101 protein-coding genes, 3 tRNA genes and 1 pseudogene (1 of these 105 running past the window's edge) are annotated in these 115,343 nt (G+C 61.9%); 31 read left to right on the top strand and 74 right to left on the bottom strand.

Going from position 1 to position 115,343, the window contains the following annotated elements; translation table 11 throughout:
• The 9 genes from lpdA to eno form a co-directional block, all read right to left on the bottom strand.
• On the bottom strand, positions 1–449 hold the start of the coding sequence (gene lpdA, locus HB375_RS12670) for a dihydrolipoyl dehydrogenase (protein ID WP_167673373.1). It extends 988 nt beyond the left edge of the window; the window shows 449 of its 1,437 coding nt (coding positions 1–449); it begins with the start codon at positions 447–449; its stop codon lies off the left edge, out of view.
• Entirely contained in the window at positions 450–878 is a 429-nt protein-coding gene (locus tag HB375_RS12665; RefSeq protein WP_167673372.1) for a hypothetical protein, read from the bottom strand.
• Complete coding sequence (locus HB375_RS12660; protein WP_167673371.1) at positions 875–2,215, bottom strand: pyruvate dehydrogenase complex dihydrolipoamide acetyltransferase; 1,341 nt, start codon at positions 2,213–2,215, stop codon at positions 875–877. The genes HB375_RS12665 and HB375_RS12660 overlap by 4 nt, the downstream gene beginning before the upstream one ends.
• Positions 2,216–2,242: 27 nt before the next feature.
• On the bottom strand, positions 2,243–2,539 hold the full coding sequence (locus HB375_RS12655; RefSeq protein ID WP_167673370.1) for a DUF5076 domain-containing protein: 297 nt from the start codon (positions 2,537–2,539) through the stop codon (positions 2,243–2,245).
• A 3-nt stretch (positions 2,540–2,542) separates the two neighbouring features.
• Positions 2,543–3,934 (bottom strand): pyruvate dehydrogenase complex E1 component subunit beta, encoded by a 1,392-nt coding sequence (locus HB375_RS12650; RefSeq protein ID WP_167673369.1) that lies wholly within the window; start codon positions 3,932–3,934, stop codon positions 2,543–2,545.
• 57 nt (positions 3,935–3,991) lie between these two features.
• Entirely contained in the window at positions 3,992–5,053 is a 1,062-nt protein-coding gene (gene pdhA / locus HB375_RS12645) for a pyruvate dehydrogenase (acetyl-transferring) E1 component subunit alpha (RefSeq protein WP_246728484.1), read from the bottom strand.
• Positions 5,054–5,225: 172 nt separating this feature from the next.
• Positions 5,226–5,540 carry an FtsB family cell division protein gene (locus HB375_RS12640; RefSeq protein ID WP_167673368.1) on the bottom strand — a complete coding sequence of 105 codons (315 nt, stop codon included), beginning with the start codon at positions 5,538–5,540 and terminating at the stop codon, positions 5,226–5,228.
• Positions 5,541–5,599: 59 nt separating this feature from the next.
• The gene (locus HB375_RS12635) at positions 5,600–6,148 is read right to left on the bottom strand and encodes an Hsp20/alpha crystallin family protein (RefSeq protein WP_167673367.1); all 549 of its coding nucleotides are present in this window, start codon (positions 6,146–6,148) and stop codon (positions 5,600–5,602) included.
• 199 nt (positions 6,149–6,347) lie between these two features.
• A complete protein-coding gene (eno, locus tag HB375_RS12630) occupies positions 6,348–7,631 on the bottom strand; it encodes a phosphopyruvate hydratase (RefSeq protein ID WP_167673366.1) in 1,284 nt (427 codons plus the stop codon).
• 115 nt (positions 7,632–7,746) lie between these two features.
• Between eno and queF the strand changes: the two genes are divergently transcribed.
• Complete coding sequence (gene queF, locus HB375_RS12625; protein WP_167673365.1) at positions 7,747–8,199, top strand: preQ(1) synthase; 453 nt, start codon at positions 7,747–7,749, stop codon at positions 8,197–8,199.
• Here queF and HB375_RS12620 read toward each other — a convergent pair.
• From HB375_RS12620 to HB375_RS12470, 32 genes and pseudogenes are all read right to left on the bottom strand, one after another.
• Positions 8,181–9,353, bottom strand: coding sequence for an MFS transporter (locus tag HB375_RS12620; protein ID WP_167673364.1), 1,173 nt, complete (start codon positions 9,351–9,353; stop codon positions 8,181–8,183). The two genes, queF and HB375_RS12620, sit on opposite strands and share 19 nt — an antisense overlap.
• Positions 9,354–9,641: 288 nt before the next feature.
• Positions 9,642–10,481 carry a 3-deoxy-8-phosphooctulonate synthase gene (gene kdsA, locus HB375_RS12615; protein ID WP_167673363.1) on the bottom strand — a complete coding sequence of 280 codons (840 nt, stop codon included), beginning with the start codon at positions 10,479–10,481 and terminating at the stop codon, positions 9,642–9,644.
• A gap of 62 nt (positions 10,482–10,543) precedes the next feature.
• Positions 10,544–11,239: an ABC transporter ATP-binding protein gene (locus tag HB375_RS12610; protein WP_167673362.1), complete on the bottom strand. Its 696-nt coding sequence runs from the start codon at positions 11,237–11,239 to the stop codon at positions 10,544–10,546.
• A 4-nt stretch (positions 11,240–11,243) separates the two neighbouring features.
• Positions 11,244–12,515, bottom strand: coding sequence for a lipoprotein-releasing ABC transporter permease subunit (locus HB375_RS12605; protein ID WP_167673361.1), 1,272 nt, complete (start codon positions 12,513–12,515; stop codon positions 11,244–11,246).
• 158 nt (positions 12,516–12,673) lie between these two features.
• On the bottom strand, positions 12,674–14,005 hold the full coding sequence (gene proS / locus HB375_RS12600) for a proline--tRNA ligase (RefSeq protein ID WP_167673360.1): 1,332 nt from the start codon (positions 14,003–14,005) through the stop codon (positions 12,674–12,676).
• Between the two features lie 533 nt (positions 14,006–14,538).
• Positions 14,539–14,874 (bottom strand): DUF1467 family protein, encoded by a 336-nt coding sequence (locus tag HB375_RS12595; RefSeq protein WP_167673359.1) that lies wholly within the window; start codon positions 14,872–14,874, stop codon positions 14,539–14,541.
• Between the two features lie 9 nt (positions 14,875–14,883).
• A complete protein-coding gene (gene mce, locus HB375_RS12590; RefSeq protein WP_167673358.1) occupies positions 14,884–15,288 on the bottom strand; it encodes a methylmalonyl-CoA epimerase in 405 nt (134 codons plus the stop codon).
• A gap of 20 nt (positions 15,289–15,308) precedes the next feature.
• Complete coding sequence (locus HB375_RS12585) at positions 15,309–16,976, bottom strand: ribonuclease J (protein ID WP_167673357.1); 1,668 nt, start codon at positions 16,974–16,976, stop codon at positions 15,309–15,311.
• A gap of 33 nt (positions 16,977–17,009) precedes the next feature.
• Positions 17,010–17,798 carry a biotin--[acetyl-CoA-carboxylase] ligase gene (locus HB375_RS12580; RefSeq protein ID WP_343232411.1) on the bottom strand — a complete coding sequence of 263 codons (789 nt, stop codon included), beginning with the start codon at positions 17,796–17,798 and terminating at the stop codon, positions 17,010–17,012.
• A 2-nt stretch (positions 17,799–17,800) separates the two neighbouring features.
• Positions 17,801–19,240 carry an NADH-quinone oxidoreductase subunit NuoN gene (gene nuoN, locus HB375_RS12575; RefSeq protein WP_167673356.1) on the bottom strand — a complete coding sequence of 480 codons (1,440 nt, stop codon included), beginning with the start codon at positions 19,238–19,240 and terminating at the stop codon, positions 17,801–17,803.
• A 7-nt stretch (positions 19,241–19,247) separates the two neighbouring features.
• Complete coding sequence (locus tag HB375_RS12570) at positions 19,248–20,759, bottom strand: NADH-quinone oxidoreductase subunit M (RefSeq protein WP_167673355.1); 1,512 nt, start codon at positions 20,757–20,759, stop codon at positions 19,248–19,250.
• Complete coding sequence (gene nuoL / locus HB375_RS12565; RefSeq protein ID WP_167673354.1) at positions 20,759–22,792, bottom strand: NADH-quinone oxidoreductase subunit L; 2,034 nt, start codon at positions 22,790–22,792, stop codon at positions 20,759–20,761. The genes HB375_RS12570 and nuoL overlap by 1 nt, the downstream gene beginning before the upstream one ends.
• A 17-nt stretch (positions 22,793–22,809) precedes the next feature.
• The gene (gene nuoK, locus HB375_RS12560) at positions 22,810–23,118 is read right to left on the bottom strand and encodes an NADH-quinone oxidoreductase subunit NuoK (RefSeq protein ID WP_167673353.1); all 309 of its coding nucleotides are present in this window, start codon (positions 23,116–23,118) and stop codon (positions 22,810–22,812) included.
• Between the two features lie 13 nt (positions 23,119–23,131).
• A complete protein-coding gene (locus HB375_RS12555; protein WP_167673352.1) occupies positions 23,132–23,746 on the bottom strand; it encodes an NADH-quinone oxidoreductase subunit J in 615 nt (204 codons plus the stop codon).
• A 135-nt stretch (positions 23,747–23,881) separates the two neighbouring features.
• On the bottom strand, positions 23,882–24,370 hold the full coding sequence (gene nuoI / locus HB375_RS12550) for an NADH-quinone oxidoreductase subunit NuoI (protein ID WP_167673351.1): 489 nt from the start codon (positions 24,368–24,370) through the stop codon (positions 23,882–23,884).
• Between the two features lie 14 nt (positions 24,371–24,384).
• A complete protein-coding gene (nuoH, locus tag HB375_RS12545) occupies positions 24,385–25,410 on the bottom strand; it encodes an NADH-quinone oxidoreductase subunit NuoH (RefSeq protein WP_167673350.1) in 1,026 nt (341 codons plus the stop codon).
• Between the two features lie 11 nt (positions 25,411–25,421).
• Positions 25,422–27,500: an NADH-quinone oxidoreductase subunit NuoG gene (gene nuoG, locus HB375_RS12540; protein ID WP_167673349.1), complete on the bottom strand. Its 2,079-nt coding sequence runs from the start codon at positions 27,498–27,500 to the stop codon at positions 25,422–25,424.
• 10 nt (positions 27,501–27,510) lie between these two features.
• Positions 27,511–28,812: an NADH-quinone oxidoreductase subunit NuoF gene (gene nuoF / locus HB375_RS12535; RefSeq protein WP_167673348.1), complete on the bottom strand. Its 1,302-nt coding sequence runs from the start codon at positions 28,810–28,812 to the stop codon at positions 27,511–27,513.
• A 25-nt stretch (positions 28,813–28,837) separates the two neighbouring features.
• Positions 28,838–29,521: pseudogene (gene nuoE, locus HB375_RS12530) on the bottom strand (NADH-quinone oxidoreductase subunit NuoE); the annotation flags it as partial.
• A gap of 116 nt (positions 29,522–29,637) precedes the next feature.
• Positions 29,638–30,828: an NADH-quinone oxidoreductase subunit D gene (locus HB375_RS12525; protein WP_167673347.1), complete on the bottom strand. Its 1,191-nt coding sequence runs from the start codon at positions 30,826–30,828 to the stop codon at positions 29,638–29,640.
• A gap of 12 nt (positions 30,829–30,840) precedes the next feature.
• Positions 30,841–31,443, bottom strand: coding sequence for an NADH-quinone oxidoreductase subunit C (locus tag HB375_RS12520; RefSeq protein ID WP_167673346.1), 603 nt, complete (start codon positions 31,441–31,443; stop codon positions 30,841–30,843).
• 15 nt (positions 31,444–31,458) lie between these two features.
• Positions 31,459–32,043, bottom strand: coding sequence for a NuoB/complex I 20 kDa subunit family protein (locus HB375_RS12515; protein ID WP_167673345.1), 585 nt, complete (start codon positions 32,041–32,043; stop codon positions 31,459–31,461).
• Complete coding sequence (locus HB375_RS12510; RefSeq protein WP_167673344.1) at positions 32,034–32,399, bottom strand: NADH-quinone oxidoreductase subunit A; 366 nt, start codon at positions 32,397–32,399, stop codon at positions 32,034–32,036. Before HB375_RS12510 ends, HB375_RS12515 begins: the two co-directional genes overlap by 10 nt.
• Before the next feature lie 488 nt (positions 32,400–32,887).
• Positions 32,888–32,964, bottom strand: a tRNA-Asp gene (locus HB375_RS12505).
• A gap of 466 nt (positions 32,965–33,430) precedes the next feature.
• Positions 33,431–33,559, bottom strand: a complete 129-nt coding sequence (locus tag HB375_RS18425) for a hypothetical protein (protein ID WP_281409350.1) — start codon at positions 33,557–33,559, stop codon at positions 33,431–33,433.
• Between the two features lie 216 nt (positions 33,560–33,775).
• A tRNA-Val gene (locus HB375_RS12500) sits at positions 33,776–33,851 on the bottom strand.
• Positions 33,852–34,038: 187 nt separating this feature from the next.
• On the bottom strand, positions 34,039–34,317 hold the full coding sequence (locus HB375_RS12495) for an HU family DNA-binding protein (RefSeq protein WP_167673343.1): 279 nt from the start codon (positions 34,315–34,317) through the stop codon (positions 34,039–34,041).
• Positions 34,318–34,514: 197 nt separating this feature from the next.
• Positions 34,515–36,941 (bottom strand): endopeptidase La, encoded by a 2,427-nt coding sequence (gene lon / locus HB375_RS12490; protein WP_167673342.1) that lies wholly within the window; start codon positions 36,939–36,941, stop codon positions 34,515–34,517.
• A gap of 218 nt (positions 36,942–37,159) precedes the next feature.
• Positions 37,160–38,425, bottom strand: a complete 1,266-nt coding sequence (gene clpX / locus HB375_RS12485) for an ATP-dependent Clp protease ATP-binding subunit ClpX (RefSeq protein WP_167673341.1) — start codon at positions 38,423–38,425, stop codon at positions 37,160–37,162.
• Between the two features lie 228 nt (positions 38,426–38,653).
• Positions 38,654–39,286: an ATP-dependent Clp protease proteolytic subunit gene (locus HB375_RS12480; RefSeq protein ID WP_167673340.1), complete on the bottom strand. Its 633-nt coding sequence runs from the start codon at positions 39,284–39,286 to the stop codon at positions 38,654–38,656.
• A 78-nt stretch (positions 39,287–39,364) separates the two neighbouring features.
• A complete protein-coding gene (gene tig / locus HB375_RS12475) occupies positions 39,365–40,774 on the bottom strand; it encodes a trigger factor (RefSeq protein ID WP_167673339.1) in 1,410 nt (469 codons plus the stop codon).
• 117 nt (positions 40,775–40,891) lie between these two features.
• Positions 40,892–40,976 (bottom strand) — tRNA-Leu (locus HB375_RS12470).
• 260 nt (positions 40,977–41,236) lie between these two features.
• Here HB375_RS12470 and HB375_RS12465 point away from each other — a divergent pair.
• Positions 41,237–42,556, top strand: coding sequence for a multicopper oxidase family protein (locus HB375_RS12465; protein WP_167673727.1), 1,320 nt, complete (start codon positions 41,237–41,239; stop codon positions 42,554–42,556).
• Here HB375_RS12465 and HB375_RS12460 read toward each other — a convergent pair.
• Positions 42,549–44,036 (bottom strand): NAD(P)H-hydrate dehydratase, encoded by a 1,488-nt coding sequence (locus HB375_RS12460; protein ID WP_167673338.1) that lies wholly within the window; start codon positions 44,034–44,036, stop codon positions 42,549–42,551. The genes HB375_RS12465 and HB375_RS12460 overlap by 8 nt on opposite strands.
• A gap of 178 nt (positions 44,037–44,214) precedes the next feature.
• Between HB375_RS12460 and HB375_RS12455 the strand changes: the two genes are divergently transcribed.
• Positions 44,215–44,553 carry a P-II family nitrogen regulator gene (locus HB375_RS12455; protein WP_167673337.1) on the top strand — a complete coding sequence of 113 codons (339 nt, stop codon included), beginning with the start codon at positions 44,215–44,217 and terminating at the stop codon, positions 44,551–44,553.
• Positions 44,554–44,624: 71 nt separating this feature from the next.
• A complete protein-coding gene (gene glnA / locus HB375_RS12450) occupies positions 44,625–46,034 on the top strand; it encodes a type I glutamate--ammonia ligase (RefSeq protein WP_167673336.1) in 1,410 nt (469 codons plus the stop codon).
• 83 nt (positions 46,035–46,117) lie between these two features.
• On the opposite strand, the gene HB375_RS12445 is transcribed toward glnA, so the two are convergent.
• Positions 46,118–46,813 carry a helix-turn-helix transcriptional regulator gene (locus HB375_RS12445; RefSeq protein WP_167673335.1) on the bottom strand — a complete coding sequence of 232 codons (696 nt, stop codon included), beginning with the start codon at positions 46,811–46,813 and terminating at the stop codon, positions 46,118–46,120.
• 121 nt (positions 46,814–46,934) lie between these two features.
• Here HB375_RS12445 and HB375_RS12440 point away from each other — a divergent pair, with 121 nt between their 5' ends.
• Together HB375_RS12440 and HB375_RS12435 are read left to right on the top strand one after the other, a co-directional pair.
• Entirely contained in the window at positions 46,935–47,555 is a 621-nt protein-coding gene (locus tag HB375_RS12440; RefSeq protein ID WP_167673726.1) for a LysE family translocator, read from the top strand.
• Between the two features lie 264 nt (positions 47,556–47,819).
• Entirely contained in the window at positions 47,820–48,119 is a 300-nt protein-coding gene (locus HB375_RS12435; RefSeq protein ID WP_167673334.1) for a DUF1236 domain-containing protein, read from the top strand.
• 91 nt (positions 48,120–48,210) lie between these two features.
• Here HB375_RS12435 and HB375_RS12430 read toward each other — a convergent pair whose 3' ends face one another.
• On the bottom strand, positions 48,211–48,927 hold the full coding sequence (locus HB375_RS12430) for an outer membrane protein (RefSeq protein ID WP_167673333.1): 717 nt from the start codon (positions 48,925–48,927) through the stop codon (positions 48,211–48,213).
• Positions 48,928–49,226: 299 nt separating this feature from the next.
• Positions 49,227–49,925 (bottom strand): alpha/beta fold hydrolase, encoded by a 699-nt coding sequence (locus HB375_RS12425; protein WP_167673332.1) that lies wholly within the window; start codon positions 49,923–49,925, stop codon positions 49,227–49,229.
• Between the two features lie 164 nt (positions 49,926–50,089).
• Here HB375_RS12425 and HB375_RS12420 point away from each other — a divergent pair, with 164 nt between their 5' ends.
• From HB375_RS12420 to HB375_RS12410, 3 genes are all read left to right on the top strand, one after another.
• A complete protein-coding gene (locus HB375_RS12420) occupies positions 50,090–51,538 on the top strand; it encodes a DEAD/DEAH box helicase (protein WP_167673331.1) in 1,449 nt (482 codons plus the stop codon).
• A 70-nt stretch (positions 51,539–51,608) separates the two neighbouring features.
• Entirely contained in the window at positions 51,609–52,163 is a 555-nt protein-coding gene (locus tag HB375_RS12415) for an NADPH-dependent FMN reductase (RefSeq protein WP_167673330.1), read from the top strand.
• 124 nt (positions 52,164–52,287) lie between these two features.
• A complete protein-coding gene (locus tag HB375_RS12410) occupies positions 52,288–53,148 on the top strand; it encodes a DMT family transporter (RefSeq protein WP_167673329.1) in 861 nt (286 codons plus the stop codon).
• 132 nt (positions 53,149–53,280) lie between these two features.
• Here HB375_RS12410 and HB375_RS12405 read toward each other — a convergent pair whose 3' ends face one another.
• The gene (locus HB375_RS12405; RefSeq protein ID WP_167673328.1) at positions 53,281–53,646 is read right to left on the bottom strand and encodes a TfoX/Sxy family protein; all 366 of its coding nucleotides are present in this window, start codon (positions 53,644–53,646) and stop codon (positions 53,281–53,283) included.
• Positions 53,647–53,652: 6 nt separating this feature from the next.
• Positions 53,653–54,030, bottom strand: a complete 378-nt coding sequence (locus HB375_RS12400) for a HesB/IscA family protein (RefSeq protein WP_167673327.1) — start codon at positions 54,028–54,030, stop codon at positions 53,653–53,655.
• 176 nt (positions 54,031–54,206) lie between these two features.
• Between HB375_RS12400 and ybaL the strand changes: the two genes are divergently transcribed.
• Positions 54,207–55,946, top strand: coding sequence for a YbaL family putative K(+) efflux transporter (gene ybaL, locus HB375_RS12395; protein ID WP_167673326.1), 1,740 nt, complete (start codon positions 54,207–54,209; stop codon positions 55,944–55,946).
• Between the two features lie 42 nt (positions 55,947–55,988).
• Here the strand turns inward: ybaL and HB375_RS12390 are convergent, their stop codons facing one another.
• The 6 genes from HB375_RS12390 to HB375_RS12365 all read right to left on the bottom strand — a co-directional run bounded on the left by HB375_RS12390 (position 55,989) and on the right by HB375_RS12365 (position 62,635).
• A complete protein-coding gene (locus HB375_RS12390; protein ID WP_246728503.1) occupies positions 55,989–56,285 on the bottom strand; it encodes an SUF system Fe-S cluster assembly protein in 297 nt (98 codons plus the stop codon).
• 99 nt (positions 56,286–56,384) lie between these two features.
• On the bottom strand, positions 56,385–57,620 hold the full coding sequence (locus HB375_RS12385) for a cysteine desulfurase (protein WP_167673325.1): 1,236 nt from the start codon (positions 57,618–57,620) through the stop codon (positions 56,385–56,387).
• A 116-nt stretch (positions 57,621–57,736) separates the two neighbouring features.
• On the bottom strand, positions 57,737–59,032 hold the full coding sequence (sufD, locus tag HB375_RS12380; protein ID WP_343232410.1) for a Fe-S cluster assembly protein SufD: 1,296 nt from the start codon (positions 59,030–59,032) through the stop codon (positions 57,737–57,739).
• Positions 59,033–59,051: 19 nt separating this feature from the next.
• Entirely contained in the window at positions 59,052–59,804 is a 753-nt protein-coding gene (sufC, locus tag HB375_RS12375) for a Fe-S cluster assembly ATPase SufC (RefSeq protein WP_167673323.1), read from the bottom strand.
• Positions 59,805–59,919: 115 nt separating this feature from the next.
• Complete coding sequence (gene sufB / locus HB375_RS12370) at positions 59,920–61,392, bottom strand: Fe-S cluster assembly protein SufB (RefSeq protein WP_167673322.1); 1,473 nt, start codon at positions 61,390–61,392, stop codon at positions 59,920–59,922.
• Positions 61,393–61,462: 70 nt separating this feature from the next.
• Positions 61,463–62,635 (bottom strand): aminotransferase class V-fold PLP-dependent enzyme, encoded by a 1,173-nt coding sequence (locus HB375_RS12365; protein WP_167673321.1) that lies wholly within the window; start codon positions 62,633–62,635, stop codon positions 61,463–61,465.
• A gap of 230 nt (positions 62,636–62,865) precedes the next feature.
• Between HB375_RS12365 and HB375_RS12360 the strand changes: the two genes are divergently transcribed.
• On the top strand, positions 62,866–63,522 hold the full coding sequence (locus HB375_RS12360) for an alpha/beta hydrolase (protein ID WP_167673320.1): 657 nt from the start codon (positions 62,866–62,868) through the stop codon (positions 63,520–63,522).
• A gap of 76 nt (positions 63,523–63,598) precedes the next feature.
• Here HB375_RS12360 and HB375_RS12355 read toward each other — a convergent pair whose 3' ends face one another.
• Complete coding sequence (locus HB375_RS12355; RefSeq protein WP_167673319.1) at positions 63,599–65,680, bottom strand: M10 family metallopeptidase; 2,082 nt, start codon at positions 65,678–65,680, stop codon at positions 63,599–63,601.
• A gap of 195 nt (positions 65,681–65,875) precedes the next feature.
• On the opposite strand from HB375_RS12355, the gene tyrS reads away from it, so the two are divergent.
• Entirely contained in the window at positions 65,876–67,138 is a 1,263-nt protein-coding gene (gene tyrS, locus HB375_RS12350; RefSeq protein ID WP_167673318.1) for a tyrosine--tRNA ligase, read from the top strand.
• A gap of 74 nt (positions 67,139–67,212) precedes the next feature.
• The gene (locus tag HB375_RS12345; protein ID WP_167673317.1) at positions 67,213–67,416 is read left to right on the top strand and encodes a DUF1737 domain-containing protein; all 204 of its coding nucleotides are present in this window, start codon (positions 67,213–67,215) and stop codon (positions 67,414–67,416) included.
• Positions 67,417–67,433: 17 nt separating this feature from the next.
• On the opposite strand, the gene HB375_RS12340 is transcribed toward HB375_RS12345, so the two are convergent.
• A complete protein-coding gene (locus tag HB375_RS12340) occupies positions 67,434–70,892 on the bottom strand; it encodes a DUF3971 domain-containing protein (protein ID WP_167673316.1) in 3,459 nt (1,152 codons plus the stop codon).
• 155 nt (positions 70,893–71,047) lie between these two features.
• Here HB375_RS12340 and bcp point away from each other — a divergent pair, with 155 nt between their 5' ends.
• Both bcp and HB375_RS12330 read left to right on the top strand, forming a co-directional pair.
• Positions 71,048–71,512 carry a thioredoxin-dependent thiol peroxidase gene (gene bcp, locus HB375_RS12335; RefSeq protein ID WP_167673315.1) on the top strand — a complete coding sequence of 155 codons (465 nt, stop codon included), beginning with the start codon at positions 71,048–71,050 and terminating at the stop codon, positions 71,510–71,512.
• A 94-nt stretch (positions 71,513–71,606) separates the two neighbouring features.
• Entirely contained in the window at positions 71,607–73,838 is a 2,232-nt protein-coding gene (locus tag HB375_RS12330) for a matrixin family metalloprotease (RefSeq protein WP_205800177.1), read from the top strand.
• A 53-nt stretch (positions 73,839–73,891) separates the two neighbouring features.
• On the opposite strand, the gene prfB is transcribed toward HB375_RS12330, so the two are convergent.
• From prfB to HB375_RS12315, 3 genes are all read right to left on the bottom strand, one after another.
• A protein-coding gene (gene prfB, locus HB375_RS12325; protein WP_167673314.1) for a peptide chain release factor 2 occupies positions 73,892–75,020 on the bottom strand; the annotation gives its coding sequence in 2 pieces (ribosomal slippage) (positions 73,892–74,950 and positions 74,952–75,020; 1,128 coding nt in all).
• Positions 75,021–75,182: 162 nt separating this feature from the next.
• Entirely contained in the window at positions 75,183–77,633 is a 2,451-nt protein-coding gene (locus HB375_RS12320; protein WP_167673313.1) for a penicillin-binding protein 1A, read from the bottom strand.
• A gap of 147 nt (positions 77,634–77,780) precedes the next feature.
• Positions 77,781–79,025, bottom strand: a complete 1,245-nt coding sequence (locus HB375_RS12315) for an N-acetylmuramoyl-L-alanine amidase (RefSeq protein ID WP_167673312.1) — start codon at positions 79,023–79,025, stop codon at positions 77,781–77,783.
• 606 nt (positions 79,026–79,631) lie between these two features.
• Here HB375_RS12315 and HB375_RS12310 point away from each other — a divergent pair.
• On the top strand, positions 79,632–82,229 hold the full coding sequence (locus tag HB375_RS12310) for an Rne/Rng family ribonuclease (RefSeq protein ID WP_167673311.1): 2,598 nt from the start codon (positions 79,632–79,634) through the stop codon (positions 82,227–82,229).
• 178 nt (positions 82,230–82,407) lie between these two features.
• Here the strand turns inward: HB375_RS12310 and HB375_RS12305 are convergent, their stop codons facing one another.
• A complete protein-coding gene (locus tag HB375_RS12305) occupies positions 82,408–83,589 on the bottom strand; it encodes a pyridoxal phosphate-dependent aminotransferase (protein ID WP_167673310.1) in 1,182 nt (393 codons plus the stop codon).
• Positions 83,590–83,841: 252 nt separating this feature from the next.
• Here HB375_RS12305 and HB375_RS12300 point away from each other — a divergent pair, with 252 nt between their 5' ends.
• The 5 genes from HB375_RS12300 (at position 83,842) to aat (ending at position 87,909) form a co-directional block, all read left to right on the top strand.
• Entirely contained in the window at positions 83,842–84,618 is a 777-nt protein-coding gene (locus HB375_RS12300) for a DsbA family protein (protein WP_167673309.1), read from the top strand.
• A gap of 174 nt (positions 84,619–84,792) precedes the next feature.
• The gene (gene aroQ, locus HB375_RS12295; RefSeq protein WP_167673308.1) at positions 84,793–85,260 is read left to right on the top strand and encodes a type II 3-dehydroquinate dehydratase; all 468 of its coding nucleotides are present in this window, start codon (positions 84,793–84,795) and stop codon (positions 85,258–85,260) included.
• A gap of 26 nt (positions 85,261–85,286) precedes the next feature.
• The gene (gene accB, locus HB375_RS12290) at positions 85,287–85,769 is read left to right on the top strand and encodes an acetyl-CoA carboxylase biotin carboxyl carrier protein (protein WP_167673307.1); all 483 of its coding nucleotides are present in this window, start codon (positions 85,287–85,289) and stop codon (positions 85,767–85,769) included.
• A 5-nt stretch (positions 85,770–85,774) separates the two neighbouring features.
• The gene (gene accC, locus HB375_RS12285) at positions 85,775–87,130 is read left to right on the top strand and encodes an acetyl-CoA carboxylase biotin carboxylase subunit (protein WP_167673306.1); all 1,356 of its coding nucleotides are present in this window, start codon (positions 85,775–85,777) and stop codon (positions 87,128–87,130) included.
• Positions 87,131–87,207: 77 nt separating this feature from the next.
• Complete coding sequence (aat, locus tag HB375_RS12280; protein ID WP_246728483.1) at positions 87,208–87,909, top strand: leucyl/phenylalanyl-tRNA--protein transferase; 702 nt, start codon at positions 87,208–87,210, stop codon at positions 87,907–87,909.
• A gap of 9 nt (positions 87,910–87,918) precedes the next feature.
• Here the strand turns inward: aat and HB375_RS12275 are convergent, their stop codons facing one another.
• The gene (locus HB375_RS12275) at positions 87,919–88,518 is read right to left on the bottom strand and encodes a DUF2155 domain-containing protein (RefSeq protein ID WP_167673305.1); all 600 of its coding nucleotides are present in this window, start codon (positions 88,516–88,518) and stop codon (positions 87,919–87,921) included.
• Positions 88,519–88,706: 188 nt separating this feature from the next.
• Here HB375_RS12275 and HB375_RS12270 point away from each other — a divergent pair, with 188 nt between their 5' ends.
• Together HB375_RS12270 and HB375_RS12265 are read left to right on the top strand one after the other, a co-directional pair.
• A complete protein-coding gene (locus HB375_RS12270) occupies positions 88,707–89,345 on the top strand; it encodes a hypothetical protein (protein ID WP_167673304.1) in 639 nt (212 codons plus the stop codon).
• A 136-nt stretch (positions 89,346–89,481) separates the two neighbouring features.
• Positions 89,482–90,249 (top strand): calcium-binding protein, encoded by a 768-nt coding sequence (locus HB375_RS12265; protein ID WP_246728482.1) that lies wholly within the window; start codon positions 89,482–89,484, stop codon positions 90,247–90,249.
• A 145-nt stretch (positions 90,250–90,394) separates the two neighbouring features.
• On the opposite strand, the gene HB375_RS12260 is transcribed toward HB375_RS12265, so the two are convergent.
• Positions 90,395–90,616 (bottom strand): hypothetical protein, encoded by a 222-nt coding sequence (locus HB375_RS12260; protein WP_167673303.1) that lies wholly within the window; start codon positions 90,614–90,616, stop codon positions 90,395–90,397.
• Between the two features lie 24 nt (positions 90,617–90,640).
• Positions 90,641–91,051: an NADH:ubiquinone oxidoreductase subunit NDUFA12 gene (locus HB375_RS12255; RefSeq protein ID WP_167673302.1), complete on the bottom strand. Its 411-nt coding sequence runs from the start codon at positions 91,049–91,051 to the stop codon at positions 90,641–90,643.
• Positions 91,052–91,744: 693 nt separating this feature from the next.
• Between HB375_RS12255 and HB375_RS12250 the strand changes: the two genes are divergently transcribed.
• Positions 91,745–95,443 carry a vitamin B12-dependent ribonucleotide reductase gene (locus HB375_RS12250; RefSeq protein ID WP_167673301.1) on the top strand — a complete coding sequence of 1,233 codons (3,699 nt, stop codon included), beginning with the start codon at positions 91,745–91,747 and terminating at the stop codon, positions 95,441–95,443.
• Between the two features lie 432 nt (positions 95,444–95,875).
• Here HB375_RS12250 and HB375_RS12245 read toward each other — a convergent pair whose 3' ends face one another.
• On the bottom strand, positions 95,876–97,801 hold the full coding sequence (locus HB375_RS12245) for an ATP-dependent nuclease (protein WP_167673300.1): 1,926 nt from the start codon (positions 97,799–97,801) through the stop codon (positions 95,876–95,878).
• A 166-nt stretch (positions 97,802–97,967) separates the two neighbouring features.
• On the opposite strand from HB375_RS12245, the gene HB375_RS12240 reads away from it, so the two are divergent.
• From HB375_RS12240 to HB375_RS12230, 3 genes are all read left to right on the top strand, one after another.
• The gene (locus HB375_RS12240) at positions 97,968–100,184 is read left to right on the top strand and encodes an nSTAND3 domain-containing NTPase (RefSeq protein ID WP_167673299.1); all 2,217 of its coding nucleotides are present in this window, start codon (positions 97,968–97,970) and stop codon (positions 100,182–100,184) included.
• Between the two features lie 442 nt (positions 100,185–100,626).
• Positions 100,627–101,109, top strand: coding sequence for a hypothetical protein (locus HB375_RS12235; protein ID WP_167673298.1), 483 nt, complete (start codon positions 100,627–100,629; stop codon positions 101,107–101,109).
• A 361-nt stretch (positions 101,110–101,470) separates the two neighbouring features.
• Positions 101,471–101,611, top strand: a complete 141-nt coding sequence (locus HB375_RS12230; RefSeq protein ID WP_246728481.1) for an ATP-binding domain-containing protein — start codon at positions 101,471–101,473, stop codon at positions 101,609–101,611.
• A 125-nt stretch (positions 101,612–101,736) separates the two neighbouring features.
• Here HB375_RS12230 and HB375_RS12225 read toward each other — a convergent pair whose 3' ends face one another.
• The 3 genes from HB375_RS12225 to HB375_RS12215 all read right to left on the bottom strand — a co-directional run bounded on the left by HB375_RS12225 (position 101,737) and on the right by HB375_RS12215 (position 105,095).
• The gene (locus HB375_RS12225) at positions 101,737–101,988 is read right to left on the bottom strand and encodes a hypothetical protein (RefSeq protein ID WP_167673297.1); all 252 of its coding nucleotides are present in this window, start codon (positions 101,986–101,988) and stop codon (positions 101,737–101,739) included.
• Complete coding sequence (locus HB375_RS12220; RefSeq protein ID WP_167673296.1) at positions 101,985–102,224, bottom strand: hypothetical protein; 240 nt, start codon at positions 102,222–102,224, stop codon at positions 101,985–101,987. The genes HB375_RS12225 and HB375_RS12220 overlap by 4 nt, the downstream gene beginning before the upstream one ends.
• A gap of 1,131 nt (positions 102,225–103,355) precedes the next feature.
• Positions 103,356–105,095: a competence protein CoiA family protein gene (locus HB375_RS12215; protein ID WP_167673295.1), complete on the bottom strand. Its 1,740-nt coding sequence runs from the start codon at positions 105,093–105,095 to the stop codon at positions 103,356–103,358.
• An 882-nt stretch (positions 105,096–105,977) separates the two neighbouring features.
• On the opposite strand from HB375_RS12215, the gene HB375_RS12210 reads away from it, so the two are divergent.
• Both HB375_RS12210 and HB375_RS12205 read left to right on the top strand, forming a co-directional pair.
• Positions 105,978–107,090: a hypothetical protein gene (locus HB375_RS12210; RefSeq protein ID WP_167673294.1), complete on the top strand. Its 1,113-nt coding sequence runs from the start codon at positions 105,978–105,980 to the stop codon at positions 107,088–107,090.
• Between the two features lie 6 nt (positions 107,091–107,096).
• Entirely contained in the window at positions 107,097–107,636 is a 540-nt protein-coding gene (locus HB375_RS12205; RefSeq protein WP_343232407.1) for a GNAT family N-acetyltransferase, read from the top strand.
• Here HB375_RS12205 and HB375_RS12200 read toward each other — a convergent pair.
• From HB375_RS12200 to HB375_RS12190, 3 genes are read right to left on the bottom strand one after another with little or no spacing between them, the layout of a single operon-like run.
• Positions 107,584–108,153: an ATP-binding protein gene (locus HB375_RS12200; protein ID WP_167673293.1), complete on the bottom strand. Its 570-nt coding sequence runs from the start codon at positions 108,151–108,153 to the stop codon at positions 107,584–107,586. The genes HB375_RS12205 and HB375_RS12200 overlap by 53 nt on opposite strands.
• A 3-nt stretch (positions 108,154–108,156) precedes the next feature.
• On the bottom strand, positions 108,157–108,576 hold the full coding sequence (locus HB375_RS12195; protein WP_167673292.1) for an ASCH domain-containing protein: 420 nt from the start codon (positions 108,574–108,576) through the stop codon (positions 108,157–108,159).
• The gene (locus tag HB375_RS12190) at positions 108,554–109,603 is read right to left on the bottom strand and encodes a GNAT family N-acetyltransferase (RefSeq protein ID WP_167673291.1); all 1,050 of its coding nucleotides are present in this window, start codon (positions 109,601–109,603) and stop codon (positions 108,554–108,556) included. The genes HB375_RS12195 and HB375_RS12190 overlap by 23 nt, the downstream gene beginning before the upstream one ends.
• A 242-nt stretch (positions 109,604–109,845) precedes the next feature.
• Here HB375_RS12190 and HB375_RS12185 point away from each other — a divergent pair, with 242 nt between their 5' ends.
• The gene (locus tag HB375_RS12185; RefSeq protein WP_167673290.1) at positions 109,846–110,370 is read left to right on the top strand and encodes a hypothetical protein; all 525 of its coding nucleotides are present in this window, start codon (positions 109,846–109,848) and stop codon (positions 110,368–110,370) included.
• Positions 110,371–110,684: 314 nt separating this feature from the next.
• Positions 110,685–110,954, top strand: coding sequence for a hypothetical protein (locus HB375_RS12180; protein ID WP_167673289.1), 270 nt, complete (start codon positions 110,685–110,687; stop codon positions 110,952–110,954).
• On the opposite strand, the gene HB375_RS12175 is transcribed toward HB375_RS12180, so the two are convergent.
• The 5 genes from HB375_RS12175 to HB375_RS12155 form a co-directional block, all read right to left on the bottom strand.
• On the bottom strand, positions 110,951–111,568 hold the full coding sequence (locus HB375_RS12175) for a hypothetical protein (RefSeq protein WP_167673288.1): 618 nt from the start codon (positions 111,566–111,568) through the stop codon (positions 110,951–110,953). The genes HB375_RS12180 and HB375_RS12175 overlap by 4 nt on opposite strands.
• A gap of 380 nt (positions 111,569–111,948) precedes the next feature.
• A complete protein-coding gene (locus tag HB375_RS12170; RefSeq protein WP_167673287.1) occupies positions 111,949–112,629 on the bottom strand; it encodes a hypothetical protein in 681 nt (226 codons plus the stop codon).
• Positions 112,619–114,043, bottom strand: coding sequence for an RHS repeat-associated core domain-containing protein (locus HB375_RS12165; RefSeq protein WP_167673286.1), 1,425 nt, complete (start codon positions 114,041–114,043; stop codon positions 112,619–112,621). The genes HB375_RS12170 and HB375_RS12165 overlap by 11 nt, the downstream gene beginning before the upstream one ends.
• A 30-nt stretch (positions 114,044–114,073) precedes the next feature.
• Entirely contained in the window at positions 114,074–114,436 is a 363-nt protein-coding gene (locus HB375_RS12160) for an Imm8 family immunity protein (RefSeq protein WP_167673285.1), read from the bottom strand.
• Positions 114,437–114,439: 3 nt separating this feature from the next.
• Positions 114,440–115,343 (bottom strand): RHS repeat-associated core domain-containing protein (locus HB375_RS12155; RefSeq protein WP_167673284.1); only part of this gene is annotated, 904 nt, incomplete at its 5' end.

Here is a 115,343-nt window from a genome sequence, read left to right as displayed (position 1 = left end):
GCTTGGTAGGTGCCCGCAGGCAGCGTGCCGCGCGGAGCCGGATGCTGCGGCTGCATCGCCACCTTCTTCGGCGCGCTGACCACAACCTCGCCGACCTTCGGAATGGTCGCCTCGCCCCAGATCACATCGACTTTGTTCTTCTTCAACAACCCGCCGACGCCGCCATTGAGCTGGCCCGACACGCCGCGCGAACGCTTGACGATGGCGTCTGCATCGAAGCCGATCTTTTCGGCCGACAGACCGTAGTCCTTGGCGTGCTGCATGTAGTGATAGATTTCTGCCGAGCGCAGCAGCGCCTTGGTCGGAATGCAGCCCCAGTTGAGGCAGATGCCGCCCAGGTGTTCGCGCTCGACCACAGCGGTCTTGAATCCGAGCTGCGCGGCGCGGATCGCCGCAACATATCCGCCCGGCCCGCCGCCGATGACGATGATGTCGTATTGGTTTGTCATTTACGCCTCCGGTTCCCCTAGGCCGTCTGTTCGGTTGTCGATGTCGGCTAACCTGATGCTGCCGATGAGCCAGGTGCCGTCTGTTATCGGTTGCCGGGTATCAAGAAACGTGACCGCTTCCGGGTTATTCCAACTGTACCGAAAGGCCAGATTGCTAGGAACACGCTCGCCAGCAAGAAGGCTCTCGATCAAATCACCGGAGGAAGCACTCCTCGTCGTCGCTTGAATGTAATTCACCGAATGATCAGACGAAGTGAACTTACTGACCCGGCAGAGAACCCGACTTGGATTGTCGTCGGGCGCGGCCGCCGCAATGATGACCCCGGTGAGCCGATTTTGCCCCGCTTCTGATTGAAAATCCCAGGGCTCCCCGACAGAGCATTCAACCGCTCTGCCGATGAGCCTTGCGATCTGGTCTTGGATGCTCAAACGAGCATCCCCATCGGGCTCTCGATGAGCCCCTTGAACGCCGCCAAAAGTTCCGCACCGAGCGCGCCATCGACCACGCGGTGGTCGCAGGAGAGCGTGACGGTCATCGCTTGCACGATGGCGGGGGCGTTGTTCTTCACCACGACGCGCTGCTCGCCCGCGCCGACGGCCAGAATGGTGCCCTGCGGCGGGTTGATGACGGCCTGGAAGTTCTTGATGCCGAACATGCCGAGGTTGGACACCGCCGTGGAGCCGCCGGTGTACTCTTCCGGCTTCAGGCGGCGGGTACGGGCGCGGCCCGCGAGGTCCTTCATCTCGGCGGAGATGGCGGTGAGCGTCTTGGATTCAGCCTTGCGGATGACCGGCGTGAACAGGCCGCCTTCGATGGCAACCGCAACGCCCACATCCGAATGCTTCATCTTCAGGATGCGATCTTCAGCCCAGACTGCGTTGGCGTTCGGCACGCGCTGGAGCGCGATGGCCAGCGCCTTGATGACGAAGTCGTTGACCGAGAGCTTGTAAGACGGCTTGCCGTCCTTGTCCTTCGGCGCGGCGGCGTTGATCTGCTCGCGCATGGCAAGGAGCGCATCCAGCTCGTAGTCGAGCGCGAGGTAGAAATGCGGCACCGTCTGCTTGGATTCGACGAGACGCTTCGCGATGGTCTTGCGCATGCCGTCGAGCGGGATTTCCTCGTAGGAGCCTGGTTCGAACATCGCCTTGACCTGCTCGGCCGAGGCGCTGGGCGCGAGCGCCGGTGCAGCAGCGGGAGCCGCCGCAGGCGCGCGCTTGACGCCGCCGCCGGCAGCCGCCGCGCGCACGTCCTTTTCCACGATGCGGCCGTGCGGGCCCGAACCCTGGACGGCGGCAATGTCGATGCCCGCATCCTTCGCGATGCGCTTGGCAAGCGGCGACGCGAAGACGCGATTACCAGCCGCAGCGCCATTGGGCTTCGCAGCGGGAGCCGGAGCGGCTGCGGGCTGCGGCGCGGGAGCGGCGGCAGGGGCAGACGCGGCAGGCGCTTCAGCCTTCGGTGCGGGTGCAGCGGCGGCGGGAGCCGCAGCGCCGCCGGATGCGGCGACCGTCTTCGGGTCCTCGCCCTCGCCTGCGATCAGCGCGATGAGCTGGTTCACCGGAACATCGGCAGAGCCTTCCGGCACCACGATCTTGGCGAGGACGCCTTCGTCCACGGCCTCGACTTCCATGGTCGCCTTGTCGGTTTCGATTTCGGCGATGACGTCGCCGGACTTGATCGTGTCGCCTTCCTTCTTCAACCACTTGGCAAGATTGCCTTTTTCCATGGTCGGCGAGAGGGCGGGCATCAGGACATTGATGGGCATGGCGTTTGAGATCCTGAGCTAAATTATCTAGTTGAGCGATGGAGACGTGTCGGAGCCGGAGCTGTCATCCTGCTCGGACTGAATGCCCGCGATGATCTCGGCCAGGGCTTCCTCCTCCGAGAGGTCGGTTTCCATGGCATAGACGCGCGCAGCGTGGTGGGCGAGATCGACGAGAAGCACGCCCCAGGTGAACGGATCGTCGAAGGCGCGGCGCAGCGCGATGCTCACCGCCCCATCGACCACCGAAGCCCGCAAAATCTCGACGCCGCCCTTTTCGAGGGCGTCAGGCGGAACGTTGAGGGCTTCGAATTTTTTGTCCGCCATGGATCACCGATACGTCACAGCCTTCACGGCCTGCACCACTTCATCGACGTTCGGCAGTGCGAGCTTTTCGAGGTTGGCGGCGTAGGGCATGGGCACGTCCTTGCCCGTCACGCGAATGACCGGCGCGTCAAGATAGTCGAAGGCCTTCTCCATGATCCGCGCGGCGATTTCAGCACCGACGCCGGATTGCGGATAGCCCTCTTCCACCGTCACGCAGCGGCCGGTCTTCATGACCGATGCGACGACGGTGTCGGTGTCCATCGGACGGATGGTGCGCAGGTCGATGATTTCCACATCGATGCCTTCCTTCTCCAGCGCCTCGGCGGCCTTGATCGCGTAGGTCATGCCGATGCCGAAGGAGACGATGGTGACGTCCTTGCCCTGACGATGAACGCGCGCCTTGCCGATGGGCAGGGTGAAATCGTCCATCACCGGCACCGGGAACGAGTGGCCGTAGAGGATCTCGTTTTCCAGGAAGATGACCGGGTTCGGATCGCGGATCGCGCTCTTCAAGAGGCCCTTCGCATCGGCGGCGCTGTAAGGCACCACGACCTTGAGGCCGGGAATGGCGGAATACCACGCCGCATAGTCCTGGCTGTGCTGCGCGGCCACGCGGGCCGCAGCGCCGTTCGGGCCACGGAACACGATGGGCGCGCCGAGCTGGCCGCCGGACATGTAGAGGGTCTTGGCCGCCGAGTTGATGATCTGGTCAATCGCCTGCATGGCGAAGTTGAAGGTCATGAACTCGACGATGGGGCGAAGGCCGGTGAACGCTGCACCAACGCCGACACCGGCAAAGCCGTGCTCGGTGATCGGCGTGTCGATCACGCGCCTGGCGCCGAATTCCTGCAGGAGCCCTTGCGTCACCTTGTAGGCGCCCTGATACTCCGCAACTTCCTCGCCCATGACGAAGACATCGCCATCGCGGCGCATCTCTTCGGCCATGGCATCGCGAAGCGCTTCGCGCACGGTCATGTTGACCATTTCCGTGCCGGCCGGAACTTCGAGACCCGCGTCGTAAACCGCAGCGGGTGCAGCCGGAGCCGCAGGCACGGTTGCCGGAGCAGGCGCGCTCACCGGAGCGGGAGCCGCTGCGGGCGGGGCCACGAGGTCCGGCATCTTGGCGCTGGCGACGGCGGAAGCGAGATCCTCGCCCTCACCTGCCAGAACCGCGATGGGCGTATTGACGGCCACGTTGTCGGTGCCGTCACCGACCAGAATCTTAGCGAGGACACCTTCGTCCACCGCCTCGACTTCCATCGTCGCCTTGTCGGTTTCGATTTCGGCCAGCACGTCGCCGGGCTTGACCTTGTCGCCTTCTTTTTTCAGCCACTTGGCCAGTTTGCCCTGCTCCATCGTCGGGGAGAGCGCGGGCATGAGAATGTCAATCGCCATGGAAGACTCGTTTTTCCAGTTACGCTTTCGGCGAATTCTTCAAAACGCTAAGCGCGCTTAGAGCAGAATGTCGGTGTAAAGCTCGGACGGATCGGGCTCCGGATCGTGCGTGGCGAACTCGGCCGCCTCGTTGACGATCTCGCGCACCTTGCCGTCGATCACCTTCAGCTCGTCTTCCGACAGCTTCCAGCTTTCCAGAAGGCGGCGGCGGACCTGCTCGATGGGATCGTGCTCCTCGCGCATGCGGGTCACTTCATCCTTCGTGCGGTACTTCGCAGGATCGGACATGGAGTGGCCGCGATAGCGATACGTCTGCATCTCGAGGATGTACGGGCCCTTGCCGGAACGCGCATGTTCCATGGCACGCTGGCCGGCCGCGTAAACCGCGCGCACGTCCATGCCATCCACCTGCTCGCCGGGGATGTTGAAGGACACGCCGCGCTTCGAGAAATCGGTCTGCGCCGAGGCGCGGTTCACCGCCGTGCCCATGGCGTAACGGTTGTTCTCGATCACGTACACGACGGGCAGCTTCCACAGCTCCGCCATGTTGAAGCTCTCGTAGACCTGGCCCTGGTTGGCCGCGCCGTCACCGAAATAGGTCAGGCAGACATTGCCGTTGTTGCGATAGCGATTCGCGAACGCGATGCCTGTGCCGAGCGACACCTGCGCGCCGACGATGCCGTGGCCGCCGTAAAAGTGCTTCTCTTTCGAGAACATGTGCATCGAGCCGCCCTTGCCTTTCGACAAGCCGCCGCGACGCCCCGTGAGTTCCGCCATGACGCCCTTCGCGTCCATGCCGGAGGCCAGCATGTGGCCGTGATCACGATAGCCGGTGATGAGCTGATCGCCCTCTTTCGTGGCCATCTGCATGCCGACGACGACCGCTTCCTGCCCGATATAGAGATGGCAGAAGCCGCCGATGAGGCCCATGCCGTACATCTGGCCGGACTTCTCCTCGAAGCGCCGGATCAGCAGCATCTCGTGATAGGCCGCGAGATCCTGAGCCTTGTCGAATTGGGGGGTATTGGGGGCGGCCTTACGGGCCAAAGTTTTATTGGGCGTGGACTTGCCAGCCGCGCTCGATCCGGCGCGGCCCGCCTTGCGGGCAGCAACAGCCATCGGGTCCTCCGAAGGGGTTTCCTCGACGAAAGTTGTAGCGCAGTCGGAATCGGAAAGCGAGAGGGTTCAAGCCGTGTTTCAATAACACAGTGAACGCCGTAAGTGATTGTCTTTTATTATTTATTTTCGATCAACTCGATTTAAGTTAAGTGGAAATTTTGGACACTTTGGCTCATTGCCCGGTGATGATGACGAGATCGTTGCGGTGCACACGACCCAGCATGATGCGGGCACGTTCCTCAAGGAGATCGCGGTCGATCTGGTCGCTCCGCAGCAGCGCAATCCGGCGCTCCCAATCGGCGCGCTCGGTCTTCACGGCTTCGAGTTCGCGCGTGAGATCGGCGGCCTGCGCCTCGAACTGCTCGCGCGCCTCGATACCGCGCGCGCCGCTATGGGCGTGATGCACGAAATAACCCACCACGCCCGCTGAGACGCTGTAGACCAGCAGCGGGATCAGAATTTTGCGGGCGCGTCGGCGAACAACCATGCCCGACTCATAAACCCGCTTGGTTAAAGAGCCGTTAGGACTTTCCCAATCGTGAAGCGCTACGAGGCTTTGCCACCGGCCTTTGGAGCCGCCGCGGAACCGGCGCCTGCCTCGACCTGGATGCGGTGGGAGCGCTCCTGTTCCTTGCTCTTGGGCAGATGAATCATCAGCACGCCGTTCTCGAAACTCGCCTTCACCTGATCGGGGTTGATCATATAGGGCAGCCGCAAGGACCGTTGGAACGTGCCGAAGGAGCGCTCCACGAAGTGGAAATCCTCCTTCTCTTCCTTGCGCTCGAATTTCTTCTCGGCCCGGATGGTCAGCATGTCGTTCTCGAGATTGACGTCAATATCCTTTTCCGACACGCCGGGCATTTCCGCGGAAATGAGCATCTCGTTTTCGGTCTCGCTGACGTTGACTCTCGGCATCAACATCATGCCGCCGGCTGGCGTTTCCGGCATGGTGAGCACGCCCCCGCCTCCGCCGCCGCGAAGCACGTCATCGAACAGGCGGTTCATTTCGCGATGCAGCGACGTGAACGGGTCCTGCCCGAAGCTCATCTCCATGGGCAAGCCAAAGCGATAGGGGGATAAGGGATTGCGGGCCATGACGTTCTCCGTGATCGGTGCAGCGCCTCTTGGCAGGCGCACACCCTCTCAACGCGTTATGAACCTCACGGTTTCTTGAGAATGGGGGCGTTTGAGGGGCGCTCCAGCGCTTCCCTCCTCTTCGCGGAAGGGAAAAGACGGTGCGCAAAAAGAAGGCCGGGACATGCCCGGCCGACTTTTCTTCAAATTATCTGAGCCCTTACGCCAGCGCCTTCAGAGCGGCGCGGCCCGCATACTTGGCTTGCGAGCCCAACTCCTCCTCGATGCGGATGAGCTGGTTGTACTTGGCCAGCCGGTCCGAACGGGCGAGCGAGCCGGTCTTGATCTGTCCGCAGTTCGTGGCCACCGCGAGGTCGGCGATGGTCGAGTCTTCCGTCTCGCCGGAGCGGTGGGACATGACGGCGGTGTAGCCCGCGCGCTGGGCCATATCGACGGCGGCCAGCGTCTCGGTGAGCGAGCCGATCTGGTTCACCTTCACGAGCAGCGAGTTCGCCACGCCCTTCTTGATGCCCTGCGACAGGCGGGTGACGTTGGTCACGAACAGATCGTCCCCGACGAGCTGGCACTTGGAGCCGACGAGGTCGGTGATGGCCTTCCAGCCCTCCCAATCGTCCTCGGACATGCCGTCCTCAATGGTGGCGATGGGATAGGCGGCGACGAGCTTGGCGAGGTACTCGGCCTGCTGAACGGGGCTGAGTTTTTTCCCATCACCTTCATAGACATACGCGCCGTTCTTAAAGAATTCTGTCGCCGCGCAGTCGAGACCGATCACCATGTCCTGGCCCGGCTTGTAGCCCGCCTGCTCGATGGACTTCATGATGAAGTCGAGCGCCGCTTCCGCGCTCGGCAGGTTCGGGGCGAAACCGCCCTCGTCGCCCACGTTGGTGTTGTGGCCTGCGTCCTTGAGGGCTTTCTTCAGGGTGTGGAACACCTCCGCGCCCATGCGGACCGCTTCCGACAGGGTCGGCGCGCCGACCGGCATGATCATGAATTCCTGGAAGTCGATGGGGTTATCCGCGTGCGCACCGCCGTTGATGATGTTCATCATCGGAACGGGGAGCACATGGGCCTGCGTGCCGCCGACATAGCGGTAGAGCGGCAGCGCCGCCGCGTCGGCCGCAGCCTTCGCGACCGCGAGCGACACGCCCAAAATGGCGTTCGCGCCAAGGCGGGCTTTGTTGGGGGTGCCGTCCAGCTCGATCATCGTCTCGTCGATGGCGATCTGCTCTTCCGCATCCATACCGCCGATGGCGTCCAGAATGTCGTTATTGACGGCCTCGACGGCCTTCAGAACGCCCTTGCCGAGATACTTGGACTTGTCGCCGTCGCGCAGTTCGACCGCCTCATGCGCGCCCGTGGACGCGCCCGACGGCACCGCTGCGCGGCCCATGGAGCCGTCTTCGAGGGTCACATCCACCTCGACGGTGGGGTTGCCACGGCTGTCCAAAATCTGGCGGGCGTGGACGTCGATAATCGCGGTCATAAGATCAGGCTCCCTAAAGTGCGGCCTCAAGTCGTGCTCGTGGCTTATTGACCGAAATGCGCAGGTGAGCAAGGACGATGGGAAGTTTCACCACAACCATTCAAGGCGATCTGCAGTGACGGACACGCATCTCCAACTCGGCCAGGCCAGCGCCCTGCCCCAATCCCCCGAGGAAGCCAAGCTCGACCGGGTGCCGAACCCCCATACGGACACGGATTATCTGGCGCGCTTCACCGTTCCCGAATTCACGTCCCTTTGCCCGGTCACCGGCCAGCCGGATTTCGCGATCCTGGTGATCGACTACGTGCCCGGCCCATGGCTGGTCGAGTCGAAGTCGCTGAAGCTCTACATGCACAGCTTCCGCAACCACGGCGCGTTCCATGAGGATTGCACGGTCGCCATCGGCAAGCGGCTCGCGACGCTTCTCGAGCCGCGCTTCCTGCGTATCGGCGGCTATTGGTATCCGCGCGGCGGCATTCCTATCGACGTTTTTTGGCAGACGGGCGAGATGCCGAAGAACCTGTGGCTGCCGGACCAGGGCGTCGCGCCTTACCGGGCGCGCACCTGAATCGCCGGACGCCGCAGCACCATCGAGGCGGTGAGCCCGACGCCGAGGATCACGAGAGCGGCCATCGCCGTCGAGGCCGTGAGACCGACATGGCGCAGGCCGAAGCCCATGAAGACGACGCCGAGCGCCTGACCGCAGAAGAACGAGAAGGCGTGGAGCGCCACCGCCGAAGCGCGGGCATGAGGCGCGACCTCCGTCACCTGCACCTGGAAGGTGTTGTGCAGCATGTAGAAGCCGAGGCCCATTGAAAGCATGGCGATGGCATCGACCTTCCAGTCGCCGCCGAAGCCCATGGTGATGAGGGCAGCAGCTGCGAACAGGCCGCCGCCCGCCACGATGCGGGCGATGCCGAGCCGACGCAGCATGACGCCGACAAGCGCAGAATAGACGAGACCACCGATGGCAAAGCCGCCGATGGCGAAACCAGCCTCGGCCGGACCGCCCCCACCGCGCTCCTCCAACAGCGGCGCGACATAGCGAAAGATGCCGAAGATCGCGATTGCCTCGGTGAAAACGAAACTGAAGAGCGCGAGCGCACGCGGGTTGGAGAGGATGTCGCGATAGCGCGTGATGGCGCTTTGCAAATCGAACTTGCCGCCCGCCTTCGCGCCTCGAAAGCCGATGAGCGTCGCCGCAAGCGCGCAGGCCATCATGGTCGTGGACAGCGCAAAGACGCCGCGCCAGCCGATCATCTCGGCCAAGAGGCCGGCAAACGACGACCCTGCCAACTGCCCCACGATGACCGCCACGAGATAGCGGCTCAAGGCCACTTGCCTCTGCGCGACCTCCACCCGGTCGCCGATGAGCGCGATGGAGAGCGGCACTGCACCGCCCGCCGCCGCGCCCGCGATGATGCGCAGGCCGAACAGCGTCTGCGCATCCGGCGCAAGAAAGGAACAGGCAAGCGCTACAAAGAGGATCGAAAGCGCCACCTTCATGACCTGCTCTTTGCCGAGCGCATCGCCGATGGGCCCGAGGACCGGCTGGACGAAGGCGTAAGGCAGTGTGAAGGCAGCGGAGAGCAGCGCGATGGTCTGCGGATCGGAGTGCAGATCCCGCGCGATCACACCAACCATCGGCTCCACGGCGCGAGACGAAAACGTCCCCGCAAAGCCGCTCGTGCCGAGGATCAGGATGAGATTGCGAGAGGACATGGCGTTTGGTTCACACAGGGTCGGGAGAAGCCTTTCGCTTCTTATCACGACCCTGCCGTAAGACGACCAGCGGGAACACAGTGACGTCCCTGCTCTCCGTGCATGGCCAGTCATCGCCTGCCCCCGCCTGGAAGAGAAAGTGGCGTTGCGCCTCCCCTTTTGTCATCACCGGGCTTGTTCCGGTGATCTCGATCCCTTTCGCGTCGCGGGTCCAAAATCGAGATGGCCGGGACGAGCCCGGCCATGACAAAGGTGTTCGGTCGGTATCGTCCAGGCTGTTGGTACGCCTTATCCCTTCGCCAACGCGTCGAACGCCTTGAGCTGGGCCAGAAGCCCTTCCAGCTCCTTCAGCGGCACCATATTGGGGCCGTCGGAGGGGGCCTTGTCCGGGTCCTGGTGGGTTTCGATGAAGAGGCCCGCCACGCCGACAGCGACGGCGGCGCGGGCGAGGACCGGGACGAACTCGCGCTGGCCGCCGGAGGTCGCGCCCTTGCCGCCGGGCTGCTGCACCGAATGGGTGGCGTCAAAGATCACGGGCGCGCCGGTTTCCGCCATGATCGGCAGGGAGCGCATGTCGGAGACGAGAGTGTTGTACCCGAAGGACGCGCCGCGCTCGGTGAGCATGACGTTGGGGTTGCCCGTGCCCGTCACTTTGGCCGCGACGTTCGCCATGTCCCATGGAGCCAGAAACTGCCCCTTCTTCACGTTGACAACGCGGCCCGTCTTGGCGGCCGCGACCAGAAGGTCGGTCTGGCGGCAGAGGAAGGCCGGGATCTGGAGAATATCCACCACCTCGCCGACGATGGCGCATTGCTCGTTCTCGTGCACGTCGGTGACGACGGGAAGCCCGAGCTTCTCCTTCACCTCGGCGAAGACCGAAAGCGCCTTGTCGAGGCCGATGCCGCGACCGCTGGAAAGTGACGTCCGGTTCGCCTTGTCGAAGGAGGACTTATAGACGAGGCCCATGCCGAGCTTCGTCGTGATTTCCTTGAGCGCGGTCGCCATTTCGAGCGCGTGCTCGCGGCTTTCCATGGCGCAGGGCCCGGCGATGATGCTGAGCGGGAGATGATTGCCGAAGCGGACGGAGCCGGCCTCGACGATGGCGGAGCGGGATTTCATATCGGTCATGGCCGTGACCTAGCCTGTTTGCGGGAAAAGGCAAAGAGGCAAGACGCCTCCTGCCAAGAGGATCAGCGCAGCTGGACGATCTGCCCCTCGCGGATGGTGACGCGGCGGTCCATGCGGGCGGCGAGGTCCATGTTGTGGGTGGCGATCAGCGCCGCAAGCTTCGAGGCGCGGACGATGGAGACGAGGGTCTGGAAGACGCGGTCCGCCGTGTTCGGGTCGAGATTGCCAGTAGGCTCATCGGCCAGCAGCAGGCGCGGTGCGTTGGCGACCGCGCGGGCGATGGCGACGCGCTGCTGCTCACCGCCTGAGAGTTCGCCGGGGCGGTTTTCGAGCCTTTTGCCGAGGCCGAGGAAGGTCAGGATCTGCTTACCGCGATCCCGCGCCTCGGTCTTCGGCAGTCCGCGAATGAGCTGCGGAATGACGACGTTTTCCAGCGCAGAAAATTCGGGCAGCAGGTGGTGGAACTGATAGACGAAGCCTAGTTCCTCGCGCCGCACGCGTGTGCGCTCGTGATCGTTCATGCTCGCGGTCGGCTTGCCGCCGACATAGACCTCGCCGCCATCGGGCTTTTCGAGCAGGCCCGCCACATGGAGCAGGGTCGATTTGCCGGTGCCGGAAGGCGCAATCAGCGCCACGATCTCGCCTGGCCAGATCGCGAGGTCCGCACTGCGCAAGACTTCGAGAAAGCCCTCCCCTTGCGGGTAGCGGCGCTCGACTTTCGACAGGAACAAGGCGGGTTGGGGCTGGCCGGAGGACATAGTTTCACCCGTAGCGCAGCGCTTCGACCGGATCGAGCTTCGCGGCCTTCCAGGATGGGTACAGAGTGGCGAGAAGCGAAAGACCCAGCGCCATGGCGAGAACGGTCGTCACCTCTCCACTGTCGATCTCTGCGGGCACTTGAGACAGGAACCGCACCGTCGGATCCCACAAATCCCGGTTCAGCAGCCACGAAATGAAGCTTTGAATGCGCTGAATGTTGAGCGTGAACGCAATGCCGAGGAAGAACCCGGCAATCGTGCCGACGATGCCGATGGATGCGCCGGTGATGAGGAACACGCGCATGATCGCGCCGCGCGTCGCGCCCATGGTGCGCAGGATCGCGACATCGCTCGACTTGTCCTTCACCAGCATGATGAGGCCGGAAATGATGTTGAGCGCGGCCACCAGTACGATGAGCGTGAGGATGATGAACATCACGTTGCGCTCCACTTCGAGCGCCGCGAAAAAGGTGCGGTTGCGCTGCCGCCAATCGGTCTGCACGATGGGCCGCCCCGCCGCATCGTCGATGCGGGCGCGCGCCTCGTCCACCTTGTCGGCATTGTTGAGAAAGACCTCGATGACCTGCGCATCATCCGGGCGGTTGAAATAGTTCTGCGCCTCGGCGAGCGGCATATATACGAAGGTCGCGTCGAACTCCGTCATGCCGATCTCGAAGACCGCTTTGACGGGATAGGCCTTTACCCGCGGTGCGGTGCCGAAGGGAGTCGATGCACCGCGCGGCGTGATGAGGGTGAGCGTGTCGCCAGCCTGAAGCGACAACGACTCCGCCAGACGTCGGCCGATGGCGACGCCTTCGCTGCCGTCGAAATTATCGAGCGTGCCCTGGCGGACATTGCCCGCGATGCTGTCGATGCGATGGATGTCCTCGCCGCGGATGCCGCGCACCAGAACGCCGCTGCCGTTATAGGGCGAAGAGCCGAACGCCTGCCCTTCGACCAGCGGCACGGCACGCTTCACGCCTGGCACCGCGGCAATGCGCTTGGCGACATCGGCATAGTCCGTGAGCGGCGAGTCGATGGGCGCAACGAAGATGTGGCCGTTGATGCCGACGATCTTGTCGAGCAGCTCCTTGCGGAACCCGTTCATGACCGAAAGCACGACGATCAGCGTCGCGACGCCCAGCATGATGCCGAGGAAGGAAAAGCCCGCGATGACGGACACGAATCCTTCCCGCCGCCGCGTGCGGAGGTAACGCCCGGCGAGCATCCACTCGAAGAGCGAGAAGGGCTTTGTCCCCTTTGCGGCTTTAACCATGAGCCCCCCAAACGTCCCCTTGCAGGAAGGAGCTAGGGCTGGAGGTAACAAAGCCAAACTGAATGGCTGGCAACGCACCCACCCGACGCATTTGGCGTCGACCTCCCCTCAAGGGGGAGGTGAAAGGGTGCGGCGCTCGCGGGCTTCGCATCGGGACCTTAGCGGGCCTTGCCTGTCAGGCGGGCGACGACGTCGCCGAGCGGCAGCACTTCGCGCTCACCAGTGGCGCGGTGCTTCAGCTCCACCTTGCCCTCGGTCAGCCCCTTCGGGCCGATGAGAACCTGCCACGGAATGCCGATGAGATCGGCGGTGGCGAACTTGCCACCCGGACGCTCGTCGCGGTCGTCATAGAGCACGTCGCGGCCAGCCGCCGTCAGCTCCCGATAGAGCTTGCTCGAGGCCTCGTCGGTGGCCGCATCGCCGACCTTGAGGTTGAGGATGGCGACGTCGAAGGGCGCCACGGCCTCTGGCCAGATGATGCCGTTTTCGTCGTGGCTCGCCTCGATGATCGCGGCGATCAGGCGGCTCGGGCCGATGCCGTAGGAGCCCATGTGGACTTCCTTCTCCTGCCCGTCCGGCCCCATGACCTTCGCGCCCATCGGGGCGGAATACTTGGTGCCGAAATAGAAGATGTGACCGACCTCGATGCCGCGCGCGGACATCTTCTTGTCGGCGGGCATCGCGTCGAAGGCGCCGGCGTCGTGCATCTCGGAGGTGGCGGCGTAGAGCGAGGTCCATTTGTCGACGAGCGTCTGCAGGCCGGGCGCGCTGTCAAAATCCGTATCCGCCGCCGGAATGTCGAAATTGAGATAATCCGCGTGGCAAAACACCTCGCTCTCGCCCGTGGAGGCGAGAATGATGAACTCGTGGCTCAAATCGCCGCCGATGGGGCCGGTATCGGCCCGCATCGGGATTGCCTTCAGGCCCATGCGGGCGAAGGTGCGAAGATAGGCCACAAACATCTTGTTGTAGGAATGCCGAGCACCCGCCTGATCGAGATCGAAGGAATAGGCGTCCTTCATCAAGAACTCGCGCGAGCGCATGACGCCGAAGCGCGGACGCACCTCGTCACGGAACTTCCACTGGATGTGATAGAGGTTCAGCGGCAGGTCCTTGTAGGAGCGCACATAGCCCCGGAAGATCTCCGTGATCATTTCCTCGTTGGTCGGGCCGAAGAGCATCTCGCGCTCGTGCCGGTCCTGGATGCGCAGCATTTCCTTGCCGTAGGCGTCATAGCGGCCCGATTCCCGCCAGAGGTCCGCCGACTGGATGGTCGGCATCAGCAACTCGACGGCGCCGGAGCGGTTCTGCTCCTCGCGGACGATGGCGTTGACCTTGTTCAAAACCTTCAGGCCCAACGGCAGCCACGCATAGATGCCCGCCGATTCCTGGCGGATCATGCCGGCCCGGAGCATCAGGCGGTGGGAAATGATCTCCGCCTCTTTCGGCGTTTCACGGAGAATGGGCAGGAAAAAGCGGCTCAAACGCATGGAACGCCTTTAATGTCGGTCAGATAGGGAAAGCGGATTGCGACTCGTTTCAAGCACACAACACAGCCATCTGGCAAAAGACAAGCGGTCATTGCCTCGCAGGGCGGCAACACGCGTCTAATACGAAAGGTCAATACGACCTGTGCCAAAAAAAGCATCAATCCATGCCCAAAAATGATGACAGGAGCATGTAAGGTGGCTATAAACAGCCCAATACGTCTTTAGACTTCCTTAAAAAGGTCAGAGGCTACGGTCCGAGTTTCGGGAGGAACAAGATCCTCGTGCGCCGCAAATAGGCGACGGCATTAGAAAGCCAAGGATCAACAAGCCAAAAGGCAGTTCAGGCAAGGCGAAAGCCTTGCTTTTTTCTTTTTGGCACCCACCCCTCCGGCCAGATGGCCCGCCCCTTACGCCTCATCCGTCCCGCCCCCGAGACCACGCCTTTTAGGGTTCTCCCAAAAACAAAGATGGCCGGGACGAGCCCGGCCATGACAATGAGGATGGCGACGCTGTGCGTCTCCCTGACTGAGCGATCAAAGCCCCGAAAGCGGCAGCACGCCTGCGGTGAACACTAGCACCGCCGAGGACACAAAGGTCGTCCAGATGGCTTTCTCGCGCAACGCCGGAGCAGCCGGGGCGCCGGGTTCGGTGCCGTGGGCGACATCACCCACCTCGACCTGGCTGCGTACGCCGAAAGGCAAGATGGCGAAGAGAAGCGTCCACCAGATGACGAAATAGAGGGCTATGCCGCCGCTGATCTTCAGCCCAAAGGCATGGACCACGATGGAAACGGCGATGGCGGACATTACGACGATCACGGCGGATGTCGTCCAGAGCGAATTCGCGATGAATTTAACGAGTTTAATCATGCCCTGCCCTCACGCCTGTTCGAGTTCGATCAATGTGCCGTTGAAGTCCTTGGGGTGCAAGAAAAGCACCGGCTTGCCGTGCGCCCCGATCTTCGGCTCGCCGGCGCCCAGCACCCGCGCGCCGGTTTGGATCAGCCGGTCGCGCGCGGCGGCAATATCCTCCACCTCGTAGCAGATGTGGTGGATGCCCCCATCGGGGTTCTTTTCGAGGAACTTCGCGATGGGAGAGTCCGCGCCCAGCGGCTCCAGAAGCTCGATCTTGGTGTTGGGCAGCGTGATGAAAACGACCGTTACGCCATGGTCAGTCAGCGCCTCCGGCGCGGAAACCTGCGCCCCCAGCGTGTTCCGGTAAAGCGCCGAGGCCGCGCTGATGTCGCGGACGGCGATTGCCACATGATTGAGACGGCCGATCATATCTGCTCCTGTCAGCGCCCCTATACCTCGACGACGAGGACATGGCAGGCGGGTTTCTTGCCCCAGGCCTCGTTGACGGCGGAGCGCACCGCGCGGTGGACGGCGTTTTCCACGGCCTCGGGGTCACGGCGCTTGGATTTCGCCATGCCGTCGAGGGTGTCCGACACGATATCGGCGATGATGTCGCTCAGGTCGTCGCCGTGCCGGTTTCTTTCGGGCAGGCCCATCGTGTCGATGATCGGGTCGCCTGCGATCTCGCCCTTACCGTTGATCGCGATGGCGACCGTGACGATGCCGGCAAACGCGAGCTTGCGCCGCTCAGGCAGTGCCCGCTCGGTCGACGGGATCACGAGATTGCCGTCCTTGTAGAGACGGCCTGCGGGGATCTTGTCGACGATTTCCGGCGTCCCCGGAGCGAGGCGCACGAGCGTTCCGTTCTTGGCGCGCACGACATCCGGCACGCCCTGGGCGCGCGCGAATTTCGCGTGCTCGGCCAGATGCAGCGCCTCGCCGTGCGCGGGGATGGCGATACGCGGACGGGTCCACTCATACATCTGCGCCAACTCGCCCCGGCGCGGATGGCCGGAGACGTGCACGAGATCGGTGCGGTCGGTGATGACCTCGATCCCCTGCTCGATCAGGTTGTTAATGATGGAGCCGATGGCCTTCTCGTTGCCGGGAATGCCGCGGGAGGAAAAAATCGCGCGGTCGCCTGCGGAGAGCGCGATGTCGGGGTGCTCATCCTGCGCCACACGCGAGAGCGCGGCACGGGGCTCGCCTTGCGAGCCAGTGAGAAGCGCCACCACTTTTTCGCGCGGCAGGTAGCCGAAGGTCTCGGAAGAGCGGAATTCCGGCAGGCCTTCGAGATAGCCGCACTCCGTCGCCACATCGACCACGCGGTCCATGGCACGGCCCACCACCACGACCTCGCGGCCGCACTCGCGCGCGGCTTCCGCGATGGAGCGGATGCGGGCCACGTTCGACGCAAAGGTGGTGACCGCCACGCGATGCGGCGCATCCTTGATGAGGACTGCGAGATGCTTTGCGACATCCGCCTCGCTCGGGCTCGTGCCTTCGCGAACCACGTTGGTGGAGTCGCACACCAGCGCCAGCACACCCTCGTCACCGAGCGCGCGGAAATTCGTCTCCGACGTGAGGCTGCCGAGATAAGGCGTGTTGTCGATCTTCCAATCGCCGGTATGCACCACGAGGCCCTGCGGCGTGCGGATGGCGAGCGCGTTCGATTCCGGAATCGAATGCGCCACCGGTACGTATTCCACATCGAACGGCCCGAGCTTCAGGCGATTGCCGGGAACGATCTCGTTGAGGTCGAGCTTGGGTGCATTGGGCTCCGAAAGGCGACGCGTCTCCAGAAGGCCGATGGCGAATTTCGTCGCGTAGATCGGCGCTTGCAGGCGCGGCCACATCTCCACCAGCGCGCCGATGTGGTCTTCGTGCGCGTGGGTGATGAAGATGCCCAGAAGGTTGTGACGCTCTTCCTCGATGAAGCGCAGATCCGGATAGACCAGATCGATGCCGGGAAGATTCTCTTCCCCCCCGAAGCCCATGCCGCAATCGACCAGAATCCATTTGCGATGCGTCTCCGGTCCGAAACCGTAAAGAGCGGCATTCATCCCGATCTCGCCGAGCCCGCCGAGCGGGAGGAAGACCAGTTCATCGTGTGCCATTATCAAACCTTGCCAGCCAGCTCTCAAGCTTGGCTATATCGTACTGAAATTAGGAAAATAAAGATCGCCAGCGTCGACGAGTTCGACCCCCGCGGGGCCTTTCAACTGCAAGCGGCCAGAACGATCAAGTCCCTCGAAGATACCTTTTTTCTCGCCGGATGGAAGGCGAAGGGTCACCTCCCGCCCGACACCAGCCGCCCGCTCCAGCCACAGGCGACGGATAGCGCCGAACGGATCCGCGACATTCATGCGCGACGAGGCGCGCCACGCCGCGAAGGTTTTGGCGAACGCATCGGAGAGCGCGAGGAAAACATCCTCCCGCGTCAAGCCCGACTTGAGGGTCTGCAAGTTCGCCGTCGGGTAAGGCGTACCCTCGGGCGAATAGCAAACGTTGACGCCCATGCCGATGATGATCGCCCTGCGACCCGGCTCGACGCTGTGCCCTTCGAGCAGCAGCCCCGAAACCTTCGCCCCATCGAGGAGAAGATCGTTCGGCCATTTCAAGGACAGGCGCGGCGCCCCGATTCCGGTGACGACCTCGACCGCCTCATGGAGCGCGAGCCCGGCGACAAAACCGAGTTGCGGGGCGACTGCCATCTCGCACGGGTCGAGGAGGAGCAGGCTCGCATAGAGATTGCCGGGGGGCGAAGACCATTGGCGGCCATGCCGCCCCCTCCCCGCATGCTGCTCCGCGGCGACAATCCAGAGCTGGCCCGGATCGCCGGAGCGCGCAGCATCGAGCGCGTCGTCGTTGGTCGAGCCCGTCGCGTCAAGCGAAAGCAGCCGGTATCCGGCTGCCTCGGTCTCGGGCGATAGGCGCACGGTCAGAAGAGCGACCGCGCGGCGGCGCTCGCGGCTGACAAGAGCGGCGCAGGCACGACGCCAAAGAGCACGACGAAAATGCTCGACAGGACGAGAACCAGCTTCACACCGACCGGCATAGCGTCATAACGCTCGCCCGCCTCATCGAAGTACATGACCTTGACGATGCGCAGGTAGTAGTAGGCGCCGACCACGCTGGTGACGACGCCGATGACGGCGAGCGTCACGAGGTTCGCCTTGATGGCGGCGTTGAAGACCACGAACTTGCTGAAGAACCCTGCGAGCGGCGGAATGCCGGCGAGCGAGAACATCATCATCGCTAGCGCGAAGGCCACCCACGGATGCGTGCGGGCAAGGCCCGACAGGTCGTCGACGTTCTCGAACATCACGGTGCCACGACGCAGGAACAGAATGCAGGCGAAGGTGCCGAGCGTCATGGCGAGGTAGATCGACATGTAAACGACGACGCCCTGCACGCCCTCCGGCGTACCGGCCGCAAGGCCGACAAGCGCATAGCCCACGTTACCGATGGAGGAATAGGCCATCAGTCGCTTCAGGTTGCGCTGGCCGATGGCCGCGAACGCACCCAGCGCCATGGAGGCGATGGAGATGAAGACGACGATCTGCTGCCACTGACCGAGGATGCCGGGGAACGCGCCGACGAAGAGGCGCGTCGCCATGGCCATGGCGGCCATCTTCGGCGCAGCCGCGAAGAACGCCGTGACCGGGGTCGGCGAGCCTTCATACACGTCCGGCGTCCACATATGGAACGGCACGGCGGAAATCTTGAAGGCGACGCCGGCGGACACGAACACCAGGCCGAAGATCACGCCGCTGCCGACGTGGCCATGAAGGACCTGCGCGATGCCGGGGAAGGACACGGTGCCGGTGAACCCGTAAACCAGCGACGCGCCGTAGAGAAGCATGCCGGAGGAGAGCGCGCCGAGCACGAAGTACTTCAGGCCCGCTTCCGTGGAGCGCACGTTGTCCCGGTCGATGGCCGCGATGACGTAGGACGAGAGGCTGAGTAACTCGAGGCCGAGATAGAGCGCGATGAGATCGTTCGCCGAGACGACCACCAGCATGCCGATGGTCGCGAGCACGATGAGGATCGGATACTCGAAGCGGTCGATGCCCTCGCGGCGCATGTAGTCCATGGAGAGGATGACGCCGCCCGCCGAGGCGATGAGCGTCAGGGCCTTCATGAACTTGGCGAAGGGGTCGATCACGAACGATCCGCTCATGGTCTCGACGCGCCCGACGGGGAGCGACAGGACCGCGAGGAAGGCAACGGCGAGAAGCGCGAGAGCGGCGATGCTCATGACGCCGGCCGACCGCTCGCCGCGAATGGCGCCGAACAGGACGAGCACGAGAACACCGGCGGCCAGGATGATTTCCGGCAGCAGAGGACCAAAAGCGGGAATGGCGAGGGCGGTATTCATCGTGACCTCAGTATGCGGCGAGAGACGCCGTCTTCACGGTTGCGAGCGCGGCCTCGTAGCTCTTCATGAGCAGGTCCGTCGGCGCAGCGAAGGCGTCGAGGATCGGGCCGGGCTGCACGCCGTAATAGATGACGAGCAGGATGAGCGGGGCGAACGTGATCATCTCACGCCGGTTCAGATCGGTGATGTCCTGCAGGGACGGCTTGTCGAGCACGCCGAAGACCACGCGGCGGTAGAGCAACAGCGCGTAAGCCGCCGAGAGGATCACGCCGGTCGCCGCGAAGAACGACACCCAGGTATTGGCCCGGAACGCGCCCATCAGCGACAGGAACTCGCCGATGAAGCCCGACGTGCCCGGCAGGCCGACATTCGCCATGGTGAAGATCATGAACGCGACGGCATAAAGCGGCATCCGGTTCACGAGGCCGCCATAGGCCTTGATCTCACGGGTGTGCATCCGGTCATAGACAACGCCGACGCAGAGGAAGAGCGCGCCCGAGACGAGACCGTGCGACACCATCTGGAACATGGCGCCCTGGATGCCCTGCGGGTTCATGCTGAACAGACCCATGGTGACGAAGCCCATATGCGCCACGGACGAGTAAGCGATGAGCTTCTTCATGTCCTCCTGCACCAGCGCGACGAGCGAGGTGTAGATGATGGCGACGACCGAGAGGGCAAAAACCATCGGCGCGAAATAGACCGAGGCATCCGGGAACATCGGCAGCGAGACTCGGATGAAGCCGTAACCGCCCATCTTCAGGAGGATGCCCGCCAGGATCACCGAGCCTGCGGTCGGCGCTTCAACGTGCGCATCCGGCAACCAGGTGTGGACCGGCCACATGGGCATCTTCACCGCGAACGAGGCGAAGAAGGCGAGCCACAGCCAGGTCTGCAGGTTCGACGCGAACTTGAAGGTCAGGAGCGTCGGGATGTCGGTGGTGCCGGCCGCCCAGTACATCGCCATGATGGCGAGGAGCATCAGAACCGAGCCGAGCAGCGTGTAGAGGAAGAACTTGAAGCTGGCGTAGATGCGCCGCTTGCCGCCCCAGATGCCGATGATGAGGAACATCGGGATAAGGCCTGCTTCGAAGAACAGGTAGAACAGCACGAGGTCCAGCGCCTCGAAGACGCCGATCATGGTCGTCTCGAGCACGAGGAAGGCGACGAAATATTCCTTCACCCGGTGCGTGATCGACTCCCACGAGGCCAGAATGCAGAACGGCATCAGGAACGTGGTGAGCAGGATGAACGGCATGGAGAAGCCGTCCACGCCGAGCTTGAAGCGGATCGTCTCCGCCAGCCACGCATGGGATTCGACGAGTTGGAACGAGGCAGAGCCCGTGTCGAACCGGCCCCAGGCCGCGAGCGACAACAGGAACGTCACGATCGTGGTGGCGAGCGCGGCCCAGCGCGCGTTGGAGCGCGCCGCTTCATCGTCACCGCGCAGCGTGAGGACGAAGGCCGCCCCGACGAGAGGCAGGACGAGGAGGCCGGAGAGAATACCGAACCCGAACATCAATGCGCTCCCTTGAAGAGGTAGTAAGTGACGAGAGCGGCAACGCCGATCAGCATGGCGAAGGCATAGTGGTAGAGGTAGCCCGACTGGACCCGCACCACGCCGCGCGTGACATCGAGAACGCGCGCCGAGATACCGTCAGGCCCAAGCCCGTCGATGATCCGCTGATCACCGCCGCGCCACAGCAGGCGGCCGAGCCAGAATGTGGGCCGCACGAAGATCGCGTCGTAGATCTCGTCGAAATACCACTTGTTGAGCAGAAAGCGGTAGAGGATCGGGTGATCCGCCGCGAGCTGTGCCGGCTTCTTCTTGTCGACAATGTACATGTACACCGAGAGCAGGAAACCCAGGATCATCATGATCGTCGGAAGCAGCGGCACCCAACCCGGCAGGTGGTGCATCTCTTCCAGGATCTTGTTCTGCGGACCGGTGAACAGAGCGCCCTTCCAGAAGTGCTCGTAATCATGGCCGATGAACGCGCTCTGGAACACGAAGCCGGCGATGACCGCGCCGATGGCGAGAACCAGCAGCGGGAGCAGCATGACGAGCGGGCTCTCATGCGGGATCAGCGGGCCGTGACCGTGGCCATGGTCGTCATGAGCATGGGCATGGGTCGCGTCGTGACCGGCCGCATCGTGCTCCGCGCCCTCATGACTGCCGTCCACATGGCCGGAAGCATGCGCCTCCCAACGGGCGCTGCCCTCGAAGGTCATGAAGAACAGGCGCCAGGAGTAGAACGAGGTCATGAACGCCGCGATCACCGTCGCCAGGAAGGCGAAGTTGCCCGCCGAGCTGCGCGCCGCGAAAGCGGCCTCGATGATGGCGTCCTTCGAGTAGTAGCCCGCCGTAAACGGGAACCCGGTGAGCGCCAGCGTGCCGATGGCCATCATCGCCGTAGTGAACGGGATGTATTTGCGCAGCGCGCCCATGTTCCGCATGTCCTGCTCATGGTGCATCGCGTGGATGACCGAGCCGGCGCCCAAGAAGAGCAGAGCCTTGAAGAAGGCGTGGGTGAACAGATGGAACACGCCAGCCGAGTAAGCGCCGACGCCGAGCGCGACGAACATGTAGCCGAGCTGCGAACAGGTCGAGTAGGCGATCACGCGCTTAATGTCGTTCTGCACGAGGCCGACGGTCGCCGCAAAGAAGGCGGTGATGCCGCCGATGACGGTGACGACAGTGAGCGCGGCAGGCGCATATTCGAAGACCGGCGACAGGCGCGCGACCATGAACACGCCCGCGGTCACCATGGTGGCGGCGTGGATGAGCGCTGAAACCGGGGTCGGGCCTTCCATCGCGTCCGGCAACCAAGTGTGGAGCAGGAACTGCGCCGACTTACCCATCGCGCCCATGAAGAGCAGCAGGCAGGCGATGGTCAGCGCGTGCCATTCGATGCCGAGGAAGTGGAACTTCGCGGCCTCGAACTCCGCAACGCGCGGGAAAATCTGGTCGAAGGTGACGCCGCCGAACAGCACGAACAGGGTGAAGATGCCGAGCAGGAAGCCGAAGTCGCCCACGCGATTGACGATGAACGCCTTCATAGCGGCCGCGTTGGCCGATTCCTTCTGGTACCAGAAGCCAATGAGCAGATAGCTCGCCAGACCCACGCCTTCCCAGCCGAAGAACATCTGGACCAGGTTGTCCGCCGTCACCAGCATGAGCATGGCGAAGGTGAAGAGCGACAGATACGCGAAGAAGCGCGGACGGTGCGGGTCCTCGTGCATGTACCCGATGGAGTAGAGGTGCACGAGGGCCGACACCGTGTTCACCACCACCAGCATCATGGCGGTGAGCGTGTCGATCCTGAGCGCCCAGTCGACGTTCAGGCTGCCAACCGACATCCACTGCGCCACCTGCACCCGGGTCGCACCCGAGCCGAAGCCGACCTGGATGAACGCCACCCAGGACAGGGCGGCGGCGATGAGGAGCAGAACCGTCGTGACGAGCTCACTCGGACGCGATCCGATGAACCGCCCGAACAGGCCTGCGATGAGGAAGCCGACGAGCGGCAGGAAGACGATTGCGTAATACATGATCGATCCGGACGGGCTTAGCCCTTCATCATATTGACGTCTTCAACCGCGATGGAGCCGCGATTGCGGAAGAAGACCACAAGAATGGCAAGGCCGATGGCCGCCTCCGCCGCAGCGACCGTCAAGATCAGCAGCGCGAAGACCTGGCCGACGATGTCGTTCAGGGTGGTCGAAAAAGCCACCATGTTGATGTTGACCGCGAGCAGGATCAGCTCGACCGACATCAGAATGACGATCACGTTCTTCCGGTTGATGAAGATGCCGAACACGCCGAGCGTGAACAGCACGGCGGCGACGGTGAGATAGTGGCTCAGGCCGATGACCATCCGAACGTCTCCTTTAGATGCCTTGGCGGAAGGGAACCTTCCGCACCTCAACCGCAGTTTCCGGGGTGCGCGCGTTCTGCCTCGCGATGTTCTGGCGCTTCACGCCGACGCGCTCGCGCAGGGTCAGAACGATGGCGCCGATCATCGCCACCAGAAGGATCAGGCCCGCCGCCTGGAAGAAGAAGAAATAACGGGTGTAGAGCACATGCCCGAGCGCCTCGGTGTTGGTCATGACCGAGGTCGGCGGAATCGGCACCATCGGCGTGCGCACGAGACCGGGGTCGATCACATAGGCACCGATGACGAGGATCAGCTCCAGCAGGAACACGACGCCGATCAGCGCGCCGACGGGCAGATATTGCAGGAAGCCCTGGCGCAGCTCAGCGAAGTCCACGTCGAGCATCATGGTCACGAAGAGGAAGAGCACCGCGACCGCGCCCACGTAGACGATGACCAGGATCATCGCCAGGAACTCGGCTCCCATCATCAGAAACAGCCCGGCCGCGTTGACGAAGGCCAGGATGAGGAAGAGCACCGACTGCACGGGATTGCGCGACGCGATCACCATGAAGCCGGAGGCGATGGTGAGGGTCGCGAAGAGATAGAAGAAGGCGGCGGTAACCGTCATGCTCAAACTCAAGCCGCAAGAAGCGGCCCCTTCCGACGTGGCGCCGTTTTAAACGGCGGCCTGTCTATAGTTTCCGAACCCGGCAGGAACAACCCGCCGGATATGTTTGCCCCCTGCCCTCGCGGGCCGGGAAAATTACCGGTACGGCGCGTTCTTCGCGATGTTCTTCGCGATTTCACGCTCCCACCGGTCGCCGTTCGCAAGCAGCTTCGCCTTGTCGTAATAAAGCTCCTCGCGGGTCTCGACCGAGAACTCCAGGCTCGGGCCTTCCACGATGGCGTCCACCGGGCAGGCTTCCTGGCACAGGCCACAATAGATGCACTTCACCATGTCGATGTCGTAGCGCGTCGTGCGGCGTGTGCCGTCGTTGCGGCGCGGACCGGCTTCGATGGTGATGGCCTGCGCCGGGCAGATCGCTTCGCAAAGCTTGCAGGCGATGCAGCGCTCTTCGCCGTTCGGGTAGCGGCGCAAAGCGTGCTCGCCACGGAAACGCGAGCCGCGATGGCTCAGCTCGAAAGGATAGTTGATCGTCGCCTTCGGCTTGAAGAAGTAGCGCATGGCCAGGATGAAGCCCGACACGAACTCCTTCAGAAGAAGCGACTTGGCGGCCTGATCGAGTCTCATGGGTCGACCTTTCCTTAGACCATGCCCGGCGCGCGGCCGGTCACCATCAGCGCCGCTGCGACGATGATGACCATCGCAAGCGAGAGCGGCAGAAACACCTTCCACCCCAAGCGCATCAGCTGGTCATAGCGGTAGCGCGGCACCATGGCCTTCGCCATGGCGAAGAGGAAGAACAGGAAGCTGGCCTTCAGGATGAACCAGATCACGCCCGGCACCCAGGTGAAGGGCGCGAACGGAATAGGCGAGAGCCAGCCGCCGAGGAACATGATGGTGCCGAGTGCGCACATGGTCATCATCGCCACGTATTCGCCGAGCATGAAGAGCAGGTACGGGGTCGAGGAATATTCGACCATGTAGCCGGCGACCAGCTCCGACTCCGCTTCCGGCAGGTCGAAGGGCGGGCGGTTCGTCTCGGCCAGCGCCGAGATGAAGAACACCACGAACATCGGGAAGAGCGGCAGCCAGTACCAGCCCAGAATGCCGAGGCTCGAATTCTGCGCCTCGACGATCTTCGTCAGGTTCAGGGTGCCCGCGCACATGAGCACGGTCACGATGATGAAGCCGATGGAGACCTCGTAGGACACCATCTGCGCCGCCGAGCGCAGTGCACCGAGGAAGGGATACTTCGAGTTCGAAGCCCAGCCGCCCATGATGACGCCGTAAACGCCGAGCGATGAGATCGCGAAGATGTAGAGAATGCCCACATTGATGTCGGCAATCGCCCAGCCCGCATTGAGCGGAATGACCGCCCAGGCGGCGAGCGCCAGCGTACACATCACCAGCGGAGCGAGCAGAAACATCGCCTTGTTGGCGGGAGCCGGGATGACCGGCTCCTTGAACACGAATTTCAGAAGATCCGCGAAGGACTGAAACAGACCCCAGGGACCGACAACGTTCGGACCGCGGCGCAACTGCACCGCCGCCCAGATCTTGCGGTCGGCGAGAAGCGCATAGGCGATGAAGATAAGCAGCGCGACGAGCATGAGCACGCTCTTGCCCAGCATGATCGCGACCGAGAGGAGAATATCTCCGAGTTCCATATCGCTTCCTCTTACTCGGCCGCTTCGAGCTTCAGGCCACGGGCGAGTGCCGAGCACTCGGCCATGACGCCGGACGCGCGAGCGATCGGGTTCGTCAGGTAGAAATCACCCACCGGGCTCTTGAAGCCCTCGCGACCCGGCGTGCCGCCGACCGCCGCTAGAGCCTTCACCGCCGCTGCGACATCAGCCGGAACGACGCTATCGACACCGGCCAGATGCGGAACCTCCGCATAGAGCTTGGCGCGCAGGGCATTGAGCGAGTCGAACGGCAGGCGCTGGCCGAGCACGTCGGACAGGGCGCGCAGGATCGCCCAATCCTCACGGGCCTCGCCCGGCGGGAACGCCGCGCGGTTGCCCATCTGTACCCGGCCTTCGGTGTTCACGTAGGTGCCGGACTTTTCCGTGTAGGTCGCGCCCGGCAGGATCACGTCGGCGCGGTGCGCGCCACGGTCGCCATGGGTGCCCTGGTAGATCACGAAAGTGCCCGGAGCGATGTCGATCTCGTCCGCGCCGAGGTTGAACAGCACGTCGACGCCGCCCTTCGCCATCTCCTGTGCGCTCAGGCCGCCCTCACCCGGCACGAAGCCGAGATCGAGCGCGCCGACGCGGGACGCGGCGGTGTGGAGGATCGAGAAGCCGTTCCAGCCCTCGGTGATCGCGCCGATGTTCTGCGCGACCTGCGCCGCGAGCGAGAGCACCGCGAGGCCGTCGGGATGCGACAGAGCGCCCTGCCCCACGATGATCAGCGGACGCTGAGCGTTTTTGAGCTTCTCCGCGAAGCTGCCGCGACCGGCGAGAATGTCCGCCAGCGTCTCAGGGCCCGCGCCGAGATAATCGTAATCGTAGGTGAGACCCGCCTTCTCGCCGATCACGCCGATGGGCATGGGCGCCGTGCGCCAGCGCTTGCGGATGCGCACGTTGACGAGCGAGCCCTCGATGCGCGGGTTCGATCCGACGATGAGGATCGCATCCGCATCTTCGATGCCCGCGATGGTCGAGTTGAAGAGATACGACGCGCGGCCATAAGCCGGCGAAAGCGCCGTGCCATCCTGGCGACCGTCGATGTTCTTCACGCCAAGGCTCTGCATGAGGGCCTTCAGCGCGTACATGTCTTCAACCGCAGCGAGATCGCCGGCGATCGCGCCGATGCGCTTCGCATTCGTGCCCTTCACGCGGTTGGCGATGACGCTGAACGCCTCCTGCCACGTGGCCGGACGCAGGCGCCCGTTCTCACGCACGAAAGGACGGTCGAGGCGCTGGAGGCGCAGGCCGTCGACGATGTGGCGGGCCTTGTCGGTGATCCACTCCTCGTTCACCGCCTCGTTCACGCGCGGCAGAATGCGCATGACCTCGCGGCCACGGGAGTCGACACGGATCGCGGAACCGACCGCATCGGTCACGTCCACGGAATCGGTCTTCGACAATTCCCACGGACGGTAGTGGAAGGCTTCCGGCTTGTGGGTCAGTGCGCCGACGGGGCAGAGATCCGCCACGTTGGACTGCAGCTCGGAGCCCAGAGCCTTTTCGAGATAGCTCGTGATCTCCATGTCCTCGCCGCGCCAGATCGCGCCGAGATCCGGCACGCCTGCCACTTCAGTGGTGAAGCGGATGCAGCGGGTGCAGTGAATGCACCGGTTCATGGAGGTTTTCACCAGCGGGCCGAGATCCTTGTCCGGCACCGCGCGCTTGTTCTCGTGATAGCGGCTGGTGTCGACGCCGTAGGCCATGGCCTGATCCTGCAGGTCGCACTGGCCGCCCTGGTCGCAGATCGGGCAATCGAGCGGGTGGTTGATGAGGAGGAACTCCATCACCCCTTCGCGCGCCTTCTTGACCGTCGCGGACTTGGTCGACACTTCCGGCGGCTCGCCGTTCGGGCCGGGACGGCAATCGCGAACGCCCCAGGCGCAGGACGCGACCGGCTTCGGCGCGCCCTTCACCTCGACAAGGCACATGCGGCAATTGCCGGCGATGGACAAACGCTCATGGAAGCAGAAACGCGGAACTTCCGCACCAGCAGCCTCGGCCGCCTGGAGCAGCGTGTATTCCGGCGGAACGTCTACCTCAACGCCATCTACGATGATCTTGGCCATCTTAAATCTCTCACTCCGCCGCCATCATCACGGGCTCAGAATGCGGGTTCGCCGCGTAGTCGTCGATGCGCTTCTCGATCTCGTGCCGGAAGTGGCGGATGAGACCTTGCACCGGCCACGCCGCCGCATCGCCAAGCGCGCAGATGGTGTGGCCTTCGATCTGGGTCGAGACTTCGAGCAGCATGTCGATTTCGCGCTTCTGGGCGCGGCCTTCCGCCATGCGGGTCAGCACGCGCCACATCCAGCCGGTGCCTTCACGGCACGGCGTGCACTGGCCGCAGCTCTCGTGCTTGTAGAAGTACGAGATGCGGGTGATGGCACGCACGATGTCGGTGGACTTGTCCATCACGATCACCGCCGCGGTGCCAAGGCCCGAGCGCAGGCCGCGCAGGGTATCGAAATCCATGTAGGCGTCCATGATCTGGTCCGCCGGAACACATGGCACCGAGGAACCGCCGGGGATCACCGCCAACAGGTTGTCCCAGCCGCCCCGAATGCCGCCGCAATGGGTGTCGATCAGCTCGCGGAAGGTAATGCCCATGGCCTCTTCCACGTTGCAGGGCTTGTTCACATGGCCCGACACGCAGAAGAGCTTGGTGCCCACGTTGTTGGGGCGGCCGATGCTGGAGAACCAAGACGCGCCGCGACGCAGGATTTCGCCCGCGACGGCAATCGATTCCACGTTGTTCACCGTCGTCGGGCAGCCATAGAGGCCCATATTCGCCGGGAACGGAGGCTTCAGGCGCGGCATGCCCTTCTTGCCCTCCAGGCTCTCGAGAAGCGCCGTCTCCTCGCCGCAGATGTAAGCACCCGCGCCGTGGTGGAGATAGAGATCGAGGGGATAGCCGTGGATGTTGTCCTTGCCGATCAGCTTGGCCTCATAGGCCTCGTCGATGGCGCGCTGGAGCGCATGCTTTTCGGTGATGTACTCGCCGCGAATGTAGATGTAGGCCGCGTTCGCGTTCATGGCGAAAGACGCGATCAGGCAGCCCTCGATGAGAAGATGCGGATCGTGCCGCATGATCTCGCGATCTTTACAGGTGCCGGGCTCGGACTCGTCCGCGTTGACGACGAGGTAGCTCGGGCGGCCGTCCGACTGCTTGGGCATGAAGGACCACTTCATGCCGGTCGGGAAGCCCGCGCCGCCGCGCCCGCGAAGGCCCGACTTCTTCATCTCGTCGATGATCCAATCGCGGCCCTTTTCGAGCAGGAACTTGGTGCCGTCCCACGCGCCGCGCATCTTCGCGGCCTTCAGGTCCGGCGAGTGCAGGCCGTAGAGGTTGGTGAAAATGCGATCCTTGTCCTGAAGCATCTGTCTTTCCTCCTCAGGACTTCTTCTCGGTGGCGGTGTCGGCGGGCTTCACCGCTTCTTCCTCGAAGCGCTTGCGCCACGCGCCGATGCGCGAGCCATCGTAAAGCGACGGGTCGGTCAGGGTCTTGATGGCGTCCTGCGGCTCGGAAGCGCGGCGACCATTCTGCGGCCCCTTCTTCACGGGACGTCCGGCGGCGAGATCATCGAGCAGCTTCTCGAAGTTTTCGACCGTCAGGTCCTCGTAATAGTCGTCGTTGATCTGCACCATCGGCGCGTTGCAGCACGCGCCCAGGCACTCGACTTCGAGCCAGGAGAAATTGCCGTCAGCAGTGACGTGGTTCTGCTCGCCGACGCGGCGCTCCAGAACCTTTTTGATGTCGCCCGCGCCGCGCAGCTGGCACGGTGTCGTGCCGCAGAACTGGATGAAGTATTTTCCGACCGGCTCGAGGTTGAACATCGTGTAGAAGGTCGCCACCTCCATGACACGGATGTCCGGCATGTCGAGCTTCGCGGCGACCGCTTCGATGGCCTTCTGCGGCAGCCAGCCGCCGGCCTGCTCCTGCGCCCGCCACAACAGCGGGATCACCGCCGAGGCCTGGCGGCCGGGCGGGTATTTGGCGATCTGCTGATCCGCGAAAGCTTCGTTCTCGGGCGAGAACTTGAAGCTCTTGGGCTGGATCTCTTCAGGCGCGAGCTTACGAACGGCCATACATTCTTCTCCTCATCGTCATGGCCGAGCAACGCCCGGCCATTCACGACTTGAACCCTTCCACCACGCTCCAAAAGCGTGGATGCCGGCCCCGCAACCGGGCCCGGCAAAAATCCTTAGCGATCGACCTCGCCGAACACGATGTCAATCGAGCCGAGAATGCCCGCGACGTCGGCCAGCATGTGGCCGCGGCACAGGAAATCCATGGCTTGCAGATGCGCGAAGCCGGGAGCGCGGATCTTGCAGCGATACGGCTTGTTGGTGCCGTCCGCGACGAGATACACGCCGAACTCGCCCTTCGGCGCTTCGACGGCGGCGTAAACATCACCCGCCGGCACGTGGAAGCCTTCCGTGTAGAGCTTGAAGTGATGGATCAGCGCTTCCATGGAGCGCTTCATGTCCTTGCGGAACGGCGGCGAAACCTTGCCGTCGTGCGTGGTGACCGGGCCCTTGCCCGCCGGCTCGCGGAGCTTGGCGACGCACTGCCTCATGATGCGCACGGATTGGCGCATCTCTTCCATGCGGATGACCTGACGGTCGTAGTTGTCGCAATTCTTGCCGACGGGGATGTCGAACTCCATCTCCTCGTAGCACTCGTAGGGCTGCGCCTTGCGCAGATCCCACGCCGCGCCGGAGCCGCGCACCATGACGCCTGAGAAGCCCCACTTCCAGCAATCCTCTAGCGTCACGACGCCGATATCAACGTTGCGCTGCTTGAAGATGCGGTTGCCGATGACGAGTTCGTCGAGATCGTCGAGCACCTTCAGGAACGGATCGCAAAACGCCTCGATGTCGTCGATCAGTTCGGGCGGCAGGTCCATGTTGACGCCGCCGGGCCGGATGTAATTGGCGTGCATGCGCGCGCCGGAAGCGCGCTCATAGAAGACCATCAGCTTCTCACGCTCCTCGAAGCCCCACAGGGGGGGCGTGAGCGCGCCGACGTCCATGGCCTGCGTCGTCACGTTGAGAAGGTGCGAGAGCAGACGGCCGATCTCGGAGTAAAGCACGCGAATGAGCTGCGCGCGGCGCGGAACCTCGAGGCCGAGAAGCTTTTCGACCGCGAGGCAGAAGGCATGCTCCTGGTTCATCGGCGCGACATAGTCGAGCCGGTCGAAATAAGGAGTCGCCTGCGTATATGTCTTGTACTCGATCAGCTTCTCGGTGCCGCGATGCAGCAGACCGATATGCGGATCGACACGCTCGACGACCTCGCCGTCCAGCTCCAGCACGAGGCGCAACACGCCGTGCGCCGCCGGGTGCTGCGGGCCGAAGTTGATCGAGAAGTTGCGGATATTATGCTCGCCCATGGGCCGCCCGCCTTATGCCTTGGCCTTCTCGTCGCCGGGCAGCACGTAGTCTGTGCCTTCCCAGGGCGAGAGGAAGTCGAAGTTGCGGAATTCTTGATTGAGCTTCACCGGCTCATAGACCACGCGGCCTTGAGCATCGTCGTAGCGAACTTCGACGAAGCCGGTCAGCGGGAAGTCCTTGCGGAGCGGGAAGCCCTCGAAGCCGTAATCGGTCAGAATGCGGCGCAGATCCGGATGGCCGGAGAAGAGAATGCCGTAGAGGTCGTAGGCCTCGCGCTCGAACCAGTTCGCCGCCGGGAAAATATCGATCAGCGACGGAACGGGCGTCACCTCGTCCGTCTCCACCTTCACGCGGATGCGGCGGTTATGGTGAGGAGCGAGGAAGTGGTACACCACATCGAAGCGCTTCTCGCGCGAGGGATAATCCACGCCGCAGATGTCGATGAAGGAGATGAACCGGCACTGCGGGTCGTCCCGCAGGAAGGTGACCGCGCGCAGGATATCCGCGCCGCGGACCGTGACGGTCAGCTCGCCATAGGCAATCGCGCGGTCCGTCACCGCCTCGCCGAGGGACGAGGCGATATGGTCGCTCAAAGCTTGGAGCTCAGCACTCATGAGAATGATCCTCGCTCAGCGCTCAATCGTGCCGGTACGGCGGATTTTCTTCTGCAGCAGCAGCACACCGTAAAGCAGCGCCTCTGCGGTCGGCGGGCAGCCTGGAACGTAGATGTCGACGGGCACAATGCGGTCGCAGCCGCGCACCACCGAATAGGAATAGTGGTAGTAGCCGCCGCCATTGGCGCAGGAGCCCATGGAGATCACGTAGCGCGGCTCCGGCATCTGGTCATAGACCTTGCGGAGCGCGGGAGCCATCTTGTTGGTCAGCGTGCCCGCCACGATCATCACATCCGACTGACGCGGGCTGGCGCGCGGGGCGAAGCCGAAGCGCTCGACATCGTAGCGCGGCATGGAGAGCTGCATCATCTCGACCGCGCAGCAGGCGAGACCGAAGGTCATCCACATCAGCGAGCCGGTGCGGGCCCAGTTGATGAGGTCCTCGGTGGAGGTGATGAGGAAGCCCTTGTCGGCCAGCTCGTCCTTGATCGAGAGAAAGTAAGGATCGTTCGCGCCGACTGGCTGCCCCGTGGCAGGATCGAGAGCGCCAACCGGGCTCGGAGCGACGAGGGTCGCGCGGGTGTCAGTGATCAATCCCATTCCAGAGCCCCCTTCTTCCACTCATAAACGAAGCCGACCGTCAGCACGCCGAGGAAGATCATCATCGAGCCGAAGCCGAACCAGCCGAGCTTTCCGAACGTGATCGCCCACGGGAACAGGAACGCCACTTCCAGGTCGAAGATGATGAAGAGAATGGCGACCAGATAGAAGCGCACATCGAACTTCATGCGGGCGTCATCGAAGGCATTGAACCCGCACTCGTAAGCCGACAGCTTTTCCGTATCGGGGCGGCTGTAGGCGACGATGAACGGCGCCACGAGCAGCGCCAACCCGATCACGAGCGCAACGCCGATAAAGATGACGAGAGGCAGGTAGTCGGCGAGGAGATTCGTCATACGACACCTAAAGGAACGGAGCACGGCGGAACCGCCGGCGGCAACCCATGCATTTAAGCCGCAAAGGACCCCCAAAGGGACCCTGCGGAAAATCAAGAATTGTGGCCGGAGGCTTACCGGAGTTCCCCTGCCCTGACAAGTGTTTGCGGGGTCGCAAAAGAATGTTTCCAAACTGGGATTTAGGCGCAGGTTCGTGGGGCTTTTTTCGGGTCGTTTCAACGCCCTCGGCCCGCGATTGGCGACAAACTTGGTGCCCGGCCTTCGCCAAAAGGCCACGCAGTCGCCAAACATTGGTCATCCGCACCATGCGCCGACCTCCGGCCAAGCCTGCGTGGCGCGCACATTCGTGTGAGGAGCACCGGAGCCGGCGCGCGCTGCGACGCTTGCAGGATAGAATCGGCCTAGTCGAGCGGCCCTGCAGACGTGACGAAGCAGCGGATGCCCAACGGGCATCGTCAGTGTTTTTTCAGATCTTTGAGGGAGAAAAGTGGCGCGGGCGACGGGGCTCGAACCCGCGACCTCCGGCGTGACAGGCCGGCACTCTAACCAACTGAGCTACGCCCGCGCATTGTACCGCCGAGGCGGTTTTGGGCAACCGCCGAAGCGGTGTGGGGGCGGTTTAAGGGGGCCTCAGACCCCTGTCAAGCGCTCTGTACGTTCCTTGTGAAAATAGTGTCCGAAGCGCGAAGCTCGCGGGCGAAGAACCGTTCGATTTGCGGGAATCTTGAGAGCGAGACGCAGATCCAAATTCAAACCGCGCCTGCTTCGCGTTTTCCAAGCCGAGCCCTCGCGCCTACTCGGCCGCAGGGAATGGCTCGAATCGAGAAGGACAGTCTCTCTGGAAACATCCCCTGCCCCGCTTCGGACAAAAAGAAAGGGCCGCCGGTGAGGGCGACCCGAATTCAGGGAAAACTTCAGAGGAACAACGCCGCCGATTAACGCGGTGTCTCACCTTTAATATGCTTCATAGTCGAGGATTGTCAGGCCCGCTTCTCGAACGCTGGTATTCGCTCAGCGCATGGATTCGCCGATCAGCCCAGAATGACGCTCGGTTTCGAGAGAGACTTGATCTGGTTCGGGAACTTGAAGACCCGAATGATTGGGGGCGCCACGAGGCAAATAAACGATCCGATCACCAATCCGACGAGCACCGTAACCATGGCAACCTCCCTGTCACCGAGGCATCCAGCGTGCTCCCAAGCCGTCAATGAAGGCTTAACGGCAGAAAGCCTGGTCCCCGCGTCCCGACTCGCCGTTTTCAGCGGCAGGCGTCACACAGGCTCAGCGTTACGTCGCAGGCTTTCGCGAGCCTTGCACGGACGTCTCGTGGTCCAGGGGCATTGAGCAGGCGACATCTCAGGGGGGAGGCAGGGAAATGGTGGGCGGTGACGGGCTCGAACCGCCGACCCTCTCGGTGTAAACGAGATGCTCTACCAACTGAGCTAACCGCCCTGACCTGCCCTCACATAAAAAGAGAAGGCCGACAACGCAAGCGCGGTCGGCCCTCTTTGGAGCAAAATCGGCAAGAACCAACGTCCCCTCGATCCGCTCCGGTCTCCCATCCCTGCATGATAAAAGCGGAAAACAGGTTTCCGCTCTATCCATCACGCAAAAGACGCAAGGATCGCTGAAAAAGCGATTACTTGCCGTTCACGGCTTCCTTCAGGCCCGCGCCAGCGCGGAACTTCGGGGTCTTCGAGGCCGGGACCTTCACCTTCTCACCGGTGCGCGGGTTACGCGCTTCGCCGGCGGCGCGGTTGGTCACCACGAACGTGCCGAAGCCAACGATCTTGACTTCGTCGCCCTTCTTCAGAGCGCCCGTGATGGCATCGATGGCGGCGTCGATCGCCTCACCAGCCTGGCCACGGGTCAGACCCACCTTATCGGCGACGGCCGCAACGAGCTCGCCTTTATTCATCTTCAATACCTCCAGTGATCACGGCAGCGTCAAAGGTCTCGCGCCGCCGTTTCAGGGACCATCCGTGTGGCGCAAAGCTTGTCGGTACGCAACCCCCGAAACGGCTGAAATGAGCCATTTTCTGACATTCCACATCAAAAAAAATGCCCCCGGATTCACCATCCGGGGGCATTTTCGTAAGTGACGTTGCGTCAGGTTTAGTGCGCGATCACGCCGACCGAATCGTCCTCAGGCGGCGCCCCCTTCGGAGTGGGCATCGCGGCCTCGTCCCACTCGATGGGTTCGGGCATCCGCACCAGGGCGTGCTGCAGCACCTGATCCATCATGGAGACGGGAACGATCTCCAGGCCGTTCTTCACGCTGGTCGGAAGATCAGCCAGGTCCTTCACGTTCTCTTCCGGAATCAGAACCTTCTTGATTCCACCCCGGAGCGCGGCCAGAAGCTTTTCCTTCAATCCGCCGATGGGAAGCACCCTGCCCCGCAGCGTCACCTCGCCCGTCATGGCGACGTCGCGGCGAACCGGGATGCCGGTGATGACAGAGACGATAGCGGTCGCCATCGCGATACCGGCCGAGGGACCATCCTTCGGTGTCGCGCCTTCGGGCACGTGCACGTGGATGTCCTTGCGGTCGAACATGGGCGGCTCGACGCCGAAATCGACAGCACGAGAGCGGACATAAGACGCCGCCGCCGAGATCGATTCCTTCATGACGTCACGCAGGTTGCCGGTGACGGTCATCTTGCCCTTGCCCGGCATCATGATGCCTTCGATGGTAAGGAACACGCCGCCGACTTCCGTCCAGGCCAGACCGGTGACCGCGCCGACCATGTCCTCGGTTTCTACCTCGCCGTAGCGATAGCGCGGAGGCCCAAGGAAGTCGGGCAGGTTCGCGGTCGTAACCTCGACCTTCGCGACTTTGGAGATGAGGATCTGCTTCACGGCCTTGCGGATGAGGTTTGCCAGTTCGCGCTCGAGGTTACGCACGCCTGCTTCGCTGGTGTAGCGACGGATGAGCATGAGCAGTGCCTCGTCGTCGATGGCCCACTCCTTCTCCGCCAGACCATGCTTCTTCATGGCCGAGGGAATCAGGTGCGTGCGGGCGATCTCGGCCTTCTCTTCCTCGGTGTAACCCGCGATGCGGATCACCTCCATGCGGTCGAGAAGCGGCGCCGGGATGTTCATCGTGTTGGCGGTCGTCACGAACATCACGTTCGAGAGGTCGTAATCGACTTCAAGGTAATGGTCGTTGAACGTGTTGTTCTGCTCAGGGTCCAAAACCTCGAGCAACGCCGCCGACGGATCGCCGCGGAAGTCCATGCCCATCTTGTCGATCTCGTCGAGCAGGATGAGCGGGTTGGACGTCTTTGCCTTACGCATCGACTGGATGATCTTGCCGGGCATCGAGCCGATGTAGGTGCGGCGGTGACCGCGGATCTCGGACTCGTCGCGCACGCCGCCGAGCGACATGCGCACGAACTCACGCCCCGTGGCCTTCGCGATGGACTTGCCGAGCGAGGTCTTGCCGACGCCCGGAGGGCCGACGAGGCACAGGATCGGACCCGTGAGCTTGTTGGCGCGCTGCTGCACGGCGAGATACTCGACGATGCGTTCCTTGACCTTCTCCAGGCCGTAGTGATCCGCATCGAGCAGATCCTGAGCAGCCTTCAGATCCTTCTTCATCTTCGAGCGGCGAGCCCACGGAATGCCGAGCAACCAGTCGAGATAATTGCGCACGACGGTCGCTTCCGCGGACATGGGCGACATCTGGCGGAGCTTCTTCAGCTCGCCCAGCGCCTTCTCGCGGGCCTCCTTCGTGAACTTGGTCTTTTCGATCTTGTCTTCCAGTTCGGCCAGCTCGTCGCGACCTTCATCGTCGCCGAGCTCCTTCTGGATCGCCTTCATCTGCTCGTTGAGGTAGTACTCGCGCTGCGTCTTCTCCATCTGACGCTTCACGCGGGTGCGAATCCGTTTCTCGACCTGAAGCACGGAGATTTCACTCTCCATGAGGCCGAGCACCTTCTCGAGCCGCTGGGCGACGGTCGGGATTTCGAGGATCGCCTGCTTGTCGGCGATCTTGATGGCGAGATGCGAAGCGATCGTGTCGGCGAGTTTCGCCGGATCGTCGATCTGGGTCACGGCGGAGACGACCTCCGGCGAAACCTTCTTGTTCAACTTCACATAATTCTCGAACTCGGACACGACGGAGCGTGCGAGCGCTTCCGCCTCGATCTGGTCGCCTAGCGCGTCGGGCAGAGCGACGGCTTCCGCCTCGTAATATTCGTCAGTCCGGGTGTAATCCTTGACCTCGGCGCGGCTCGCGCCCTCCACCAGCACCTTCACGGTGCCGTCGGGCAGCTTCAGGAGCTGAAGCACGCTCGCCAGGGTGCCCACCTTGTAGATGGCGTCGGTGCTGGGGTCGTCGTCCGTGGCGTCGATCTGCGTCGCCAACAGGATGTGACGGTCCCCCTTGACCACTTCCTCGAGCGCGCGGATCGACTTTTCGCGGCCGACGAAGAGCGGCACGATCATGTGCGGAAAGACGACGATGTCGCGAAGAGGCAGAACCGCATAGGTTCCGGTCGAGCCTGGAACGACAGGCTGACGTGGCTTCGATTGTGTCATGAGACGCATCCTTTCGACTGCGTCCGAAAAACCCCTCTGATGAGCGGGATCGCGGACGAATAACCGGACGCTCAAGCGATTGTTTTGGGCTGCGTCCGGTACGTGGCGCCGCCCCTCGAACCTGAGCGGGCAGCGGTCACGCGAGAAATGATGTGGCGTCGCGGGTCGAAGGTTTCAAGAATTCGATCCGCGACACTTTGTTACAACATCACCAACCCTTAGGCGCTGACGCTGGTCTGCTCGCCGCGGTCGCCATGGATGAAGAGCGGCTTCGCCTTGCCCTCCACCACTTCGGGGCCGATGACCACCTGCTCGACGGAGTCGAGGCCGGGCAGGTCGTACATGGTCTCCAACAGGATGCCCTCCATGATGGAGCGCAGGCCGCGGGCGCCGGTGCGCCGCTCGATGGCCTTGCGGGCGATCATGGACAGAGCCTCCTCCTGGAAGGTCAGAGCCACGTTCTCCATCTCGAAGAGCCGCTGATACTGCTTCACCAGAGCGTTCTTGGGCTCCTGGAGGATGCGCTTGAGCGCTTCCTCGTCCAGATCCTCAAGGGTCGCGATGACCGGCAGGCGGCCGACGAATTCGGGGATGAGGCCGAATTTCAGCAGATCCTCGGGCTCCACCTCGCGGAAGATCTCGCCCGTGCGGCGATCATCCGGCGCGCTCACCGAGGCGCCGAAGCCGATCGAGGTACCCTTGCCGCGGCTGGAGATGATGCGCTCCAGGCCGGCAAACGCGCCGCCGCAGATGAACAGGATGTTCGTGGTGTCGACCTGCAGGAACTCCTGCTGCGGGTGCTTGCGGCCGCCCTGCGGCGGTACGGAAGCGACCGTGCCTTCCATGATCTTCAGAAGCGCCTGCTGGACGCCCTCGCCCGATACGTCGCGGGTTATCGACGGATTGTCGGACTTGCGAGAGATCTTGTCGATTTCGTCGATATAGACGATGCCGCGCTGCGCACGCTCCACGTTATAGTCGGAAGCCTGAAGCAACTTCAGGATGATGTTTTCCACGTCCTCGCCAACATAGCCCGCCTCCGTCAGCGTGGTGGCGTCGGCCATGGTGAAGGGCACATCGAGGATGCGGGCGAGCGTCTGCGCCAGCAGGGTCTTGCCCGAGCCCGTGGGGCCGATCAGCAGGATGTTGGACTTCGCCAGCTCGACGTCGTTGTGCTTCGTCGCGTGAGCGAGGCGCTTGTAATGGTTATGGACCGCCACCGAGAGCACCTTCTTGGCGTGCTCCTGGCCGATCACGTAGTCGTCGAGGACGCGGCTGATTTCCTTGGGGGTCGGCACGCCGTCGCGGGATTTCACGAGCGACGATTTCGACTCCTCGCGGATGATGTCCATGCACAGCTCGACGCATTCATCGCAGATGAAAACCGTCGGGCCAGCGATCAGCTTGCGAACCTCATGCTGGCTCTTGCCGCAAAAGGAGCAGTACAGCGTACTCTTCGAGTCGTTGCCGCCAGCCTTGGTCATTCTCACATCTCCAAATCAGTGCCGGGACAACTCAACGCCGACCCTGCACCCCTTAAGTTTATGTGCGTCGGGACTAATGAAAGGTTCCGACGCCAAAAATTTTAAGCCGCCCAATCGTCCCGCCTCCTCGATTCCCATGCAAACACGCGAAAGCCGCGCGATCAATAGGAACAGGACTGCAGGCTAAAAAGACGCACCGGGGCAGAATTTGTCCCCAGATTTTAAGGGTTAAGCCGGGGTTGCCGCCGGCTCAGGCCGCTTCATGATGACCTGGTCGATGATGCCGAATTCCTTGGCCGCATCGGCAGTCATGAAGTTGTCGCGCTCAAGGGCTTGCTCGACAGCAGCCAGATCCCGGCCGGTGTGGTTCACGTAGATCTCATTGAGGCGACGCTTCAGGGCCTCGCTCTCGCGGGCGTGGATCATGATGTCGGTCACCTGCCCCTGGTAGCCGCCGGAGGGCTGGTGGACCATGATTCGCGCGTTCGGGAGGGCGAAACGCTGGCCGGCCGCACCGGCCGCCAGGAGAAGCGAGCCCATCGAGGCCGCTTGCCCGACGCAGAGCGTCGAGACCGGGCAGCGGATGAACTGCATGGTGTCGTAGATCGACATGCCCGAGGTCACGACGCCGCCGGGCGAGTTGATGTAGAAGGAAATTTCCTTCTTGGGGTTCTCAGCCTCGAGGAACAGCAACTGCGCCACGATTAGCGAGGCCGAGTAATCTTCGACGGGGCCTGTGAGGAAAATAATCCGCTCGCGCAGGAGGCGCGAATAGATATCGAAGGCGCGCTCGCCGCGGTTCGACTGCTCGACCACCATCGGGACGAGCGTGTTGTTATAGAGGGCGACCGGATCTCTCATCGTCTCACTGCTCCAAGATACGGCCGCGCGGGCGCGCGGCCGTCAGAATGATGCAACAGCGAGACGTTTAAGAAGACGTTACTCGCTCTTGCTGGCTTTCTTCGTGCCCTTGGCCTTCGAGGACTTCGCCTTCGGCTCGGAACCTTCCTCGCCATCGTCGTCCCCGAAAAGCGCCTCCTTCGAGACAGTCTCGTCGACCACCTTCACCTGAGACAGGATCTGGTCGACGACCTTTTCCTCGAACAGAGGCGCCCGGATTTCAGCCAGGGCCTGCGGGTTCTTCCGGTAGAAGTCCCAAACCTGTTTTTCCTGGCCGGGATACTGACGGACCCGCTCAATGAGGGCCTGAGTCACCTCATCGTCGGAGATCTTGATATCGGACTTCTCGCCGATCTGCGCAAGGACCAAGCCGAGGCGCACGCGACGTTCCGCAATCTTGCGGTATTCGGCGCGAGCTTCCTCTTCCGTCGTCTCCTCATCCGCGAAAGTGCGGTTGCTGGACTTCATGTCGGCCTCGACCTGAGACCAAACGGCGGCGAATTCCTGCTCCACGAGGCTCGGGGGAAGCTCGAAGCTGTACTTGGAATCGAGCGAATCGAGCAGGTCCTTCTTCAGCTTGCGACGGGACTGGGCGTCGAAGTCGCGCTGAATGGCCGAGCTGATGGCTTCCTTCAGCTTGTCGAGGGACTCCATGCCGAAGCCCTTGGCCATCTCGTCGTCGATCTTCAGCTCGCCCGGAGCCTCGACTTCCTTGACGGTCACATCGAACTCGGCGTCCTTGCCGGCCAGATTCGGGGCCAGATAGTTCGTCGGGAAGGCGACCTTCACGAGCTTGGTATCGCCTGCCTTGAGGCCGACGAGCTGATCCTCGAAGCCGGGGATGAACGTGTTGGAGCCCAGCTCCACGCGGACGTCCGTACCCTTGCCGCCGTCGAATTCCTTGCCGTCGATGCGGCCGACGAAATCGACCGCGACGCGGTCGCCTTCGGCCGACTTGCCCTTCTTGGGCTCGAACGAGCGGTTCTGCTTGGCCATACGCTCAAGCGATTCGGTGATCTCGGCGTCGGTCACTTCGGCGACCGGCTTCTTGACGGACACGCCCGACAGGTCGACCAGATCGAACACCGGCAGGACTTCGAGAGCGACCGTGAAGGCGAGGTCCGCCTTCGCGTCCATAACCTTCTCGATCTCGTCCTTGTTCTCCGGGAACTGGACTTGCGGCTCGTAGGCGAGCTTCAGGCTGTTGTCCTCGACGATCTTGCGGTTCGCCTCGTTGACGGCGTTCTGGACGACGTCGGCCATCACGGAACGGCCATAGACCCGACGGAGATGCGCCACCGGCACCTTACCCGGACGGAAACCGGCGATGTTCACACGGCCCTTGAGGTTCGTCAGTTCGTCGTTCAGGCGCTGCTCCAGCTCCGTCGCCGGGAGCACGACCTTGAATTCCCGCTTCAAGCCTTGGGACAGTGTTTCCGTCACCTGCATGGTTTATTCGCCTTCGTTCACTCGATAAAAATTGTCGTCCCAGGCCCCGGCCGATGCGGCCGATCAGCCGTCACCTGGGCCGATTGGAGCCTTCCGGAAACCCAACCCCAGCGGGATTGGTGCGGGCGGAGGGACTTGAACCCCCACGACTTTCGCCGCTGGAACCTAAATCCAGTGCGTCTACCAATTCCGCCACGCCCGCGCGCGAGGCGGCGCGGTGAACGCGCCCCTCGTCCGGACGGGGCTCTATAGCACGGTCCACGACCCGCGCATCAAAAAAGTTCGCAGGGGCAACCTTAAGGATCCGTCCCGATCCGGCAGGTCGGCCGCGCCAGTAAACGACCATCCACATACCAGAAGAAGATCGCGGGGGCCGTTTTCATGACGGAGACATGGTCGAAGCCGACGCGCGGCATATGTTCATTGCCGAGCCACGTCCCCCACCCTGAAACACACCTCTCCATGATCACCCGCCGCGCCGCTACTGCCGGTCTTGCCACGACCCTGATCGGGTTGACGGGACGCACGGGAGCGCAGGTCTCCCCGGGGCCGATCCAGACAGTTACAGCGAAGCCGACCGCAATGCGCCTTCGCCCCAATGCAGCCAAGGAAGCAAACGTCTGGGCCTTCGACGGCCAACTGAGCCGTGTTTTCAGCGTAAGACACGGGGCGGATTTACGCCTGTCGCTCAAGAATGAGACCCCTCTGCTCCTTTCCCTGCACTTTCATGGCGTTCGAGGCCCGAATGCCATGGACGGGGTCGGAGGTCTGACACAAAGGCCGGTCGCACCGGGAGAGAGCTTCTTCTACACCTTCGCGCCGCCTGACCCGGGCACATTCCTCATCCGCCCCTGCGTTTTGGGCGGCAGCGCCGAACCGCTGGAGCGGGGTCTTTTCGGGCTCCTCATAGTCAAAGAGCCGAACCCGCCGCTGGTAGATCGGGACATCGCCCTCGTCATTGACGACTGGAGCCTGACTGAGGATGGGGCGCTCGCGCCCTTCGATCCGGCTCCGTTGACCGGGCGGCTCGGCAACTGGCTGAGCGTCACCGGGAAGGCGCCGCCGCAGCGGATCGAGGCGCCGCAAGGCGCGCGCCTGCGGCTTCGCCTCGCCAATGCCTGCAACGCTCGCGCCATGCGCCTGCGCTTCGATGAGCTGAAGCCCTCCGTCATAGCCATCGACGGGCAGCCGACGGAAACCTTTGAGCCGCTGAGAGGCTCCCTGCCCTTCGCTCCGGGCAACCGCTACGACCTGTTGGTGGACCTGCCAATGGAGGCCGGTGCCAAGGGAGCCATCGTCGCCGCCATTGGCGATGGCATTCCGCTGGCCGAGTTCTTGACCACCCGAGAGAAGCTTCCGACCCGGCCGGACATCGCGCCGCTGCCGCCCAACAAGAACCTGCCGGATGCCATCAAGCTCCAGAGCGCGGCCCGTCAGGACGTGGTCATCAAGGACGCGCCGACGGGATGGACCGTGAACGGTGCTCCGGGCGATGCCTCGGGCGCGCCACTCCTCAAAGTGAAGCGCGGCTCGCCGGTCGTGCTGGCGCTGGTGAACCAGAGCGCGTTTATCCAACCGATGCACCTGCACGGCCACGTCTTCCGCCTGCTCCATCCCTTCGATGACGGATGGGATCCTTATTTTCTCGACACAGTTCAGGTGCCCGAAAACCGAACCATCCGCATTGCTTTCGTCGCCGACAATCCTGGCAAATGGCTTTTGGCCTCGACAGTGATGGAGCGGTTCGATGCGGGCCTGTGGACCTGGATCGAAGTTACGTGAGCAGGCCCCGCAAGACATTCGGCAAGAGATCGGCCAGATCCTCAGCGATCAGGCCCGGTCCAAAGCTCGCGCCCGCCTCCGCATGAATCCATGCGCCCGCACTCGCCGCCTCGAAGGCATCGACGCCCTGCGCCATCAGCCCTCCGATGATGCCGCAAAGCGTATCGCCCGACCCGGCCGTCGCCAGATAAGGCGTGCCGTTCTCATTGACCGCCGCCCGGCCGTCCGGTGCGGCGATAACCGTGTCCGGCCCTTTCAGCACCACCACAGCGCCGGTATAGAGCGCCGCGCGTCGTGCGCGCTCGATTTTCGAAGGCGGATCAAGAATATCCGGGTGACCGCTAAACAAACGCCCGAACTCGCCGCCATGCGGCGTGAGAACGGTCGGCGCGTGGCGGAGGACCTGGCGCAGTTCCTCCGCGATCCCCTCGAACGAGGTCAGCGCATCCGCATCGAGCACAAGGCTGCGTCGCGCGTTCACGGCGACAGCGACCATGGCGCGGGTGTTGGCATTCACCCCCAGCGCCGGCCCCATGACAAGGGAGTTGAAGCGCATGTCCTTCAGGATCGCGTAGAGCCCTTCCGGCCCGTCGCAGCCGCGCAGCATGACGGCGGTGAGATGTGCCGCGTTGACGCCCAGTGCCTCCGGTGGCGAGGCCACGGTCACAAGGCCAGAGCCGATCCGCAGTGCGGCTCGCGCTGCAAGGCGAGCCGCGCCCGTCCGCGTCGCGCCGCCCGACGCCACCAGCGTGTGGCCGCGGTCATATTTGTGGGAGGCAGTCCCGGGTCGTGGCAAAGCATGAAGCCAAAGGGGCGGGCTGTTCGCCCAAATCCGCGCGCCGGTGGCGGCCAGCGTCTCCGGAGTGATGCCAATATCGGCCACCGTCACCGGGCCGCAGAAGGTGCGCCCCGGCATGAGCAGGTGGCACGGCTTGCGCGCGGCAAAGGTTATGGTCGCCGCCGCCTTCACGGCCACACCGAGGGGCTCGCCTGTATCCCCGTCGATGCCCGATGGCAGATCGACGGAAAGGATCGGTCGCCCGGACATATTCATCCGCTCGACGGCGATGCGCGCTGCCCCTTCCAGGCCGCGGGTCAGGCCGGTGCCGAAGAGCGCATCGATAATAAGGTCTGCTTGCTGAAAAGGCAGATTCTCGGCAGCCACGATTTCGCCGCGCCAGCCCTCAGCCGCCAAGGCGGAATCCCCCGTCAACCGCTCACGCTGTCCGACCAGACCGAGAGACACGCGATAGCCCTGCTGCTCCAGAAGCCGCGCAGCGACGAAACCGTCTCCGCCATTGTTCCCAGGCCCCGCCGCCACGACAATGCGGCCTCCCCGCGCCGTCATCTCCGCCGCCTTGTCAGCCACGGCGCGCCCGGCGCGGGTCATGAGGTCAATCCCCGGCGTGCCGGCGGCTATGGTCGCGGCGTCGGCCTGCTTCATTTCTATCGGGGTGAGAATGAGTTCTGGGCGGTTCATGATGAAGACTTAGCTTGAGCGGAAAAGCAGACGACCAGCAAAGTTGCAAATGCACAAACTTTAATCATCATGTGCCGCCTGAGGCGGCAAAACTGCTGCCTTTGGAAACATGATCCCATGGAAGGCACCCCCTTGGTGGTGCTAAAAGCGGCAAACCTCGAATTGAAGCGGTCCAGCGATGAAGAAAATCGAAGCCATCATCAAGCCTTTCAAGCTTGATGAAGTCAAAGAAGCTCTCCAGGAAGTCGGCCTGCAAGGCATCACCGTCATCGAGGCAAAGGGTTTCGGGCGCCAGAAGGGCCATACCGAGCTCTATCGCGGCGCGGAATACGTCGTCGACTTTCTCCCGAAGGTGAAGCTCGAAATCGTTCTCTCCGACGAGATGGTCGAAAGCGCCATTGACGCCATTCGCAAGGCCGCCCAGACGGGCCGGATCGGCGACGGCAAGATTTTCGTATCGACGGTCGAAGAGGCCGTCCGCATCAGAACGGGTGAGACCGGATCCGACGCGATCTGATCTCGCTTTTCCTAAGTCACGGCTTCAACGCCGCGAACATTTCCAAAAGGGCAAAAGAGGACCACACGATCATGCAGACCGCCAAGGATGTGCTGAAAGCGATCAAGGACAACGACATCAAGTATGTCGATTTCCGTTTCACCGATCCGCGCGGCAAGTGGCAGCACGTCACCTTCGATTCCTCGATGGTTGACGAAGACCTGTTCGCCGACGGTGTCATGTTCGACGGCTCGTCCATCGCCGGCTGGAAGGCGATCAACGAATCCGACATGACCCTCATGCCCGATCCGGCGAGCGCGCAGATCGATCCGTTCTTCTCGGCTTCGACCCTGTCCATCGTCTGTGACATTCTCGAGCCAGCAACCGGCGAAGCCTATAACCGCGATCCGCGCGGCATCGCCAAGAAGGCCGAGGCCTACCTGAAGTCCACGGGCATCGGCGACACGGTCTATGTCGGCCCCGAGGCCGAGTTCTTCGTGTTCGACGACGTGAAGTTCATGGCCGATCCCTACAACACCGGCTTCAAGCTCGACGCCTCCGAGCTGCCGACCAACGGCGACCGCGATTATGAAGGCGGCAACCTCGGCCACCGCATCCCGGTCAAGGGCGGCTACTTCCCGGTTCCCCCGCTCGATTCCGCTCAGGACATGCGCAGCGAAATGCTCGCCGCCATGGCCGCGATGGGCGTGACGGTCGAGAAGCATCACCACGAAGTGGCTTCCGCGCAGCACGAGCTCGGCACCAAGTTCAACACGCTGGTGAAGACCGCCGACGAAATGCAGATCTACAAGTACTGCATCCACAACGTCGCGCAGTCCTACGGCAAGACCGCGACCTTCATGCCGAAGCCGGTTTTCGGCGACAACGGCTCGGGCATGCACGTGCACCAGTCGCTCTGGAAAGGTGGCAAGCCCCTCTTCGCTGGCAACAAGTATGCCGACCTCAGCCAGGAATGCCTGTGGTACATCGGCGGCATCATCAAGCACGCCAAGGCGCTGAACGCCTTTACCAACCCGTCGACGAACTCCTACAAGCGTCTCGTCCCGGGCTATGAGGCTCCGGTGCTGCTGGCCTACTCTGCCCGCAACCGTTCCGCCTCCTGCCGTATTCCGTGGACGACGTCGCCGAAGGCCAAGCGCGTCGAGATTCGCTTCCCCGATCCGACCGCAAACCCCTATCTCGCCTTCGCGGCGATCATGATGGCCGGCCTCGACGGCATCCTGAACAAGATCGATCCCGGCCCGGCCATGGACAAGGATCTCTACGATCTGCCGCCGAAGGAGCTGAAGAAGATCCCGACCGTCTGCGGCTCGCTGCGCGAAGCGCTCGCCAGCCTCGACAAGGACCGCGCGTTCCTGAAGGCCGGCGGCGTGTTCAACGACGACTTCATCGACAGCTACATCGAGCTGAAGATGACCGAAGTGATGCGCTTCGAAATGACGCCTCACCCCGTCGAATTCCAGATGTATTATTCCTGCTAAGGGAATCGACGAATTCCTCCCGGCCACGGCAACGTGGCGGCCTCCACCGGAGCCCCAAAAGGGCTCCGGTTTTTTGTTTGGTATTAGGATTCTATCCGGCTCGCTTTCCAGCCCGCGATCCAACGACGTCGCAGCTCGTCGCCCTCGCCCTTGAAAGAGGCGTCAACCGGCCTGCTCGCCTCCACCCGATCCGCGCGAAAGTTGCGCAGATCCCCACGCAGCTCACACCACGCGACGACGTTGGCCGTTTCGGAATAGTAGATAACCGCGAGCGGACGGATCGTCCGCCGCGTCGCGCGCCCCTGCTCGTCGCGATAGTCCAGCTCGATCTTCTGTTCGTCGCGAATGGCGCTGCGCACCATCCCGAGATCAATCCCATCCGGCGAAGGCGCGACCGTACCCCAGGCGTACAGCGTGTTCACTCCGAGCGCCTGACGCAAAGGCGGCGGCATCGCGCCCGCAATCTTCTGACCGACTCGCTTCGCCGCTTCCTTAAGAGCAACGTCGCCCGTCCGCTCCAAGAGAGCCAACGCGAGAACCATCGCCTCTGTCTCCTCGATGGAGAACATGAGCGGCGGCAGATCGAAGCCGGAGCGTAGTAGATAACCGATCCCCCGCCCGCCCTGAACCGGCACTTGCATGGCCTGAAGCGCGGCAATGTCGCGATAGATCGAGCGCGGCGTGACCTTGAGCTTCTCCGCCATCTGCGCTGCCGTCACCGGCTCCTTTGCGAGCCGGAGAATTTGGATGATCTCGAACAGGCGCGAAGCCTTGCGCATGGCGTCCCTCTGGTCGCAACTGACACAACGCTGTCAGTTGGCATTCCTCTTGTGCCCATCATCCCATTGAAAAAGCGAGATGAACAGGAGATCCAGGGCGGAGCGCAACTTGGCAACTGACATGACCTATTCCGAAAATCTCTGGCTCTTCGCCCTCCTCCTCTTCGGCATCATCATCGTCCCAGGCATGGACATGCTGTTCGTGCTCGCCAACTCGCTCACCGGCGGACGCCGGGCGGGTCTCGCGGCGACGGGCGGCATTATGGTCGGCGGCGTATGTCATACGATCTTCGGCGCAGTCGGCGTCGGGCTGCTGACCCAGCTCGCCCCTTCCGTGTTCACCGCCCTGCTCTTCGCCGGGGCCGCCTATATGGTCTGGATCGGCATCACGCTCCTGCGCAGTTCGATCACTATCGGAGAGGTCGACGCGGCGAAGACACGCTCGCTTTGGGTCGCTTTCCGGCAAGGAACGATGACGTGCCTTCTCAACCCCAAGGCCTATCTCTTCGTGCTCGCGGTCTTTCCGCAATTCATCTCGCCGCAATACGGTCCGATCTGGACACAGGCGCTGGCGATGGGTGCATTGACGGTGCTGATGCAGTTTAGCGTCTATGGCGGCCTCGCCTTCGCCGCCGGCTTGAGCCGCGGATTTCTCGTGTCCAGCCCCCGCGCGACGAAACTGATCGGGCGCGGCGCCGGCCTTCTTTTCATCGGCATCGCAATCCTGACAGTTTTGCGGTGATGTTTTTGGCAAAAGCCCGGCTGCGACCAAGCGTGAGAAAGCAGAAAAGAGCCTCGCTTCTTATCCCTTAAAGCTCAGCGCAAAGCTGAAACGTGCCTCAAAACTATACGTTGATTCTCTAGACGTGATCGGGCTGGCTTCAACCCTATTCTGAGGAGCTTGACGATGAGATCCACGTTATTTGCAGCAGCAACCACGGTTGGCTTGCTTGCCGGTCTTGCGGCAAGCGCTTAACCTTATCCATCAGGGCGTCCGGCGGAACCGATGCAGCCCGCACCGATGCATCCCTCGGAAACCATGCGCGCTCCGACGACAGGGTCGATCACAATCGCCCCTGAAAAGCGCACCGTCATCATTGAACACCTCCAATCGGCGAAGCCCGTCACCTTGAACGAGAACGTCGTGGTCGGCTGGACGGTGCCACAGACCGTCGAACTTCTGCCCTTCCCCGAAACGGTCGTGACCGACGTGCCGACGGTGAAGGCCTACCGGTTCTTCAAATATAAGAATGAGATTGTTCTTGTTGATCCGGAGACCCGCAAGGTGGTGACAATCATCCAGTAGCGCACAACGCCTTCGTGCGAAGCGGGATCGCACAAAACAAAAAGGCCCGGGTTTCCCCGGGCCTTTTCCTGTTCGCCAGAGCGAACCGATATTAGAAGCTGTTGAACTTGTAGTTCAGGCCAGCGCGGATGACACCGAACTCGTTGTTCTTGTTCTTCAGCGCGGCGGCTTCCGCCAGGCCGAGAGCGACGAGGTCGTTGTTGCTGTTGCGCTCGAGGTTCACGTACAGACCCTCGACCTTCGCGGTCAGGTTGTTGGTGAAGGCGTACTCGATACCACCGCCGACGGTCCAGCCGCCGTTCGTCGAGTTGCCGCCGAAGCGGTTGCCGACGTCGCCGTAGGCGAAACCGCCGGTGGCGTAAACGAGAGCGCGATCGAATGCGACACCGGCGCGAGCGCGAACCGTGCCGAAGAAGTTGTTGCTGTTGCCACGGTCAAGAGCGACCAGAGCCGGGTCGTTCAGGAGAACGAGGTCGTTGTGCTTGCGGCCGAGGTCAGCGTACTGCAGGTCGGTCTCAACACCGAGAACGAACATGCCCATCTGGTAGTTGTAGCCGATCTGACCACCGCCGGTGAAGCCAGCGTTGCTGTTGCCGCCGACGACGCCGACGCCCGGGACGAACACCTTATCGTTGTTCGTGTTCCACGCGCCGCCAGCGTTCACGCCGAGGTAGAAACCAGTCCAGCTGAAAACAGGAACGGCGACCGGAACGACCGGAGCCGGAGCGCGGCGCGACGGAAGGTCGGCAGCCATGGCGCCAGCGGTCAGGCCAAGCAGGGCAACGGAGGAAAGAAGAATCTTTTTCATAATGTTTGGTCCACTCATTACGTTGGGAACGGTGGAGCTAATAGCCCAGCCCGCCGGTGAGGTCTGTCACTTCCGTGCAACAGTGCGTGCGGCAAACACAACCTTAGCCATAGGAATTCTGACAGACGCATCCCTAAGGCGTCTCGTCGCCACACTTTTTTTGACGGCGCGTCCTAAGCGGCGGGAAAAATTTCTTTGAAAATCAGAAGTTTAATAACCGCTTACGCAGCTCTTAATGCGCGAAACCGCCGGTAACGAAGTGTTGACCACACTTCAAATGAGTCGCTTGCACGGCATGTTCAGGGGCGTTCGAGCCAGAGTTTCAGCACCTCCGTGACACGCTCAGGCTGTTCAAGAGTCGACAAATGACCTGCGCCGGGAATCACTGAGAGCGACGCCCACTCGATCATCTCCGCCATTTCGCGCGCGATCGAGGGCGGCGTGATCGCATCCGATTCTCCAACCACGATGAGAGTCGGAATCTCGATGCTGGGAAGAAGCGGCCATGAATCGGGGCGCGCCATGATGGCGCGCTGCTGGCGGATATAGGCCTCGGCTCCCACCTCTCGCATCATGTCCGCGACGGCAGCCTCCAGGACCTCGTTCGATTGATGGTCCGGATGGACGAGGCGCGGCCAAACGGTCTCGATGATGTGCTCCAGGTGGCCCGCCTGCGCCAGCGCGATCAGTCGCTCGCGATCCCGCTGAGCTTCCGGCGTGTCGGGACGGGCAGTGGTGTCAAGAAGCGCCAATCGCTCCACGCGCCCAGGCGCCTGCCGCAGCACTTCCATTGCGACGTAACCGCCCATGGAGAGGCCGGCCAAGGCGAAGTACTCGGGCGCATCGCGCAAAAGCCGGGCGGCAATGGCGGGAAGCGAATCATCCTTTGTATGGTCTGCCACGAGAATCGTCCGGCCGCCCGACAGGGCCTCGATTTGCGGTTTGTAGAGCCGGGGTGTATTGGCAAGTCCCGGGATCAAGATGAGCGTCTCGGACATTGGGCCTTTTCCTTGTATTGACAAGCGCATAGCTTGTCCTATGGTCCCGCCGCACCTTAAATCTGAGCCAATGTCTCAGGTGAAACCAGATCTTGCGCCTGTTTGTTGCCGTAGAGAGCGGCCGGCACTGAAGAGCGCGCCCAGCTCCAACGGTCATAATAGACATGTCGTTCGCCGAACTCGGACTTAGCGAGAAAGTTCAACAAGCCGTCGCTACGGCGGGCTACACCCAGCCCACGCCCATTCAGGCGCAGGCGATCCCCCATGTGCTGGCGCGCCGCGACGTTCTCGGCGTCGCGCAGACCGGCACGGGCAAGACCGCGGCCTTCACCTTGCCCATGTTGACGCTGCTCGAGAGCGGCCGGGCCCGTGCGCGCATGCCGCGCACGCTCATTCTGGAACCCACGCGCGAGCTGGCGGCGCAGGTCGAAGACAATTTTGACAAGTACGGGATCAATCACAAGCTGTCCGTCGCGCTGCTGATCGGCGGTGTCTCTTTCGGCGACCAGGACGCCAAGATCACACGCGGCGTCGACGTGCTGATCGCCACGCCGGGACGCCTGCTTGACCATTTCGAGCGCGGCAAGCTGCTTTTGACCGGCGTCGAGTTGCTCGTCATCGACGAAGCCGATCGCATGCTCGATATGGGCTTCATCCCCGATATCGAGCGGATCGTGAAGCTGGTGCCGTTCACGCGCCAGACCCTGTTCTTCTCCGCGACCATGCCGCCAGAAATTCAGCGGCTGGCCGACGCCTTCCTTCACAACCCGATCAAGGTCGAAGTCTCCCGCCCCGCCTCGACCGCCTCGACGATCACGCAGCGTCTCATCGCCACGGGACGGGAAGATTACGAGCAGCGCGAAACGCTGCGCGACCTGATCCGCAACGCGACGGATCTGCAGAACGCCATCATCTTCTGCAACCGCAAGCGCGATGTCGCGGTGCTTCATCGCTCGCTGCAGAAGCACGGTTTCAGCGTCGTGGCGCTGCATGGCGACATGGACCAGCACGCCCGCATGGCGGCGCTCGACAGCTTCCGCAGCGGCGACACGCCCCTGCTGGTGGCGAGCGACGTGGCCGCGCGCGGCCTCGACATTCCGGCCGTGAGCCACGTCTTCAATTATGACGTGCCGCATCACGCCGAGGATTACGTGCACCGTATCGGCCGCACCGGCCGCGCCGGACGCACGGGCTTTGCCTTCACCCTTGTCGGCCCCGGCGACGAAAAGTCTCTCGCTGCCATCGAGAAGCTCATCGGCCAGCCGATCGAGTGGGAGGGGCCGACCCTCGCCGAGCGGCCCGCTTCCGAGGCCCGCCCCGCGCGCGGTCGCGGCCGCAAGGAAGAGCGCCAGCGCGGCGGTCGCCGTGGCGGAGGGCGCGGAGAGGTGAGAGAAGAGGCGCAACACGCTCCGCGCGAGGAGCGCGCACCTCAGCGAGAGGAGCGCGCGCCCCAACGCGAAGAGCGCGCGCCCCAGCGCGCCCATGAAGGCAGAGAAAAGAAAGCAGGCCGGGATCGCTCGCGGCACGAGGAAGCGGAGGCCCCGGTGATCGGCCTCGGCGATCATGTCCCGGCCTTCCTGCTCCGGCCCGTCGCGATCAAGAAAGCCAAATAGGAACGCTTGCCTTCACCCCGTGGGGCGACAGAATCCCCGAAGCCACAAGCGGCGTTTCGGGGATCATGTCATGGCACGTTCGGTTGCGGTTTTCGTCGGCAGCCTTCGCAAAGAGTCCTTCACCCGCAAGATCGCGAAGTCCTTGGGCGAACTCGCGCCCGAGGGCCTGAATCTGACGTTCGTCGAGATCGGCCATGTGCCGTTCTACAACCAGGACGAAGACGCCTCCCCGCCCGAAGCCTGGATCGCGCTGCGCCAGGCTATCCGCGCCGCCGACGCGGTTCTGTTCGTCACGCCCGAATATAACCGCTCGATGCCCGCCGCGCTCAAGAACGCCATCGATGTCGGCTCGCGCCCCTACGGCCAGAATGCGTGGGATGGGAAGCCGGGAGCGGTCGTCAGCGTCTCGCCCGGCGCGGTGGGAGGGTTCGGCTCCAATCACCACCTGCGCCAATCGCTCGTCTTCCTCAACGTCCCCGCCATGCCGCAGCCCGAGGCCTATATCGGCCACGTCACGACGCTCCTCGACGACAGCGGCAAGCTGGTCAACGAGGGCACGCGCACCTTCCTGGCGAATTTCGTGAAGGCCTTCGCCGACTGGATCGAGGCCACGGCGCGCAAGTGAGGAGCTTATCACTTCGCACTCGACATCCCGCGATGGAGAAGTCGAAGACGCCCGCGCAATTCCTCCACGTACTTGCGGTAGCCACCTCGGCTTTCTAGGGTCGGCCCATAGAAAGCGAGGCAGCATGGATCGGACAACGGACGGATGGGGCAGCGGCCTCTTGGGTGTCGTCATCTTCAGCGGCTCTCTGCCGGCGACGCGGGTCGCCGTCGGTGACTTCTCGCCTTTGTTTCTGACCTCGGCCCGTGCGGTCATCGCGACGCTTCTTGCAGCAACCCTCCTCATCGCGCTCCGGCAGGCAAGGCCTGCGCGCGGCGATCTTGGCTCGCTTGCAATCGTCGCGCTCGGCGTTGTGGTCGGCTTTCCGCTTCTGACGGCGCTTGCGCTCCAGCACATCACCTCGGCGCATTCCATCGTCTTCATCGGTCTGCTGCCACTCGCGACAGCGATCTTTGGAGTCCTGCGCGGCGGCGAGAGGCCAAAGCCGGCCTTCTGGCTGTTCTCGTGCCTCGGCGCTGCAACGGTGGCGGGCTTTGCCTTTGTCACCAGCGGCGGCGGCTCGTTGACGGGCGATCTGCTGATGATCGCCGCCATCGTGGTTTGCGGACTTGGCTATGCCGAAGGAGCGACGCTCTCCCGACGGCTCGGCGGCTGGCAGGTCATCTCATGGGCGCTGCTTCTGGCGCTGCCGATGATGGCGATCCTGACGCTGGTCACGATGCCGGATTCCTGGAACGGGATCGGCATTCCAGCTTGGCTCGGGCTCGCCTACGTCTCGATCTTCAGCATGCTGGTGGGCTTCATCTTCTGGTATCGCGGCCTCGCACTCGGAGGCATCGCGGGCGTCGGGCAGCTGCAACTGCTCCAACCCTTCTTCGGCCTGACCCTGGCGGGCCTGCTGCTCCATGAGCCGGTTGCTTGGACGATGATCGCAGTGACAGGCTTCGTTGTGCTTTGCGTGGCGGGTGCGAAGCGCTTCGCTTGAGCAGCCAGACCGTAGCGGCCCGTCAGCCTCAACCTTGTCATCACCGGGCTTGTCCCGGTGATCCCGATTTCTTTCACGTCCATGTTCGAGATGGCCGGGACAAGCCCCGTCATGACAAAGGTTGGCAACCTATCAGGCGCGCTTCTTCGCTGGCTTCGCCCGCGCCTTGGCCGGCTTCGCCGCCTGCGCACGGCGCGCGGCCTGGAGGGCGAGCAAGGCGAAGCGGGCCGCCTCGTCCTCGTCATCCAGACAGGCATCCGGCATGAGCCAATAGCTCGTCTCCATCGCCCGGCCGTTATGGGCGGTGTAGACGAAGGGTCTGGAATTGATGCTGCGGAAGGTCTCGACCGTCTCTGTATCCGTCTTCAGATACAGCTCACCACCGGCTTCCAGGGCGAACATCACGTCGCCCTGATAAATGCCCTGCCCTCCGAACATCCTCCGGATGCGCAGGAGATCGACGCTCCGAAAGATGTCCCGAATCGTATCCGCGTCCATCCGCGATCAGGCCGATTGAAGTTCGCCGGGCGTCGCGGGGGTGATGGCGACGGATTCGCCGCAGCCGCAGGCCGAGGTCTGGTTGGGATTGTTGAACACGAACTGCGAGGACATCTTGGTGGTCTGAAAGTCCATCTCCGTGCCGAGCAGGAAAAGCACGGCCTTGGGATCGACCAGAACCGTCACGCCCTTGTCCTCGACCACCTCGTCGAGCGGGGAAATGCTCTCGGCATATTCCATCGTATAGGACATGCCCGCGCAGCCGCCGTTCTTGACGCCCACGCGAACGCCCACGATTGGGCGATCCACCTTTTCGATGATGCTCTTGACGCGGTTTGCCGCCGCGTCGGTCAAGGTGACGACCTTGAAACCGGGTAAAGCCATGAATCTCTCTCCTGACGGCCGGGTTCAAGGCCCGGGCAGAACGAGTGCGTTGCCTTCAAGATAGGATATGGGGACCCAAAGGTCGAGATTTATTGGCCGATTGGCGACGCTTCGGTTGACGCGGTAGGCGGTTTTCCAATTTAAAGGGAACGATTACCCAACGCGAAGGAGAGCCGATGCCGCATCACACGCCGCTGATTTCGACGATTGTGATCGGCCTCGTTCTGGCATTTGCTCTCGGCGCTTTAGCGCACCGTTTCCGCATCTCGCCTCTCGTCGGCTACCTTTTGGCGGGCGTGCTTTGCGGCCCCTTCACGCCCGGTTACGTGGCGGACCAGAGCCTTGCCAATCAGCTCGCCGAGATCGGCGTGATCCTGCTGATGTTCGGCGTCGGCCTTCACTTTTCCTTGAAGGACCTGCTCTCCGTCAAAGCCATCGCGATTCCGGGCGCCATTGTGCAGATCGCCAGCGCCACGCTGTTGGGCATGGGACTCGCGTGGCTGATGGGCTGGAGCATTGGCGCGGGCGTCGTGTTCGGCCTTGCGCTCTCGGTCGCAAGTACCGTCGTGCTCTTGCGCGCGTTGCAGGAGCGCCGCCTCGTCGACACGGAGCGCGGCCATATCGCCGTCGGCTGGCTCATCGTCGAAGATCTGGCGATGGTGCTGACCCTCGTGCTGCTGCCCGCCATCGCCAATGCCTTGGCCAATGAAACGGCGGATGCAACGACAGTCTGGACGTCACTTGCTCTCACGCTCGGCAAGGTCACCGCCTTCGTCGCCATCATGCTCATGGTCGGCCGCCGGGTGATCCCGTGGATTCTTCATTTCGTCGCCCACACCGGCTCGCGCGAATTGTTCCGCCTCTCGGTCCTGGCGATCGCGCTGGGTGTGGCTTATGGCGCGGCGGTTCTGTTCGGCGTGTCCTTCGCGCTCGGCGCGTTCTTTGCCGGCATGGTCTTAAGCGAGTCGGAACTCAGCCATCAGGCCGCATCGGAAACACTGCCGCTTCGCGACGCCTTCGCGGTTCTTTTCTTCATCTCGGTCGGCATGCTGTTCGACCCGACGATCCTCATCCGCGATTTCGGGCCGGTGCTGGCGACCCTCCTCATTATCGTCGTCGGCAAGTCACTGGCGGCGCTCGCCATCGTGCGCTTCTTCGGCCACCCGAAATCGACGGCACTGACCATCGCCGCGAGCCTGGCGCAGATCGGCGAGTTCTCCTTCATCCTCGCAGGCCTCGGCGTGGGGCTTCACATTCTCCCCGAGCGCGCCCGCGATCTCATTCTGGCGGGCGCGATCCTTTCGATCCTGGTCAACCCGTTCCTGTTCACGCTGCTCGACCGCTGGTTCGCCAGGAAGGAAGCGGAAGTCGCCGCCAAGCCGGAGGCCGCATCGGAGGCCGAGCCTATCGCGCCGACCTGGGAGCCTATTCCCCATACGTCGCTGACGAACCATGTCGTCCTCGTCGGCCACGGACGTGTCGGCAAGTTCATCAGCGCCAAGCTTCTTGCAGCCAAGATGCCTTTCCTCGTCATCGACAGCAACAAGGACAAGGTTTCGGAACTCAAGGAGCTCGGCGTCGAGACCATCATCGGCAATGCGGCTAACCCCGATATTGCCGCCGCTGCGCATATCGGGCAGGCGCGCTGCCTTCTCGTCGCCATCCCGGACGCGTTCGAGAGCGGTTCGGTCGTGGAGCAGGCCCGCACCATCAACCCGTCCCTGCTCATCATCGGGCGCGCGCATTCCGCTGCTGAGCGCGACCACCTCGACAAATACGGCGCATCGCGCGTGATCATGGGCGAGCAGGAAATCGCGCGCGGCATGGTGGCGGCCATGCCCAAGGACGACGTCGAGAAGCCGCCCGTCTCGCCGGATCTGGAAGATCCCGACGCGGCAACCGCCGCGGCCTCATAAAAGAGAAAGGGCCGTGCCCTTAAGCACAGCCCTTTGAAACTCCTACCACATATCGAGGGCTACTCTCGCCTCGTCGGACATGCGGCTCTGATCCCAGGGCGGGTCGAAGACCATGTTGACCTTCACGCCCTGCACGCCTTGGACAGCCGACACTGCGTTCTCGACCCATCCCGGCATTTCGCCCGCCACCGGGCAGCCGGGGGCGGTCAGGGTCATGTCGATGGCGACATTGCGGTCGTCGTCGATATCGACGCGGTAGATGAGGCCGAGTTCGTAGATATCGGACGGGATTTCGGGGTCGTAAACGGTCTTGAGGGCCGCGATGATGTCATCCGTCATCCGGTCCAGCTCTTCCGGCGGGATTGTGGAGCTGGGCGAGACCTGCGGCGCGTTGGGCGCCTCGTTGATGGGATTGGCGGCGTTCACAGGTTCATATCCTCAAGCAAACAGGGCCTCGGCCTTCTGCAAGGCATCGACCAGTTTATCCACTTCTTCCATGGTGTTGTAGAGTCCGAATGACGCGCGGCACGTGGAGGTCGTGCCGAAGCGGGTCAGGAGCGGCATGGCGCAATGGGTGCCGGCGCGCACCGCCACACCCTGCCGGTCGATGATGGTCGCCACGTCATGGGCGTGAGCGTTCTTCATCTCGAAGGCGATGATCGCCCCCTTGCCCTTGGCGCGGCCGAAGATGCGGATCGAGTTCATGGCGCCCAGCCGCTGATGGGCGTAATCCGACAAGGCCTTCTCATGGGCGCGGATGTTGTCGCGGCCCAGTTCCATCATGAAGCGCAGGGCCGCATCGAGCCCGACTGCTTCGATGATGGCGGGCGTCCCCGCCTCGAAACGATGAGGCGGCTCATTATAGGTCACCGTATCGACGGTCACCTCGCGGATCATCTCGCCACCACCCTGATAAGGTGGCATCTTCTCCAGCCACTTGCGCTTGCCGTAGAGAACGCCGATGCCGGTGGGGCCATAAACCTTGTGGCCGGTGAGCACATAGAAATCGGCGTCGAGATCGCGCACGTCCACATCGAGATGCACGGCGCCCTGTGCGCCGTCCACGAGCACTGGAACGCCATGGCCATGAGCAATGCGGATGATCTCCTTCATCGGCGTCACGGTGCCGAGCACATTGGACATGTGCGTCATGGCGACGATCTTGGTGCGCGGCGTGAAGAGCTTTTCATATTCCTCGACGAGGAAATTGCCCTCGTCGTCCACCGGAGCCCACTTGATCACCGCACCTTTCCGCTCGCGCAGGTAATGCCAGGGCACGATGTTGGAATGGTGCTCCATGATGGAGAGGATGATCTCGTCCCCCTCCCCGATCGCCATACGACCGAAGGAGTCCGCCACGAGGTTGTAGGCTTCGGTCGCCGATTTCGTGAAGATGATCTCGTTCACGCTCTCCGCATTGAGAAACGCCCGCACGGTCTCGCGAGCGCGTTCGAAGGACTCGGTCGCGGCATTCGCCATGAAGTGCAGGCCGCGATGGACGTTTGCGTAGCCCGTCTCCATGGTGTTGACCATGGCGTCGATCACCGCGCGCGGTTTCTGCGCCGATGCGGCGTTGTCGAGATAGACGAGCGGCTTGCCATAAACCTGTTGCGACAGGATCGGAAACTGCGCCCGAATGGCTTCGACGTCGTAGGGCTTCATGGGTGCATTCATCGTCTCACCATTTCTCAGCCGTCGTACCCGGCCTTGTGCCTGGCATCCACACCTTTGCTTCGCGCCGGCGCGGAAGACGTGGATGGCCGGATCAAGGCCGGCCATGACGAAGGAGCCTATGTTCTCGCCTTCAGCCACTCCTCGACCGTGTGAACAAGCGCCTCTCGCACGTCCTCATTGTCGACGAACTCGATGGCCTCGCCCAGGAACGCTTGAATCAGAAGGCTCTCGGCCTCCTTCTTCGGGATGCCCCGTGCCATGAGGTAGAACAGAAGATCCTCATCGAGCTGGCCGCAGGTCGCACCGTGCGCGCACTGCACGTCGTCAGCGAAGATTTCGAGTTCCGGCTTGTTGTTCATGGCCGCGCCGTCGGCGAGCAGAAGCGCCGCCGACATCATGCGGCCGTCGGTCTTCTGTGCGTGATGCGGAACGATGATCTTGCCCTGGAACACGCCGGTCGCCTCATTATCGACCACGGTCTTGAACAGCTCGCGGCTCTCACAATGGGGCGCGGCGTGTTCGACGACGAGCGTGGAGTCGCCGTGCTGGCGACCCTTGAGCATCGTCGCGCCGTTGATCTGCGCCTTCGTGTTCTCGCCGTTGAGAATGGCGAAAACCTGATGGCGTGATGTGGCAGAACCGGCCACGACGTTGATGCTGTTGAAGGACGCCTCCGCCCCGATCTTTACCGCGAAGGTCGAAAGCGCGAGCGCCTGATCGCCTTCCGCATTGACGCGGACATGATGGACATTGGTCTGGTCGCCCGCGATCAGCTCCACCACATCGTTAGGCTGGTGGCTCACGCCGTTCGTGCTCTCGTGGGTCTCGAGGAGCTTCACCGAAGCGCCGTCTTCGATGAGCACGAGCACGCGGGTCGCGGTGGCGACGGCGGACGCGCTCGATGTGACGAAGCGCAGATGAACCGGCGTCGTCACCTGCCCGACGATGCGGATCATCACCCCATCGGCCATGAAGGACGAGTTGAGCTGATAGACCGGGTTCTGCCGCGCCCATTCCACCGGGCTCAGGCGGGTCAGCCAATCATGGCCGCTCGCAAGCGCTTCCGCCAGCGGTACGATTTCGACGCCCTCGGGCAGGTTCTTGAAATCGACCGCGTCGCGAACGAAGTGGCCGTTCACGAAGGGGACTTGCAGCGCATTGATCTCCGCCAGCGCCTTCGCGTCCCGCAAAGCCGTCTTCGCCTCGTCGGCGGAAGGCACCTTGGCGAAAGGCGCGACTTCGCGCATCAGCGCACGGAGATCCGTGTACTTGAACTCCTCGACCCGGCGATGCGGCAGGCCGTTGCGTTCGAAAAGCTCGAAGGCCTGCGCGCGGGACTCGACGTCGCCCGGCAACGTCGCCTTCACCGTCTCGAAGGCCTGCACCAGCCCTGTCTCGGCCGGCGTCTTCATCAAAGTGACCCCGGCCATCTCAGGCAGCCTCGCTCTCGCGGTAATCGGCGTAGCCGTTGGCCTCGAGTTCGAGCGCCAGCTCCTTGCCGCCCGACTTCACGACGCGACCCGCCGACATGACGTGCACGGTATCCGGCACAATGTGGTTCAACAGGCGCTGATAGTGGGTGATGACGAGGAACGAGCGATCAGGCGACCGCAGTGCATTCACGCCCTCGGACACGATGCGCAGCGCGTCAATGTCGAGGCCGGAATCCGTCTCGTCGAGGATGCAGAAAGTCGGCTCAAGAAGCGCCATCTGGAGGATTTCCATGCGCTTCTTCTCACCGCCCGAAAAGCCGACGTTGAGCGCGCGCTTCAGCATGTCCTTCGGAATTTCGAGCTTGGCGGCTGCCGCATTCACGCGCTTGATGAAATCCGGCGTGCTCAACTCGTCCTGCCCGCGCGACTTGCGCTGCGCGTTCATGGCAGCCTTCAGGAAGGTCATCGAGGCGACGCCCGGGATTTCCAGCGGGTACTGGAAGGCAAGGAACACACCCGCTGCCGCGCGCTGATCCGGCTCCATCTCCAAAAGGTTCTGCCCGTCGAGGATGATCTCACCGTCGAGGACTTCATAGTCCTCCTTGCCGGCGATCACGTAGGACAAGGTGGATTTGCCGGAGCCGTTCGGCCCCATGATGGCGGCGACCTCGCCGTTGTTCACCGTGAGATTGAGGCCGTTGAGAATGCGCTTGTCCTCGATCTGGACCACGAGGTTCTTGATTTCGAGCATCTGAGTATTCCGTTTCTTGAGGCGTGGATGGCCGGATCAAGTCCGGCCATGACGGGCCTTGGAGGTTTCGCGTCATGCCCGGGCTTGTCCCGGGCATCCCCGTCTTTGACTTTGATTAACCGACCGAGCCTTCCAGCGAGATCGAGATCAGCTTCTGCGCTTCGACGGCGAACTCCATGGGGAGTTGCTGCAGAACGTCCTTCACGAAGCCGTTGACGATGAGCGCGGTTGCTTCCTCTTCCGAGAGGCCGCGCTGCTGGCAGTAGAACATCTGATCTTCGGAGATCTTGGATGTCGTCGCCTCGTGCTCGAACACGGCGCTTGCGTTCTTCGACTCGATGTAGGGCACCGTGTGCGCACCGCACTGGTTGCCGATGAGGAGCGAGTCGCAATTCGTGAAGTTGCGCGCGCCAGAGGCCTTGCGGTGGGCCGAGACGAGGCCGCGATAGGTGTTTTCGGATTTGCCCGCCGCGATGCCCTTCGAGATGATCCGGCTCGTGGTGTTCTTGCCGAGATGGATCATCTTGGTGCCGGAATCGACCTGCTGCATGCCGTTCGACACGGCGATCGAGTAGAACTCGCCGCGGGAATTGTCGCCGCGCAGGATGCAGGACGGGTATTTCCACGTGATCGCGGAACCCGTCTCCACCTGCGTCCAGGTGATGACCGAATTCTTGCCCCGGCAATCGCCGCGCTTGGTCACGAAGTTGTAGATGCCGCCCCGGCCTTCCGCGTCGCCCGGATACCAGTTCTGGACGGTCGAGTACTTGATCTCGGCATCGTCGAGGGCCACAAGCTCGACCACTGCCGCGTGAAGCTGGTTCTCGTCGCGCTTCGGGGCCGTGCAGCCTTCGAGATACGAAACGTAGGAGCCCTTGTCCGCGATGATGAGCGTGCGCTCGAACTGCCCCGTATTCTTCTCGTTGATGCGGAAGTAGGTGGACAGCTCCATCGGACACCGGACGCCTGGCGGAACATAGACGAACGACCCGTCGGTGAAGACTGCCGAGTTGAGCGTCGCGAAGAAATTGTCCGTGACCGGCACGACCGAGCCGAGATACTGGCGCACGAGGTCCGGATATTCGCGGATGGCTTCCGAAATCGGCATGAAGATCACGCCCGCCTTCTTCAGCTCTTCCTTGAACGTCGTGGCGACCGACACGCTGTCGAACACCGCGTCCACCGCCACCCGGCGCTCCGGCTCGACGCCGGCCAAAATCTCCTGCTCGCGGAGCGGAATGCCGAGCTTCTCGTAAGTGCGGAGAATTTCGGGGTCCACCTCGTCGAGGGACTTCGGGGCCGGGTTCTTCTTCGGCGCGGCGTAGTAATAAATGTCGTTGTAGTCGATCTTGTCGTAGGACACGCGCGCCCAGCTCGGCTCCGTCATGGTCAGCCAGCGCTTATAGGCGTCGAGCCGCCAGGCGAGCATCCATTCGGGCTCGCCCTTCTTGGCCGAAATGAAGCGGATCACGTCCTCGGAGAGGCCTTTCGGCGCCTTCTCCATCTCGACCTCGGTTTCGAAGCCGTACTTATATTGATCGACGTCGATCGACCTGACCTGGTCGATCGTTTCCTGCACTGCAGGCATCTGTCTCTCCCACCGCTCACGGTTTCAAGGACCGCGGGTTGATGACATTGGAAATGCCAACGTAGCCTTTTCAGGCCGCGCTCGCCTTCCGCTTATATAAGGTAGAGACCACCTTTTCGCACGCTTCCGCAAAGCGGACCACGTCTTCTTTTGTGGTCGTCCACCCCAAACTCACACGCAAAACGCCCTCCGCGAGGGCGGGCTCGATACCCATGGCATCGAGCACATGCGACCGCTTGACCTTGCCCGAGGAGCAAGCCGAGCCGGAGGAAAGGGCAATTCCCTCCAGATCGAAGGCGATCAGCGCCGTTTCCGCCTTGAGGGCGGGTATGGCAAAGGCGAAGGTATTAGGCAACCGCTCAGCGCTTGCAGCGATCACAATTGCCTCGGGCGCGATGCAGCGCAGTTGCGCCTCAGCTTCATCACGAAGCGCCCGCAGACGGGCAGCCTCCTCACTCAAGGTTGCAAGGGCGATCTCCGCAGCAGCGCCGAAGCCGGCGATGGCCGCCACGTTCTCCGTGCCGGCGCGGTTCCCCTTCTCTTGCCCACCGCCCCGGATCAGCCGGTCGGCAATCTCGAACTGGTCGGAGGCGAGCACCAGCGCACCAATGCCCTTCGGCCCGCCGAGCTTGTGGGCCGAGAGGGTCAGCGCATCGACGCCGAGCATCGTGATATCGACCGGGACCTTGCCCGCCGCCTGCACCGCGTCGGTATGGATCAACCCGCCACGGGCGTGAACGAGCGCCGCCGCCTCACCGACCGGCTGCAGGACGCCGGTTTCGTTATTGGCAAGCTGGACGGAGACCAGCGCCCGCCCCTCGCCCATCTGCTCAAGACGCCCTTTCAACCAAGCCAGATCGATGACGCCGTTTGCATCGACCGGGATGGCCTCGGCCGCCTCTGACGGGAAGCGGTGGCCGTTGAGCACGCAAGGATGCTCCGTCGCGCCCATGAGAAGGCGTGCTGCGCCCTGTTGCCCCAGGCGGCGGAACGACGGGCTTAAGGCCAGGTTGCTGGCCTCAGTGCCCCCGCTCGTGAAGATCACGTTCTTGGCACGCGCACCGACGAGCCGGGCGACCTTTTCTCGCGCGCTCTCGATTTCCGACCGCGCGGCGCGGCCCTCGGCATGGACCGATGAGGGGTTTCCGAGAAGCTGGAGCGCGCGCGCCACCACCTCCGCAACCTCGGGCCGCAAGGGCGAAGTCGCGTTATGGTCGAGATATGTGCGCCGACTTCTTGCCACCTCTACCGCCCTGCCTCACGAAATCCTTGCAATCGCCCCTGGTTGCCGTGCTAAAGCACAGCCACCACATCATATCAGTTCGCGCCCGAATGGCCGATGGCCGGCCGGAGCGCCTGAGGGGCAGGACTTTAGAATAGCTCTAAAGTCATTTCAAGAATTCCGCGGCCGAAAATCAAGGCTGTCGTGTTTTCCCTCTCCTGAGCGGAGAGGTTGAGAAGAGGTTCGCATTCATGCCTGAGGTCGTCTTTACGGGTCCCGCCGGTCGCATTGAGGGGCGTTACCAGCCCGCCAAAGAGAAAGGCGCACCCATTGCCATCATCCTGCATCCGCACCCCCAGTTCGGCGGCACGATGAACAACCAGATCGTTTATAACCTTTTCTATGACTTCGCGAACCGCGGCTTCTCGGTTCTGCGTTTCAACTTCCGTGGCGTGGGCCGCAGCCAGGGCGCGTTCGACCACGGCCAGGGCGAGCTGTCCGATGCCGCCGCCGCGCTTGACTGGGCCCAGGCAGTCAACCCGGACGCCCGCGCCTGCTGGATCGCCGGCGTCTCCTTCGGCGCCTGGATCGGCATGCAGCTCCTGATGCGCCGTCCGGAGGTCGAGGGCTTCATCTCCATTGCCGCCATGGCCAACCGCTACGATTTCTCGTTCCTGGCCCCCTGCCCGTCCTCCGGCCTGTTCGTGCACGGCTCAGAGGACCGCGTCGCCCCGGTGAAGGACGTCGTCAGCGTCATCGAGAAGGTCAAAACCCAGAAGGGCGTGAAGCTCGAGCACGCGGTGGTCGACGGCGCTAACCATTTCTTCGACGGCAAGGTCGACGAGCTGATGATCGCGGTCGACGAGTACCTCGACAAGCGCCTCGGCTCGGTCGAGGAAGCAGCCTGATTTCCCTTCGTTGCTGATGCAGAAAGGCCGGTCCTAGGACCGGCCTTTTGTTTTAAGCCTGCTCTTCCGCCGAAACTTAAATGAAGGCGAAGTCATCCGCTACGAGCTTGCTCAGAAGCATGTTGCTCAGCGTTACGCTCATTCCATCCTTCGCGATGACCACGTCTGTCCCACTCTGATAGGCCGAAGCCATCACGGCGAAGAAGCTCGAGAACAGACTAGAGGAGAACTGGACCCGATCGGTCACGCCCCAACCTGCCGCAAAGTCCGTGATCACCGCGGACTGTGCCGAGTTTATGATCCAGAAGGTGTCGTTGCCTGTCCCGCCGGTCAGGCGCGAGCCGTAGCCGTCGGCAATCAGGATATCGTCACCGGCATCGCCGAAGAGCGCATCGGTTCCGGTATAGCCGTAGATGTAGTCGTTTCCGTCACCACCATAGACGGTGTCGTTCCCTTCCATACCGAACAGATAATCCTGACCGCCTCCGCCCAGGATCAGGTCATTGCCGTCACGGCCATAGACGATGTCGTCATGGTCTCCGCCGTCAACGGTATCATTCCCGAGCCCGCCATCGAGCGTGTCGTTGCCGGATTGGCCATAGAGTATGTCATTGCCGGCGTCGCCGTAGATCGAGTCAGCACCCGTCCCGCCGACAACGTAGTCGTGACCGGCACCGCCATAGATGAGGTCGTTGTCCTCACCGGCATCAATGGTGTCGTTACCGTCGCCGCCATAGAGGGTGTCGTTGCCAAAGCGGCCGTAAATGCGGTCGTTCCCGGCGCCGCCGTCCATGAGATCTTTGCCGTAGACGTAAGTGCTATTGGCCCACGGGCTCTTGTCATCCAGCAGATCGTCGCCGACGCCGCCGTAAAGCGTATCGTTGCCGTCCAAGCCAAACAGGGAATCGTTGCCGGCGTTGCCGGTCAGCATATTGTTGGCCTGATTGCCGCGAATATGATCCGCCCACGAACCGCCAATGGCATTCTCGATCAGCGAACGGCTGTCTCCGTGGTATTGGAGAGCGTTATAGACGTTGCCGCCCGCATAACCCGCGAAGCCACTCTTCTGAGCACGCTGGTATGGCGAGAACATCGAATACCCGCCGGGAGCCAAATCAACTTCCGTATAGCCCGTATAGGCCGAAAAATCGTAGGTATCGACGCCGCCGCCGTCCCAGACGGTCAGGAAGATCTTGCTGTCCTTCGTTGCGCCTTGGCTGACGCCGTTGACGTATGTCTCGCCGTTATACGGATTCCACTTATAAACGGTGTTGCCGCTATTGGTCGTGAAATCCGCGCCATACATCTCCTGAAGCGCTGCGATGTCGTACATCATGTAGGTCTGCGGATACATACCCTGATCGTTGTACGACATCACGGTATATTCCGTAGAATCATGCCACGAGCTCATCGCGGGCAGCACGCCGGCCGCCTCATGCGAATGCTTCATCCCGAGCGTATGACCCATCTCGTGCAGGAAAAGGAAATACTGATACGATCCCGGCAAAGGATCGTCCTTTCCGTACTGCAACCAGAGATCGCCGCCGTAGACTGGAACGCCCGGGTAATAACCATGGCTGCGATTGATGATCTGACCGGGATTGAACCCGGCGACCTGAAGGTCAGCGCCATCTCTGCCGGCATAGTCGATCGTGAGATTGGTGAACGATTCCACCGAGGTGAGGCCCATGCGCGGCCGGTCATAATTGGGACTATAACCTTCCAGGATATGGCGGATGCTCTGCTCCGTCCCGAACGAGACTGGAGTGAATCCGGAAGCACTGGGGTTGATCCACTCGTAGTCCCAGCGGGAATCCGTGAAGCTGTAGGTCAGCTTATTGTTGTTCCATTGAGAGCCCGAGAAAACAGACAGCGTATCCCGATCGATGTAGGTGGGAGCGTAGTACTTCGACCTCCCGAACGACGTGTAGGGAAGCAGGGTCGCCGCAGCCGAAAATCCCCAGAGGGGGGCCGCCGAGACATTGTTGGAGAACCAGCTCCAAACCGAGCTATACCACACCGGTGAGCTATGACCGGCCAGGTTCCAGGCCTCTTCGGCATAGGCTTGGGACGGGTCCTCTGCCTGGTCGCCGTAGCTGTAAGGATCAAAACTCGCCCAGGAACCACCTTGGGCTTCAGCGACGCAGGCGTAACACATGGGACCCCCCAAAAGCATGAAATACCATTACACATATAACCTACCGGCAGAGGCGCCTGTCAACACTTTCCTAACCACAACCTCGACAGCGGGCCTCCCAGGCCCTGTCAGACATCCGAAATCTCAAGGGTGAAATCTCCCAGGGAAGCTGCTAAACGCCCCTGTGAACAATCCTTGAAAGAGACGAGAGCCGCGATGAACGCGCCGAAATCCGATTTTCTAAGAGTGCTCACCGAGCGGGGCTTCATCCACCAGACGTCCGACTTCGAGGGCATCGATTCCGCGGCTCTCGAAGGCCGGCTGACGACCTATGTGGGCTATGACTGCACCGGCCCCTCGCTGCATGTGGGCCACCTGCTCTCGATCATGATGTTGCACTGGCTGCAAAAAACCGGTGCCGGCAAGCCCATCGCCCTCATGGGCGGCGGCACGACCCGGGTAGGCGACCCCTCCGGCAAGGACGAGAGCCGCAAGCTCCTGACCGTCGAGCAGATCGGGGCCAACAAGACCAGCATCAAGGGCGTCTTCTCACGCTTCATCGGCTTCGGCGAGGGTAAGGTCGACGCGATCATGGTCGACAATGCCGAATGGCTGACGACCCTCAACTATATCGAGTTCCTGCGCGATGTCGGGCGACACTTCTCGGTCAACCGCATGCTCGCCTTCGACAGCGTCAAGCTGCGTCTGGAGCGCGAGCACGAACTGTCGTTCCTGGAATTCAACTACATGATCCTCCAGGCCTACGACTTCGTGGAGTTGCACAAGCGCTATGGCTGCGTGCTGCAGATGGGCGGCTCCGATCAGTGGGGCAACATCGTCAACGGCATCGACCTCGGCCGCCGCCAGGGCACCGGGCAGCTTTACGCCGTCACCTGCCCGCTGCTGACCACGGCGTCGGGTGCGAAGATGGGCAAGACCGCCTCCGGCGCGGTCTGGCTCAACGCCGATATGCTGAGCGCCTACGATTACTGGCAGTTCTGGCGCAACACCGAGGATGCGGACGTGAACCGCTTCCTCAAACTCTTCACCATCCTGCCAATGGACGAGATCGCCCGGCTCGAGGCGCTTCAGGGCGCGGAGATCAACGAGGCGAAGAAGGTTCTGGCCACCGAGGCGACGGCCCTCGTCCATGGCCGGGAAGCTGCTGAACTCGCCGCAGAGACCGCCCGCAAGACCTTTGAGCAAGGTGCGCTAGCAGAGAGCCTGCCGACGGTCGAAATCGCCAATGCGCTTCTTGAAGCGGGACTTGGTGTGCTCACTGCCTTCGGACCGGAATATGCGAAGCTCGTTCCCTCCACCAGTGAGGCGCGCCGGCAGGTGAAGAGCGGCGGTTTGAAGGTGAATGACCAGACCGTCACCGACGACCGCGGCGTGCTCAAGCTGACCGACCTCACGGCAGAGGGCGTGATCAAGCTCTCCTTCGGCAAGAAGCGGCACGTCCTGCTGCGGCCGGTTTAGACACAACTTGACACGGTCAGCACGATTTGAGACACAGCGAGGCTTCGTGAAACTTTGTTTCTATGGAGCCTCTGATGAAACTCTTTCGCTATTTTACCGGGCCTGACGACGCGAGCTTCTGTGAGCGCGTGACCGCTGCTCTCAATGCCGGTTGGGAGCTCTATGGCAACCCAACCCTGACATACAGCGAAGAGAAAAAGCGCGTCATCTGCGGCCAAGCGTTGGTGAAAGAGGTCGAAGGCGACTACACGCCCGATATCGACCTCGCGAAGCAATAAGGCAGCTTCCTCTTCAATCAACGTTCCGGCGCCGCAGGCGCCGGACTCGTCTGCACCTCCCCCCCGCCGACTCCAAAGAGCTTGCGCAGGAAGCCGGGAGCCACGGCGGAGAGAGGATTGACTGTGAGCGTGGGCGACGCCATCGGCCCCACGACGCGGAAGTTCACCGCGAACAGCCCCTCATATTGCCCGCCGCCGAGCAGCCTGCCGACGAGCGGCACCTGGGCAAAAGCGTTGTTCAGCCCGTAAGCGGGGACGAACGTTCCCGAAATATCGAGACGGTCACGCCAATAGTCGATGGAGCCGCCGAGCGTGAAGCCGATCTGACTCCCGAAAATGGCAGCATCCTTGAACTCGAGGCGGCCCGCCGCCTTCGTGAAGTCGAACCGGGCCTTCGCGAACGTGACCTCGTTGACGTCGACGCGGACGGCTTGGGCATTCCCTGAGCGATCCAGTCCGGACACGAGCTGAGACTGCGTGGGGATGATGCGACGCAGCGCGGGCTCGTTATTCAAGGTGAAGTCGTGCAGCGTCAGAATACCGGCCTGTGGGCCATCGCCCGTCGCTATCTGCACGAGGAGTTCGCCGCCCGACATGCGGCGGTAGATGTCGAGGAAACGAAGCAGCGCGCCGCCATCTTCCGCCTGCAGCACGATCACCGGATTTCCAGCGCTCTGCGAGAGCGTTTTCGCGGCGATGTTGCTCGCGCCCAGACGACCCTTCATGTCGAGCTGGCGGATGCTGTCCTTGCGCATCGACATTTTGAGCGAGGCGTTGGTGATGGCCTCGTCATTGAAACCCGTCAGAATGTTGAGTGCGAGATCAAGGTCGAAATCCTTGCTGTCGCGCTGGGAAGCCGAACCGCGTGCCGGCGCCGCAGATGACGAGCCACCCAACTTGGTGAAAGGCCGCGCATCGCCGACATTGCCGCGCACGGTGACTTTGTAAGCCCCATTCACCCGCTCGAGCTGCGCGCGCATTTCGTCGCCGGCAGAGATCTTGAAGGTCGAAAGGTCCGCCTTGTCGAGGGCGCCGTCGCTCGACAGCGTGGCCGTTCCGCGCAATTGCACCACGCCGGCGTCGAGTTGCAGATCGCGGAGCTCGTCCGAGGGGCCGGAGATGAGCGTGAAGGAGAGCTTGCCGGGTTTTCCCGCGGGCTTGACCCAACCGGGGATCAGCTGGTCCACGGCAACTTTCGTCAGATCGGTCTCGACGCGCATGCCGGGTTTCGCCGACTTGCCGAGCGGCATGCTCACCCGCAGCGGGAGGACGCCGGTCAGCTGTGAGCCGAAGGACAGGCCCTTCTTGGCGCGGGCCGCATCGTCGAGCACCAGCGAGATGTTGGCTTCACCGCCTTGCGGCGTTTGCTGAACATCGATGGTCGCCGGCCCGCCCGCGAGCTTGCCGTCGCCCTTGATCGAAAGGTTGCCGCGATCATAGACGATCGCGAGGTTCGCCCCCTCCAGGCGGTCCTTCCCAAAGACCTTGTCGACGCTCAAATCGCTGGTGGTTCCGTTGACGGTGAGCGGCAGGTCCGCGAAGGCGGGCACATGGTTGACGGCAAGGCCGATGCCGACCTTCAGATCGGTCTTGCCCTTCATCGCTGCCGGGTCGAGATCGAACCCGGCGATTTGCTTAATCGCGGGCGTCTGCAGCAGAGCCCCAAGTCCATCGGCGCCGCCGAAGAGGCGGAAATCGATGCGCGCGAGCGCATCGTCCTTCCAATAATTGTCGAGGATGAACGTGCCATCGGAGGCGTTCAGGCTGCGCTCGTTCATGTCGACACGCCCGACAGGCGCCCGGAGAAAGGCCTTGGTGCCCGTCACGGTTCCAGAAACGTCGAGGCGCGACAACGGCGGCAAGGCCTCCGACACGCGTAAGACGCCTTGCGAGATTGCGAAGTCGATCTTGAGCGCGTCGTCGGGGATCGGCTCGCCGGACACGGCCTTCGCCAGGTCGGCGCCGGTCAGCCCGACTTTGAGCGCGATGGATTCAAGCATCCCGCTCTTGAGACTGCGCATGAGGAACTTGCGCACCGACGGGGCAACCGCCTCCGGCCAGATCCGCAACACCGAGCGCATGTCGGTCTTCTCGCTGTGCACAGCGAGATTCAGGCTGCGAGGGTCGGCTGCACCGCCAAGTTGCCCCGTGATGTCGAGGGAGAGGTCCGGCCCGCGCAGGCTCAAGGATTTGATGGTGACGCCGTCGGGTCCAGCGAACTCCGCTGCAATGTCGCTGACGCTCACAGGCTTGTCGGCAGTGGACGCGGGCGACAGCATCGCATCCTTGCCTTTGAGCGAGAGCTTCCAGCTTTCCGTCTCAGAAGGCGTCGCGAGCCGGCCTTGCAGGCGCACATGCGTGCCGCCGCCCTTCAGCTCGAGATTTTGCAGATCGAGCGATTTGCTCGCCTCGTCCCAGGCGACCAGGATCTGCGCCCCCTCGATGGCGAGAGGCGACGTATCCGGATCGTCGATGCGAATGCTTCCCGCGTTGCCGTCGAGCCGGGCTTTCAACTCGATCACGCGGCCATCGGCAAAGGCGGCATCGACACGGCCCGAGAAGTCGAGGTCCGTCGTTGCGGGAATGGCCGACAGGCCGGTGATGAGTAGAATATCCTGGATCGGTGCGCTGTCCGCGATGACGGTGGCGTGGTAGCCACCCTTCCCGTCCGCCTCGGCATCGCCGCTGACCTGCCAGTCGCCCTGCGGTCCGTCGAGTGTCGCCTCGAAATGACGCCCGCCTTTCTCCGTCCAGTCGAAGGTCGCATCCACACGCGTGAATCGCCCCCGCTCGCGCTGGTCCGCATCAATGAAGACGAGGCTCGCATTGGTCAGCTGCGCGCGGCCAAGCGATTGCAGAATGCTCTTGGGGCCGACGACGAATTCGAACAGAGATCCGACAGCGCCCGAGACCTGCGAAGGGCCGTTGAAGTCGCGTTTGGGAGACGGCTCAGAGCTCGATGTCGGAACAGGTTGCGCCGCAGCGGCCGAGGCATCCCCCGCCTCGCTCGGCACAGGAGAGAAAGTCAGCGAGCCGTCCCGGTTGACGAGCAGGCGCAATTGCGGATCGCGGAACTCAACGGACTTCGGCTGCAAATTGCCGATCAGGAGCGAGAGGCCATCCACACTGACGGTCGCATAAGGGGCGCGCAGAACGAGATCCCCGCCGGGGCCGCGAATGTCGAGGCCGTTCGCCCGCAGAGCGGGTGAGCCACCATGTAGCTCAAGGGCTGTATTGCGCAGAGTCACCGTCCAGCCGGGACCGATGCGTGCGGCAATCGCATCCGCAACGCGCTCGGGCAGACGACCGAAGCTCATGGGCCCCGCGCTCAGCCGAAGGTAGAGTAGGCCCAGCCCAATGACGACGAGAAGAACGATGCCAAGCTTCAGATAGAGAGCACCACGAAGCACACGCCCGAGGGCGCTTCGCTTGCCCGGATCGCGCCGGGCGGGCGTGGTGCGAAGAATTGGCTTCATTCTTGTGACGTAGGGCGGCCCGGTTCTTGAACTATTTCGGCAGTACGGGAATCAGTTGAGCGGGACCTTACCCCTCCGATGCCCCTCGCGACCATCACTTTCGGCCGCGGGCGCGCGTGCTCAACCACGACATTCCGTCGAAAGGAAGGCGAACAATGACTTTGGCCGTTGGAACGAAAGCCCCCCAATTCTCGCTGCCCGGGACGGACGGGAGGAACATTACGTTGGATAACTTCAAAGGCAGGAAGGTTGTCCTTTATTTTTACCCCAAGGACGACACTACTGGCTGCACGAAAGAGGCGCAGGACTTCCAGGCGTTGCGGAAGAACTTCGCCTCTGCCGGTACCGAGATCATCGGCGTCTCGCCCGACGGCCTGAAGAGCCACGACAAGTTCCGCACCAAATACGGCCTCGAATTCGACCTCGCCTCCGACGAGGAGAAGACCATGCTCCAGGCCTATGGCGTATGGGTCGAAAAGAGCATGTACGGACGCAAATATATGGGCGTCGAGCGCACCACGGTCTTGATCGACCACGAGGGCAAGATCGTGAGGGTCTGGAACAAGGTGAAGGTGCCGGGCCACGCGGAAGAAGTGCTGGCAGCAGCAAAGGCGCTCTGAACTGAGGTTGGCGAAGATCGGGCATCGCCTCTTGGTTGAAACTTTCTCAGGCTTCGAATACTACAGGTTATAACCTTATAACCTGTGTTCTCCTATGTCCGACTACAAAGCCATCCTTTCCGGTCAAAGCTGGAACTCGCTGCCTACTCTCAAGCTCAATAAGCAGCCGGTATTTCTCACCTATACATTCAATAGTCTGTGGAGCTCGGAGAAATTCGACAGCGCAGATGTGGCCACGGCGCGCACCGCCCTGAAGATGTGGGGGGATGCCAGTGGAATCCGTTTTATCGAGGTCAAAGGGAAAGATGCCGAGCTAAAGTTTCAGTGGAGATGGGAATGGGGATCCTTCAGCGCCCGGGCGGAATTTCCGGAACTCTCCCAGGACACTTCCGATGAGGGACTGGTTCGGGACGCCAGCGGCGGCAATATCTATATGAATTCTCGGTATCGTACTGAATTTTCACAGTATCAGCCGTTTAAACTTTACATTCTGCTTCATGAGATCGGCCATGCGCTCGGCCTCAAACACCCCTTTCACAGGATGGACCACAACAAGCAATTGTTGAGGTCGGATCTCGATCACGTGAATTACACCGTGATGAGCTACACGGGAGGCGACATCGATATGCAGTCGGCCGGCCTCGGCTCGCTGGACATCCAGGCGATCCGAGCCCTCTACGGCAGTCCGTCGCGAGATGGGAAGCAGGTTGCGAAGTGGAGCTGGAGCCATGCCAAGCAAACCTTGACCCAGATCGGCAAGAGCAAGGCGGACGTCATCTATGGCGTCGCCGTCAAGGACATCATCAAAGGCGGTCGTGACAATGACAAGATCTACGGTTTCGACGGCAACGACATTCTTTACGGAGAGGATGGCAATGACTTCCTGAGCGGCAGCGACGGCAACGACATCCTTTACGGTGGCGTCGGCAATGATGTTCTGAGAGGCGGATACGGCGACGACAGGCTGCACGGAGGCACAGGCAACGACAAATTGGACGGCGGGGCCGGCAAGGATGCCTTACAGGGCGACGGCGGTAACGACAGTTTGAACGGTGGGGATGGCAATGACACCCTACGGGGAGGTGCAGGCAACGACGCCCTCAGCGGCGGGTATGGCGTCGACATCCTGTACGGAGACTTCGACGACGATGTCCTCCAGGGCGAAATCGGCAACGACACCCTGAAGGGCGGTGACGGCAACGACACCTTGGACGGCGGAGATGACGATGACACTCTTTATGGAGACATCGGCAACGACAAACTGGACGGCGGATACGGAAACGACACTCTGTGGGGAGGCGCAGGCAACGATATCCTGACCGGAGGAGACGGCAAGGACATCTTGCAGGGCGGCGACGATAACGACAACCTGGACGGTGGATACGACGACGACACCCTGAGCGGCGGATACGGCGCCGACGTCTTGCAGGGCGATGATGGCAACGACAGCTTGGATGGCGGATACGGTGACGATACCCTGAGCGGTGGATACGGCATTGATATCTTACAGGGCGGTGAGGGCAACGACAGCTTGGACGGCGGATACAGCGACGACACTTTGTATGGCTACATCGGTAACGACTCCTTGGGCGGTGGAAGCGGCGCGGACGACTTGCAAGGCGGCGATGACAACGACACTTTGGACGGTGGATCAGGCAATGATACCCTGCAAGGAAGTGTAGGCAACGATGTCCTGAACGGTGGCGACGACGGCGATGACAGCTTGGACGGCGGACACGGCGATGACACCTTGGACGGTGGATACGGCAACGACACTCTATACGGCGGCATCGGCAACGACACTCTGAGCGGTGACGCCTTAGCTGACGTCCTGCAGGGCGACGACGGCGATGACACCTTGGACGGCGGACACGACGATGACACTTTATACGGCGGCATCGGCAACGACTCTTTGAGCGGTGGAAGCGGCGCGGACGTTTTGCAGGGCGGAGACGGCAACGACACCTTAAGCGGCCGATACGGCAGTGATGTCCTGCAAGGAGGCCATGGCAACGATCAGTTCGTTTTTGATGCCTGGCTCGGTAGCTTCAACGACGTCGACCAGATCGTGGACTTCGAAAGTGGGGGAAAGGACAAGATCGTCCTGTCTTCGGAGATCTTCGGCTATATCGCCAAGGGCGAGTTGAGCGCAAATGCGTTCTCAGCCACAAAGAGCGCGATGGATGCAGATGACCGGATTCTCTTCGATCCAGAAACGCGCACTCTCTCCTATGATCGGGACGGAACTGGCGCAGCAGCAGCTGTGATTTTTGTGAAACTCCTAGGAGAGTCGACGGTCACCTACAGCGACATTCTCGTCGTCTGAACTCTGACACCTGCAACTAAAAAGGCCCACTCGATCGAGTGGGCCTTTTCGTTTTAATCGATATCCTCGACCGCGTCGGCACCGCCATAGACGCGATGCGCGAGCGACGCCTCGATGAAGGGATCGAGCTCGCCGTCGAGCACATCCTGCGGGCTTGTCGACTGGTGGCCTGTGCGCAGGTCCTTCACGAGCTGATAGGGCTGCAGCACGTAGGAACGGATCTGGTGGCCCCAGCCGATTTCGGTCTTGGAGGCGGCCTCCGCGTTAGCCTTCTCTTCGCGCTTTTTCAGCTCGGCTTCGTAGAGGCGCGCGCGCAGCATGTTCCAAGCAGTCGCCCGGTTCTTGTGCTGGGAGCGCTCCTGCTGGCAGGCCACGACAATGCCACTCGGAATGTGGGTGATGCGCACCGCCGAGTCCGTCGTGTTGACGTGCTGGCCGCCTGCGCCGGAGGAGCGGAACGTATCGATCCGGCAATCGGATTCCTTGATCTCGATGTCGATGCGGTCATCAACGACCGGATAGACCCACACGGAGGCAAAGCTCGTGTGACGGCGCGCGTTCGAGTCGTAAGGCGAGATGCGCACCAAGCGGTGCACGCCGGACTCGGTCTTGAGCCAGCCATAAGCGTTGTGGCCTTTGATCAGGAGCGTAGCGCTCTTGATGCCGGCCTCTTCGCCGTCGGTGATTTCGAGAAGCTCGACCTTGTACTTCCGCCGCTCGCCCCAGCGGGCATACATGCGCTGAAGCATCGAGGCCCAATCCTGGCTCTCTGTGCCGCCCGCGCCGGAATGCACTTCGAGATAGGTGTCGTTCGTATCCGCTTCGCCAGAGAGCAGTGTCTCGACCTGACGGCGCGCCGCCTCGTCCTGCAAGGCGCGGATCACGTCCTCGCCTTCCTTGACAGTGTCCGCGTCGTCCTCGACCTCGCCGAGTTCGATCAGCGTGATCGCATCGTCAAGCTCCTGCTCCAGACGCTTGATGGCGGTGATCTGGTCTTCCAGCGCGGTGCGCTCGCGCATGACCTTCTGCGCGACGTCGGCATCGTTCCAGAAGTCGGGATTTTCGGTGAAGGAATTCAGTTCGGCGAGGCGTCGCTGGGCAGTATCCCAGTCAAAGATGCCTCCTCAGCAGCCCGACTGACTGCTTGGTCTCATCTACGAGGTGTTGGATTTCGGCGCGCATGGTTCTGATTCAGGCCCATCTCATGTGAAGCGGCGTCTTAAGGGGAGCGCCGCCGGGTGTAAAGGAGCCGTCCGCCGCATGGACGCAAAACCGCGACGATAACGTCGCGGTCGCGCATCTGCGAGCTTTTGGAGGACGCCTCCCATATGGGAGGCGTGACGGCTAATACAATCCGCCGGTGCCCGCGCCGACTGCCTGCGGTCCCGGAGGCATACCGGTCTGCGGCCCCACCGGCATACCCGTCGCCGGATCGATCTCAACCGGGTTGTAGGTCTCCGGCGGGCCGGTGCCCGGCTTGAACGCCTCGACGATGACGCCACCGCCTTCGCCTGCCCCGGCGCGGGTGCCGGTGGAGGCGTTGACGCGGATGAGCTTGATGCCGGCCGGCACGCGGAACGGCGTCGCAGGCTTGTCCTTCAACGCCAGCTGCATGAAATCGCGGAACACGGGAGCCGCATATTGGCCCGCCGTCGCGGCGCTGCCGAGCGATTGCGGCTTGTCGTAGCCGAGGAACACGCCGACTGCGAGGTCCGGCGAGAAGCCGACGAACCACACGTCCTTCGCGTCGTTGGTCGTGCCGGTCTTGCCGGCGAGCGGCTTGCCGACCGCCTTGACGCTCTGCGCGGTGCCGCGTTGCACGACGCCCTCGAGGATCGAGGTCATCTGATAGGCAGTCAGCGGGTCGAGCACCTGCTCGCGGCTGTCGATCAGCTTGGGCGCGGCGCCACCGTCCCATTGATTCACGTCGCAAGCGGAGCACTTGCGGTCGTCGTGCCGGTAGATGGTCTTGCCGGTACGGTCCTGAATCTGGTCGATCAGGGTAGGCTTGATGCGCCGCCCGCCGTTCACGAACATGGAATAGGCGGCCGTCATGCGCATGACGGTCGTTTCGCCCGCGCCGAGCGACATGGAGAGCAGCGGCAGCATGTCGTCATAGACACCAAAACGGCGGGCATATTCGACGATAGAGGGCATGCCGACCTCGTTCGCCAGGCGCACCGTCATCAGGTTCTTCGAATGCTCGATGCCATAGCGCAGGGTGCGCAGGCCCGCCGACTTGCCATCATAGTTCGACGGCGCCCAGGCCGCCTGCCCCGGCCCCATGTCGAGGACGAAGGGTGCGTCCAAGATCTGGCTCGACGAGGTGTAGCCGTTGTCGAGGGCCGTGGCATAGACGATGGGCTTGAACGAGGAGCCGGGCTGACGCATCGCTTGCGTCGCGCGGTTGAACTCGCTCTGGTCGAAGGAGAAGCCGCCGACCATGGCGTGCACGCGGCCCGTATAGGGGTCCATGGCGACGATGGCGCCCGAAATCTCGGGGATCTGGCGCAGGCGGAACTGCGCGTTCTTCGCGTCGAGCAGATCCACATACACCACGTCGCCGACCGACACGGCCTTTTCAACCGGGCGGCGCGTCCACTTCACGCCGTCTGCTGTGACGAAGCCGGTTTCGCGGTCGCGCGAGACCTGACCCGAGGCCTCCTTCTTGGGCTGGAGGCCGATGCGGGCGCGCCCGCCCGAGACTTCCAACACCACGGCCATGCGCCAGGGCTGCACATCGGCCGGGGCCGGCATTTCGGCGAGAGCCAGACCCCATTCGCGGGCGGTCAGATCGAGCTTGTGGTGAGAGCCGCGCCATCCCCGTGCCTCGTCAAAGCGCACGAGGCCGTCGACCAGCGCCTTGCGGGCCATAGCCTGCATCTTCGGGTCAAGGGTCGAACGGATCAGCAGGCCGCCTTCATAGAGCTTCTGCTCGCCGTAGCGCTCCGCGATGTCGCGGCGCACGCCTTCGGCGAAATAGCCGGACGCAATGCTGTTGGGCGAGACAACGCGCGGGTTGACCCCGAGCGGCGTCTTCTTGGCCGCATCGGCGTCCTGGCGCGAGACGTAGCCGTTCTCGGCCATGCGGTCGATCACCCAGTTGCGACGCTCGACCGCCGCCTGGCGCTGGCGGAACGGATGGTAATTGTTGGGCCCCTTGGGCAGCGCGGCGATATAAGCCACCTCGGACAGGCTCAGTTCGTGGACGGACTTGCCGAAATAATCGAGAGCCGCGGCCGCGACGCCGTGCAGGTTGCGCCCGGGGGTAAGTGTCCCGAGGAAAATCTCGTTCAGGTAGAGCTCAAGAATCTTGTCCTTCGAGAAGGTCGACTCCATCCTCAGGGCAATCAGCGCCTCGCGGATCTTGCGCTCGTAACTCCGCTCGTTGCCGACAAGAAAGTTCTTGGCCACCTGCTGGGTGATCGTCGAAGCGCCCTGTTTGCCACCGGATCGGAGGTTCGCGACGATGGCGCGCACGATGCCTTCCGGGTCGATGCCCGGGTGCTTGTAGAAGTTCTTGTCTTCCGCCGACAGAAACGCGGCAACGACCAGCTTGGGGATCGCCTGGATCGGCACATAGAGGCGGCGCTCGCGAGCATATTCGGCAATCAGGCTACCATCCGACGCATGAACGCGCGTCATGATCGGCGGCTCGTAGTTCGCGAGCTGCGCGTGATCCGGCAGATCCTTCGAGTACATCCAGTAGCCATAGGCCAGCCCGAGGGCGCCGATCAGGAAGCAGATCGCCCCGACGCTGAACAGGAAACCGAAGAATCGTAGGACGAAGCGCATCCGTAGGTATTCCGTTATCGGCGCCGGCGGCGCACGGTTATGCTGATCTGCAAACGCCGATCTGGGTTGGAGGGCAATCGGGACATCCGTCCTTATCGCCCTGTTAGCGGAGGAATCACGTCCCCGCCACGGCTATCCACACTCTATCTATGGTAAAACTGCGGCGGGACCCTGACGAGCAAGCCGCGTGGAAAAAAATCTTTCCACAGCGACCGCCATGGCCGAGATCATCTTGCCGCGCCACTCGTCCGACATGAGCTGGTCCAGGTCCTGCTTGCTCGACAGATAGCCCAGCTCCACCAGCACGGACGGCACGTCGTGCGCCCTCAACACCCTGAAACCCGCCTCACGCCTCGGGTTCTTGTTGAGCCGGGCGATGGAGTCCAGCTCCCCCACCAGCCGGTTCGCGAAGCCGTGCGAGAAACTCCGAGTTTCCCGCAAGGTCAGTTCCTGGAGGATATCCATGACATCGTCCGCCGCATCCCCGGATTCCACGCCCGCGATGGCGTCCGCCTTGTTTTCCCGGTCCGCCAGCTTCGCGGAATCGGCGTCCGAGGCGCGCTCCGCGCCGGTATAGACCGTCAGACCCCGCACATCCTGGCCGCCGGAGATCGAGTCGGCATGGATCGAGATGAAAAGATCGGCCTTCGCCGCCCGCGCGGTCCGAACCCGATCGCCAAGCGAAATGAAGACGTCCTGATCGCGGGTCATCAGAACGCGGTAATGCCCCTGCGCCTCGAGCTTCTTCTTCAATTGCTGGGCAAAGGAGAGGACCAGATCCTTCTCGACCATGCCGGTCAGCGCCGCAGCGCCCGGATCGACGCCGCCATGGCCAGGATCGATCATGATGACGGGCCGCGTGTCCTTGGCATCCTTGGAGATCGCCGGTTCCGCGGCGGCCTGCTTGGCGGCCTGAGGAGAACTCTCCGAAGCGGCGCGGCGGAACTCGTCCCGCTCCACCTTCGTCAATTCGATGGTCAGAAGCGCTCCACTGGGAGCGTTCTGGTCGACCCGGACAGCGGACACGACAGCCGGTTGCGACAGGTCGACAACCATCCGCGACCGACCGGGAGCGAAAAGACCGTAGCGGTAGGACGCTATCAGCCCTTCCCGTTTGCGCCCCGTCTCAGCGGGAAGGTGGAACGCCACCTCGGGCAGGTCCACGATCACCCGGTCGGGACGTTCCATCAGATAGGCCTTGGCAGCGACGGGCTTCGACAGCGTGACCTTCAAGCGGGTCTTGGCAGCCTCGACATCGACCGCCACTGCGATAGCCACTGCCTTATCGCCCTTGGCCTCCGGCCCAGCCGCCCGCGCGATCCCGCTGCCCGCCAGCGCGAGTGTGGCCACAAGGCAAAGCCGTATAAGGCTTATGAAGGGCGAAATACGCATTCCCGATCGCTGGCTGTTTCCAAGCGCCCTCCTATCTCATAGGTCGCGCTTGGTTAATGAAGCCTCATGCGCGACGGAGCGTTTACCTGGACACTGTTGCAATGAAGGCACAGTGTCCCAGCGGCTTGCCAAATGCCCCGTTCAATCTGTAATGATGAGGACCCCGTCCGGCATGGCCGAATCTGACGGCGGGTCCGAGGAGACGGTTGTGTTGACCGATCCTCAGGACCCCCGTCACCCTCTACAGGCTCGCGGACAGGCTCAAAGTGCGATGTTTCATCGCGAAAATACCGGTGGCCGGTTATCCGGCTCATCGCTTTCGAAAGGGCCGTCGTTGAATGGTTGCGCAAGCGAAGTCAGATCTGACTCTCGTCAAAGCGCCGTTCGATTTGCGCGATCGGTTTCGCGCCCGCTCATGTTCCGCTCAACCCGGCATGGCGTCGGCCCCGTTTAACCCAGAATGCGCCCCAATGAGGCGCACGATGGCGATCGACAGCAATCCGAACGCAATTTCAGCCCGCCGCGCGCTTTCGCGGCGTGGCCGCCCGTCCTCAACGCGGCTCCTGCCTCAGATCCTGCCCTCGGTCGCCATGTCGAGAGTCCAACATGGCAAACAAGATGCTTATCGATGCCTCCCACCCGGAAGAAACCCGGGTCGTGGTGGTGCGTGGTCAGAAGGTCGAAGAATTCGACTTCGAATCCGCTAACCGGAAGCAGTTACGCGGCAATATCTATCTCGCGAAAGTGACGCGGGTCGAACCGTCCCTCCAGGCCGCGTTCGTCGAATATGGCGGAAACCGCCACGGCTTCCTCGCATTCAGCGAAATCCATCCCGATTACTACCAGATCCCGGTCGCCGACCGACAGGCTCTTCTCGAGGCCGAGGCCGAGGCTCAGGCCGAGGAAGAGCGCGAGGAAGAGCGCCGCCGCAACCGCCGCCGCGGCGCCTCGAAGCGCGCTCGGAGCGCCGAGACGGTCACCTCCTCCGAAGCCGAGGCCGGCTCCGAAGAGGCCGCCGCTCCCGCTGACGGCGAGGAGGCCGGCGAGACCACGGAGATCGTGCTGTCCGGCGAAACGCTTGAGCTGGTCCAGGGTGAGGAGGTTTCCGAAGAGGCCGACTCCGACGAGGAAGCGACCGAGAGCAAGGCTGCTCCCGCCGAGGAGCACGAGGACGGCGACCATGGCGAGGATGACCATGGTGAAGACGACGAGCACGGCGAGGAAGACATCGTCGAGCAGCTCGGCGGCAGCGACGTGGCGGACGATCTTCCCCAGCGCCCGCGCACCCCGCGCAAGCAGTACAAGATCCAGGAAGTCATTAAGCGTCGCCAGGTGCTGCTGGTCCAGGTCGTCAAGGAAGAGCGCGGCAACAAGGGCGCGGCCCTGACCACCTACCTGTCGCTCGCGGGCCGTTATTCCGTGCTCATGCCCAATACGGGCCGGGGCGGCGGCATTTCCCGCAAGATCACCAACGCCGCCGACCGCAAGCGCCTGAAGGAAATCGCCCAGGAGCTCGAGGTTCCGGAGGGAATGGGCATCATCCTGCGCACGGCCGGTGCCTCCCGCACCAAGCCGGAAATCAAGCGAGACTACGAATATCTGATGCGTATGTGGGAGAGCGTGCGCGAGCTGACGCTCAACTCCTCGGCTCCCGCTCTGGTCTATGAGGAAGGCTCGCTCATCAAGCGCGCCATCCGCGACCTCTACAACAAGGACATCGACGACGTTCTCGTTTCCGGCGAGGACGGCTATCGCGAGGCCAAGGACTTCATGCGCATGCTCATGCCGAGCCATGCCAAGATCGTCCAGCCCTATCGCGACCAGCAGCCGCTCTTCGCGAAGTATGGTGTCGAAGCGCAGCTCGACGCGATGTTCTCGAACCACGTCACACTGAAATCGGGCGGCTATCTCGTCATCAACCCGACGGAAGCGCTCGTTTCCATCGACGTGAACTCGGGCCGCTCGACGCGCGAGCACAACATCGAAGACACAGCGCTGCGCACAAACCTCGAAGCAGCGGAAGAAATCGCACGCCAGCTGCGCCTGCGCGACCTTGCGGGCCTCGTGGTCATCGACTTCATCGACATGGAAGAAAAGCGCAACAACCGCGCCGTCGAGAAGAAGCTGAACGAGTGCCTGAAGAACGACCGCGCGCGCATCCAGGTGGGCCGCATCTCGCCCTTCGGTCTTCTCGAAATGTCGCGCCAGCGCATCCGCACCGGCGTGCTCGAATCCTCCTCCGTCCCCTGCCCGCATTGCGCCGGCATCGGCACCGTGCGCTCGACGCCGTCCGTCGCGCTGCACGTGCTGCGCTCGATTGAGGAAACGCTCATCAAGAACGCGGGCTACAACCTCATCGTCCGGACCCGGATGGAGGCGGCGTTCTACATCCTCAACCAGAAGCGCGTTCACCTGCGCGATCTCGAAACCCGGTTCGGCGTGGCAATTGCCATCGTTCCCGATGACAGCCTGACCGGCACGACGACTTTCGCCATCGACCGCGGCGAGCCCGCCCTGCGGCTGGAGCACAAAGCCGCCGTCACCGGCATCCAGATCGACGCGATCCTGCCGCCGGACGAAGTCGAGGCCGAGATCGAAGAGACCGAGGAAGAGGCCGTCGAGGAAGCGCGGGCCAACGAGGAGCGCGCCGAAGAAGGCGAAGGCGAAGGCGGGGGTCGCCGTCGTCGCCGCCGTCGCCGCCGTCGCGGCCGCGACCGGGAGGCCGGTGAAGGCGCCCCCGAGGGCGGTGAAGAGGCCGAGGCCGGCGAAGAGGCCGCCGAGGGCGAGGAGCCCGTTGCTGCTGAAGGCGCTGAGGCCGCTGAAGCCGCCGAGCCTGCAGGCGAAGGCAGCGGACGCCGTCGCCGCCGGGGCCGTCGCGGCGGCCGTGGCCGTGGCCGCGAGGAATCGCTGGTCGAGTTCGCGGTCGAGGAAGGTTTCGTCGGCCCGAGCGTCGAGGCCGTGGAAGCGGCTTTGGCTGAGGCCATTGGCAGCCCGGAAGAGGCTCCCGTGAAAGCAGCGGAGCGGCCCGCAGCCCCTGAGCCTACACCCGCTCCTGCCCCGGTCGCTGAGGAAGCTCCCGTGGCGCCTGCTCCCGTCATCCCGGAGCCCGAGCCGGTCGCCGTCGTCCTGACACCCGTCGACCCCGACCGCCCGAAGCGGGCCGGCTGGTGGTCAAAGGCCAAGTCGGTGTTGAGCGGCGAGTAATCGCAACAGTTCGAGAATAAGAAATGGCCGGGCTTGTCCCGGCCATTTGCTTTTGCGCTTCCAAGAAAGGGATCTACGGCGCCGATGGCTCCGCACCCGGTACAAGCCGGCCGGAGCTCATCAAGATCGCCAGCAAAGCTGATCGCCAGCGATTTCTTCGTGGTCTAAGGTCTCGGGCCTACTTCAACCAAGCCGCCAGCCGGGCGACCGTCTCACGGCAATCGTTTTCGGAGCCTGCGAAGGACAGGCGCAGGTAGTGCGCACCTTCGATGGGATCGAAATCGAGGCCGGGGGTCGCGGCCACGCCTGCCTCTTCCAGCATGCGCTTGGAGAAGCCGATGGAATCGTTCGTGAAGCGGGCGATGTCGGCGTAGATGTAGAAGGCGCCGTCGACCGGGTGCATCTCGGTGATGCCGATGCGGGGCAGCTCTTCGAGAAGATAGGCGCGGTTGCGGGCATAGCCGGCTTTGACCGCCTCCAGCTCCTCCGTGGCGTCAAAGGCCGCAAGCGCCGCGACCTGCGAGAGATAAGGCGGCGAAATGTAGAGGTTTTGGGCCAGCCGCTCGATGGGGCGCACGAGACGCTCCGGCACCATGATCCAGCCGATGCGCCAGCCGGTCATGCAGTAGTATTTGGAGAACGAATTGATGACGATGGCGTCGTCGTCCGACGACAGGGCCGTCGTGGCCGGCTCGTTATAGGTCAGGCCGTGATAAATCTCGTCCGAGACGAACCATAGGCCGAGCCTGCGGCACGTCGCGCCGAGTTCGGCGAGTGCCTTTTGCCCGATCATGGTACCGGACGGATTCGCCGGGCTCATGGCGAGAATGCCGTGGAGCGGCTTTTCCGCGTGGGCCCTCTCGATGGCCCGGGCTGTCATGATCCACCCATCCGCCTTCGTCAGCGGAATGATGACCGGCTCGATGCCGAGCGCTTCCAAAATGTTGCGATAGGCCGGATAGCCCGGCGCCGTGATCGCGACGCGCTGGCCCGCATCGAAGAGGCTCAAAAAGGCCAGCACGAAGCCCGCCGAGGAGCCTGTCGTCACGATGACCCGCTCCGGCGCGAGGCTCACCCCATAGGCGTCGCGATAGTGCCGGGCGATCCGCTCGCGCAGCGGCGCGATGCCGAGCGCTTCCGTATAACCGATGCGGCCCGCATCCAGCGCGGCCTTCGCCGCCTCGCGGGCAGCGCGCGGCGCAGGCGCGGAGGGCTGGCCGACCTCCATATGGATCACGCTGTCCCCCCGCCTTTCCTTCGCGGCGGCGGCGCTCAACACGTCCATGGCCAGGAAGGACGCGACGCGCTCCACGCGGCGCGCGAGATGGGGCAAGGGGAGATCGGTCACTGATTTTGTCATGCAATGGCTCGTATCGTCTTGGACCGCTGGCCTCAAGCGGGTTCATGGACGCCAACGAACCCGTGAATTGACCGGACGCGCCCCAACCGGCTAACTCGCACCCCGAGGACACAATTTTGCAAACGGTGCTCGCTATAAAATGATGATCGATGGCGCGAAACGCGTATCGCAAGGCATCGAAAGTCGCAAAGGCGCGTTTTATCAACGCCTTACGAAGCAAAATTGAAGAAAATTTCGAACAAAGGACCGACCATGCGCCTCTCGCTTCTCAAATCCTGCCGGACCGTCGCCCTTCTCGGCGCGCTGGCCCTCGCCCCCTCGGCGATGGCGCAGAATGCGGTCTTCAACGACCAGCAGCGTCAGGCCATCGGCGAGATCGTCCGCGACTATCTCATAAAGAATCCAGAGGTTCTCCAGGAGGTCATCGGCGAGTTGGAAAAGCGGCAGGCCGAGGCGCAACGCGTGGCCCAGGCCGGGGCCCTGAAGGAGACGCGGCAGACGCTTCTGAACGCCCCTCACTCCTTCATCGTCGGCAACCCGTCGGGCGATGTCACGCTGGTCGAGTTCTTCGATTACAATTGCGGCTACTGCAAACGGGCGCTGGGCGACGTGAAGACGCTGGTGAAAAACGACCCCAAGCTGCGCGTGGTTCTGAAGGACTTCCCCGTCCTCGGCCCGGATTCGGTCGAGGCCAGCCGCGTGGCGCTCGCCGCCCGCAACCAGCTTCAGGGCGACAAGTTGTTCGACTTCCACTTCAAGGTCATGGACAGCAAGGGCCGGGTGAATGGCGAGCGGGCCATCGCCGTTGCCAAGGACATGGGCCTCGACATCGCCCGGCTCCAGAAGGACATGGAAAGCCCCGACGTGCGCGCCGCCCTTCAGGAAAACATGGGCCTCGGCGACAAGCTGGGCCTGACCGGCACCCCCGCCTTCATCATCGGCGACGAGGTCATTCCCGGCGCTGTGGGCATCGAGCCGCTGAAGCAGGTGGTCGCCAATGTTCGCCAGTGCGGCAAGGCCAACTGCTGAGCGAATCCTGTCACGCGAGCATCGCTTCCGGTGGTAATTTCGGGGCCGTTTCCCTAGGGAAGAGGAAGGCCAAGCTTTGGAAAGCCATGGTTTTCCCCTTTCCCCCCGGTTTCCTTTTGGCTAAGACGGCCTATCCGCCCCGGTTCCCGGGGCCATCGGAATGCTCCTTTCGCGATGATCACCGTCCACGTCCTTAACGGGCCGAACCTCAATATGCTCGGCCGCCGCGAGCCTCAGATTTACGGCAGCGTCACGCTGCCGGAGATCGAAAAGCTCGTGCGCGACAAGGCGGAGGCACTCGGTGCATCCATCGCCTTCCGCCAATCGAACCACGAAGGGCAGCTGGTCGACTGGATTCAGGAAGCCGGAGCGCAGGGCGCTGGCATCGTCATCAATGCCGGAGCCTATACCCACACCTCGATCGCCTTGCGGGATGCCATTGCAGGCAGTGGCGCCCCGACGGTCGAGATCCATCTTTCAAACGTTCACGCTCGCGAAGGCTTCCGCCATCGCTCGTTCATTGCACCCGTCTGCGTGGGGGTGATCTGCGGTTTCGGGCCCATGAGCTACCTGCTCGGCCTGGACGCGGTCCACCGCGTGATGGTTGAACGCGCGCAGCGGCCCAATCCTTCCAAGCATTAGTTCCTCAGAAATAAGAGGTGAGCCACATGGCCAAGGAAAACCCTTTCGATCCCGATCTCGTGCGTGAGCTGGCGACCCTGATCGCCGACACCGATCTCACCGAGATCGAAGTGGAGAAGGGCGATCTGCGCATCCGCGTGGCGCGCACTATCACTGCGACCGTGACGGTTCCGGTTGCCGCTCCCGCTATGGCGAGCGCCCCTGCCCCGGTCGTCGCGCCGCCGCCGGCCGCCGTGACCGAGGCTGCGCCCTCCGCGAAGTCCGCCGCGTCTCATCCGGGCGCCGTGCTCTCGCCGATGGTCGGCACCGCCTATCGCAAGCCCTCGCCCGACGCGAAGTCTTTCATTGAGGTCGGCTCCAAGGTCCAGGCCGGCGACAAGCTGCTGCTGGTCGAGGCCATGAAGACCTTCAACGAGATCACGGCGCCGCGCGCCGGCACTGTCACGGCGATCCTCGTTGAAGACGGAACGCCGGTCGAATACGGCGAGCCGCTGGTGATCATCGAGTAAGCGCGATGTTCGATAAAATCCTCATTGCCAATCGCGGCGAGATCGCTCTGCGCATCCTGCGTGCGGCGAAGGAGCTGGGCATTGCGACCGTCGCGGTGCATTCCACCGCCGATGCGGATGCGATGCATGTGCGCCTCGCCGACGAGAGCGTCTGCATCGGCCCGCCGGCGGCCCGTGACAGCTACCTCAACATCCCGGCTCTGATCGCCGCCTGCGAAATCACCGGCGCTGATGCGATCCACCCCGGCTACGGCTTCCTCTCTGAGAACGCCCGCTTCGCCGAGGTGCTTGAGCACCATCGCATCGCCTTCATCGGCCCCAAGGCCGAGCACATCCGTATCATGGGCGACAAGATCGAGGCCAAGCGCACCGCGAAGCGTCTCGGCATCCCCTGCGTGCCGGGCTCGGAAGGCGGCATCAGCGATGAGGCGGAAGCCAAGCGCGTCGCCAAGGACATCGGCTATCCGGTCATCATCAAGGCTGCCGCCGGCGGTGGCGGACGCGGCATGAAGGTCGCGCGCAATGAGGACGATCTCGTCCACGCGTTGCAGACCGCCAAGACCGAGGCCAAGGCCGCGTTCGGCGACGATGCGGTCTATATTGAGAAGTACCTCGAAAAGCCGCGCCACATCGAGATCCAGGTGCTCGGAGACGGCAAAGGCAACGCCATCCATCTCGGCGAGCGTGACTGCTCGCTGCAGCGCCGCCACCAGAAGGTCTGGGAAGAAGGCCCCTCGCCCGCTCTCAACGTCGAAATGCGCGAGCGCATCGGCGGCGTGGTCGCGAAGGCGATGCAGGAGCTGAAATATATCGGCGCCGGCACCATCGAGTTCCTCTACGAGGATGGCGAGTTCTATTTCATCGAAATGAACACCCGCATCCAGGTGGAGCACCCGGTGACGGAGATGATCACCGGCATCGATCTGGTGAACGAGCAGATCCGCATCGCGGCGGGTGCGCCGCTTTCGGTTAAGCAGAGCGACATCAAGATCGAGGGCCATGCCATCGAGTGCCGCGTGAACGCCGAGCATCCCTCGACCTTCCGCCCCTCGCCCGGCACGATCAGCTACTTCCACCCGCCGGGTGGTCTGGGGGTACGCGTCGATTCGGCAGCCTATCAGGGCTACCGCATTCCGCCGCATTACGACTCCCTCGTCGCCAAGCTCATCGTGCATGGCCGCACCCGTAACGAGTGCCTCATGCGCCTGCGCCGCGCGCTCGACGAGTTCGTGGTGGACGGCATCGACACCACGCTGCCCCTCTTCCGCACCCTCGTGCGCAACCCGGACATTCAGAACGGCCAGTACGACATTCACTGGCTTGAGAATTTCCTGAAGACGGGCGGCCTCGACGAGGCTTAAAACTATTCGGGATCGCTGCCCGGTGCGGCGATCCCGCCCATGTCCCTAAAATTGGCCAACCTCGAGTTTGGCCGGGCATGGTCAAACGCGAACGGCGTGCTACCTTCGGCGTGATGAGGGCCGACCAAATCGACATAACGCCGGAGATCCTGCTCAAGGCCTATGCCGCCGGCATCTTCCCCATGGCGGAGGATGCGGACGATCCATCCCTGTTCTGGGTCGAGCCACGCGAGCGAGGCATCATTCCCCTCGACGGATTCCACATCGGCAAGCGCCTCGCCCGCACGGTGCGCTCGGACCATTTCGAGGTCCGGGTGGATGAGGATTTCGACGGAGTCATCGCGGGCTGTGCCGCGCCGGGATTCGACCGCGAGAGGACCTGGATCAGCCGTCGCATCCGTGAGCTTTACGGCGCGCTCTTCGATAGCGGCTATTGCCACACCGTCGAGGTGTATCTGGACAACCGCCTCGTCGGCGGTCTCTACGGGGTGCGGCTCAGGAGCGCATTCTTCGGCGAAAGCATGTTCCATACCGAGCGCGATGCCTCGAAGGTCGCGCTCGTTCATCTCGTGGCGCGCCTGCGCCGGGGCGGCTTCACCCTTCTCGACACGCAATTCGTGACGCCCCATCTCGCGCAGTTCGGCGCGGTCGAGGTTCCCCGTCGCCGCTACAAACAGTTGCTGCAAGCCGCCATGGAGCAAGACGCGAACTGGGACGCATGGCCCCACGGCACCGTCGTCACGGGCGAACAGGCGTTGGCCGAATTGACCGTGCCCTAACCGTATCGCTTACCGGTTGTTGTTGATGATGGGCGGCGGCGGAGCGGGGCGCCGCGCCGGCGGTTGCAGGGGAGCTGTCGTAACAGGCGGCGGCGGCGCGATCTGCGTGGGAGCGGCACCTGCCGGCGGCGCCATGATGTCGCCGGGGCGCGGCGCGGCCGGGCGGCGGATCACGTCCTGCTGGACCGGCGGTTCTTCCGCCGTCTCCTTGGGCTCCGCGATGACCTGCGTGCCGCCCTTACAATCCACGAGCCAAATGTCATAGACCGGGTGCTCGATGCCGTGCAGGCCGGGGCTGGAGGCGAACATCCAACCCGAAAAGATCTTGCGGCTCTTGCCGTCCGTTCCCGCTTCCTCCACCTCTACGAACGAGGTCGTCTCGGGGTTCTCCGTCGGCGGTTTGGTGAAGCAGACGCGCGCGGTCATCTGCAACGCGCCGAATTGAACGGTTTCGTTGACCCCGACCTCGAAGGACACGATTCGGCCGGTGATCTTGTCGAGGCCCGAAAAGACAGCGGTCGGGTTCTTGATCCGGTCCGCATGGGCCGCTCCAGCGCCGCCGACGATCGTTGCGAGCATCACGAAAGCCCGCATCCATCCGAAATTCATGGTGCTCGTCCAAGCCAAGTTTATCGGGCCAAGTCTTTTTGGCCATCCCCACCGGCCATGCCTGGCCGCGTTTGCATTCGGGCAACGCGATAACACGCGAACCATGTTGGAAAAAGGGCAAGACGGCCAGGCATGGCCTTTCGCGCCCGATAATTTAGACTTCTCTTCCTTCAACCAGGAGCCTGTCCTTGAACGACGCCCGCCTGACGCTCGACTCCACACGCCGGTCCATGGGCTTCTTAAGTCTGTCGGAGATCGTCGCACTGTGCGAGCAGGGCGTCGTGATGCCGGACCCGGCCTCCGTGCTGATTTCGCGCGGCGTCAAGGTGGAAGCAGGTGCGATTCTCTGGCCGCAGGTGATTCTGCAAAGCGCGTTGGGCAGCGCGCTCACCATCGGCGCGAACACGATTCTCTTTCCCGGCACCCGGGTCGTCGCCGATGGCGGCTCGGTCTCCGTCGGGTCGGAGGCGGAAATCGGTGAGGAAGGCGGGTTCACGATAAAGGCCGAGGCAGGAGCCGTGATCGAGATCGGGAACGGCGCTCGCCTGCTCGGCGGCGGCTCGCTGACCCGCTCAAACAGAATCGGCGTAGGTGCGCAAATTCTCGGGCCGATCCGGTGCCAGAACTGCCGCCTCGGCAACGGCGGCTCCTATCGCCATCCGGAGCCGGATGAACGCGGGGGCGTCTTGAAAGGTTCAGGCGTCGCGCGAGACGTCGAGGTTCCGAGAGGATACGTCATCCAGGCCTTCGGGCTCTTTGCCGACGGCACGTTACAGCGCCAGTCCTTCTTCCACCCCCCAAAGGATGGAAAGGCAATGGCACCATGAAATTCCCGCTCTGAGGTTTCCGGCTCCTCGACAGTCACCGTGCGTCTCGCCGGTGTCCGTACTTCCAACGAGGAGTTGATTCACGGTTTTCGCCGTGCTGATATTCCCTAACGTTAGGATTAAGAGGCGATATAACGTGGCAACATTGACCTGGTCCGGACCGTTCGGATTCGATTTCAAAATCCTCGATTTGAGCGCTCTCCTGGATGGCGACAGTTATACACGCACGGCAACCGTGTTTGCGGTGAATTATGGCACAAGCGGATACGCGCGCGACGAGTTCCGGGGCCAAGGCCTCACCTATGACAGCAACGGCATTCCGACAGCAGGGGTCATGACCCGCTACGCGGGGTTCTTGAACGGGAGCAAGGTCGGCTCGATTGACGGCCTGGGCATTTCCGTCCCGTCCCTCGTCGCCGCTGCCAATACTCTCTCGCTCTCGGATGATCGCCGTGTCTTCGCCTCCGCCCTGGCCGGCAACGACCAGATCAGGGGCGGCCGCTACAACGACAAGCTCGAGAGTTTTGCCGGCAACGACACGCTGACAGGCGGTCAGGGCGCGGACAGACTTTATGGCGGTGCCGGCGCCGACGTTTTCGTATTCAAATCGATCCGCGACAGCACGGTCTCATCGGCCGGGCGCGATGTGATTTATGATTTCTCGACAGCCCAGCGAGACAGGATCGATCTGCATTCGATCGATGCAAGGACGAATGTCGCGGGGAACCAGGCATTCACCTTTATCGGAAAGAATCCCTTCCATAAGAAAGCCGGCGAGTTGCGTTACGAAAAGGCGTCAGGCGGCGTCATGGTACTCGGCGACGTCAACGGGGACGGCAACGCGGATTTCGCCATTCACGTCAAAGGCGTTTCCAGCCTCTCGAAGGGATACTTTTTGCTTTAGGGCCTACGCTCTTGTCATCCCCGGCGTGCTTTAGGGCGCGAAAAGGGGATCCATTCGGATCCGCAGAGGCTCCCCGTAGATCCCCTTCCGCTTCGCTTCGGCCGGGGATGACAGGGAGAGCCTCATGGCAGAGCGCCGCGGACCGCTAATCCTGATCAAACGGATCGGGCGCGGGCTCCGTCATCGGGTCGCCCCCCTTCTCGCGCCGGACATAGTGCGCGACCGAGCAGGCGTGAGAGCATAACAAGCCCCGGTCCGACCAATAGGCCGGGCCGTCTTCGACTTTTCCGCCCTGATAGGCGAAATCCGTATGGCCATAGGGCAGCCCGCATTCGACGCAGGCCCGTGGCTGAAGGCGACTCAGCATGTCACAACCATGCCGCGCCGGGAATCACTGTCCAGGCGACCACGGAACATAATCACCGGTGGCCGAGGGACGGCGGCCGGTCGAGAGTTGCGAGCCGGTGGGGCGATAGGCCTGCGGCGTGCCGGTCATGTTCGGAACGAACGGCTTCTCCCACGAATGGGGCTTATAGCCTTCCTCGCTCGGCGGAACGTCGCCATTGTGACAGAGCCACGCACGCCAGCCTGGAGGCACGCGGGAGGCATCGGCCTCACCGTTATAGATCACCCAGCGGCGTTCCGGCCCGACCGAGCGGTCGATGAGCGGGCCTTGCGCGCGATAATAGGTGTTGCCGAACTCGTCCTGCCCGACGAACTGGCCCTTGCGCCACGTATAGAAGCGCGTCCCGAGGGTCTGCCCGTTCCACCAGGTGAAGAACTGAAGCCAAAACTGTTTCATCGCTGTCGCCAGAGGGGTTCGTGAATTCGCGCGGAATATGGCCGCACGCTCGCGGGAAGTCCAGCCTCACGATGTGGGTCGCAAACCAAGTGTGATTCTCACCGGCATCACATTCCGCAAGGGAATGCCATTTTTCCCAGATTTCCGGTCTTTCGGGCCGAAGCCGGTTTCAGACCGGGTTCGTGAGCCGGCTCCGCGATACGTTACAAAATCCAAAAATTTTCCCCTCCTTTTGGATAGTTTCCCTATGGTTAATTTTGCCGTCGAAAAGACACACTTCCAGAGGGCGAATTTCATTTTCGAGAGGAGAATCCGAGGGTTAGCGACACGTCAGTTAACTATCCACATTTTACACAGACGGACACTATATCTAGTTCGGAACCGTTCCACCCGACACAAGTTCTTGACGTAAGGCGTTCGACGCGACTAGCTTGAGACCATGCCGATCCGAGACCGGCTGCCGACCTGAACAAGGCCGGTCGTACATCCTCTAGGACTAGCGTCAGAGCCGCACGGAATAATTGCTCCGTGTGGGCTTTGTGATGTCCGCGGAGAGCCGAAACTCGGACGAGCAACGTAGGGCGACCACAAAAAAACGGGTCGCAAGGCGTGTCGAACAAAGTGTGGGCTGGGGAGCCGCGAAGCATAATCGCGGCACGGAGACTTATTGTCTCCAAACGAAGGATTTGACTGATGCGGATTGAGCGGCGTTATACGAAATCGGGGCTCTCGCCCTATTCCTCCCTCGCCTTCCGGCTCGCGACGAGCGAGATCCGCAACCCGGACGGCTCGATCGTCTTCAGGCTTGAGAATATCGAGGTTCCGGAGACCTGGAGCCAGGTGGCGTCCGACGTTCTGGCGCAAAAGTATTTCCGCAAGGCCGGCGTGCCTGCGCGCATGAAGAAGGTCGAGGAGAACGACGTTCCCTCCTGGCTCTGGCGCTCGGTGCCGGATGAGGAGGCGCTCGCCTCCCTCCCCGAAGATCAACGCTACGGCTCCGAAATCTCCTCCAAGCAGGTTTTTGACCGCCTCGCCGGCTGCTGGACCTATTGGGGCTGGAAGGGCGGCTATTTCACCTCCGAAGAGGACGCCCAGGCCTTCTATGACGAGCTGCGCTTCATGCTCGCCAACCAGATGGTCGCGCCGAACTCGCCGCAATGGTTCAACACTGGCCTGCACTGGGCCTACGGCATCGATGGCCCCGGCCAGGGCCACTATTATGTCGACTACAAGACCGGCAAGCTGACCAAGTCGAAGTCGTCCTACGAGCATCCGCAGCCGCATGCCTGCTTCATCCAGGGCGTCGAGGACGACCTGGTGAACGAAGGCGGCATCATGGACCTATGGGTTCGTGAGGCGCGCCTGTTCAAATACGGCTCCGGCACCGGCTCGAACTTCTCGAACCTGCGCGGCGAAGGCGAGAAGCTCTCCGGCGGCGGCCGCTCATCCGGCCTCATGTCCTTCCTCAAGATCGGCGACCGCGCTGCGGGCGCGATCAAGTCCGGCGGCACCACGCGCCGCGCGGCCAAGATGGTGGTGGTCGATGTCGATCACCCGGATATCGAGGCCTATATCGACTGGAAGGTGAAGGAAGAGCAGAAGGTCGCGGCCCTCGTCGCGGGTTCCAAGCTCGCCAACAAGCACCTCAAGGCCATTCTGAAAGCCTGCGTGAACTGCGAAGCGCCAGGCGATGCCTGCTTCGATCCGGAGAAGAACCCGGCTCTGAAGAAGGAAATCAAGATGGCGCGCCGGGTCATGATCCCGGACAACTACATCAAGCGCGTCATCCAGTTTGCACGCCAGGGCTACACGGATATCGACTTCCCGATCTACGACACCGATTGGGACTCGGAAGCCTATCTCACCGTCTCTGGTCAGAACTCCAACAACTCCGTCTCGCTCACCGACGACTTCTTGCGCACGGTCGAAAAGGACGGAGACTGGCACCTGAAGGCGCGTAAGGACGGCAAGGTTCTCAAGACCCTGAAAGCCCGCGACCTGTGGGAGCAGATCGGCTACGCCGCCTGGGCGTCCGCCGATCCGGGCCTGCACTTCAACACCACCATGAACGACTGGCACACCAGCCCCGCCGGTGGCCGCATCCGCGCGTCGAACCCGTGCTCGGAATACATGTTCCTGGACGACACGGCCTGCAATCTCGCCTCCGCGAACCTGCTGCAGTTCTTCGACCGCGACGCCAAGCGCTTCGATGCGGATGCGTTCGAGCATGCCTGCCGGCTCTGGACCGTCGTTCTCGAAATCTCGGTGATGATGGCGCAGTTCCCGTCGAAGGAAATCGCGGAGCTGTCCTACGAGTACCGCACGCTCGGCCTCGGCTACGCGAATATCGGCGGCCTGCTCATGACCATGGGCCTGCCTTACGACTCCGATGAGGGCCGTGCGCTCGGCGGCGCGCTCACCGCCATCATGACCGGCGTGTCCTATGCGACCTCCGCCGAGATCGCGGGCGAGCTCGGGCCGTTCCCGAACTACGTCAAGAACGCGAAACACATGCTGCGCGTCATCCGCAACCATCGCCGCGCAGCGCATGGTCTGTCGGAAGGCTATGAGGGTCTCTCGGTCAACCCGGTTCCGCTCGATCACGCCTCCTGCCCCGATCAGAGCCTTATCACCCATGCCAAGGCGGCCTGGGACAAGGCGCTCGAACTCGGCGAGCAGCACGGCTACCGCAACGCGCAGTCGACCGTGATTGCGCCGACCGGCACCATCGGCCTCGTGATGGATTGCGACACCACCGGCATCGAGCCCGACTTCGCTCTCGTGAAGTTCAAGAAACTCGCAGGCGGTGGCTACTTCAAGATCATCAACCGCGCCGTGCCGGATGCGCTGCGCGCGCTGGGCTATCGAGAATCCGAGATCGCCGAGATCGAGGCTTACGCGGTGGGCCACGGCTCCATGCGCCAGGCGCCCGCCATCAACCCGGGCTCGCTTGCGGCACGTGGCTTCACGGATGAGAAGATCGAGGCGGTGGAGAAGGGCCTGAAGAGCGCCTTCGACATCAAGTTCGTCTTCAACAAGTGGACAATCGGCGAAGACTTCCTGACCGGCACGCTCAACGTCCCGGCGGACAGGCTCAACGATCCGTCCTTCGACCTGCTCTCTCACCTCGGCTTCTCGAAGGCCGATGTGGAAGCCGCGAACATCCACATCTGCGGCGCGATGACTCTCGAAGGCGCTCCGCACCTGAAGGTCGAGCATTACGCGGTCTTCGATTGCGCCAATCCCTGCGGCAAGATCGGCAAGCGTTATCTCTCGGTCGAGAGCCACATCCGCATGATGGCGGCGGCGCAGCCCTTCATCTCGGGCGCGATCTCCAAGACCATCAACATGCCGAACGACGCCACGGTCGAGGACTGCAAGAACGCCTACATGCTGTCCTGGAAGCTGGCGCTGAAGGCGAACGCGCTCTACCGCGACGGCTCCAAGCTCTCGCAGCCGCTCAACGCCGCGCTCATTGCCGACGAGGAAGAGGATGCGGAAGACGCCGCCGAGGCGCTCTCCGCCGTCCCCGCCGCCGCGAAGGCCGCGCACGTCTCCGAGCGCATCGTCGAAAAGATCGTGGAGCGCGTCGTCGCGGCCCACGAGCGCGAAAAGATGCCCGACCGCCGCAAGGGCTACACCCAGAAGGCGGTTGTGGGCGGCCACAAGGTCTATGTCCGCACGGGCGAATATGACGATGGCCGCCTCGGCGAAATCTTCATCGACATGCACAAGGAAGGCGCAGCCTTCCGTGCGATGATGAACAACTTCGCCATCGCCATCTCGCTCGGCCTGCAATACGGCGTGCCGCTGGAAGAATACGTGGAGGCCTTCACCTTCACGCGCTTCGAGCCCGCGGGCTTCGTGCAGGGCAACGAGCGCATCAAGAGCGCGACGTCGATCCTCGACTACGTGTTCCGCGAGCTGGCCGTGTCCTATCTCGGCCGCAACGACCTCGCCCACGTGGACGCCTCGGAAGCCGGCCCCACCACCATCGGCGCGGGCGAAGCCCAGTCGAAGGCGCCGGAAGCGGCTCCCGCCGCAGCCGTCGTCTCGCGCGGCTTCGTGCGCGGCAACTCCGACCGCCTGATGCTCATCACCGGCGGCGCCGGAGGCAACGGCCAGCGCACCGGCACCACGGGCCTCACCATGGGCGCGACCGCGCTCAAGGGTGAGTTCGTCGAGCACGAGGACAAGGTCGGCGAAGCCGACATCGCCAAACTCGGCTTCACCGCTCCGTCAGCCTCAGCCTCCCTCGCCGACAAGCGCGCAGAAGCGAAAATGAAGGGCTATGTCGGTGAGGCGTGCCCCGAATGCGCGAACTTCACGCTGGTGCGGAACGGGACGTGTTTGAAGTGCGATACGTGCGGCAGCACGACGGGGTGTTCGTAAGAGGTCCTCACGTCATCGTGAAGTGTGACCCAAAGTTCTACCGCAATTGACCAACTGTTGCCGCAACGTCCTAACAAGAGGCCGCCCATCGGGCGGCCTTTCTTTTTGGGCGACTGATATCCCGCCGTTGGCTTGCAGCCGCATTCCAGCACCTTACTTGGGTCCGGAATGTGCCCAGTATCTGACCTTCATACAATTGCATCGAAAGTCGTGAATGGGGCCGGAAGCAGACGGACAGCCATTCGCCACCGCCAGGTGAAAAGCAGACAACTGAATGGCCTTCTCCATCGGGTCGCAGGCAATCTGTCCACTTCTAGTCTACTCGTTCGAGCTCAACCACGATGTCAGCAATGCTTCTCGCTCGTCTTCAGAAGGCGCCGCGTCATATGAGTTACAAGAATCAGGCGATTGCGCGCAGGAGCATGGATTGGGCTAGCTGGCGCAAAACCCTAGCAAGTGCCCGCACAATTCTTCGAGCGACTTCGGGATCGCCTTCTCCTGCATCAGCAGTTCAACATGATGCGCAATATGAATGGGGTTTTTGGTAAAGCTGCCATCCGGATTACCGAGACCTTTTGAAACCTTCCCGAACGTAGTGTCCCAAATACCCTTATCGACCTCGGCTCGGAGCGTAGCCCCAAAATTGTGAGGCCATTGGACATAATGCTTTTCCCATACTGTATCCGTTGGGAATGGCGTCTTGCCGTCGCCGCCGAGAGCCGTCACGATGGCTATGTTGTCTTTTTCGTGCTTCTTACGTTCGTTCTCGTTGGTCTTGTTTCCGTCAGCATCGAACAGGACGAAGGCAGGAATGCCCATCATATCCGCAACGACGAGTGGCTCGATGATGTAGCCTTTTCCATTGGTGGGAACGATATGGGCGCCATAGCGCCGATATTCTTCCCAACGTCCCGACAGCATCATCCAGGCATTGATGTACGCAATGTCTTCAAGGCCTTCGACGAAAATGAGTTTGGGTGCGAAGAACATCTCATTTAGATGAGGCTGCATCGCCTGATGCAACTTGGCCATTTGGGCATCCGCCTTCAGCACTTTCTCACCGAGAATGCCAGACAGCTTCTCGGCCAAATCATCGAACGACACCGCCGACACGTTTGAGCATTTCTTGCCCGCATCCCGGCGCACCATCCTGACGCTTTCAAAATATCGGCCGCTGACAAAATAAGGGCTGTGGGTCGAGACGATGACCTGGGCATTGTGGTCGGCAAGCGTCTGCAACACGGTAGCAAGGTGTCTGGCCTGCGGCGGATGCTGGTAGAGTTCGGGCTCCTCACACCCAAGAAGCAGGCGGGGAGCAGCAGGATCGTCTGCGGCGGCCAATTCCTGAAGCAAGGCCAGCAGATACGAGCGCTGGAGCCCGTGGCCGAACCGCGCAAGTTCGCCCTCGAACGCGCCTTCTCCCGCCAACAATCTCGCGATCGGCTCCTCTACTTGGACAGACTTCTTCACGTCTTCCGCCCACGATAGACGGGCTGTGGCTTCTGGGTGTGCCCATTCGCCTAGCCGTTTGCTGAGGGCCTTGGAGATGTCGTCCAGCGCACCCTGCTGCTCCTTAAGGAGATCGCGATAGCGGGCGAGCGCATCCTCCTTGAGCTTGTTGATCTCCTCGTCGAACCTCACCTTGGCGCGAACCGTGCGTGCGAGGATCTTCCCCAAGGCCGTGTTCTTCCCTTCCACGTTTTCCTTTGTGGCATCCTTAACGGCAGGAACGTAGACCCACTGGACGTGCTTCGCGAGGCGATTGGCCCCTTTGCTGAACCCATAGAACTGGTCCTCGCTGGGAATGAGGACGCATTCTGCCGGGTGAGCTTCCTCATAGGCGCGCAGTGCGTCGCGCATGGCATCCTTGCTAGTCGCTGCCGTCACTCCTGGAACTGCCGCTCGGATCTTGTCGAACTCAGCCTTGCAGTCGGCCGCGGATTTTCCGCCGTTGTAGGCTTCAAAGTACCCTTTGAAGACTTCCATCGCCCGGCGTTGACCAAACTGACGGACACTCGCTGACCCCGTGATGGGATCGAATGTTGCCTTCGCGGTGATGATGAGTTCGCCCTGCCGGTAATATTCCCCGAATTCCGTCTGCGCTTCAGGTTTCAGGTCGCCAAACGCGACTGTGATCTCAATCGGACGGGAAGTGTCGCGATTGTGGAAATCCTCTTCATCCAGATCTGTCGTACTGGTGGCGCTTCCATCAATCTCCCTGAAGAAGATATTGAGGGCGCAGAGAATCGTTGACTTTCCCGCCCCGTTTGGTCCGACGAGGGACGTAAAATTCTCTAGCGAAATGGAGAGGTCGTCGAACGACCGGAAGTTCTGAATCCGGATGGTGTTGATACGCATGTTGCCCCTTCCCGCGCTTAGTATCATCAAATTACGAGTCTACGGCTAGGTAAAGCCTTTCACGCTCTACCAAAGAGCTTGATCCGCGAGGACCTTGATGCCGCTTCTGGGAATCATTCTCTGAGCGGAAGTATGCGGCCAAAATCGACGGAGGCGGTGGGGGATAGTGAACTACGACCTTAGTAAGCTTGGTTGGAAGGCATTCCAGGACTTGGCCGCTGCCGTCGCCGCTGAGGTGTTAAAGCGGCCGGTGCAGACTTTTCTCGGATCGAACGACGGCGGGCGCGACGCGGCGTTCCTCGGACGCTGGAAAGGACTAGATGGAATTCCGGCCAAGTCGACCATTCAATGCAAGTTTTTGGGAAAGCCGGGAGCTAGTCTTGCCCTGTCACACCTGAAAGACGAGTTGCCCAAGGCCGAAAAGCTTGCAGCTGACGGGCTGGCAGATGACTACATCATTATGACCAACGCTGGCGTCTCGGGTGAGGCCGACGCCCAAATCTGCGCCGCTTTCGAAGGTGTGGGCGTCAAGAAATGCCGTACGTTCGGCGGAACCTGGATCGTCCAGCAGTTGACCGAGAACCCCAAGTTGCGCATGCTGGTGCCACGCGTATACGGCATCGGTGACCTGTCACACATCATCACCGGACATGGCTATAAGCAGGCGAAGGCCATTCTGGACTCCATGGGGTCCGACCTTAGCTGCTTTGTGCCGACGGACGCCTACCGGTCCGCCGTGAAGACGCTGCAGGCGCATGGCTTCGCCATCCTGCTTGGCGACCCCGCCTCGGGCAAATCTACGATCGCGGCGATTCTGGCACTAGGCGCCATCGACGATGGCTGCTTGGGTGCCTTAAAGATTAACTCACCAGAACAGTTGAACCTCTGGCACCCAGGCGAAAAGCAGTTCCTCTGGGTCGATGATGCGTTCGGCCCGAACCACTTCGATGCCTCTCGGATGAGCCGCTGGAACGCCGAGCTGGGCACCTTGCGCGCCGCCGTCGAAGGCGGAGCGCGCATCGTCTTCACATCTCGGAATTACATCTGGGAGGCTGCCAAGCCCCACTTGAAGACGAGTGCCTTCTCACTGCTCAAGGAGAGCCAAGTCGTCGTTAATGTCCAGGCGCTCTCCGATGAGGAACGTGCTCAGATGCTCTACAATCACGTGCGCCGCGTCCAGCCTCAGGAGATGCGCCAACGTCTGAAACCGTTCCTGCCGGCGATCGCGGTCAACAAGGCTTTCTTACCGGAAACCGCCCGCCGGCTTGGCGATCCCCTCTTTACCAAGAACCTCGCTATTAGCGACGAGCGGCTAACTCGCCTAGTGGAGCACCCGGTCGAGTTCCTGACCGAGGTGCTGGCGCAGTTGGACGACCCATCCCGCGCTGCGATCGCTCTGATCTTCCTGAATTCGCAAACCGGAGTGCCATCTCCGATCAAGGCGACTCCGTCGCTCGAGATGGTCACTCGTCTCATGGGCGTGAAGCCCGCCGACCTGGCCCGCGCGATGCAGCACCTCAACGACAGCCTTACCCGGTTGATATCGGAGGATGACGGCGATCGGTGGGTGTTCCGCCACGCCACGGTAACCGACGCCTTCGCCACCTTGGTCTCGGCCTCGCCCGAATTGGTGGAGCTCTACGCCCATGGTGCTAAGCTTGACCGCCTGCTCGGTGAAGTGGCGTGCCATCCGAAGGCCGCTGAGAACGGGCGCATCCGCATCCCACCCGCACTCTATCCGGGGCTAGTCGCGCGGCTGAAGGCCTGCCCTTTGGACGAATCGTTGAAGTCCTTCCTAGGCGCACGGTGCGAAAAAGCCTTTCTCGTCCTGATACTGGAGGCGCGACCCGACATTCTGGAGTGGGCCGCCCAGGTGCAAGCAGGCGGCCAGACGCTCAGCGGAAAACTCCTGATCGCCGCCCTGGCGTCGTGCGACTTGCTTCCGAAGGAGGTACGCCAGAGCATCGTTGCGGACATCCGAAAACACTCGATCACCTGGCTGGACGCCGAGCCGCTCACGGACAAGGTACTCCGGCAGGTCTTCAAAGACGCCGAGTTCGTGGATTATACCGAGGCATTTCGGACGGAATGGCTCTCCGATATCCCTAGCATTTTCAGCAAATTCGGCCGCTATTCCTCAGATGACGAGGTGGGCATGTACCGAGATTTCAAGGAGAACTTGCAAGCAGCCCAAGCCTATTTCGAGCTCGAGTGCGATGAGGCCTTTGACGAGCTTTACGCCGAGATCGATGCCCATATCGAAGAGCTCGAAACTCGGCAACAGCCTCCAGATGGCTCGGCGTGGACTCCGTCTTCGATGGAAAAATCCAGCGTCGCCCCTGCTGAAGCCGCGGGCTTAATCTTCCATGACGTTGACGCCTAAACCAGTCGAATAGTCATTTTGGACGGAATTCTTTGCGGGGCCGATTGTAGCGGATTAGCTCGAACAGTTGTGGCTGAGCAAGATGGCTTGCGAGTCTGCTTTCGAGCCGGACCGGTGGCGTCCTGAATGTCCGAAATGCGGCGCGAAGCCGCTATTCGTCAGCACCTCGGGAAGGTCGCCTTTGGGTCAGACTGAGAAGTAGACCAACACCGGCTGAGGGTCCGCTCATCACCGCGACCATCTCATCTATCAACGCACGAGCGTGGTTTGGGATGTCGTCAGGACCGGCGTATGCATCTCACCCAGATGGCCGGGCCCGAGGGTGCCCGGAAGGCTGTCGACGACTTGTCGCCGAACGGATGAACGAGTTCCGTAAATCTATGGGACCGAGTCTCTGACGGAGGAGCGGCATTGGATTGAGGGAGAGAAAGGCGGGAGCAAAATGGACATCAACCTTCGAATGGAAGCGAACGCCATCATTGAGCGGATGACCGAATTCGATGGCGAGCACTTCGACCACGGAGACGCCGAACGCTTGATCGCGATCATTCCGATGGACCGTAAGCCTCCAAGGTTCACCACGATCTTCTCCCGTGAGAGTAAATCCGACAGCACCGAGGGATACGCGGCCGGGGTCGGCAATGTCTCCATTCCGGGTGGCGAGGAGGGGGAACGAGCCGACACCGTACTCGTCGGCGGTCACAAGGTCTGGAAGGTCGGCGGATACGAGGTCGAGCACGTCAAGGGCAAGCTCACTATTAGAAAGATGTGGGCGCGCGATGCGTTGGGCACCGCTGATCAAGAGGCCATCCTCGACTACACAAGCTCCCCCATTAAGCTTCGCGTGATGCGCATGAAGACCATTAGCATCCTTAACCTCGAGATCGGTTACGCCACCTGGCCGATCTGGAAGACGGCCCGATAAGGTTTCCTCCAAAGCGGTTCGAGACCGCTTCCGCAGGATTGCCATTCTCTCAAACCGACTGCTAGGTTCAAACCATGACGAACTCGAATTCACAGTGCCAACTCCCGACCGTCCGCCTCGCGCGGACCGGGCTTTCTTCTCTCGCCCATGCGGATTGAGCGCCTGCACCATCTTGCAGTACGCGGTCCAACGGGCATGTTGTTCGTAGGCATTGCACATAGTCCACTCTCTAGGCGCATTTGCGGCGGAGGAGATCACCTTCGCAGGCCGGTACGCGGGAGGCTCTGTACCGATTGCAGGTGACGCCTACCGCATGAATACGAGGTCGGAGTGATAGCCGCGTGGAGGGCTGCGACCTGCGTTGCTGTTTGAGCCACATCAGGTCGGCGGGGATGTCGAGCACAAGCGCCGGCTACTCTACAATGCCGTGACGCGGGCCAAGCGTTGGTGCAACGTCATCGTCCAGGGTCAGAACATTCTCGCCGCAGCGCCATTCGCGTAGATATGCTAGCGCAGGGCCGTCCAACCTAGGATGGCTGGTTCCCTGACAGCAACTTTCAATCTCTTACGAACACATCCGTACCTTCTCTGTCACGAAAGTGTTCGTGGCACTCATTCGATCTCACGTCACGAGGCAGCTTTAACGCCAGCTTCACCTGACTCATCCTGCCGTTGGCGGATTCGTTGCAAACGCTCGGCCGCCCTCCCCTGCACGTATCCGCGGGAAACCCATTGGTCGAGTGCGCGGGCCCGCAGGTCTGCCTCTGCGGTGGTATCGATCAGATCGGACACGGCGAGATGGAGCGCCGCAGCCGCATCGCCGCCTACAGCCTCGAGATAGGCATCGGCGATGGCCGTAATATCGGAAGCGGCACTCATTCGTCTGGCCTTTTGATCGAAATAAGCCGCGCACCATGCTGAAGGGTTACGAAACTACCGGGATATAGGCGGCAGGATTCTTCGAAAGTGGCCCGCGCGACCAGCATGTTGGCAAAGCGCGATAGGACGCGTTCCAGATGGTTGCCGTCAACGCTCCACTCTAAAACGGCAAAAGAAAGTGCGTTCTCGTCCGCAGCGCGCGCGGCGTGCTGACGCTCGGAGAGCGTATGAGCCATTGCTGTGTCCTTATTAGAACAAATAGAGAACACAACCACCTAGGAGAGTCAAGCCGCGTCCTGTCGCGCGCCGTTCGCCGAAGGACCGTTTATGCCCGACGAGCAGATCAACGCGTGACTTCAGTGGCCCTGCCGCTGTCGACACGTTGTTCACTATGCGACATTGCGAAAGTCGGCTGCCGAAATCTCTCATTATCGGGAGTTTCGCGAGAGTCGGAACCGACCGCTGCCCAGCGATTGCCATGGTTTGGGTGGCTACCGCGCCCTAGCCATCTCGAAACTCTGGATTGAACCATGTAGGGTTGCGCCATCGCTGATCGTTAACTTGAGAGGAGAGTAAATGCTAATCCCGACATCCAGAAATCCTTTGGTCACCAGCAGCGTGAACCCAATCCGGATTTCAAGCCTCAACCCAAGGGTCACAAGCAGTCTAAACCCTAGAGTCACATCGAGCTTAAATCCTATGGTCACGAGCAGTCTGAACCCGCGTGTGAGGTCTTCGTTCAATCCGCAGGTCACCAGCTCACTTAACTATCGGGTGACCTCAAGCCGGAACCCGCGCTTCACGTCGAGCCTCAACCCGCGTGTGTCAAGCTCACTCAATCCCAACGTCGTGAGCAACACTCGTGGTCTCTATATGTTCGACTTAAATTGCCAACCTGTCGGATTCACAGTCACCCAGCGGAGAATTTCTGGCTCGTTTTCGATGCTGATGCCGAGTTCAACGGCGTAGCAATCGGGGCTCGCAATAGTTTCTTCAATCTGCATGACCTCGATAATGAATGGTGCGGGTTTCTCATTCACGCTCGTGGCAATACTTGGCTGCGGTTTGATCTAGACGACAAAGAATGGAGCGGATTCTCGGCTTGAAGCAGCAACTCGCCCCAAGTGCTGCTGACCACATCAAGGCGGCACCGACGCGCCACCCTGGATTTCACCGTGAGGATAGGTTCGGGCCCTTCGTCCCCGATACTTTGTGAGGACGCTCGCAAAGGTTGGTCAGATTCGCCCCATAGTGCGCCCAAATGAAGCCAAAGTACGCCTCACCCAAAAGGCGGTCTCGAAAGTTCAGCAACCGTCCATGCGAAATAGCTTGCCTGTCACCTGATCAACGCCATTGGGCGGCAGGGGTCAACGCCGACGTTTTCCACCCACGAGGGTAAGCTCCACGCATTTTCTCATCGTCGCCTCGTCGACGCTGTAGACCGAGGGGGACTTGCCTCCGAGGGTCGGCTGCCCAGTGTTCAAGTAGAGATCCAAGTATTGGCCTTGGTGTACTTTCGCGGCCTTCCTGCGGAGTTCCTCTCTCGCCTTCTCCGCAACCTGCGTTTTGCGGGCATCAGTCTCCCGCTGCCTCAAGAGGGCATCGAGGATCTTGGTCGCCTCGACCAGCCCTGCCGCGCTCTCGCGCGCGGCATCCACCGGAGACCTTCCGCCGAGTCCCTCGTTCGGAGCGTCCGTCCAAGCGTTCCCCTCGATCCCCAGGCCGATCTGGGCATCGCTAATAATCCAGGCCCCACGTGCGTCCGCATCGCGCCGGGCGTTCTCCTGGCGCTCGACCTCCCGGGCTTCCTCCTCCCTCCGTTTTTCCTCAAGGCGCCGAGCGAGCTTGCCCGCGAGCGGCAGCCCCATCAGGTCGATATTAATCTTCGGGCTGAAGCGGATTGCGCGATCAATATTCGTCAGCTCCGTGCGGATGCGGTCGAACTCTGGGCCATCAAGATGCACCGCCTCGGTGATCGAGTACTCCCTGCCTGGGAGAGGCTCCTCGGCCCATCGGTCAAGAGAGAATCCCGCAAGCTCCTCTTCGGGGAGGTCGCTTAGGACGCTCTTCACATCCTTTTGGATCTCGTCCATCCGGAGGTTCGGTCGCGCACGGCGGTGGCGGAGCTCCTGAATGGATTGCAGCGTACCCTGCGTCAGTATCCATCGACCCTTGAAATCCCAAGACTCGACGATACTCAGCTCGCTCAAGACAGAAACCCATGTAGAGACGGCCTCTAAAGGCGTCGCGAACTGCGTTCCTTCCGCTCGCACTGCCGCAGCAAGGGTATCCGCTATCCCCGAGAACCCTTTCCGGACCCAGCCTTTCCGTTCGATCCGTCCCAACAATCCCTGCGTCGTCATGAACCGCATCTTGCCTGCAAGGACAGCCTCGATCGTTTCCATCAGCATCGTTGCCTGCCACTCACATGGTGGCACAAGGAAGCACCCGAACCCCGGCACCTCAATCTCCACCGCGCGTCCAAGACCGTCGGCTGCGGCCTCGTCGTGTGCGCGACAGGGAATATCGTCGTCCTGCATCTCGGCACATGCTTTCGCATAATCTCTCCGGAGTGTTGCAGCGCGTTCGCGAAAAACCCTCTGTCGCTCCAGGCGACGCTCATTGAGATAGGCCTCGCCATTGCGAAGCTTCGGGTTGTGCAACCAATCCCGGGGGGCGATTTTCAGGATGGCCTCCTCCAGCCCTTGCCGGGAGATGTCCCGCGGCAACTCGGACAGATCCACTTCGATTGTCGCGATGTCCATGGCCTTGATCCGTGCAATCTTCTCCGGTCCGCATTCGTGGGTGACGCGAAACTCGACAAGAAGATCGCGATCTCCCTTTCGGACGATCACGTCGGGAATGATCTCGCCTAGCCTGCTCTCCAGCACAGCCGCATCGAAGGCGTACACTCCGCCCGCGTAACCGATCCACTCCTCTTCCCCATCGGTCAGTCCGTACGCCGGAAGGACGAGTTCGAGCCGATCCGCGAGCACCTCCTTGGCAAATTTGTGCAGGGCGGTCTCCGGCCCGGTCCGGCATGGACTGCCATCAGGGCTTCCCTTGTGAGCGAAGTGGTGATCCTTCAGGTCCCCTTTCCGTGCCACAAGAGGTGCGCCGCACCCGGGACATACGCAATCGCAGGCGCTGCCGCGGGACACCTCGGAGATGTGAGCGATCGATCCGTCCGAGCGCTCCCCGAACACGAGGCTCTCCCGGCCATCACGGCAAGCGAACCCGCCCAACGGCGAAAGTTTGAGCGCTCCAACCGTCCTGGCTGCATCCATTGCGTACCGAACCTGCCTGATCGATTGCCCAGGCTGGGCCCTTATGCTCCCGTCCGCAAGGGTATCTTTTCCACCGTTAGGCGTTATGGAATATCTAGGAAGTGCCCCGGAGGTATCCGTCTCTGCTTCCAAAATTCAGAAGAATTCTGGCGAATGGCGTGATCGGGTTCACGAGGGACCGATCGAAATCACCGCTATGGCCGCACGACTGCCTTCTTGGTCTCTGCACGCCTGTTCCCGGACTGTGGTCCTCGTATCGAAAGGCCGTGCCGCATCCTTAACCAGAGCGAATTATGGGCCGTCGACTCTCAGACGCGGAAGAGACGCAAAACATCAGAGAACTCAGCGAGTTCCGTAATTATTGGAGGAGCAGTCCAGAGTACCCGCGGGACAATCGCGGCAATGATCTCGGCTACCTCCGCCATCCGCGAGGCCCTTTATGATTGGATCACCGATCCCGATGAGGGCACGAAGGTCGAAGCCATGATGGGCTTGGACGAGCAGGATTAGAGTTTGAGCGCTTTCCCCAAGATAGCTCCCCGATCGGGATATCACTGAACCATTGATCCTCCCGGCGTAGTTTCCAGCCTGCACTCCAATCGAATTTTCTCTCTGAGAAGAACTTTTGTGTGAAAAGCCCCTCGCCCCCCTTGAGGAACAACGCGCTCGATTGTAACTGGTGGTTGTTTTTGGAGCCTGATCTTGTCGTTCAGCAGCAGTATGGCCCTATGGGGTGCGATACACGACCAAAGTGGACCGCCTCCCTCGATCGAAACTCATTTCAACTATTGGCGCATCTCAGGCGATCCCGAGTTCACGAGACAGCGTAAATCCGTTGCCGTTCGTGACTTCCTGGAAGTCGGAGCGATGGTGACGCATCCGGCCTCGCTCGAGAAGCTTTGCATCTACTTGCCGTTCAGGGCCGAACCGAGTTCGATTGAGGATTGCGGCCCATACTTCAAAGAGACCTCGGTCGCCCAAGGCATCTTTAACGAGCCGCTGAGCTGTAACTCCCTGGGGCCACCCGGCCCGGCGAGTATCGAACTGCAACAGAACGGAACCCCTTTTTGCCGGGTTCACCGTTTCATGCCGGCCGCTTCAGGCATCGATCAGTCAGAGCTTGAAATTCAACCGATTGACGAAGGGACTTTGATTACGGTCTCTCACCCGGCGATCGAGGCTGTTTGCCGAAATCTCCGGCCTGATACGCGGGCATATTTTCGGCTTCGCATTTATATGAGAGAAGGAAAGGACAATCCTTTCGTAAGCGTCATCTACCCGACCGACCATCTCTTCCAGAGCGGCTTCGAAGAGGTGGAATACCTCGATTTCCGGCTAAACGAGGCTCGAACGCTGCCGACAAAGATTGAGGCACAAATCCGTAAGGACGAGGCTAAAGGCCAGATCCCGATCAGCCTTATAGCCTTTTTGACGGCTGTACCGATCGTTTCCGAGCTCGCAGTGAGCAACATCGAATCGCACAAGAAAAGGCTCTTGGAGCACCCGATCTGGAACGACTACGTGCCGAGCGGCATTCCCAAAGGCATGATGGTCTACCACTGGAAAAAGCTGCCGGCACAGGGCGTCGCCAACATTCCGGACTTCTCCTCCTTCGTGAAACTCCGGACGCGCCGGAGCGGCCTTAAGATACTTCTCGCATACTTGTTCGTAGCGTTTCTATTCGGTGTGTTCGGAAACCTCGTTGCCTCCGGCCTCCAGTATGCGGGAGGTCTAGTATTCCTCGGTTCCGACGTTTCACGCACCGGAACCGACCAGCACGCCCCTTCTCCAACCGCTCCGGATCAGGTAAGGTAACGCATCGTGACCGCTCTCGCACCGCACCTCCCAATACCTACCCCTGCTCTTGAGCTCCTTCCCGAGGAGGCGGAGGCGCTCGCCTTCTTGCTGCCACTCTCCGAAGATTATCCAGGGATCGATGTCTGGTTCAGGATGAAGGTCGTGCCTGGCTTGAGGGTCGGCACGCGCACGCTCCTGCGCATCGAGCGCGACGGCCGGCTGGCTGGCCTCGGCATCGGCAAGCTGGAGGCTGACGAGCGCAAGATCTGCACGGTCCGCGTCGCCCCAGCCTACGTAGGCCGGGGCATCGGCGTCCGCATCTTCGACGGTCTGCTGCGCTGCCTCGACGTCGACAAGCCGCATCTGACCGTCAGCTCCACTAAGCTGCCTGCCTTTGAGAGGATCTTCGACTGGTATGGCTTCGACCTCACCTCGGTGGAGAACGGGCGTTATGTCCCACATGCCGCTGAACTGGGGTACAACGACCCACGCTCCACGCCTCTCAATCCACTCAGGGCTTGCGAATTCGGTTCTTTAACGCAGCCACTGCCCCTTCGAATGTGAGAGGGGCTTTCCCGCCCATATCTATGACCTCGAGCGGCAGTTCTAAATACTTGGCATAATCGAGCACGGCTTGGCGCGCGACCTCGGCCTCATGGACGATCTGATCGATCGAACGCGCCGGCCGGCGCGAGCCGAGTTCCGAACGGCGTGCTGCTATGATTTCCGGTGCCTCCTCCAACAAGAGCAGCCCGTCAGGATCGAGAGACCGGATCACCTCGACGGGGACGCGCACGAGTTCGCGATCATTGTCGACGACGCTGTGCGCGTCGATCAGCACGGGCCTGTGCCACTGGCCCTCGCGCCGGGCCTGTAGCGCGTCAGGCAGCAATCTCTGGTTCTCAAGGATCCGGTCCGCCGGCGCAATCCGTAGCAAAGCGGGATCTGCCGCCGCGGCGCTGCGTAAGAGTTCGCTCGCGCTGAGATGCAGGTGCTCCGGGTTTTCTGCGACGAACGCGAGGCACGACGATGTCTTGCCGACCCCCGAGATCCCAAAAACGACGATCGTCTCTCCGCGCATTCGTCAGAATAGCTCCAGCTGACGTCCGGACAGCCGCTCGTGACGGCTGTCACCAACGTACATATAGGATTGCGGAGGAGTGAAGTTGGCCATCAACTCGCTGGGGGCGACATGCTCCTTGTACGGCCGCACCTCTCCGATCTTCAAGGCGAATGCCCGGTCACGGCCTTTGAAGTATTCGTCGAAATACTCCTTGCTGATGCCGGATCCGCACTCCGTCATCTGCCACAGGGTATCGGGGGCGTCCTCCAGGATGTCCTCGATGTCGAACTCGCCGACCAGCTTGCCGATCGGCATGGTGCAGTAGATCAGCACTGTCTGCACGTCCTTGCGCGCGAATATCTTCCGCCTGAACTCGAAGGTCTTGATCCCTTGCAGGATGTTCTCGACGTGAACCGGCCTAATCGACAATAAGACGCGCATTGACGTTTCCCATACCCAAGATATCGCGCAGCTGGCGTTGAGAAAGCGAGCGCAGGTCCCAGCGGGGTTGCTCCGAGACAAGCCCCGCATCCAGCAAAGCTCCGCGGGTCAAACGCTTTCCAAAGGCTGCGTTATAGGTCATCTTGATCAGGTACAAGCGCGGCGACGTCAAAAACTGTTCGCGGAGCTCATCTTCAGAAAAGACGCTGTGCTGACGGCAATATTCTACAAAGGCATCGACGTCTGCGAAGTTCCGCTTCGTACGGACCTCCTCCACGACGCAAACTGACGTGACCACAGACCGGTAGTAGGCATGCCCCTGCCTGTCAGTAGTCCTGTAGAGGATCACCGCATCTCCCGGAGACATTCGCGTGAGTGCGAGCTTGCCAATATAGATCTTGTGGATGGTATTCGTATGCGAGACGTCCTGGATGATCTCACGCGGCTCATTGTTCAGGATCGAATCCGGCAAGAGCCTGGAGTGATACTCCGGATAGACGGCCAGGAGCCACGCCTTCTGGCCGGCCGTATGGATGAACGGGTAGTCTGCTACGAGATCACCGGTCATGTCCCTGAGCGAGCGGGCCAGGACAAGCTCGGTTCCGTCCTCTGTTTCTTTGAAGGCGCACTCGGTGAACCCGTAGCGTTTGAAGAGCTCGATGAGCTTCTTATGGACCGAGAAGACTGTGACATAGATCCCGTCGGCACCTTCGGCCAGGGCTGCATCGAAGATCTTCTTAAGCACTCGCTCCCCGAGCTTGGTGCCCTTTCCTTCGATCTTGAGCGTGCTGACCTTCAGCCATGTGCCCGCTGGCAACGGCGGCGTGACGTCGGCGATAGGACCGGCCTCGCGCTTCAGATAGATCATGCCGCTGAGCTTGCCGTCATCGTCGACGACATACAGGTCTTCATCGGCCTTACTCGTGAACCATTCAGGGAAACCGCCGTACCCGGCTTTGAGACTGTCGAAAAAAGGATCGTCCAGCGAGAGCTCGCGGAACTTCGTGAGTCGTAGCCGTCTAGCCAAGAGTGCCCCCGACGCGAACGATAGCGCATGGCTGTCCTGTCCTAGAGAATACAACCCTATCGCGATTCGTTAAGAGGCAGTTTTGGCTGCGCGGACACCGCCAGCCCAAAGCAAAGCAGACCCTGAAATCTCAAAATCCTTAATTGTCTCCTCTTTTACCATCCGACCGGGAACTCGTTGCGCGCGAAGCGCCGGATCCGTAAATCAACAATACTACAGCAATCACTGGTGGAAATTATGCCATGTTCCAGAAAGCCCGAACCATCTTGAGCCGCGACGCGAGGCGCACCTTCTCCGAGACGCACCCCGTTGCAGCCATTGCGATCGGCATCGTCCTGTTCGGCCCGCCCTCTTATTTCTTTGTTAGCTGGATCGAGAGCAATCCTCTGCAGCTCCCTTGGCACCTCGACCTGGCGCTGCGCGCCGTCTTCACGAAGTCTAATGCCGCTCTAGGTGCCTATGGCGTTTTCTGGACCGCCATCCTCGTCGGCCTAGCTTTCTATTTGCTGCGGCAGAAGATGCGCCCGCTTTATGCCATTATCGAGCTCGGTTTCGGTGCCGTTGCTGCTGGCGTCGCCGCCAACCGCCTTTACATCCAACTCCCGTCATCTCTCGCGCTTAGCGAGCAGTTCGCGCTCTACACGGCCCTCATTGCCGCCTTTTACGTAATCGTCCGCGGCTGGGACAATCTCAGCAAAGTCGTCGACACCGACCCCCACGCCGCTCGCATCAAACCCTATTGGCAAAGCTGGCTCGGCAAGCCTTGAGTTCCTTACTGCCAAGCCCCACCACCCCCTCAGCGCCGGGGTTCTTTCGTTGAACCCTTGGAGAGTCAACGACTGAAGTCGAAGCGGCAGACCCCCGTATCAATGAACATTACGCGGGCATCAGGTTTCTAGATAGCAAATCTGGAAGCTTTTGAGGGCACATCAAATTAATTGGTTAGTTGCTGCCCGCAACAATTGCCAGAGTCAGCGATGACGAATCTTCGGCAATCAGTATAATCTTGGCAAAATCAACTCTGCTACATCAATTTGGCGCGGTAGGAAAACACCGCTGTTCCAATTCGGAAAGGATCGAAATGTCGCGGATTACGAACGATACACAGGATAAAGAGAACGATACTCAGGGTGAAGAATGGGAGGCGATCTCAGTCCCAGGTCTACCAAAAGGATTCACGATTCAACGAGATCGCAGAAACGGCAACTTCCGTCTCTTGGACCCAACGGGCAGTGTTGTTGGTAAATTCGTATCTGCTGATAGCGCGCTTTTGGCAGCTTTTGATCGTGCGGAATCGGAATCAAGCGATCTTGAACCAGAGGATCCATCTGACTCGTTCGGACTTGGCTAAGCTTCCTTGTGAGGGCCACTTTTAGCAAAATCTTTCGCCATCCTGATGCGGTGCGGCTCTATTAAGCCTTGTATGATCCAACTGACCACCTCGGGATGGCAAAGGTTGAGCGTCGCACCCTCACCCCATTTTTCTTCGACTGCTCGCGCGCGGTTATAAAAAGCAATCAAATTCCTCAAGCGGCGCAGGATTCTAGGATCGCGCGTTTGCTTGATCCAGGGATCTAGTTTCTCAAAAGCTCTTCCAAGAGCGCGCAAATTTCCCATTTCAGCCGCGAGTTCCATCGCACTGATCATTGTACCTGTAAGCCCGTCGGTCTCACAGGCGATACAATAACCATCACACTGCGTGGAACTGAGATAGTTCCTATTAGCGACTGATTTATCGCGCCCATAGGTGAGCACCGCAGAATACTGCGGCGACCCCGTCAGCGCGTTAACGGTGCGCTCACTTCCGCACTCCAAGTGCGCTATACAAAGCTGACAAAAGCAGGGCGTGTAGAGCGCGATCTTGTCGATCGCGCCGCTGCGGTTGCTGATCGCCCGCACCGAACTGGTCTGGCCCGTGTGCTGCACCGCCACCTTCGGCAGCACGCCGAGGCCGATCTTGCACACCTCGGGATGCGGATATTTCTGCCATTCCGTCAGCGGACCCGGCTTCTCCGCACTGCCGAGCCGGATCTCGATGTCGGCGCCAAGCGTGAGGGTCGTCTCAGTCTTCGCCCCCCACGCCGACGCTGGTCGTCACGCTCTTCTTCAATCGCGTGCCGTCCGGCGGGTACCTGCACCAACTCTGTCCATGGTGTGCACGTGCACGATGCCGCCGTTATGAAACGGGTCGAGAAACACTGAGAGTGCACCTATCTGCATATCACCTAACCACTCGGATCCCTCTTATTCACGGGGCGTTGAACGAGTATGCATAGCGGTTGGTGCCGACGCCTGGCTTGGTCGGATCGAACTTGTGGGGGGAGTGCAATGAGGCAGCGACGGCCTTAGATTCTGGCTTTGTTGGTTATCGTATGCATAAAAGTACTATTCTCGTGACCAATGAATAGCTCTAGAACATACGAATTTATTTCATCAGCTAGCCTAGCGCGACAGATTACGATTTTAGGCGCCTCATTGCAGACTAAACGCGGCCAATTTATACGAGAACAAAACGTTCCATCATCGTTAAACATTGCGTACTTGTAAATATCAGCCATCACATGTTGCAGCGAAAGAGTATTTTTCCGCACAAAGACGGCGAATGAATTTTCAACCTCTTCTAAGCCGATGAAGTATTGCTTTAAAGAGATAGGTTCAACAGCAAACAAGGAGACAACTCTAACGCCATCCAAAGTTGGCTCGCGAATTTCTAGCGCTGGGTTACCGAATATGGCTTTCTGATTCAGAAATTTCTTCCAACCTGGAAGAGCCGCTCTCTTTTCCTGATAGGGGGTCCGGGGATGACCATCGGAGTGGAAAATATAAAGCTGATAAGCTTGAGCATCGCTGTCATTTAGAAAGTCTCGATAGAATGCCTCCACGCACGCTTCGGTACCTCGCAAGCTAGGGTTAGAACCAAAAGGTGTTTGATAGCGAAGCAACGAAATTTTCGACGAACCTTTCCTGCCTCCTGTCCATTCTGGACCAAGGGCGGATTTAAATTCTGTCCTGACGTTAGTAATCATAGTGGCGCTTCCCAAGTTCGCCCGGCACGTCGATATTGAAATGCGGACCCCGATTCTGCGACGGGCCATCAGGATAGTAGTGACCGCGAGTATCGTCTCTTATCCGCACTTCGGAGCCCGGGATAGGACGGCCCTGCATATCTTTCTGACTGTAGTCATACACTCTGCCCGGCTCCAACTTACCATCTCTGATATTCGGTCCCGTAGAATCTGGTTGAGCACTCCTAGGAATCCCCGCATCTTCTTTAGCGGCATTCAAGGCTCCCCTGCGTCCAGCGCCCTCCGGGGTAAAGCTAGGTGGCCTACTGCTTTCGACCACTTCCTTGGCAGCATTGCGTGCGGCTTGCGCTTCAGCACGAATCTCTCGCCCGGCTTGCGCAGCCCGCCTTGCCCCATGTATACCAGCCGCAACGGCCTTGAGACCTGCACCTGCCTCCATGCTAAGGCGGCCCGGCCCGGCAGTCTGCGGTATACCGGACATCACCTGGCCCCCTATATCGAGTCCGTCTCCGATAGCCGCTACTCCTGTTTCAACCTTTTCCGCGACCCACCCTCCAACTGGGTCACTTGGCTCTGGCTTTCCTTCATTAGATTTGAAAGCGTCGTCGCCACCAAAGTTGTTCCCCATCGCATCCGTGTCATTCCCGCTCCTGTCGCTCAAATTCACGGGATCGTTGAACGAGTACGCATAGCGGTTGGTGCCGACGCCCGGTTTGGTCGGGTCGAGCGTATCGGGGGAGATGAAGCGCCCGAGTGCTGGGTCGTAATAGCGCGCGTTGAGGTAGATCAGGCCGGTGTCGTCGTCGAGGCGTTCGCCGATGAAGGCCTTGGCTTCCATGTCCGGGCCGGTGGTGATGAGCGGCGCGCCGTAGGGGGTGTAGAGCGTGGTCTTGTCGATCGCGCCGCTGCGGTTGCTGATCGCCCGCACCGAACTCAGATGGTCCTTGTGCAGCACCGCCACCTTCGGCAGCACGCCGAGCCCGATCTTGCGCACCTCCGGATGCGGATATTTCTGCCATTCCGTCAGCGGTGTCGGCGCGGATGCCGTGCCGAGCCGGATCTCGATGTCGGCGCCGAGCGTCAGGGTCGTCTCGGTCTTCGCCGCCGCCCCGATCCCGGTCGTCACCACCTTCTTCAGCCGCGTGCCGTCCGGTGCATAGACGAAGGCGCTCGTGGCGCCCGACGCCATCTCGATCCTGGTCGGACGGTTCTCCTGGTCCCAGGTGTAGCTGCGTCCGCCGCCGCTCGTGAGGTTGCCGTTGGCGTCATAAGCGTAATCGGAGGTCCCCACCTTCGTCGGCGCATGCGGACGCGCCGCTTTTGCCGCCGGGTAGACATACGTCGTCCCGTCGTTCGACAGCAGGTTGCCGAAGCATCGTAGGTGGTGGAGAGCACGACCTTCGAGATGGCACAAAGGTGGGCTAGATCACCCCAATAACAATTTTTATTTCCGGTAGGGACGGTAATCTTCAAATTCCCATCGCCCTAAACGTAGCAATTTAGGCACCAATTCAGGCCAATTCTCGCCAGAGCAACTTTGACAATACGTATTTATGACCTCTTTTATCTTCTGCAGATCATATTCCTCAAATATCAACAGAGGATCAGCTATTATATAGCCCTTCCTCGCGACAAGTTCGGCAATTTTCCCAGGCGAACAAATACAACTATTAAACGTATCCGCTCCATCGGCACCTTCCGGACCAACAAACAGTTGTACAAATATAGCAAAATCTCGCCGATCTGGAGGGCTATACGTCTCCAGCTCAACATCCGGAGAAAAGATATCCTTCAACTGTGCCTTCATGAGTTACTCGATATCGAGATGGCCATTCGATTGCCAAGGCCCACTTGGTTGATTTCGGGTTTCAAAGTTCGCTTGCAAGCCAGTTGTAGCAAGAGGACTGTTCGGCTTTTCCGATGGACCTCTATACTGGCGCAGTCCGTCTTCGGACATATACCCTTTGCTTGTCGTTCTGTAATTAGGTCCGACCCAGGCCTTTCCTAACTCCTCTGCCTCGTCGCGGCTGGCTCTGCCCATACCGAAATTCCCCTTCTGTTGGGCAGCATCCCTGAGCATTCCAGATTTCTCGGCGTCGGTTAATGGATTTGCTAAGTTGCCTGCCTTTTCTCCAAGCACATTGTTGGTGGCAGCATTCTGCTGCTGCTTGGCGTCTTCTATGTCCTTTAGCGAGTCGCGCGATACTGCGCGAGCGAGATCCAGGATCGGGCCAAAGAGGAGCCCTCCCGTTAGCCCCCCCGCCGAATTGCGCGCACCAGGCCCCTCTGTCGGAGACGCTTTCGGAGCACCTTTGGTTGATTTCGAAGCAGTAGGCTCATTTGGCCCAGGTCTCGGCTTCCCATCAGGTTGATTGTCCCCGGGCTTGGCGCGTCCGCCACCTGCTTCGGCTTTGCTGGGCTCTCCTGGCGGTTCGGTTTCGTCAGCTGCATTCCCCCCCGGATCCCTCAAATTCACGGGATCGTTGAACGAGTACGCATAGCGGTTGGTGCCGACGCCCGGCTTGGTCGGATCGAGCGTATCGGGGGAGATGAAGCGCCCGAGCGCGGGGTCGTAATAGCGCGCGTTGAGGTAGATCAGGCCGGTATCGTCGTCGAGGCGTTCGCCGATGAAGGCCTTGGCTTCCTTGTCCGGGCCGGTGGTGATGAGCGGCGCGCCGTAGGGCGTGTAGAGCGTGGTCTTGTCGATCGTGCCG

Source organism: Microvirga terricola (assembly GCF_011777495.1).
GTDB classification, from domain to species: Bacteria; Pseudomonadota; Alphaproteobacteria; order Rhizobiales; family Beijerinckiaceae; genus Microvirga; species Microvirga terricola.
This window is presented reverse-complemented; position numbering and strand designations above follow the sequence as displayed.

Bases quoted from the DNA above. Each gene is read 5' to 3' on its own strand.
- HB375_RS12660 (WP_167673371.1), bottom strand. From the start codon at position 2,215: ATGCCCATCAATGTCCTGATGCCCGCCCTCTCGCCGACCATGGAAAAA.
- HB375_RS12655 (WP_167673370.1), bottom strand. From the start codon at position 2,539: ATGGCGGACAAAAAATTCGAAGCCCTCAACGTTCCGCCTGACGCCCTC.
- HB375_RS12650 (WP_167673369.1), bottom strand. From the start codon at position 3,934: ATGGCGATTGACATTCTCATGCCCGCGCTCTCCCCGACGATGGAGCAG.
- pdhA (WP_246728484.1), bottom strand. From the start codon at position 5,053: ATGGCTGTTGCTGCCCGCAAGGCGGGCCGCGCCGGATCGAGCGCGGCT.
- HB375_RS12640 (WP_167673368.1), bottom strand. From the start codon at position 5,540: ATGGTTGTTCGCCGACGCGCCCGCAAAATTCTGATCCCGCTGCTGGTC.
- HB375_RS12635 (WP_167673367.1), bottom strand. From the start codon at position 6,148: ATGGCCCGCAATCCCTTATCCCCCTATCGCTTTGGCTTGCCCATGGAG.
- eno (WP_167673366.1), bottom strand. From the start codon at position 7,631: ATGACCGCGATTATCGACGTCCACGCCCGCCAGATTTTGGACAGCCGT.
- HB375_RS12620 (WP_167673364.1), bottom strand. From the start codon at position 9,353: ATGTCCTCTCGCAATCTCATCCTGATCCTCGGCACGAGCGGCTTTGCG.
- kdsA (WP_167673363.1), bottom strand. From the start codon at position 10,481: ATGACCGATATGAAATCCCGCTCCGCCATCGTCGAGGCCGGCTCCGTC.
- HB375_RS12610 (WP_167673362.1), bottom strand. From the start codon at position 11,239: ATGTCCTCCGGCCAGCCCCAACCCGCCTTGTTCCTGTCGAAAGTCGAG.
- HB375_RS12605 (WP_167673361.1), bottom strand. From the start codon at position 12,515: ATGGTTAAAGCCGCAAAGGGGACAAAGCCCTTCTCGCTCTTCGAGTGG.
- proS (WP_167673360.1), bottom strand. From the start codon at position 14,005: ATGCGTTTGAGCCGCTTTTTCCTGCCCATTCTCCGTGAAACGCCGAAA.
- HB375_RS12595 (WP_167673359.1), bottom strand. From the start codon at position 14,874: ATGATTAAACTCGTTAAATTCATCGCGAATTCGCTCTGGACGACATCC.
- mce (WP_167673358.1), bottom strand. From the start codon at position 15,288: ATGATCGGCCGTCTCAATCATGTGGCAATCGCCGTCCGCGACATCAGC.
- HB375_RS12585 (WP_167673357.1), bottom strand. From the start codon at position 16,976: ATGGCACACGATGAACTGGTCTTCCTCCCGCTCGGCGGGCTCGGCGAG.
- nuoN (WP_167673356.1), bottom strand. From the start codon at position 19,240: ATGAATACCGCCCTCGCCATTCCCGCTTTTGGTCCTCTGCTGCCGGAA.
- HB375_RS12570 (WP_167673355.1), bottom strand. From the start codon at position 20,759: ATGTTCGGGTTCGGTATTCTCTCCGGCCTCCTCGTCCTGCCTCTCGTC.
- nuoL (WP_167673354.1), bottom strand. From the start codon at position 22,792: ATGTATTACGCAATCGTCTTCCTGCCGCTCGTCGGCTTCCTCATCGCA.
- nuoK (WP_167673353.1), bottom strand. From the start codon at position 23,118: ATGGTCATCGGCCTGAGCCACTATCTCACCGTCGCCGCCGTGCTGTTC.
- HB375_RS12555 (WP_167673352.1), bottom strand. From the start codon at position 23,746: ATGACGGTTACCGCCGCCTTCTTCTATCTCTTCGCGACCCTCACCATC.
- nuoI (WP_167673351.1), bottom strand. From the start codon at position 24,370: ATGAGACTCGATCAGGCCGCCAAGTCGCTTCTTCTGAAGGAGTTCGTG.
- nuoH (WP_167673350.1), bottom strand. From the start codon at position 25,410: ATGGAACTCGGAGATATTCTCCTCTCGGTCGCGATCATGCTGGGCAAG.
- nuoG (WP_167673349.1), bottom strand. From the start codon at position 27,500: ATGGCCAAGATCATCGTAGATGGCGTTGAGGTAGACGTTCCGCCGGAA.
- nuoF (WP_167673348.1), bottom strand. From the start codon at position 28,812: ATGCTTCAGGACAAGGATCGCATTTTCACCAACCTCTACGGCCTGCAC.
- HB375_RS12525 (WP_167673347.1), bottom strand. From the start codon at position 30,828: ATGGGCGAGCATAATATCCGCAACTTCTCGATCAACTTCGGCCCGCAG.
- HB375_RS12520 (WP_167673346.1), bottom strand. From the start codon at position 31,443: ATGAGTGCTGAGCTCCAAGCTTTGAGCGACCATATCGCCTCGTCCCTC.
- HB375_RS12515 (WP_167673345.1), bottom strand. From the start codon at position 32,043: ATGGGATTGATCACTGACACCCGCGCGACCCTCGTCGCTCCGAGCCCG.
- HB375_RS12510 (WP_167673344.1), bottom strand. From the start codon at position 32,399: ATGACGAATCTCCTCGCCGACTACCTGCCTCTCGTCATCTTTATCGGC.
- HB375_RS18425 (WP_281409350.1), bottom strand. From the start codon at position 33,559: ATGGTTACGGTGCTCGTCGGATTGGTGATCGGATCGTTTATTTGCCTC.
- HB375_RS12495 (WP_167673343.1), bottom strand. From the start codon at position 34,317: ATGAATAAAGGCGAGCTCGTTGCGGCCGTCGCCGATAAGGTGGGTCTG.
- lon (WP_167673342.1), bottom strand. From the start codon at position 36,941: ATGACACAATCGAAGCCACGTCAGCCTGTCGTTCCAGGCTCGACCGGA.
- clpX (WP_167673341.1), bottom strand. From the start codon at position 38,425: ATGACCAAGGCTGGCGGCAACGACTCGAAGAGTACGCTGTACTGCTCC.
- HB375_RS12480 (WP_167673340.1), bottom strand. From the start codon at position 39,286: ATGAGAGATCCGGTCGCCCTCTATAACAACACGCTCGTCCCGATGGTG.
- tig (WP_167673339.1), bottom strand. From the start codon at position 40,774: ATGCAGGTGACGGAAACACTGTCCCAAGGCTTGAAGCGGGAATTCAAG.
- HB375_RS12465 (WP_167673727.1), top strand. From the start codon at position 41,237: ATGATCACCCGCCGCGCCGCTACTGCCGGTCTTGCCACGACCCTGATC.
- HB375_RS12460 (WP_167673338.1), bottom strand. From the start codon at position 44,036: ATGAACCGCCCAGAACTCATTCTCACCCCGATAGAAATGAAGCAGGCC.
- HB375_RS12455 (WP_167673337.1), top strand. From the start codon at position 44,215: ATGAAGAAAATCGAAGCCATCATCAAGCCTTTCAAGCTTGATGAAGTC.
- glnA (WP_167673336.1), top strand. From the start codon at position 44,625: ATGCAGACCGCCAAGGATGTGCTGAAAGCGATCAAGGACAACGACATC.
- HB375_RS12445 (WP_167673335.1), bottom strand. From the start codon at position 46,813: ATGCGCAAGGCTTCGCGCCTGTTCGAGATCATCCAAATTCTCCGGCTC.
- HB375_RS12440 (WP_167673726.1), top strand. From the start codon at position 46,935: ATGACCTATTCCGAAAATCTCTGGCTCTTCGCCCTCCTCCTCTTCGGC.
- HB375_RS12435 (WP_167673334.1), top strand. From the start codon at position 47,820: ATGCAGCCCGCACCGATGCATCCCTCGGAAACCATGCGCGCTCCGACG.
- HB375_RS12430 (WP_167673333.1), bottom strand. From the start codon at position 48,927: ATGAAAAAGATTCTTCTTTCCTCCGTTGCCCTGCTTGGCCTGACCGCT.
- HB375_RS12425 (WP_167673332.1), bottom strand. From the start codon at position 49,925: ATGTCCGAGACGCTCATCTTGATCCCGGGACTTGCCAATACACCCCGG.
- HB375_RS12420 (WP_167673331.1), top strand. From the start codon at position 50,090: ATGTCGTTCGCCGAACTCGGACTTAGCGAGAAAGTTCAACAAGCCGTC.
- HB375_RS12415 (WP_167673330.1), top strand. From the start codon at position 51,609: ATGGCACGTTCGGTTGCGGTTTTCGTCGGCAGCCTTCGCAAAGAGTCC.
- HB375_RS12410 (WP_167673329.1), top strand. From the start codon at position 52,288: ATGGATCGGACAACGGACGGATGGGGCAGCGGCCTCTTGGGTGTCGTC.
- HB375_RS12405 (WP_167673328.1), bottom strand. From the start codon at position 53,646: ATGGACGCGGATACGATTCGGGACATCTTTCGGAGCGTCGATCTCCTG.
- HB375_RS12400 (WP_167673327.1), bottom strand. From the start codon at position 54,030: ATGGCTTTACCCGGTTTCAAGGTCGTCACCTTGACCGACGCGGCGGCA.
- ybaL (WP_167673326.1), top strand. From the start codon at position 54,207: ATGCCGCATCACACGCCGCTGATTTCGACGATTGTGATCGGCCTCGTT.
- HB375_RS12390 (WP_246728503.1), bottom strand. From the start codon at position 56,285: ATGACGGATGACATCATCGCGGCCCTCAAGACCGTTTACGACCCCGAA.
- HB375_RS12385 (WP_167673325.1), bottom strand. From the start codon at position 57,620: ATGAATGCACCCATGAAGCCCTACGACGTCGAAGCCATTCGGGCGCAG.
- sufD (WP_343232410.1), bottom strand. From the start codon at position 59,032: ATGAAGACGCCGGCCGAGACAGGGCTGGTGCAGGCCTTCGAGACGGTG.
- sufC (WP_167673323.1), bottom strand. From the start codon at position 59,804: ATGCTCGAAATCAAGAACCTCGTGGTCCAGATCGAGGACAAGCGCATT.
- sufB (WP_167673322.1), bottom strand. From the start codon at position 61,392: ATGCCTGCAGTGCAGGAAACGATCGACCAGGTCAGGTCGATCGACGTC.
- HB375_RS12360 (WP_167673320.1), top strand. From the start codon at position 62,866: ATGCCTGAGGTCGTCTTTACGGGTCCCGCCGGTCGCATTGAGGGGCGT.
- HB375_RS12355 (WP_167673319.1), bottom strand. From the start codon at position 65,680: ATGTGTTACGCCTGCGTCGCTGAAGCCCAAGGTGGTTCCTGGGCGAGT.
- tyrS (WP_167673318.1), top strand. From the start codon at position 65,876: ATGAACGCGCCGAAATCCGATTTTCTAAGAGTGCTCACCGAGCGGGGC.
- HB375_RS12345 (WP_167673317.1), top strand. From the start codon at position 67,213: ATGAAACTCTTTCGCTATTTTACCGGGCCTGACGACGCGAGCTTCTGT.
- HB375_RS12340 (WP_167673316.1), bottom strand. From the start codon at position 70,892: ATGAAGCCAATTCTTCGCACCACGCCCGCCCGGCGCGATCCGGGCAAG.
- bcp (WP_167673315.1), top strand. From the start codon at position 71,048: ATGACTTTGGCCGTTGGAACGAAAGCCCCCCAATTCTCGCTGCCCGGG.
- HB375_RS12330 (WP_205800177.1), top strand. From the start codon at position 71,607: ATGTCCGACTACAAAGCCATCCTTTCCGGTCAAAGCTGGAACTCGCTG.
- HB375_RS12320 (WP_167673313.1), bottom strand. From the start codon at position 77,633: ATGCGCTTCGTCCTACGATTCTTCGGTTTCCTGTTCAGCGTCGGGGCG.
- HB375_RS12315 (WP_167673312.1), bottom strand. From the start codon at position 79,025: ATGCGTATTTCGCCCTTCATAAGCCTTATACGGCTTTGCCTTGTGGCC.
- HB375_RS12310 (WP_167673311.1), top strand. From the start codon at position 79,632: ATGGCAAACAAGATGCTTATCGATGCCTCCCACCCGGAAGAAACCCGG.
- HB375_RS12305 (WP_167673310.1), bottom strand. From the start codon at position 83,589: ATGACAAAATCAGTGACCGATCTCCCCTTGCCCCATCTCGCGCGCCGC.
- HB375_RS12300 (WP_167673309.1), top strand. From the start codon at position 83,842: ATGCGCCTCTCGCTTCTCAAATCCTGCCGGACCGTCGCCCTTCTCGGC.
- aroQ (WP_167673308.1), top strand. From the start codon at position 84,793: ATGATCACCGTCCACGTCCTTAACGGGCCGAACCTCAATATGCTCGGC.
- accB (WP_167673307.1), top strand. From the start codon at position 85,287: ATGGCCAAGGAAAACCCTTTCGATCCCGATCTCGTGCGTGAGCTGGCG.
- accC (WP_167673306.1), top strand. From the start codon at position 85,775: ATGTTCGATAAAATCCTCATTGCCAATCGCGGCGAGATCGCTCTGCGC.
- aat (WP_246728483.1), top strand. From the start codon at position 87,208: ATGGTCAAACGCGAACGGCGTGCTACCTTCGGCGTGATGAGGGCCGAC.
- HB375_RS12275 (WP_167673305.1), bottom strand. From the start codon at position 88,518: ATGAATTTCGGATGGATGCGGGCTTTCGTGATGCTCGCAACGATCGTC.
- HB375_RS12260 (WP_167673303.1), bottom strand. From the start codon at position 90,616: ATGCTGAGTCGCCTTCAGCCACGGGCCTGCGTCGAATGCGGGCTGCCC.
- HB375_RS12255 (WP_167673302.1), bottom strand. From the start codon at position 91,051: ATGAAACAGTTTTGGCTTCAGTTCTTCACCTGGTGGAACGGGCAGACC.
- HB375_RS12250 (WP_167673301.1), top strand. From the start codon at position 91,745: ATGCGGATTGAGCGGCGTTATACGAAATCGGGGCTCTCGCCCTATTCC.
- HB375_RS12245 (WP_167673300.1), bottom strand. From the start codon at position 97,801: ATGCGTATCAACACCATCCGGATTCAGAACTTCCGGTCGTTCGACGAC.
- HB375_RS12235 (WP_167673298.1), top strand. From the start codon at position 100,627: ATGGACATCAACCTTCGAATGGAAGCGAACGCCATCATTGAGCGGATG.
- HB375_RS12225 (WP_167673297.1), bottom strand. From the start codon at position 101,988: ATGAGTGCCGCTTCCGATATTACGGCCATCGCCGATGCCTATCTCGAG.
- HB375_RS12220 (WP_167673296.1), bottom strand. From the start codon at position 102,224: ATGGCTCATACGCTCTCCGAGCGTCAGCACGCCGCGCGCGCTGCGGAC.
- HB375_RS12200 (WP_167673293.1), bottom strand. From the start codon at position 108,153: ATGCGCGGAGAGACGATCGTCGTTTTTGGGATCTCGGGGGTCGGCAAG.
- HB375_RS12195 (WP_167673292.1), bottom strand. From the start codon at position 108,576: ATGCGCGTCTTATTGTCGATTAGGCCGGTTCACGTCGAGAACATCCTG.
- HB375_RS12185 (WP_167673290.1), top strand. From the start codon at position 109,846: ATGTTCCAGAAAGCCCGAACCATCTTGAGCCGCGACGCGAGGCGCACC.
- HB375_RS12180 (WP_167673289.1), top strand. From the start codon at position 110,685: ATGTCGCGGATTACGAACGATACACAGGATAAAGAGAACGATACTCAG.
- HB375_RS12170 (WP_167673287.1), bottom strand. From the start codon at position 112,629: ATGATTACTAACGTCAGGACAGAATTTAAATCCGCCCTTGGTCCAGAA.
- HB375_RS12160 (WP_167673285.1), bottom strand. From the start codon at position 114,436: ATGAAGGCACAGTTGAAGGATATCTTTTCTCCGGATGTTGAGCTGGAG.